Annotated in this window: 108 protein-coding genes, 3 tRNA genes and 1 pseudogene (1 of these 112 cut by a window edge); 37 read left to right on the top strand and 75 right to left on the bottom strand. The window is 52.0% G+C overall.

The annotated features are described in order from the left end of the window. On the bottom strand, positions 1–927 hold the 5' portion of the coding sequence (locus tag GW591_RS00865) for an MFS transporter (protein WP_013574381.1). The gene continues 387 nt to the left of window position 1, outside the view; the window shows 927 of its 1,314 coding nt (coding positions 1–927); it begins with the start codon at positions 925–927; its stop codon lies off the left edge, out of view. A gap of 214 nt (positions 928–1,141) precedes the next feature. On the opposite strand from GW591_RS00865, the gene GW591_RS00860 reads away from it, so the two are divergent. From GW591_RS00860 to GW591_RS00850, 3 genes are all read left to right on the top strand, one after another. Next, positions 1,142–2,224: a LacI family DNA-binding transcriptional regulator gene (locus GW591_RS00860; protein WP_013574380.1), complete on the top strand. Its 1,083-nt coding sequence runs from the start codon at positions 1,142–1,144 to the stop codon at positions 2,222–2,224. 135 nt (positions 2,225–2,359) lie between these two features. Then, entirely contained in the window at positions 2,360–3,394 is a 1,035-nt protein-coding gene (locus GW591_RS00855) for a M4 family metallopeptidase (protein ID WP_013574379.1), read from the top strand. Continuing rightward, entirely contained in the window at positions 3,395–3,739 is a 345-nt protein-coding gene (locus GW591_RS00850; protein WP_013574378.1) for a protealysin inhibitor emfourin, read from the top strand. Here the strand turns inward: GW591_RS00850 and GW591_RS00845 are convergent. The 16 genes from GW591_RS00845 to trmJ all read right to left on the bottom strand — a co-directional run bounded on the left by GW591_RS00845 (position 3,724) and on the right by trmJ (position 20,204). After that, a complete protein-coding gene (locus tag GW591_RS00845) occupies positions 3,724–3,954 on the bottom strand; it encodes a zinc ribbon domain-containing protein (protein WP_013574377.1) in 231 nt (76 codons plus the stop codon). The two genes, GW591_RS00850 and GW591_RS00845, sit on opposite strands and share 16 nt — an antisense overlap. An 11-nt stretch (positions 3,955–3,965) precedes the next feature. Next, positions 3,966–4,922, bottom strand: a complete 957-nt coding sequence (locus tag GW591_RS00840; RefSeq protein WP_013574376.1) for an AEC family transporter — start codon at positions 4,920–4,922, stop codon at positions 3,966–3,968. Between the two features lie 66 nt (positions 4,923–4,988). Further along, positions 4,989–6,473: a ribosome biogenesis GTPase Der gene (gene der / locus GW591_RS00835; RefSeq protein WP_013574375.1), complete on the bottom strand. Its 1,485-nt coding sequence runs from the start codon at positions 6,471–6,473 to the stop codon at positions 4,989–4,991. A gap of 211 nt (positions 6,474–6,684) precedes the next feature. Then, on the bottom strand, positions 6,685–7,866 hold the full coding sequence (gene bamB, locus GW591_RS00830; RefSeq protein ID WP_013574374.1) for an outer membrane protein assembly factor BamB: 1,182 nt from the start codon (positions 7,864–7,866) through the stop codon (positions 6,685–6,687). Between the two features lie 11 nt (positions 7,867–7,877). Continuing rightward, entirely contained in the window at positions 7,878–8,498 is a 621-nt protein-coding gene (locus tag GW591_RS00825) for a YfgM family protein (RefSeq protein ID WP_013574373.1), read from the bottom strand. A 13-nt stretch (positions 8,499–8,511) separates the two neighbouring features. Then, entirely contained in the window at positions 8,512–9,786 is a 1,275-nt protein-coding gene (gene hisS / locus GW591_RS00820; protein WP_119261344.1) for a histidine--tRNA ligase, read from the bottom strand. Positions 9,787–9,922: 136 nt separating this feature from the next. Further along, positions 9,923–11,044, bottom strand: a complete 1,122-nt coding sequence (gene ispG, locus GW591_RS00815; protein ID WP_013574371.1) for a flavodoxin-dependent (E)-4-hydroxy-3-methylbut-2-enyl-diphosphate synthase — start codon at positions 11,042–11,044, stop codon at positions 9,923–9,925. A 42-nt stretch (positions 11,045–11,086) separates the two neighbouring features. Further along, a complete protein-coding gene (gene rodZ / locus GW591_RS00810; protein WP_013574370.1) occupies positions 11,087–12,079 on the bottom strand; it encodes a cytoskeleton protein RodZ in 993 nt (330 codons plus the stop codon). Next, positions 12,069–12,806 carry a type IV pilus biogenesis/stability protein PilW gene (gene pilW, locus GW591_RS00805; protein WP_041673193.1) on the bottom strand — a complete coding sequence of 246 codons (738 nt, stop codon included), beginning with the start codon at positions 12,804–12,806 and terminating at the stop codon, positions 12,069–12,071. The genes rodZ and pilW overlap by 11 nt, the downstream gene beginning before the upstream one ends. A gap of 100 nt (positions 12,807–12,906) precedes the next feature. Then, positions 12,907–14,106 carry a bifunctional tRNA (adenosine(37)-C2)-methyltransferase TrmG/ribosomal RNA large subunit methyltransferase RlmN gene (locus tag GW591_RS00800; protein ID WP_013574368.1) on the bottom strand — a complete coding sequence of 400 codons (1,200 nt, stop codon included), beginning with the start codon at positions 14,104–14,106 and terminating at the stop codon, positions 12,907–12,909. A gap of 225 nt (positions 14,107–14,331) precedes the next feature. Continuing rightward, the gene (gene ndk, locus GW591_RS00795; protein ID WP_013574367.1) at positions 14,332–14,757 is read right to left on the bottom strand and encodes a nucleoside-diphosphate kinase; all 426 of its coding nucleotides are present in this window, start codon (positions 14,755–14,757) and stop codon (positions 14,332–14,334) included. Between the two features lie 221 nt (positions 14,758–14,978). Then, positions 14,979–15,842: an enhanced serine sensitivity protein SseB gene (sseB, locus tag GW591_RS00790; RefSeq protein ID WP_013574366.1), complete on the bottom strand. Its 864-nt coding sequence runs from the start codon at positions 15,840–15,842 to the stop codon at positions 14,979–14,981. A 78-nt stretch (positions 15,843–15,920) separates the two neighbouring features. After that, a complete protein-coding gene (pepB, locus tag GW591_RS00785) occupies positions 15,921–17,231 on the bottom strand; it encodes an aminopeptidase PepB (RefSeq protein WP_166859948.1) in 1,311 nt (436 codons plus the stop codon). 81 nt (positions 17,232–17,312) lie between these two features. Next, positions 17,313–18,482, bottom strand: coding sequence for an IscS subfamily cysteine desulfurase (locus GW591_RS00780; RefSeq protein ID WP_121019584.1), 1,170 nt, complete (start codon positions 18,480–18,482; stop codon positions 17,313–17,315). A 274-nt stretch (positions 18,483–18,756) separates the two neighbouring features. Next, positions 18,757–19,251: a Fe-S cluster assembly transcriptional regulator IscR gene (gene iscR / locus GW591_RS00775; protein ID WP_013574363.1), complete on the bottom strand. Its 495-nt coding sequence runs from the start codon at positions 19,249–19,251 to the stop codon at positions 18,757–18,759. Positions 19,252–19,466: 215 nt separating this feature from the next. After that, the gene (trmJ, locus tag GW591_RS00770; protein ID WP_121019585.1) at positions 19,467–20,204 is read right to left on the bottom strand and encodes a tRNA (cytosine(32)/uridine(32)-2'-O)-methyltransferase TrmJ; all 738 of its coding nucleotides are present in this window, start codon (positions 20,202–20,204) and stop codon (positions 19,467–19,469) included. Between the two features lie 127 nt (positions 20,205–20,331). Here trmJ and suhB point away from each other — a divergent pair, with 127 nt between their 5' ends. Continuing rightward, positions 20,332–21,135 (top strand): inositol-1-monophosphatase, encoded by an 804-nt coding sequence (gene suhB, locus GW591_RS00765; protein WP_013574361.1) that lies wholly within the window; start codon positions 20,332–20,334, stop codon positions 21,133–21,135. An 80-nt stretch (positions 21,136–21,215) separates the two neighbouring features. Here suhB and GW591_RS00760 read toward each other — a convergent pair whose 3' ends face one another. Together GW591_RS00760 and GW591_RS00755 are read right to left on the bottom strand one after the other, a co-directional pair. Then, positions 21,216–22,235 (bottom strand): nickel/cobalt transporter, encoded by a 1,020-nt coding sequence (locus tag GW591_RS00760; protein WP_119261341.1) that lies wholly within the window; start codon positions 22,233–22,235, stop codon positions 21,216–21,218. Then, the gene (locus GW591_RS00755; protein WP_223509731.1) at positions 22,226–22,891 is read right to left on the bottom strand and encodes a DUF1007 family protein; all 666 of its coding nucleotides are present in this window, start codon (positions 22,889–22,891) and stop codon (positions 22,226–22,228) included. The genes GW591_RS00760 and GW591_RS00755 overlap by 10 nt, the downstream gene beginning before the upstream one ends. A gap of 187 nt (positions 22,892–23,078) precedes the next feature. Here GW591_RS00755 and csiE point away from each other — a divergent pair, with 187 nt between their 5' ends. After that, positions 23,079–24,359, top strand: a complete 1,281-nt coding sequence (gene csiE, locus GW591_RS00750) for a stationary phase inducible protein CsiE (protein ID WP_013574358.1) — start codon at positions 23,079–23,081, stop codon at positions 24,357–24,359. Here csiE and GW591_RS00745 read toward each other — a convergent pair. Both GW591_RS00745 and glyA read right to left on the bottom strand, forming a co-directional pair. Continuing rightward, positions 24,356–25,516 (bottom strand): 3-phenylpropionate MFS transporter, encoded by a 1,161-nt coding sequence (locus GW591_RS00745; protein WP_119261340.1) that lies wholly within the window; start codon positions 25,514–25,516, stop codon positions 24,356–24,358. The genes csiE and GW591_RS00745 overlap by 4 nt on opposite strands. A 163-nt stretch (positions 25,517–25,679) precedes the next feature. After that, positions 25,680–26,933 carry a serine hydroxymethyltransferase gene (glyA, locus tag GW591_RS00740; RefSeq protein ID WP_015689472.1) on the bottom strand — a complete coding sequence of 418 codons (1,254 nt, stop codon included), beginning with the start codon at positions 26,931–26,933 and terminating at the stop codon, positions 25,680–25,682. A 332-nt stretch (positions 26,934–27,265) separates the two neighbouring features. On the opposite strand from glyA, the gene hmpA reads away from it, so the two are divergent. Next, entirely contained in the window at positions 27,266–28,456 is a 1,191-nt protein-coding gene (gene hmpA / locus GW591_RS00735) for an NO-inducible flavohemoprotein (RefSeq protein WP_121019586.1), read from the top strand. 64 nt (positions 28,457–28,520) lie between these two features. Here hmpA and GW591_RS00730 read toward each other — a convergent pair whose 3' ends face one another. The 7 genes from GW591_RS00730 to GW591_RS00700 form a co-directional block, all read right to left on the bottom strand. Further along, entirely contained in the window at positions 28,521–29,924 is a 1,404-nt protein-coding gene (locus tag GW591_RS00730) for a cytochrome c (RefSeq protein ID WP_166859946.1), read from the bottom strand. Between the two features lie 10 nt (positions 29,925–29,934). Continuing rightward, the gene (locus GW591_RS00725) at positions 29,935–31,536 is read right to left on the bottom strand and encodes a GMC family oxidoreductase (protein WP_166859945.1); all 1,602 of its coding nucleotides are present in this window, start codon (positions 31,534–31,536) and stop codon (positions 29,935–29,937) included. Between the two features lie 26 nt (positions 31,537–31,562). Then, positions 31,563–32,084 carry a sorbitol dehydrogenase family protein gene (locus tag GW591_RS00720; RefSeq protein ID WP_013574352.1) on the bottom strand — a complete coding sequence of 174 codons (522 nt, stop codon included), beginning with the start codon at positions 32,082–32,084 and terminating at the stop codon, positions 31,563–31,565. A 419-nt stretch (positions 32,085–32,503) separates the two neighbouring features. Beyond that, positions 32,504–32,842, bottom strand: coding sequence for a nitrogen regulatory protein P-II (gene glnB / locus GW591_RS00715; protein ID WP_013574351.1), 339 nt, complete (start codon positions 32,840–32,842; stop codon positions 32,504–32,506). Positions 32,843–32,996: 154 nt separating this feature from the next. Continuing rightward, positions 32,997–34,334 carry a two-component system response regulator GlrR gene (gene glrR / locus GW591_RS00710; RefSeq protein WP_013574350.1) on the bottom strand — a complete coding sequence of 446 codons (1,338 nt, stop codon included), beginning with the start codon at positions 34,332–34,334 and terminating at the stop codon, positions 32,997–32,999. Next, entirely contained in the window at positions 34,331–35,086 is a 756-nt protein-coding gene (gene qseG / locus GW591_RS00705; RefSeq protein WP_013574349.1) for a two-component system QseEF-associated lipoprotein QseG, read from the bottom strand. Before qseG ends, glrR begins: the two co-directional genes overlap by 4 nt. Continuing rightward, complete coding sequence (locus GW591_RS00700; RefSeq protein WP_015689470.1) at positions 35,086–36,525, bottom strand: sensor histidine kinase; 1,440 nt, start codon at positions 36,523–36,525, stop codon at positions 35,086–35,088. The genes qseG and GW591_RS00700 overlap by 1 nt, the downstream gene beginning before the upstream one ends. Positions 36,526–37,288: 763 nt before the next feature. On the opposite strand from GW591_RS00700, the gene GW591_RS00695 reads away from it, so the two are divergent. Then, positions 37,289–38,011 (top strand): hypothetical protein, encoded by a 723-nt coding sequence (locus GW591_RS00695; RefSeq protein ID WP_013574347.1) that lies wholly within the window; start codon positions 37,289–37,291, stop codon positions 38,009–38,011. Between the two features lie 93 nt (positions 38,012–38,104). Then, positions 38,105–38,872: a hypothetical protein gene (locus GW591_RS00690; RefSeq protein WP_013574346.1), complete on the top strand. Its 768-nt coding sequence runs from the start codon at positions 38,105–38,107 to the stop codon at positions 38,870–38,872. A gap of 13 nt (positions 38,873–38,885) precedes the next feature. Here the strand turns inward: GW591_RS00690 and mrdA are convergent, their stop codons facing one another. Both mrdA and GW591_RS00680 read right to left on the bottom strand, forming a co-directional pair. Beyond that, positions 38,886–40,832 (bottom strand): penicillin-binding protein 2, encoded by a 1,947-nt coding sequence (mrdA, locus tag GW591_RS00685; protein ID WP_013574345.1) that lies wholly within the window; start codon positions 40,830–40,832, stop codon positions 38,886–38,888. A gap of 207 nt (positions 40,833–41,039) precedes the next feature. Then, positions 41,040–41,438, bottom strand: a complete 399-nt coding sequence (locus GW591_RS00680; protein ID WP_015689469.1) for a hypothetical protein — start codon at positions 41,436–41,438, stop codon at positions 41,040–41,042. Positions 41,439–41,631: 193 nt separating this feature from the next. Between GW591_RS00680 and GW591_RS00675 the strand changes: the two genes are divergently transcribed. The 3 genes from GW591_RS00675 (at position 41,632) to GW591_RS00665 (ending at position 44,374) form a co-directional block, all read left to right on the top strand. After that, positions 41,632–42,408, top strand: a complete 777-nt coding sequence (locus tag GW591_RS00675) for an alpha/beta fold hydrolase (RefSeq protein ID WP_013574343.1) — start codon at positions 41,632–41,634, stop codon at positions 42,406–42,408. A gap of 376 nt (positions 42,409–42,784) precedes the next feature. Continuing rightward, the gene (locus GW591_RS00670; protein ID WP_013574342.1) at positions 42,785–44,035 is read left to right on the top strand and encodes an L-lactate MFS transporter; all 1,251 of its coding nucleotides are present in this window, start codon (positions 42,785–42,787) and stop codon (positions 44,033–44,035) included. A 135-nt stretch (positions 44,036–44,170) separates the two neighbouring features. Continuing rightward, complete coding sequence (locus GW591_RS00665) at positions 44,171–44,374, top strand: hypothetical protein (protein ID WP_013574341.1); 204 nt, start codon at positions 44,171–44,173, stop codon at positions 44,372–44,374. Positions 44,375–44,411: 37 nt separating this feature from the next. On the opposite strand, the gene GW591_RS00660 is transcribed toward GW591_RS00665, so the two are convergent. Both GW591_RS00660 and GW591_RS00655 read right to left on the bottom strand, forming a co-directional pair. Continuing rightward, positions 44,412–45,758: an enolase C-terminal domain-like protein gene (locus tag GW591_RS00660; RefSeq protein WP_153374826.1), complete on the bottom strand. Its 1,347-nt coding sequence runs from the start codon at positions 45,756–45,758 to the stop codon at positions 44,412–44,414. After that, the gene (locus GW591_RS00655; RefSeq protein ID WP_013574339.1) at positions 45,751–47,088 is read right to left on the bottom strand and encodes an MFS transporter; all 1,338 of its coding nucleotides are present in this window, start codon (positions 47,086–47,088) and stop codon (positions 45,751–45,753) included. Before GW591_RS00655 ends, GW591_RS00660 begins: the two co-directional genes overlap by 8 nt. A gap of 677 nt (positions 47,089–47,765) precedes the next feature. Here GW591_RS00655 and GW591_RS00650 point away from each other — a divergent pair. Next, positions 47,766–47,903, top strand: a complete 138-nt coding sequence (locus GW591_RS00650; protein WP_013574337.1) for a hypothetical protein — start codon at positions 47,766–47,768, stop codon at positions 47,901–47,903. Between the two features lie 758 nt (positions 47,904–48,661). On the opposite strand, the gene cspE is transcribed toward GW591_RS00650, so the two are convergent. Together cspE and GW591_RS00640 are read right to left on the bottom strand one after the other, a co-directional pair. Beyond that, complete coding sequence (cspE, locus tag GW591_RS00645; RefSeq protein ID WP_013574336.1) at positions 48,662–48,874, bottom strand: transcription antiterminator/RNA stability regulator CspE; 213 nt, start codon at positions 48,872–48,874, stop codon at positions 48,662–48,664. A 352-nt stretch (positions 48,875–49,226) separates the two neighbouring features. Further along, on the bottom strand, positions 49,227–50,285 hold the full coding sequence (locus GW591_RS00640; RefSeq protein ID WP_166860687.1) for a DUF1615 domain-containing protein: 1,059 nt from the start codon (positions 50,283–50,285) through the stop codon (positions 49,227–49,229). Between the two features lie 176 nt (positions 50,286–50,461). Here GW591_RS00640 and GW591_RS00635 point away from each other — a divergent pair, with 176 nt between their 5' ends. Next, entirely contained in the window at positions 50,462–51,190 is a 729-nt protein-coding gene (locus tag GW591_RS00635; protein ID WP_013574334.1) for a DUF3053 domain-containing protein, read from the top strand. A gap of 90 nt (positions 51,191–51,280) precedes the next feature. Continuing rightward, the gene (locus GW591_RS00630) at positions 51,281–51,553 is read left to right on the top strand and encodes a hypothetical protein (protein WP_015689466.1); all 273 of its coding nucleotides are present in this window, start codon (positions 51,281–51,283) and stop codon (positions 51,551–51,553) included. Between the two features lie 68 nt (positions 51,554–51,621). Here the strand turns inward: GW591_RS00630 and GW591_RS00625 are convergent, their stop codons facing one another. The 4 genes from GW591_RS00625 to GW591_RS00610 form a co-directional block, all read right to left on the bottom strand. Continuing rightward, on the bottom strand, positions 51,622–53,184 hold the full coding sequence (locus tag GW591_RS00625) for a sensor domain-containing diguanylate cyclase (RefSeq protein ID WP_013574333.1): 1,563 nt from the start codon (positions 53,182–53,184) through the stop codon (positions 51,622–51,624). A 133-nt stretch (positions 53,185–53,317) separates the two neighbouring features. Beyond that, the gene (locus tag GW591_RS00620; protein WP_013574332.1) at positions 53,318–53,797 is read right to left on the bottom strand and encodes a 2TM domain-containing protein; all 480 of its coding nucleotides are present in this window, start codon (positions 53,795–53,797) and stop codon (positions 53,318–53,320) included. A 114-nt stretch (positions 53,798–53,911) separates the two neighbouring features. Further along, positions 53,912–54,403 carry a GNAT family N-acetyltransferase gene (locus tag GW591_RS00615; protein WP_013574331.1) on the bottom strand — a complete coding sequence of 164 codons (492 nt, stop codon included), beginning with the start codon at positions 54,401–54,403 and terminating at the stop codon, positions 53,912–53,914. A 27-nt stretch (positions 54,404–54,430) separates the two neighbouring features. Next, entirely contained in the window at positions 54,431–55,339 is a 909-nt protein-coding gene (locus GW591_RS00610) for a LysR family transcriptional regulator (protein ID WP_013574330.1), read from the bottom strand. A gap of 114 nt (positions 55,340–55,453) precedes the next feature. On the opposite strand from GW591_RS00610, the gene GW591_RS00605 reads away from it, so the two are divergent. From GW591_RS00605 to GW591_RS00585, 5 genes are all read left to right on the top strand, one after another. Further along, positions 55,454–56,605, top strand: a complete 1,152-nt coding sequence (locus GW591_RS00605) for a serine hydrolase domain-containing protein (RefSeq protein ID WP_112197202.1) — start codon at positions 55,454–55,456, stop codon at positions 56,603–56,605. Beyond that, entirely contained in the window at positions 56,602–57,846 is a 1,245-nt protein-coding gene (locus GW591_RS00600) for an MFS transporter (RefSeq protein ID WP_112151303.1), read from the top strand. Before GW591_RS00605 ends, GW591_RS00600 begins: the two co-directional genes overlap by 4 nt. A gap of 96 nt (positions 57,847–57,942) precedes the next feature. Continuing rightward, positions 57,943–58,122, top strand: a complete 180-nt coding sequence (locus GW591_RS00595) for a hypothetical protein (protein WP_223509705.1) — start codon at positions 57,943–57,945, stop codon at positions 58,120–58,122. Further along, a complete protein-coding gene (gene yniD / locus GW591_RS00590) occupies positions 58,116–58,223 on the top strand; it encodes a small membrane protein YniD (RefSeq protein ID WP_013574326.1) in 108 nt (35 codons plus the stop codon). The genes GW591_RS00595 and yniD overlap by 7 nt, the downstream gene beginning before the upstream one ends. A gap of 174 nt (positions 58,224–58,397) precedes the next feature. Then, complete coding sequence (locus tag GW591_RS00585; protein ID WP_013574325.1) at positions 58,398–58,589, top strand: hypothetical protein; 192 nt, start codon at positions 58,398–58,400, stop codon at positions 58,587–58,589. Between the two features lie 20 nt (positions 58,590–58,609). Here GW591_RS00585 and recD read toward each other — a convergent pair whose 3' ends face one another. The 5 genes from recD to GW591_RS00560 all read right to left on the bottom strand — a co-directional run bounded on the left by recD (position 58,610) and on the right by GW591_RS00560 (position 69,738). After that, positions 58,610–60,664 (bottom strand): exodeoxyribonuclease V subunit alpha, encoded by a 2,055-nt coding sequence (recD, locus tag GW591_RS00580; protein ID WP_126124663.1) that lies wholly within the window; start codon positions 60,662–60,664, stop codon positions 58,610–58,612. Then, positions 60,661–64,344, bottom strand: coding sequence for an exodeoxyribonuclease V subunit beta (recB, locus tag GW591_RS00575; protein ID WP_153374814.1), 3,684 nt, complete (start codon positions 64,342–64,344; stop codon positions 60,661–60,663). Before recB ends, recD begins: the two co-directional genes overlap by 4 nt. After that, positions 64,341–67,799 carry an exodeoxyribonuclease V subunit gamma gene (gene recC, locus GW591_RS00570; protein WP_126124662.1) on the bottom strand — a complete coding sequence of 1,153 codons (3,459 nt, stop codon included), beginning with the start codon at positions 67,797–67,799 and terminating at the stop codon, positions 64,341–64,343. Before recC ends, recB begins: the two co-directional genes overlap by 4 nt. Positions 67,800–67,926: 127 nt before the next feature. After that, positions 67,927–68,439, bottom strand: a complete 513-nt coding sequence (locus GW591_RS00565; protein ID WP_126124661.1) for an SRPBCC family protein — start codon at positions 68,437–68,439, stop codon at positions 67,927–67,929. Positions 68,440–68,640: 201 nt separating this feature from the next. Continuing rightward, complete coding sequence (locus tag GW591_RS00560; RefSeq protein WP_126124660.1) at positions 68,641–69,738, bottom strand: NADH:flavin oxidoreductase/NADH oxidase; 1,098 nt, start codon at positions 69,736–69,738, stop codon at positions 68,641–68,643. Positions 69,739–69,860: 122 nt separating this feature from the next. On the opposite strand from GW591_RS00560, the gene GW591_RS00555 reads away from it, so the two are divergent. Both GW591_RS00555 and GW591_RS00550 read left to right on the top strand, forming a co-directional pair. After that, positions 69,861–70,763, top strand: coding sequence for a LysR family transcriptional regulator (locus GW591_RS00555; RefSeq protein WP_166859943.1), 903 nt, complete (start codon positions 69,861–69,863; stop codon positions 70,761–70,763). Between the two features lie 48 nt (positions 70,764–70,811). Beyond that, positions 70,812–71,117 (top strand): SelT/SelW/SelH family protein, encoded by a 306-nt coding sequence (locus GW591_RS00550; protein WP_126124658.1) that lies wholly within the window; start codon positions 70,812–70,814, stop codon positions 71,115–71,117. Positions 71,118–71,191: 74 nt separating this feature from the next. Here GW591_RS00550 and GW591_RS00545 read toward each other — a convergent pair whose 3' ends face one another. From GW591_RS00545 to GW591_RS00520, 6 genes are all read right to left on the bottom strand, one after another. Further along, entirely contained in the window at positions 71,192–72,052 is an 861-nt protein-coding gene (locus tag GW591_RS00545; protein ID WP_013574319.1) for a ribokinase, read from the bottom strand. A 1-nt stretch (position 72,053) separates the two neighbouring features. Beyond that, the gene (locus tag GW591_RS00540; RefSeq protein ID WP_013574318.1) at positions 72,054–72,911 is read right to left on the bottom strand and encodes a MurR/RpiR family transcriptional regulator; all 858 of its coding nucleotides are present in this window, start codon (positions 72,909–72,911) and stop codon (positions 72,054–72,056) included. Further along, positions 72,911–73,882 (bottom strand): ABC transporter permease, encoded by a 972-nt coding sequence (locus GW591_RS00535; protein WP_013574317.1) that lies wholly within the window; start codon positions 73,880–73,882, stop codon positions 72,911–72,913. The genes GW591_RS00540 and GW591_RS00535 overlap by 1 nt, the downstream gene beginning before the upstream one ends. 51 nt (positions 73,883–73,933) lie before the next feature. Beyond that, positions 73,934–75,427, bottom strand: coding sequence for a sugar ABC transporter ATP-binding protein (locus GW591_RS00530; RefSeq protein ID WP_013574316.1), 1,494 nt, complete (start codon positions 75,425–75,427; stop codon positions 73,934–73,936). Between the two features lie 32 nt (positions 75,428–75,459). Further along, a complete protein-coding gene (locus GW591_RS00525) occupies positions 75,460–76,503 on the bottom strand; it encodes a sugar ABC transporter substrate-binding protein (RefSeq protein WP_013574315.1) in 1,044 nt (347 codons plus the stop codon). Positions 76,504–76,564: 61 nt separating this feature from the next. Continuing rightward, complete coding sequence (locus tag GW591_RS00520) at positions 76,565–77,545, bottom strand: TIM barrel protein (RefSeq protein ID WP_013574314.1); 981 nt, start codon at positions 77,543–77,545, stop codon at positions 76,565–76,567. 328 nt (positions 77,546–77,873) lie between these two features. Here GW591_RS00520 and GW591_RS00515 point away from each other — a divergent pair, with 328 nt between their 5' ends. Beyond that, positions 77,874–79,661, top strand: a complete 1,788-nt coding sequence (locus tag GW591_RS00515) for a methyl-accepting chemotaxis protein (RefSeq protein ID WP_013574313.1) — start codon at positions 77,874–77,876, stop codon at positions 79,659–79,661. Positions 79,662–79,842: 181 nt separating this feature from the next. Then, complete coding sequence (locus tag GW591_RS00510) at positions 79,843–80,625, top strand: CatB-related O-acetyltransferase (protein WP_041673024.1); 783 nt, start codon at positions 79,843–79,845, stop codon at positions 80,623–80,625. A 64-nt stretch (positions 80,626–80,689) separates the two neighbouring features. Here the strand turns inward: GW591_RS00510 and GW591_RS00505 are convergent, their stop codons facing one another. Further along, a complete protein-coding gene (locus GW591_RS00505; protein ID WP_166859941.1) occupies positions 80,690–81,847 on the bottom strand; it encodes a M20 aminoacylase family protein in 1,158 nt (385 codons plus the stop codon). A 356-nt stretch (positions 81,848–82,203) separates the two neighbouring features. After that, positions 82,204–82,437 carry a putative hemolysin gene (locus tag GW591_RS00500; RefSeq protein ID WP_013574310.1) on the bottom strand — a complete coding sequence of 78 codons (234 nt, stop codon included), beginning with the start codon at positions 82,435–82,437 and terminating at the stop codon, positions 82,204–82,206. Positions 82,438–82,702: 265 nt separating this feature from the next. On the opposite strand from GW591_RS00500, the gene GW591_RS00495 reads away from it, so the two are divergent. Then, a complete protein-coding gene (locus tag GW591_RS00495) occupies positions 82,703–82,930 on the top strand; it encodes a hypothetical protein (RefSeq protein ID WP_013574309.1) in 228 nt (75 codons plus the stop codon). Between the two features lie 62 nt (positions 82,931–82,992). On the opposite strand, the gene bhsA is transcribed toward GW591_RS00495, so the two are convergent. Beyond that, positions 82,993–83,250 carry a multiple stress resistance protein BhsA gene (gene bhsA / locus GW591_RS00490; protein ID WP_013574308.1) on the bottom strand — a complete coding sequence of 86 codons (258 nt, stop codon included), beginning with the start codon at positions 83,248–83,250 and terminating at the stop codon, positions 82,993–82,995. A gap of 553 nt (positions 83,251–83,803) precedes the next feature. Here bhsA and GW591_RS00485 point away from each other — a divergent pair. The 3 genes from GW591_RS00485 to GW591_RS00475 all read left to right on the top strand — a co-directional run bounded on the left by GW591_RS00485 (position 83,804) and on the right by GW591_RS00475 (position 85,517). Beyond that, positions 83,804–84,073, top strand: a complete 270-nt coding sequence (locus GW591_RS00485) for a hypothetical protein (protein WP_013574307.1) — start codon at positions 83,804–83,806, stop codon at positions 84,071–84,073. A 206-nt stretch (positions 84,074–84,279) separates the two neighbouring features. Next, the gene (locus tag GW591_RS00480) at positions 84,280–85,131 is read left to right on the top strand and encodes an aldo/keto reductase (RefSeq protein ID WP_119261322.1); all 852 of its coding nucleotides are present in this window, start codon (positions 84,280–84,282) and stop codon (positions 85,129–85,131) included. 26 nt (positions 85,132–85,157) lie between these two features. Further along, on the top strand, positions 85,158–85,517 hold the full coding sequence (locus tag GW591_RS00475; RefSeq protein ID WP_255563051.1) for an aldo/keto reductase: 360 nt from the start codon (positions 85,158–85,160) through the stop codon (positions 85,515–85,517). A gap of 34 nt (positions 85,518–85,551) precedes the next feature. Here the strand turns inward: GW591_RS00475 and GW591_RS00470 are convergent, their stop codons facing one another. Beyond that, a complete protein-coding gene (locus tag GW591_RS00470; RefSeq protein WP_112151313.1) occupies positions 85,552–86,445 on the bottom strand; it encodes a LysR family transcriptional regulator in 894 nt (297 codons plus the stop codon). A gap of 320 nt (positions 86,446–86,765) precedes the next feature. Between GW591_RS00470 and GW591_RS00460 the strand changes: the two genes are divergently transcribed. Further along, on the top strand, positions 86,766–87,092 hold the full coding sequence (locus GW591_RS00460; protein ID WP_119261320.1) for an NIPSNAP family protein: 327 nt from the start codon (positions 86,766–86,768) through the stop codon (positions 87,090–87,092). Between the two features lie 36 nt (positions 87,093–87,128). Here the strand turns inward: GW591_RS00460 and GW591_RS00455 are convergent, their stop codons facing one another. From GW591_RS00455 to GW591_RS00440, 4 genes are read right to left on the bottom strand one after another with little or no spacing between them, the layout of a single operon-like run. Continuing rightward, positions 87,129–87,350, bottom strand: a complete 222-nt coding sequence (locus tag GW591_RS00455) for a DUF6392 family protein (protein ID WP_121019596.1) — start codon at positions 87,348–87,350, stop codon at positions 87,129–87,131. Between the two features lie 32 nt (positions 87,351–87,382). Further along, entirely contained in the window at positions 87,383–87,634 is a 252-nt protein-coding gene (locus GW591_RS00450) for a DUF7683 domain-containing protein (protein ID WP_037036475.1), read from the bottom strand. Further along, the gene (locus GW591_RS00445) at positions 87,634–89,163 is read right to left on the bottom strand and encodes a colicin E3/pyocin S6 family cytotoxin (RefSeq protein ID WP_166859938.1); all 1,530 of its coding nucleotides are present in this window, start codon (positions 89,161–89,163) and stop codon (positions 87,634–87,636) included. The genes GW591_RS00450 and GW591_RS00445 overlap by 1 nt, the downstream gene beginning before the upstream one ends. A 3-nt stretch (positions 89,164–89,166) precedes the next feature. After that, on the bottom strand, positions 89,167–89,652 hold the full coding sequence (locus GW591_RS00440) for a PAAR domain-containing protein (protein ID WP_166859936.1): 486 nt from the start codon (positions 89,650–89,652) through the stop codon (positions 89,167–89,169). A gap of 357 nt (positions 89,653–90,009) precedes the next feature. On the opposite strand from GW591_RS00440, the gene GW591_RS24040 reads away from it, so the two are divergent. Beyond that, positions 90,010–90,384: a hypothetical protein gene (locus tag GW591_RS24040; protein WP_225444933.1), complete on the top strand. Its 375-nt coding sequence runs from the start codon at positions 90,010–90,012 to the stop codon at positions 90,382–90,384. Here the strand turns inward: GW591_RS24040 and GW591_RS00430 are convergent. The 3 genes from GW591_RS00430 to GW591_RS00420 all read right to left on the bottom strand — a co-directional run bounded on the left by GW591_RS00430 (position 90,288) and on the right by GW591_RS00420 (position 91,118). Then, positions 90,288–90,542, bottom strand: coding sequence for a bacteriocin immunity protein (locus GW591_RS00430; protein ID WP_134705483.1), 255 nt, complete (start codon positions 90,540–90,542; stop codon positions 90,288–90,290). The two genes, GW591_RS24040 and GW591_RS00430, sit on opposite strands and share 97 nt — an antisense overlap. A 37-nt stretch (positions 90,543–90,579) precedes the next feature. Continuing rightward, the gene (locus GW591_RS00425; RefSeq protein WP_166859934.1) at positions 90,580–90,843 is read right to left on the bottom strand and encodes a colicin immunity domain-containing protein; all 264 of its coding nucleotides are present in this window, start codon (positions 90,841–90,843) and stop codon (positions 90,580–90,582) included. 199 nt (positions 90,844–91,042) lie between these two features. Next, positions 91,043–91,118: transfer RNA gene (locus GW591_RS00420), tRNA-Thr, on the bottom strand. Between the two features lie 239 nt (positions 91,119–91,357). On the opposite strand from GW591_RS00420, the gene GW591_RS00415 reads away from it, so the two are divergent. Then, a complete protein-coding gene (locus GW591_RS00415; protein WP_000093741.1) occupies positions 91,358–92,272 on the top strand; it encodes a hypothetical protein in 915 nt (304 codons plus the stop codon). Between the two features lie 506 nt (positions 92,273–92,778). Here the strand turns inward: GW591_RS00415 and GW591_RS00410 are convergent. After that, a complete protein-coding gene (locus tag GW591_RS00410) occupies positions 92,779–93,243 on the bottom strand; it encodes a helix-turn-helix domain-containing protein (RefSeq protein WP_001580470.1) in 465 nt (154 codons plus the stop codon). 238 nt (positions 93,244–93,481) lie between these two features. On the opposite strand from GW591_RS00410, the pseudogene GW591_RS00405 reads away from it, so the two are divergent. Further along, positions 93,482–93,979 (top strand): annotated as a pseudogene (locus GW591_RS00405) (hypothetical protein). Positions 93,980–94,136: 157 nt separating this feature from the next. Here the strand turns inward: GW591_RS00405 and GW591_RS00400 are convergent. Next, positions 94,137–94,694: a recombinase family protein gene (locus tag GW591_RS00400; protein ID WP_000190113.1), complete on the bottom strand. Its 558-nt coding sequence runs from the start codon at positions 94,692–94,694 to the stop codon at positions 94,137–94,139. A gap of 236 nt (positions 94,695–94,930) precedes the next feature. On the opposite strand from GW591_RS00400, the gene GW591_RS00395 reads away from it, so the two are divergent. From GW591_RS00395 to GW591_RS00385, 3 genes are all read left to right on the top strand, one after another. Beyond that, entirely contained in the window at positions 94,931–97,195 is a 2,265-nt protein-coding gene (locus GW591_RS00395; protein ID WP_001222145.1) for an AAA family ATPase, read from the top strand. Continuing rightward, positions 97,192–99,030, top strand: coding sequence for a UvrD-helicase domain-containing protein (locus GW591_RS00390; RefSeq protein WP_000153208.1), 1,839 nt, complete (start codon positions 97,192–97,194; stop codon positions 99,028–99,030). Before GW591_RS00395 ends, GW591_RS00390 begins: the two co-directional genes overlap by 4 nt. A gap of 162 nt (positions 99,031–99,192) precedes the next feature. Continuing rightward, entirely contained in the window at positions 99,193–99,525 is a 333-nt protein-coding gene (locus GW591_RS00385) for an NIPSNAP family protein (protein WP_001261099.1), read from the top strand. Between the two features lie 123 nt (positions 99,526–99,648). Here GW591_RS00385 and GW591_RS00380 read toward each other — a convergent pair whose 3' ends face one another. The 5 genes from GW591_RS00380 to GW591_RS00360 form a co-directional block, all read right to left on the bottom strand. Further along, positions 99,649–101,589, bottom strand: coding sequence for a site-specific integrase (locus GW591_RS00380; protein ID WP_000068782.1), 1,941 nt, complete (start codon positions 101,587–101,589; stop codon positions 99,649–99,651). 87 nt (positions 101,590–101,676) lie between these two features. Then, positions 101,677–101,752: transfer RNA gene (locus GW591_RS00375), tRNA-Thr, on the bottom strand. A 226-nt stretch (positions 101,753–101,978) separates the two neighbouring features. Next, a tRNA-Thr gene (locus GW591_RS00370) sits at positions 101,979–102,054 on the bottom strand. A gap of 123 nt (positions 102,055–102,177) precedes the next feature. Beyond that, positions 102,178–103,155, bottom strand: coding sequence for an alpha/beta hydrolase (locus GW591_RS00365; protein WP_166859932.1), 978 nt, complete (start codon positions 103,153–103,155; stop codon positions 102,178–102,180). 13 nt (positions 103,156–103,168) lie between these two features. Beyond that, positions 103,169–104,047, bottom strand: a complete 879-nt coding sequence (locus GW591_RS00360; protein WP_013574294.1) for an MBL fold metallo-hydrolase — start codon at positions 104,045–104,047, stop codon at positions 103,169–103,171. 130 nt (positions 104,048–104,177) lie between these two features. On the opposite strand from GW591_RS00360, the gene GW591_RS00355 reads away from it, so the two are divergent. Beyond that, positions 104,178–105,071: a LysR family transcriptional regulator gene (locus tag GW591_RS00355; protein WP_166859930.1), complete on the top strand. Its 894-nt coding sequence runs from the start codon at positions 104,178–104,180 to the stop codon at positions 105,069–105,071. Positions 105,072–105,136: 65 nt separating this feature from the next. Here the strand turns inward: GW591_RS00355 and proA are convergent, their stop codons facing one another. The 5 genes from proA to gpt form a co-directional block, all read right to left on the bottom strand. After that, complete coding sequence (gene proA, locus GW591_RS00350; RefSeq protein ID WP_013574292.1) at positions 105,137–106,390, bottom strand: glutamate-5-semialdehyde dehydrogenase; 1,254 nt, start codon at positions 106,388–106,390, stop codon at positions 105,137–105,139. A 10-nt stretch (positions 106,391–106,400) separates the two neighbouring features. Next, entirely contained in the window at positions 106,401–107,504 is a 1,104-nt protein-coding gene (proB, locus tag GW591_RS00345) for a glutamate 5-kinase (RefSeq protein ID WP_013574291.1), read from the bottom strand. A 122-nt stretch (positions 107,505–107,626) separates the two neighbouring features. Further along, on the bottom strand, positions 107,627–108,028 hold the full coding sequence (gene crl, locus GW591_RS00340) for a sigma factor-binding protein Crl (protein ID WP_013574290.1): 402 nt from the start codon (positions 108,026–108,028) through the stop codon (positions 107,627–107,629). Positions 108,029–108,091: 63 nt separating this feature from the next. Continuing rightward, the gene (gene frsA / locus GW591_RS00335) at positions 108,092–109,342 is read right to left on the bottom strand and encodes an esterase FrsA (RefSeq protein WP_013574289.1); all 1,251 of its coding nucleotides are present in this window, start codon (positions 109,340–109,342) and stop codon (positions 108,092–108,094) included. A gap of 186 nt (positions 109,343–109,528) precedes the next feature. Then, positions 109,529–109,987 (bottom strand): xanthine phosphoribosyltransferase, encoded by a 459-nt coding sequence (gpt, locus tag GW591_RS00330; protein ID WP_013574288.1) that lies wholly within the window; start codon positions 109,985–109,987, stop codon positions 109,529–109,531. Positions 109,988–110,280: 293 nt separating this feature from the next. Here gpt and pepD point away from each other — a divergent pair, with 293 nt between their 5' ends. After that, positions 110,281–111,741 carry a beta-Ala-His dipeptidase gene (pepD, locus tag GW591_RS00325; protein WP_013574287.1) on the top strand — a complete coding sequence of 487 codons (1,461 nt, stop codon included), beginning with the start codon at positions 110,281–110,283 and terminating at the stop codon, positions 111,739–111,741. A 134-nt stretch (positions 111,742–111,875) separates the two neighbouring features. Here pepD and dinB read toward each other — a convergent pair whose 3' ends face one another. Further along, positions 111,876–112,934, bottom strand: a complete 1,059-nt coding sequence (gene dinB, locus GW591_RS00320) for a DNA polymerase IV (protein ID WP_013574286.1) — start codon at positions 112,932–112,934, stop codon at positions 111,876–111,878. A 283-nt stretch (positions 112,935–113,217) separates the two neighbouring features. On the opposite strand from dinB, the gene dpaA reads away from it, so the two are divergent. After that, entirely contained in the window at positions 113,218–113,943 is a 726-nt protein-coding gene (gene dpaA / locus GW591_RS00315; protein ID WP_013574285.1) for a peptidoglycan meso-diaminopimelic acid protein amidase, read from the top strand. On the opposite strand, the gene GW591_RS00310 is transcribed toward dpaA, so the two are convergent. Together GW591_RS00310 and lpcA are read right to left on the bottom strand one after the other, a co-directional pair. Continuing rightward, complete coding sequence (locus GW591_RS00310) at positions 113,914–114,681, bottom strand: class II glutamine amidotransferase (protein ID WP_015696178.1); 768 nt, start codon at positions 114,679–114,681, stop codon at positions 113,914–113,916. The genes dpaA and GW591_RS00310 overlap by 30 nt on opposite strands. A gap of 26 nt (positions 114,682–114,707) precedes the next feature. Beyond that, positions 114,708–115,289, bottom strand: a complete 582-nt coding sequence (lpcA, locus tag GW591_RS00305) for a D-sedoheptulose 7-phosphate isomerase (protein WP_013574283.1) — start codon at positions 115,287–115,289, stop codon at positions 114,708–114,710. Positions 115,290–115,343 lie beyond the last annotated feature (54 nt).

Raw genomic sequence — 115,343 nt, 5'->3', positions numbered from 1 at the left:
GCAGCCAAACACTTTGCGGTACAGCGTAGTGAGATAGCCGCTGGCAATACTGCCGAGGTCGGCGGCCAGGAACGGCAGCCAGGCAAACATCACAATGTGTTTTAAATCCATCCCACGTTCATTGGCGAGATACAACGGCACCCAGAAGCTGAACACCGCCCACGCAGGCTCAGCCAGAAATGCCGGAATGGCGATACCGTAGAATTTCTTGTTTTTACAGACAATTTTCAGCGATTTGATAAACGGCAGACGCGTTTGTTGCGGCTCGTTATCTGAACGGATCAGCGCCAGTTCATCTTTGCTCAGGTTCGGATGCGTTTCCGGTGAATGGTAGAACTTCCACCACAGCAGAACCCACAGCATCGACAGCACGCCGCAGAACAGGAACGCACCACGCCAGCCAAATGACACGTGCGCGACCAGGATAATCGGCGGGGCCAGCATGGCACCAATCGAGAAGCCTACGCCTGCCCAGCCTGCGGCAACCGGACGCTCTTTACGCGGGAACCAGTCGGAAATCGCTTTGGCGTTGGCCGGCGTCGCCGCCGCTTCGGCACTGCCCATAAAGAAGCGCAGAACGGCGAGTTGGATCCAACTGCCCGCCCCTGCATGCAGCATACAAACCACCGCCCAGATTGAGGCGCAGATCAGAAAGCCCAGCTTCAGGCCAATTACATCAATCAGCCAGCCGCACAACGGCTGGAAAATGGTGTACGCCGCCTGAAACGCCGCGACGATGTAAGAATATTGTTCCGTGGTCATGTTCAGGCTGGTTTTCAGTTCAGCCGCCAGTAACCCCAGAGAATTTCGGGTGACGTAGTTGACCGTCACGCCGAGCAGAAACAGCGCCAGCATCCACCAGCGTAAAGCCTTTATCTTTCTGCGTCCTGCAACCGCAGCTGTCCCGGTATTTATTTGAATTGTCATGTCCGTTCTCCCACCCGTCGGCCTGGCCGCAGATGATGTGTCATGTGAGGTACTTCTGCAGAGTAGGCAGCCGGATTTGTGAGGGAAACGTGATTTTTTGCAAAAGCTTTCACGCTATAACTGCACGGGGAAGTCAGGGAGGATAAAAGCTCACGGGAAGCACATCTTCTGATATGAAAATTTTTGCATGGACGATTTTGAAGGAGATCACAGTTTGAAAGGAAAGTTAAATATCCAGCAAATTGCCGACCAGACAGGGTTGTCGATCAGTACCGTTTCACGGGTTTTAGCCGGAAAAAATAACACCAGCAGCAAGGCGCGCGACAGCGTGCTTGAGTGTGCCAAATCTCAGGGCGTTCTCGATGGCCTTTCCACCGGCAGGCTGATGCTCAACAACATTTTGATTTTCGCTCCCGCCCGCGCCTTTGATGTGCGCAGCGATATTTTTTACTACAAGGTGATCCAGGGCATTCTGGCTGCCACCGCCCATCATGAAGTGCGCGTCCGTTATTGTGCGATGGAAGAAGAAAACGCCGATGCTGCGCTGTTCATCGCCAAAATGACCGATCCGCAAACCGAAGCCGTATTACTGGTCGGTATCGACGATCCTCACATTCATCAATTGGCCGCTGACATGGGCAAGCCCTGCGTGCTGGTCAATTGCCATGACCGGCATATGCGCCATGACAGTGTCAGCCCCGATCATCAGACGATGGGCGATTTCGCCTGCGACTATCTCTTTTCTCAGGGCCACACACATATCGTGACCGTGCAGTGCCTGCGACGTCATACGATGGAACTTCGGCTCACGGGGATTAAACAGGCGTTCACGCGCCATCATCAGGTTTTCAGTGACAGCCAGCATTTGCTGAATACCTCAGGATTCGGTGCCCAGGAAAGCGAACAGGCGCTGCTGGAATTTCTGGATGCCTTGCCGCCCGGCCAGCCGCTGCCGACCGCAATCCTGGCCGGTGGCGATTTTATGGCTTCCGGCGTGGTAGCAGCGCTGGCTAAACGCGGCTTTTCCGTGCCCGGGGATATCAGCGTTATCAGCACTGACGGATTCAATCTTGCAGAAATTCACGATGTGCCGCTGACAGCGGTGCATGTGCCGCGCGATGAACTCGGTGCCGAAGCGATTTCCCTGTTGCAACGGCGCATGCTGCGCCCTGATGCGCCTCACACAACGCAGCTGTTGCAGGGAAAACTGGTGGTGCGCGAATCGGTCAGAAAAGCCAGCGGACGCGCTGTGATTTGTCATTCACATACGTTGTATGACCCGCAGCCGGACAGATAAATCTCATCTTTAACAGGCTTAACGCTCAGCAGTCCTATACTGACGGTGATGACTATTCATTAGACGGCTTTCAGTATCAGACGGTCAGAACACCTTGTTTTCACCTTCGGGTGACTCTTGATAAGGAGATTCACGATGAATCACAGTTCAGCAAAGCGTTACAACAGCGTTATCCCGCCCTACATGCTTAACCGTATTATTGAACACGGTTCAGAGCCCCAGCGCAGATGTGCCAGACAGACGCTGGTACATGTGAATACCCTGATGGCACAGCCCTACGCCAAACCGCAGAAGATCGTGACAGCCAAAGCGGGTCAGGTTGAGCGTGATATTTATGACGCCAAAAATACCACCCGACTACCGGGGGAATCCGTGCGTAAGGAAGGTCAGCCAAGTAACGGCGATGTGTCGGTGGATGAAGCCTATGATTATCTTGGCGTGACCTATGATTTCTTCTGGCAGGCCTATCAGCGAAATTCCCTTGATAACAAAGGGCTGGCGCTTCTCGGCACGGTGCATTATGACAAAGGCTATCAGAATGCCTTCTGGAACGGGCAGCAGATGGTGTTTGGTGACGGTGACGGCGAAATCTTTAACCGCTTCACGATTGCTATCGACGTTGTCGGGCACGAGCTTTCCCACGGGGTCACCGAAACGGAAGCAGGTCTGGAATATAACGGCCAGTCCGGCGCACTGAACGAATCGATGTCGGATGTGTTTGGTTCGCTGGTGAAACAATTCCACCTGAAACAAACTGCCAATAAAGCCGACTGGATTATTGGTGAAGGTTTGCTGGCGAAAGGCATTAACGGTTCCGGCCTGCGTTCTATGTCTCATCCCGGTACCGCTTACGATGACCCGCTGTTGGGTAAAGATCCGCAACCGGCGGACATGAAGGGTTATGTGAATACCCGCGATGACAACGGCGGTGTGCACATTAATTCAGGCATACCTAACCGCGCGTTCTATCTGGCAGCGACTAAACTGGGTGGTAACGCGTGGGAACGTGCAGGTTACGTCTGGTATGACACGGTTTGTGATAAATCCCTGCCCAAAAATGCAGACTTTGTCACGTTCGCCCAACTGACGATTCAGCATGCGGAAAAACGCTTTGACGCTTCCGTTGCACAAGCGGTTCGTGAAGCCTGGGAGCAGGTCGGAGTGATGTAAATGAAACCTTTAGATTCGCTGGAAAGTAATGCGGTCATTGAGATTTACCGCGAAGGCGGCATTGCGTTTATCCCGAAACTCAGCGGGCCGCGACGGGTCGAACTTTCAGGTATGAGTGATGATAAGCGGCGGGAAATTTGCCAGCTCATCAACAAAGCCCTGCCCTATGCTCAGGAAAAAGAAAACGCCGGTCATGGCGACCAGCGTTATTTCCGGCTGGAGATTTACTATGCTTCGCAAGCGCATTCGGCCAGCCTGGTGGTGATTATTCCTGAAACCGAAACGCCCGAGGAACTGGTGAATTTATGGAAGCAGGCTCCCCCTGACGATCACTCTGCGGAATAAGGCGAATACGTAAACCGTACCCTTTTTTTAGAAATCATCCCGTGCCCGTTTTGGCAGAAGTAATCGACCGCGCCGCAGGCTTTCAGCTCCTGCAACGGTTGCTGGCAATCCGGGCATAATGCGATTTGCTGATAGTCGCCATGGCTGGCGTCACAATGAAAGTGACCACTTACCCAGCTCATCGGCTGGCTGCAAACCGGACAAAGTGCATCCATCGTCTATCCCTCTAAATAACACCCAGCGTCCGCAGTAAATACAGACCCAGTGCGGTAGTGAAAAATGATCCGAGCGTGGTGACGGCAATAATATTCGCCGCCAGCGTCGCGTTGCCGCCCATTGCACGGGTCATCACGTAGCTGCCCGCTGCGGTCGGTGTGCAGGAAAAGAGAAATATAACGCCGAGCGCCGCGTCGCGAAAGCCAAACAGCCATGCCCCGAAGGTCATCAGCGCAGGCACAAATATCACACGTGACGCGGAAGACCAGGCTGCCACGTGAGAACTGCGGAACATCGCCTTCACGTCAAGACTGGCACCGGCACATAACATTGCCAGCGGCAGCGCCATCCCTGAAATAAACTCACCAGTGCTGGCAATGGTCGCTGGCATCGGTAAATGGCTGTACTTAAACGCCAGCCCGAGCACCAGACCAATAATCAGCGGATTGGTGATAATGCCGCGCAGAATCGGCTTCAGCCCGATGCTATTCCCCTGCCCGCCTTTCAGGCTGCGGGTTAGCGTAATCACGGAAAGCACGTTGAAGAGGATCACTGTGACCGCCAGATACATCGACCCCAGCGCAATACCTTCGCTGCCAAAGGCCAGCGAGGCATAAGCAAGACCCGCGATGCCGGTATTGGCACGGAATCCTCCCTGCACAAAAATACCGCGCTCACGCGGGTCTTTCACCAGTTTTATCGCCACCAGTTCCAGCAACAGAAATGAAGCGACGGTGCCAAGGCCACCATAAATGGCGAGCGGCAGATTTGAGCCTGAGGAATCATGCCCTTGCGCCACGCTGAAAAAAAGCAGGCAAGGTAAGGCGATATTGAATACCAGACGGCTGGCTTTCTCGTTAAAACTGTCGTCCATCAGGCCAGTGCGGCGCAAAAACACGCCCAGCAGCAAGATCAGTAAGTTTGGGACCGTAACGCCAAACGCAAAACTCCAGGTCTGCCAGAACATCCAGCCAGCTCCTTGCGGGGAAATTAAGACGAAAAAAAGGGGTACATTTTCATGCACCCCATTCGTTTAGGATTTGTTTTTCAGGTGCTGCATCAGACGTCGGCGCTTGCGCTGCTGGTGAGGAGAAAGCGAGTTTTTCTTGCCTTCATACGGGTTCTCACCTTCTTTGAACTGAATGCGGATTGGCGTTCCCATCACTTTCAGTGAACGACGGAAATAGTTCATCAGATAGCGTTTATAGGAATCAGCCAAGTCTTTCACCTGATTACCGTGAATCACCACGATTGGCGGGTTATAGCCCCCGGCGTGAGCATATTTCAGTTTCACGCGGCGACCATTGACCAGCGGTGGCTGGTGATCGTCAGCCGCCATTTGCATGATACGGGTCAGTAAGGAGGTGCTCACACGCGTGGTTGCACAGGTGTACGCTTCGTTTACTGACTCAAACAGGTTGCCAACGCCGCTTCCGTGCAGGGCAGAGATGAAGTGAATGCGGGCAAAATCAACGAAACCAAGACGCAGATCCAGCTGATCTTTAACCTGAGCACGTGCTTCTTCGCTCATGCCATCCCACTTGTTGACCACGATAACCAGTGAGCGCCCGCTGTTGAGGATAAAGCCTAACAGCGAGAGATCCTGATCGGAAATGCCTTCGCGGGCATCGATAACCAGCATCACTACGTTGGCATCTTCAATCGCCTGCAGAGTTTTGATTACCGAGAATTTCTCAACGGTTTCAGTCACTTTGCCGCGCTTACGCACACCGGCGGTATCAATCAGAACGTATTCACGCTCGTCACGCACCATCGGGATATAAATACTGTCACGGGTCGTGCCCGGCATGTCGTAAACCACGACGCGCTCTTCGCCCAGAATACGGTTAGTCAGTGTGGACTTACCTACATTCGGACGTCCGACGATAGCCAGTTTGATTGGCAGAGACTGCGGGTCGAAATTATCTTCTTCGTCTTCAGGGATTTCATCACCGGTGGCTTCCTGCTCGGCCCAGTAAGCCGCGTTAGCTTCTTCCTCGGTCAGTTCGACTTCTTCCGGCTTTTCACCCACGAACGGGATCAGTACGTGTTCGATCAGTTGCGTCACGCCACGGCCGTGTGAAGCCGCGATAGCATACACATCGCCCAAACCGAGTGAGTAGAAATCACCGGTTGCGCTGTCCGGATCCAGCCCGTCAGTTTTGTTCGCCACCAGGAAGGTGGCTTTTTCACGGCTGCGAAGATGCTGGGCAATGCCCTGATCGGCAGGCATCAGGCCCGCGCGCGCATCTACCATGAACAGCACGATATCCGCTTCTTCGATAGCCAGCAGAGATTGCCCTGCCATCCGGGTTTCAACGCCATCTTCGGTACCGTCAATACCGCCGGTATCCACGATGATGAATTCATTACCCTCAATTTCGGCACGACCATACTTGCGGTCACGCGTAAGCCCCGGGAAATCCGCCACCAGCGCATCACGCGTCTTGGTTAAACGGTTAAATAAAGTGGATTTACCCACATTCGGGCGCCCAACAAGCGCAACGACAGGTATCATTTTGAAGCCTCAGTGTTTTTATAGGTGGTGCTAAACGCAAATAGCTGGCCTGCTGAATTTCATTGCAAACCACTATAATTCAATTTGTTACAGCGCAATCTCTCATTTGGGATTACGCGGATTTCAGAATACGAAACGGCCCCTGAGCAATTCAGGAGCCGTTTTAAAGCCCGGGGTCAACCGACCTCAGGGCCAGATGCCGGTCGCAGTATTAGCGGGTGAAGGAGTAAACCTCGCCACCTTTCGCCTGCACAACCAGCTTGTCGCTTGCCACAATCGGCGCACTCAGGAAGCCATCGCTGTCGACTTTCTGCTGAGCAACAAAACGACCATCAGTGGTGTTGATCCAGTGCAGATAGCCTTCGGAATCGCCGACCACAATGTAACCATTATACAGCACCGGTGCCGTCAGGTTACGGTGCAGCAACTCACTTTGGCGCCACACGCTGACACCACCCTGAGTATCGAGCGCCATCACGCGGTCATCCTGGTCAACCATATAGATATGGCCTGCGTCGACAATGATGTCATTCACAGAACCAACATCACGTTTCCACATAATCTGACCAGAACGCAGATCCATCGCCACCAGATTGCCATTGTATGCCAGCGTATAAACAACGCCATCAACAATAACCGGCGTGGTATCCACATCGCTCAGACGGTCGATTTCAGTCGTACCGGTAGTCTGAGAAATACGTTGTTGCCAGATCAGCTGACCTTCTTTCATCAGTACAGCACTGACGCGGCCATTATCACCACCGACGATTGCAGCACCAAAGGCTACTGCAGGCGCTGATTCACCACGCAGAGACAGCGTTGGCATATCGAGGTTAGCGGTCCATTGAATGGTACCGTCGGATTCATTCAGCCCCTGCAACATACCATTGCCGGTGTGAACCAGAACCAGACCATCGCTGACAACCGGACGGGACAATGCTTCCCCCGCCACTTTGGTCTGCCAGGCGATTTTACCATCAGTGGTGTTCAATGCATAAACGATAGCTTTTTCACTGCCAACGTAAACGTGATCACCTGAAACTGTCAGGCCGCCAGACAGCTGTGCAGAAATATTTCGGGAGAGGAAGCCGGTCTTTTCAGACAGGTTGACGCTCCATTTTTCTTTACCACTGTCAGCATCGAGTGCTTTAACCAGACCAAAACGGTCAGCTGCAAAAATGGTGCTGTCCTGCCAGGCCGGACGCAGATTGGAGTAGAATTCGCCAATGCCGTCGCCTACGGATTTGCTCCACACTTGCGTCGGTGTGAATTGGTTCTCAACTTTTGGCAGAGGAGACATTTTGACCACGTCTTCTTCGCTGTTAAACAATGAACAGCCACTTAGCAGGGCAACAGAAACCCATCCTACCAAGAGTGTTTTACGCAATTGCATCGGGGTTCCCCTTAGCTGGCTAAGTTGTTCAATTTCATACGCAGCACGGTTTGCAGCGTTTGAGAGGGTTTAGAATCAAGTCCTTTGCTGTAGGCTTCACGAGCACCTTTTGCATCGCCTTTGGCAAGCAAAACATCACCACGGATGCCTTGTTGCATAGCCGTCCAGCCTTCACCCTTCACGCCGTCTAACGTTTTGAGTGCATCATCAAATTTGCCTTGCTGCATCTGGACACGCGCCAGACGTAAATTCACCAGCGAACGTAAATTATCTTCTTTGGCCTGACCTTGCGCCTGCACTAATTGCTTTTCAGCATTGGCGAAATCACTGGTTCCGACAAAATGATCAGCCAGTTGCAGGGCGGCAAATACGCCGTAATTATTGTCATTGCTCTGAGCAAATTTTTCGAGATCAGCCACGCCTTTCGCGTTATTGCTGGTCAGCGACTGATTAGCTTGCTGGAAAGACGCAGAAGCTTCCGTCAGGGCAGAGTCCTGGTGACTCTGCCAGAAACGCCAGCCGCCCAGGGCTGCAATACCCAGAACAACGCCGATGGCCAGCGCTTTACCGTTTTCGGCAAAGAAGCGACGTACAGCATCAACCTGTTCATTCTCAGTGGTATAGACTTCCACAGTGTCCTTCTCCTTAACCCAACATCGAAGCCAGACGCGCGACGATTTCGCTTTGCGCCAGCGTTTCTTGCGTTCCACTCTGCAGGTCTTTTACGACGACCTGCTGGTTAGCGACTTCAGTTTCGCCTAGTACCAGGGCAACACGCGCACCCCATTTATCAGCACGGGCGAACTGTTTCTTGAAATTGCCGCCACCGTAGTTAGTCATAACTTTCAGCTCAGGCAGCGCATCACGCAGTGTTTCAGCCAGTTGCATAGCCACGCTTTGCGTGCCAGCACCGGATGAGATCACGTAGGTGTCGACGGTTGCCGGTGCTTTGAAGTCCGGGTTTACGGCCTGAACCAGTAATACCAAACGTTCCAGCCCCATGGCGAAACCGACACCCGGTGTTGCACGACCGCCCAGTTGTTCGACCAGACCGTCGTAGCGGCCCCCCGCACACACAGTCCCTTGTGAGCCTAAGCTGCTGGTTACCCATTCGAACACGGTGCGGTTGTAATAATCCAGACCGCGCACAAGTCGCTGATTAACCGTATATGGGATACCAGACTGCTCTAAAAGTTCACACAGACCTGCAAAGTGTTCTCTTGATTCTTCATCAAGATAATCACCCAGCTCCGGTGCATCATTTAATAACGTCTGAATATCGGGATTTTTGGAGTCCAGAACACGCAGCGGATTGCTGTACATGCGACGTTTACAGTCTTCATCCAGCTTGTCTTTATGTTGCTCAAGGAAAGCCACCAGCGCATCACGATAGTCCGCGCGGGCTTCCAGTGAACCGATAGAGTTCAGTTCCAGCGCCACGTGCTCAGAAATCCCCAGCGCGCGCCACCAGCGGGCGGTCAGCAGAATTAATTCGGCATCAATGTCCGGCCCTTGCAGACCAAAGACTTCTACACCCAACTGATTGAACTGACGATAGCGACCTTTTTGCGGGCGTTCGTAACGGAACATCGGACCGATGTACCACAGACGTTGTTCCTGATTGTACAGCAGACCATGTTCAATACCGGCGCGCACGCAGCCCGCCGTACCTTCCGGACGCAGCGTCAGGCTTTCGCCGTTGCGGTCTTCAAAGGTATACATTTCTTTTTCCACGACATCAGTCACTTCACCGATAGCGCGTTTAAACAATGGGGTCTGCTCTACAATCGGCATACGGATTTCACTGTAGCCGTAACTGCCAAGCACTTGTTTCAACGATCCTTCAATACGTTGCCACAGGGCTGTGTCTTCTGGCAGGTAGTCGTTCATGCCGCGAATGGCCTGGATATTCTTTGCCACGTCAGTTCTCTATCGTTTTATAAAAAATGAACCCGATTATAGGGGCTTTGTGGCTTGTGGTTCAACGCACAGACGCCATTACCCCAGTCGGGTTCAATATAATAATGCAGATGTACGCTGACACCTGCAACCGATGTTACTTTTCAAGATGATTGATAACGATACGTTTACTCTCATCCATAATCGCCGCTTTGGCGCGAATTTTTGCTTCTAACTGGTCGATCATATCATTGTTATCAAAACGCTCTCTCTGACGGACACCGTCTTCATAGAAACCGCTTTTGTTATGACCGCCGGTGACGCCCATGGTAGAAACCAGCGCTTCGCCCGGACCGTTAACCACACAACCAATGATCGAAACGTCCATTGGCGTGATGATATCTTCCAGACGTTGTTCCAGCGCATTCACGGTACCGATGACATCAAACTCCTGACGCGAACAAGTCGGACAGGCAATAAAGTTGATACCACGGGAACGGATACGCAGTGATTTGAGGATATCGAATCCGACTTTGACTTCTTCAACCGGATCAGCCGCCAGCGAAATACGCAGCGTGTCGCCGATACCTTCTGAGAGCAGCAGGCCCAGACCAATGGCTGATTTAACGGAACCTGCACGCAGGCCACCGGCTTCGGTAATTCCCAGATGCAGAGGCTGAACAATTTGCTTAGCCAGCAGGCGGTAGGACTCAACAGCCAGGAAAACGTCAGAGGCTTTTACGCTGACTTTGAACTGGTCGAAGTTAAGACGGTCAAGAATATCAACGTGGCGCATCGCCGATTCCAGCAGCGCTTGCGGCGTAGGTTCGCCGTACTTTTCCTGAATATCTTTTTCCAGGGAGCCACCGTTCACACCGATACGGATAGGAATATTTTTGTCGCGTGCGCAATCCACCACGGAGCGGATGCGGGATTCGTTACCGATGTTACCTGGATTAATACGCAGGCAATCTACGCCGTATTCTGCAACCTGCAGGGCGATGCGGTAATCGAAATGAATATCAGCGACCAGCGGGACATTAACCTGCTGTTTGATAAGTTTGAATGCTTCTGCCGCATCCATGGTTGGCACAGAAACGCGAACAATGTCGACACCGACGCGTTCCAGTGATTTGATCTGTGCGACTGTCGCCGCGACATCTGTGGTGCGAGTGTTGGTCATCGATTGCACCGCAATCGGTGCTCCGTCACCTACAGGCACCTTGCCGACATAAATCCGGGTTGATTTGCGACGGGTAATGGGTGCTTGGTTATGCATTACTTCACTCTCCATCGTTGCAATCGTCTGACAAACTGCCGATTACTCGGCAGCTAAGGTCAGGCGCGCAACACGGCTTGATTTTACAAAACGACTTAAATCAACCGGCTTGCCCTGGAATTGGATATCCACCGCCCCCGGCGCACCGATTTTCAGTTTATACGGCGCAGTGCCCTTCACGCTGAAGGTCTCTCCGCCTTTCTTCATGCCGCTGAACAGGGTTTTCCCTGATGCGTCATCAATCTGGAACCAGCAGTCAGCTTTAAAGGTAAAGGTCACCGCTTGTGGATCCGCACCTGCTGCCGCAGTTTGTGCATCACCGGTTGGTAGACCGTTTTCAGCAGTTGCAGGCTGACTGGTTGAAACAGCGGCAGGCGCTTGCTCCGCTGGCGTACCTGATGCTGCCGGTGCGTTGCTTGCTGCTGCGCCCGGTGCGGTATTCAGCGGGATAGAATTCTGCGGCTGTGTTGTGTTTGCAGCAGGAGCCGGGTCAGAAGAAGTATCTTCTGTTGTCGGTGCAGAATTCGCATTGTCGCCCAGAGGAATAGTTTGCCCCTGGCCGTTATCCTGATTCAGTTGTGCCGATGACTGATCGGCCATTGTTGCGATTTCCTGCTGTTGCGCCTGATGATTTTGCCACCACCACGCACCGGTCAGGCCAATCACCACAAACACTACCAGCCAGGTAAAGCCCATCAGCCAGCCATCGCGTTTTTTGCGAGACTTACCGAGAGAGAATCCCTGCATTGAAGCCACTTTAGGCACTTTAATCGGCGCTTGTTTACCGATCAGACCTAATAATTCTTCTTCCGGGACATGAACCAGTTTTGCATAGGAACGGAGGTAACCACGCAGGAAAGTCGGCGCAAGATCGGCCGGCGTCGTTTCTTCTTCGATTTGGCGAATAGTTGAGACTTTCAGACACAGGCGTTCTGCAACAGCCTGATGACTAAGACCTAACTGTTCACGAGCCTGACGCAGACGTTCGCCTGTAGTCAGTTTTGCATTATTTTCTTGAGGGGCTTCAGTATTCATTGGCTAAGAACTGCTGGTACTGTTTAGATTGTGGATAACTACGCGCAAGTTGCTTACCGTAGCGTTGAACGCTATCCGGGTTGCCCGCTAACGCAGCGAATCGAATTTGTAACATGAGGCTGTCGGCAGTTGCTGGCAGAACATGTTGATATACATCCAGTAATAGTTTCGCCTGAGCGCGGTTCCCTTCCCCAAATTCTTTGGTTGCCTCAGTCAGCAAGGGTGCGCCTTTATCGGGATCCACTTTCAATGCCCGGCTTAGTAACACTCGCGCTTCCTCATTCTGATTGGCCTTCAGAAAACAGTAGCCTGCATTTTCCAGACTGTCAGCAACCTGACCGTAATCAGGCGCATTAGCTGCGGCGCTAAACTGCTGTTGTGCGGGTACATACTGCCCTAAACTACACAAAAACGCACCGTAATTATTTAAGACCGTCCCATTTTGCGGCGCCAGCTGCAACGCTTGCTGGTAGCGGCTTTCCGCTGCTTTCTGATTGCCGTTTTTTTGCTCGTAAAGCGCCATGCCAAGCTGTGTCCGATAATCCTGCGGCGCACCGTCAACGGCTTTCTGCAGATTCTGCCTGGCCGCCTCCATGTTCCCCTGATTCAGGTACGCCATGCCAAGTTCGAGACGCGTTTGTGCTGCGCCGCTGGCCTGTTGCGTTTCTTTCGGTGAACTGGAACATCCCGCCAGTAAAGCCACAGTCATGCCTGCGGCGATCAGCATTTTCACACTGCCCTTCATTGCCATGCTTAATTCCCTTTACCCTGCCAGCGACAATAAAACAGCGGGCTTCGACGGAACACCGTGGCGAAGCCCATTGGGATCAGACGGCTTTTACGGAAATCTGTTGCTCGCCTGCCATTTTTTTCTTCAACGTACGTTTGGTACGGTCGATAACATCACCGGCCAGCTGACCACACGCGGCATCAATGTCATCACCACGGGTTTTGCGCACGATAACTGTAAAGCCATAATCCATCAGCACTTTAGAGAAACGATCAATACGGCTGTTCGAGCTGCGGCCATACGGCGCGCCCGGGAACGGGTTCCATGGGATCAGGTTGATTTTGCATGGCGTATTCTTCAGACGCTCAGCCAGTTCATGCGCATGCTCGGTGCCATCATTGATGTGATCCAGCATAACGTATTCGATGGTAACGCGGCCCTGATTGGCGTTGGATTTGCTAATATAACGCTCAACCGCGGCCAGGAAGGTATCGATATTGTACTTGCGGTTGATCGGCACAATTTCGTCACGAATGGCGTCGTTAGGTGCATGCAGGGAAATCGCCAGCGCGACATCAATCATATCGCCCAGCTTGTCCAGCGCAGGGACGACACCCGATGTGGAAAGCGTCACGCGACGTTTTGACAAACCGAAACCGAAATCGTCGAGCATGATTTCCATGGCCGGAACCACGTTATTGAGGTTCAGCAAAGGTTCGCCCATGCCCATCATCACCACGTTGGTGATGGGGCGCGTACCGGCCACTTTCGCCGCACCGATAATTTTTGCCGCACGCCATACCTGACCAATAATTTCGGACACACGCAGGTTACGGTTAAAGCCCTGTTGCGCCGTGGAACAGAAAGTACATTCCAGTGCACAGCCGACCTGAGAGGAAACGCAAAGCGTCGCACGGTCGCCGTCCGGGATATACACGGTTTCAACCAGTTGTCCGCCCACCTGAATCGCCCACTTGATGGTGCCGTCAGTTGAACGTTGTTCTGACGCGACTTCCGGTGCACGAATTTCTGCAACGCGGGCCAGCTTTTCACGCAGCGCCTTATTGATATCGGTCATTTGCTCGAAATCATCGCTGCAGTAGTGATACATCCACTTCATGACCTGATCAGCACGGAACGGTTTTTCGCCCATGTTGATGAAGAACTCACGCATTTGCTTGCGGTTAAGGTCAAGAAGGTTAATTTTTGCGGCAGCAGGCACGACAGTATTCACGGCTTCTGCGGAAACAGCGTTATTTTCAGACAAAATTGGCTCGGACGTGTTGGATTCTAACATGATGAAAATGGCCTCGTTGTTACACGTTATGGCGTATTGGAAGTGCAGAGCCTGGCCCGAAAGGTAACGGCTGGCCTGCAAATAAAATTGCGCCCCGAAGAGGCTGGCTCATTCGGGGCGCAACATTGTACAAATTTTAGGGCACGGTTGCCATGTTTGGAAAGTACAGTTACAAAATTCTTGTGAATTTGCGGCTTATCTTCCAGCAACGGTGACTCAAAAATCTTAACGCGGGCAGATTTCGCTTTCGGTAAAGAAGTAAGCGATTTCGCGTTGTGCAGATTCTACAGCGTCAGAACCGTGAACCGCGTTAGCAGTGAAGCTATCCGCGAAGTCTGCACGCAGTGTGCCAGCCAGTGCGTTGTCCGGGTTAGTTGCGCCCATGATGTCACGGTTACGCTGAACCGCGTTTTCACCTTCCAGAACCTGAACCATGATCGGGCCAGAGGTCATGAACTCAACCAGACCGTCGAAGAACGGACGGCCTTTGTGTTCTGCGTAGAAGCCTTCAGCTTGTTCTTTCGTCAATTTCAGCATTTTAGACGCGATGATGGTGAAGCCAGCGCGTTCGAAACGTGCGTAGATAGCACCGATGTCGTTGTTAGCTACGGAGTTTGGCTTGATGATGGAGAAAGTGCGTTCGATAGTCATGAAAAAACCTCTGTCTGACTTTTATAGGTAGGGCCGGTTAATTTAATGTTATACCTGCCGTAAAATGGCGGTGATTATAGGGAGCGAAGTTACGATTGCCTACCCGAATCACAACATTTAATTAAAAAAATGTGTGATTAATTCACTATCGAACCTAAACCACCTATTTCCCGCAAACAAAACAGGGGCAAAACGGTGCTTTCCCCTGGTGTCCTCTCACTTTATGCCTGTCCTGACGAAGGAATAATATTGCGTAACCAGCTTCCCCACTTGCGCTGATAGAACGGCTGGGTGTGGCTGATCAGATAATGGCTGATGCCACGCTCTTTTTCAGAAACGATACAGAAATCCACCGGACGCTCGTCGGGAGAGGTTTCACTCGCCACATTCCCTGCCTCGCGGATCAGCGCGTCAATCTCCTGCTCATCACCGTCCGCTTCGACGCCAATCAGCAGGTTTGGCTGTTCATCCACGGCTTTATCGTGGATCAGCGCCATAAATGCACGGCGCACCGGTTTCTTCTGAGTGAAAAGCGTGGTGAGCGCGTCGATCATGGCGGAAGGATACTCCTCCGGCTGGCCGATCAGCAGCTGGCTTTCTTTATCCAGCACCAGCTCAGACGGCGCATTTAACCCGCCATTGCTCAGCAACAGCGTGACCTCGTTCGGGGTGAATTCCTTGCCGTACTCCGACTTCGGATTCAGAAACAACTCCTCCCCTTGTGTCATTTCAAACAACACGCGGGCAGGCAGCGCGACAAACGCCTGCTCATCCGGGCTTTCGCCGGCACTGGCTTTTTCCAGAACCTCCACAGAGGAAAAGAAAGGAATGATTGAGCTGCCGTCCTGTTTTTCCCAGTGCAAAACATTCAGTTCACTGCCTGCGGTAATCGCCACACTGCCCTGCTTTTCAGCGTCATCCTGCCCTGCATCACCGAGCACAAACACGGTGGACTCCAGCAAAGTTTGATAAAACGCCGGACGCCAGGCAGGCGCGGTGACAGACAGGCGGAGCAGGCGCTCCAGCTCGTTTTCACCGTCGGTCGCCGCCGCGCTGGCAGGGAGATGATCGTGTGGGACACTCATGGTTCTTAACTCCGCTAGTGGTATAAAACGGGGCGCTGTTAAGCGCCCCGTTGTGCTTCATGCATTGCTTTCTAAAACTTACTTCGCCTTAGCTAACAGCAGGTTGGCGACGGTACGCACCCCCAGACCTGTCGCACCGGCAGACCACTGATCCGCCGCGCTTTTGCGGTACGTTGCGGAACAGTCGATGTGCAGCCAGCCTTTCTTATAGTCAGTGACGAAATGAGACAAGAACGCAGCGGCTGTGCTTGCGCCCGCAGTGTGTGCAGGACCGGCAATGTTGTTCAACTCGGCAAAGTTAGACGGCAGATGTGAACGGTGGAATTCTTCCAGTGGCAGACGCCAGAACGGTTCGTGTTCGGCTTTCGCGCTTTCCAGCAGTTCGCCTGCCAGTCCATCGTCAAAGCTGAACAGTGCGTGATAATCGTTACCCAGCGCAGTTTTCGCCGCACCGGTCAGCGTGGCCGCATCAATGATCAGTTCAGGCTTTTGCGCAGAAGCGTCGATCAGGCCATCAGCCAGCACCAGACGGCCTTCGGCGTCGGTGTTCATCACTTCAACGGTTTTACCGTTGCGGTAGCGGATAATGTCGCCCAGTTTCAGTGCATTGCCGCTGACCATGTTATCCGCGCAGCACAGATACAGTTTCACACGTTTATTCAGACCGTTCGCCGCAGCCAGCGCCAGTGCGCCGGTCAGCGTGGCCGCGCCGCCCATATCCGCTTTCATGGAATCCATTGACGCGCTTGGCTTCAGGCTGTAACCGCCGGTATCAAAAGTGATACCTTTGCCGACCAGACAGGCGTAAACCGGTGCATCTGCGTCGCCGCCCGGGTTGTAATCCAGCGCCAGTAATACCGGCGGACGGTCAGAACCGCGGCCCACGGTGTGGATACCCATATAACTTTGCTGACGCAGGTCGTCGCCTTTGGTGATGCGGTAGCTGACTTTTTCATTACCGAATTCACACATCAGATCAACCGCGCGGGTCGCCAGTTGTTCAGGGGACAAATCCTCTGCCGGGGTATTAATGGTATTACGTACCCAGTCGATGATTTTCAGCCGTTGTTTAAGCGTGTTCGCGTCATCTTCGGACAATTCTGCCCATTCAACGTTGCGTGTGCCTTTCGGGCCACGGAAGCCTTGCCAGAATGCCCAGCTATTTTCGAGATCCCAGCCTTCACCCGCCAGTTTAACATTTTTAACACCCTGACCGTCGATACGACGCGCGGCACGGGCAATGACCGTCAGCACATCGCCGCCATTCAAATGAATGGTCATACCGGCGGAATCGGTGCTCAGTGTGGCTTTTTCGCCCCAGCGCGCATCAGCAGGCTGGGAAGAAAGGAATACGGACATTGCTTCATTGGTCGTGACTTCGGAACTCATAACAGCACTCCTGATGTTTTTTATCTTCAATGAATATTCATTTTCAATGACAGGCAAATCACCCTTTCATCGGGTGGCACTTCATTTCGTATAAACAGGTGGCAACTCACGCAGGCGGCGGACAGATTTCACCACCAGCGCAATCGCATAATCAATTTCTTCTTCCGTTGTCCAGCGCCCCAGCGAGAAGCGAAGGGAGCTGTGCGCCAGTTCTTCACTTAATCCCAGAGCACGCAGAACATAGGAAGGCTCAAGGCTGGCAGACGTACAAGCCGAACCTGACGATACCGCCAGATCTTTCAACGCCATGATCAGAGACTCCCCTTCTACACCGGCAAAACTGACGTTGAGAATATTCGGTGCCGCATGTTTCGGCGTGCCGTTCAGAAACACCTGATCCAGCGCCTGAATGCCTTTCCACAGGCGATCGCGCAGTTCAGTCAGACGCGCTACTTCGGCGGTCATTTCTTCTTTGGCGATACGATAAGCCTCGCCCATCCCGACAATCTGATGCACCGGCAATGTACCGGAACGCATGCCGCGTTCATGACCGCCGCCGTGGATTTGCGCGTCAATCCGCACTTTCGGTTTACGACTCACGTACAGCGCGCCGATGCCTTTCGGGCCGTAAATCTTATGCGCGGAAAACGACATCAGATCAACCTGCAACTCGCTGAGATCAATCGCAATCTTGCCCACACTTTGGGTCGCATCCACATGGAAAAGGATGCCCCGACTGCGGCACAGTTCGCCGATGGTCGCAATATCCTGTACCACGCCGATTTCATTATTCACCTGCATGATGGACACCAGAATGGTGTCCGGGCGCAGCGCCGCTTCAATCGCCGCTGGCGGAATAAAACCATCTGCCTGCGGCGACAGATAGGTGACGTCGAAGTCTTCGGTTTCCAGTTGAGCACAGGTGTCTAACACCGCTTTATGCTCAGTCTGGCTGGTAATAATGTGTTTGCCTTTCGCGCTGTGCGCGTGGGCGGCACCTTTAATCGCCAGATTGTCAGATTCGGTGGCGCCCGACGTGAAGACGATTTCACGCGGATCGGCATTAATCAGCTCGGCAATCTGGTTACGCGCCACATCCACCGCCTCTTCAGCCTGCCAGCCGAAACGGTGAGAACGGGAAGCCGGATTACCGAAAGTACCGTCCAGTGTTAAACACTGCATCATTTTCTGTGCAACACGCGGATCAACCGGCGTGGTGGCAGAGTAATCAAGATAAATAGGTAATTTCATGGCAGGTAAGCTCCGGACTGCGCGTTCGGCTTCGAACGAAAGAATTAAAAAACGACATCCAGTTTAAAACGGGTTCACGGCTTCTTAAAAGGGAAATGACGCTTTGCGGGCACTAATCGGTAAGAATTGACGTCAGAAAAGCAAAAGCCCGCGGAAATGTGCATTTCCGCGGGCTTTGAGTAACGTAAAAATTCACATGCTTCCCCTAAATCATTCGTGTCGCATCAAGGCGGCAACGGAGCAAACCCCGAGGCGACGCGAAGGATGACAGGGATTAGGCTCGAAGATTGACGTTGATAGTTTCCATCTGGCGGCCATTCGGCTGACGACGGGTTTCACCGTTCTGACGGTCAGCCACTTCCAGGATTTCCTGATTATTGACCAGCTCTGCCAGCGTAATATTGTTCAGGAAGCCGCTGATGCGTTCGCTCAGATCACGCCATAAGGTGTGAGTCAGGCAACGTTCGCCATTCTGGCAGCCTTCTTTACCCTGGCAACGGGTCGCATCGACAGATTCGTCAACGGCAGTAATCACGGCACCAACGGCGATATCACCAGAATCTTTACCTAACAGATAACCACCGCCCGGACCACGAACACTGGCAACCAGACCATTTTTGCGTAAGCGCGAGAAAAGCTGCTCCAGGTAAGAAAGGGAAATACCCTGACGCTCAGAAATGTCAGCCAGTGGTACTGGTCCTTCCTGGGAATGCAGTGCAACATCGAGCATAGCGGTCACGGCATAACGGCCTTTGGATGTCAGTCTCATAGCATGGTTACCTGTTTAAATGACTTAGAAATTCAATAGTGCGGAACATGCAAACGAGTCTGCCATTCCCGAGTAAAACAGTCAACTATTTAACCTAGTAATTTACTCAAGTATTACAGAGCGGGCAGAACCGCACGATTTCTGTCATTTACTGATAATCGACAACCCTTTGATAAAAAGCCACAAACCGGTGTTTTATAATCAAATTCCGATACTTATTCTTTGTTGCTATGAGTCTTTTCAATCGACGTCAGGATACCGCGCAGGATGTTTAATTCCTGAGATTCAGGTCGTGCACGGGTAAACAGACGGCGTAATTTGCTCATCACCTGCCCCGGATGTGCCTGACGAATAAAGCCGGTTTCCAGCAAGGTTTTTTCCAGATGCTGATAAAAACGTTCGAGATCGTCGACCAGCGGATACGGCGTTTCTTCATATTCAATCTGCGGTTTTGCCGCTTCCAGCAAGGCCAGATGTGCGACGCGTACTTCATAGGCAATAATCTGCACAGCCATCGCCAGATTCAGCGAGCTGTATTCAGGGTTTGCCGGAATGCACACGTGATAGTTACATTTTTGCAGTTCTTCGTTGGTCAGCCCGACGCGTTCACGGCCAAACACCAGCGCCACCGGCGCGGTTTGTGCGGCTTTCGCACTGTGCTCACCGCACTCGCGCGGTTCAAGCATCGGCCAAGGCAGTGTGCGGGAACGTGCGCTGGTGCCGATCACCAGACTACAGCCAGCCAGCGCTTCATCAAGCGTATTAACAATTGTCGCGTTACCGATGACATCACTGGCTCCGGCAGACAAAGAGATAGCCTGAGAGTCAGGTTTTACCAGCGGATTCACCAGATAAAGGCTTGATAAGCCCATGGTTTTCATAGCACGGGCGGTAGAGCCCATATTGCCAGTGTGGGACGTTTCTACTAATACAATGCGGATATTGGGCAGCATAGGAACTCTTAACCAGACGGAAAATCACAACAGCCTAACACAACGGTAGTTAATTTTCAGAACCCCTGCTATACTGCGCGCCGTTTCCCGTATTCCCGTTCTTTAACATCCTAGTTGGAAGATATCCATGCATCCGATGCTCACCATCGCCGTGCGCGCTGCGCGCAAGGCCGGTAACCTGATTGCCAAACATTACGAAACGCCAGACTCTGTAGAATCTACACAAAAAGGTACCAACGATTTTGTTACCAACGTAGACCGCGATGCAGAACACATGATTATCGATGTTATTCGCAAATCCTATCCAAAACACACCATCATCAGTGAAGAGTGTGGCGAGCTGGAAGGCGAAGACAAAGACGTACAATGGATTATCGACCCGCTGGATGGCACCACCAACTTCGTTAAACGCTTCCCACATTTCGCTGTTTCTATCGCCGTGCGCATCAAAGGCCGCACTGAAGTCGCGGTAGTTTACGATCCAATGCGTAACGAACTGTTCACCGCGAGCCGTGGTCAGGGCGCACAGTTGAACGGTTACCGTCTGCGCGGTACTAACGCGAAAGATCTCGACGGCACCATTCTGGCGACCGGTTTCCCGTTCAAAGCAAAACAACACGCAACCAGCTACATGAATGTGGTTGGCAAACTGTTCACCGAATGTGCAGACTTCCGCCGCACCGGTTCTGCTGCGCTGGATCTGGCCTACGTGGCCGCTGGCCGCGTTGACGGTTTCTTCGAAATCGCCCTCAAGCCCTGGGATTTCGCTGGCGGTGAACTGCTGGTTCGTGAATCCGGCGGCGTGGTGACTGACTTTGTTGGCGGCCACAACCACTTCTCGTCAGGCAACATCGTTGCCGGCAACCCACGCGTCGTTAAAGGTATTCTGATGACCATGCGTGATGAACTGAGCGAAGCGCTGAAGCGTTAATTCCGCTGAGTATCAGTTAAAAAAAACGGACGTCCTTTCGGGCGTCCGTTTTTTTATGTCTGTTGTTTATGTACAGGAGGTTATCCCCTGAATGGCCCGCCGGTTATCGGTGAAACATCACCGCCGCCGGTGCTGAAGAGCAAAATGCCCGCCACCAGCAGCACAATTCCGCCGGTCAGCGCCAGCAGTGACCAGGTGATCCGCTGCCACGCCGCAGGCGTGCGGGTTGCGCTTAGTTTCACTGCCAGCGCACGGCTGTAAAACACCAGCACACCAATCAGCGAGACGGTCAGCGAGGTGCCGATAGCCATCGTAATGGCTGAAATCACGCCCCAGTTGTAGACGCCAATCACCTTGGAAAACAGCAATACCATGATCGCGCCGGAACACGGGCGTAATCCCATCGCCAGCACAATCGCCACCTGCGTGCGTAAATCTCCGCCCGCCTGAAGCTGCTGATCGTTTGGCACATGCTGATGGCCGCAACCGCAATGTTCGTCGTGGACATGCGTTTCATTGCCCATCGGCGACAGGCTGTGGATTTTCATGGCGTGAACCGGACGCAAACTGTTGATGGTTTGCCACATCCGTTTAAGCGCCCGCCAGCACAACAGCAACCCCAGCAACATCACCAGAATGAAACTGCCCCGCTCCATCCAGAAACTGCTCTGATGCAGCTGACGCGAAGACAGTTGCAGCACGCCGAGCACCACACTGACCAATAATATTGCCACCAGCCCCTGCACAATCGCCGACGCGAAGGTCAGCTTCAGGCTGTTTTTCAGTCGCGAAGGATGCGTCGCCAGATAGGTGGTGATAACGATTTTGCCGTGCCCCGGCCCGATGGCGTGGATCACGCCATAAATCAGGCTAAAACCGGCCAGCATCATACCCGCCTGCATCGGATTTTCTTTCACCTGCCGCAGCAGACCCGCCAGTTCCTGATGTAACTCCCGCTGCCAGATAATGCTGCTGAGCAAAATACGCGGCCAGTAATGGATTAACAGGGAAGCGCCGCCCGCCAGCAGCAACAGAAATACTGCCAGCGGCCAGAGATCGCGCCAGGACAGGGTTTTCGATGGCGTGGAGATTAATGACATTCCAGCGTGACCTTCTGAGCAAATTGCTGACCAAGATCCATGTCTTCCGGCGGGGCATCAGCCTTATCGAGTGACAGGGCATAATTTTGCAGCGAGGCATCCGGCTTCGGCGTAAACAGCGCCAGCGTACAGCGTTTTTCCAGCGCCGGTGGCAGATGCAACGCGGTTTTGTCTTTATAGGTCATATCGACAAAATACGAAGGATCAAAAGTGGAGAATTCCATCGGTTTGCCTTCCAGCCCTTGCGGTTTGGCCAGCGGCAGGACGAATTCCAGCACTGCCTGATCGCCCTTACGGGAAAGCTGATATTCACTGGGCAGATCCAGATATTTCACCGGTTTTCCGTCGCGATAGAAATCCGTGAAGTAATGCTGGCTCAGCACCCGCGCCATGACTTCGGCCGCCAGTTTCTTCCAGATATCCGACCCCGGTTTGGCGTTCTGTGCGTCGTACAGCAAATCTGCCGAGGTGATTTCATCCATCGTCCAGACCATTTTCAGCCCGGTCAGCGAGGTTTCATTCGCCACCAGCGTGGTCTGCATATCAATAAAACTGTGCGGGTGCGCCAGCACCGTTGCGGGCAGACAGAACAGCGCAACGCCCAGCCATTTGGCGTAACGGGAGAAAGGCCGGTTCCGGGCCTGGTGTAACGTCATTTCCATATCAGGCGCCATTATATTGTTACTAAGTAACAGTATTTTGCTGTGCATTTAACCGGTCGTCAAAAATATCTGTGATCTGAGTTGTAAGCCGGAGTAAAAGCCAATCCCCGCGCCTTATTGCGGGCATTCGCTTTGCTATGCTTGACTAATAATTTCAGGCGATACCTTTTCGGCAGGTGATATGAATCCAGAAAAACAGCCCTCCCCTGCGCTTTCCGCTACGCAACGCCGTTGCCACGTGTTGCTGATGCTGTACGCGCCGCTGACGGCGGTTCAGCTGGAGATCATCAGCGAAATTAACGGCGTCGGGCTAGACATGACGTGGGAAGATCTGGCGGAAGTGACCTGCGAAATTCAGCGGATCCACCAGCTTGATGTGCTGCAGTACAGCGAAAAAGAATGCCGCATTCAGGGCGATACGCTCGCTCAAAGGCTGTGTTTATTTCAGGGCTTGCGCCGTACATTGCGCATTTCACCGGACTTCGTTTCCCGCCATTTTATTCCCTGGCTGCATATCGCCTTCGAAGGCCAGGCCTGCCCGAAGGCTGCTCTGCGCACCGACATTCTTGGCATGATGCTGGAAGACTGCGGCGCGTTATTACCCAAACCCCTGAGCGGACACGACCGCCAGCTGATGCTCATCTGCCTGCAATACTGTCTGTGGCAAAACAATGGCCCGACCGGCTTACGCTTCACCGAACAACAGCGTCGCTGGCTGCGCGAAAAGCCCGAATATCCTGCCGCCCGCGAACTGTTTATTCAGTTACAGGAACTCAGCAACGGCCGGCTGGATGAGTGCGAATGTGAGTTTTTCACCCTGATGTTACGCATGCTGAAAATCCACAGTTATCAGAGTTCCGGTTCGACGGAAGATCAGCGGCTGTTATTAGAAATTGAAAATATGGTGGCGCGTTTTCAGGATATCGCCGGGATGAAATTCAGCAGTTACGAAGGGCTGGTCGGCCAGCTTTTCGCCCATCTGGGCCCGGCGATCGAACGCTGTCATTTTGGCATCGGCATCGACAATCTGATGCAGGAAGAAGTGAACCGCATGTATCCGCGTCTGGTGCGAACCACCCGCGAGGCGTTGCAGGGTTTCGAACACGAATATCTGATTACGCTTTCTGAGGATGAAATCGGGCTGGTGGCGATCACTTTCGGCGCGTGGCTGATGCAGGGTAATGCCTTGCAGGAAAAACAAATTTTGCTGCTGACGCACGACAATCCGCAGCTGGAAGAAGCGGTCGAGCAGCAAATTCGCGAAGCGACGCTGCTGCCGCTGAACATTAAATATCAGACGCTGGCGGATTTCTATAAATTTGGTGCGCCGAGTGGCGTAGCGCTGATTGTCACCCCTTACGCCACCCGCAGCACCGACGCCGACCCGCTGGTGATCCACACGCAACTACCGCTGGCCAAAGAGCAGCGTAAACGTATCCGCTCGCTGCTCGAAGCCCCCTAACGGGCTGACGTCACCGGCGCTGACGGCGTAACCACCGGACGCAGGAAAATCGCCGGCACCGCCAGCAGCGCCATCACCCAGAACAATCCGGCATGCAGATGTTCGAACAGGAAACCGGATACCATGGTCATCACGGCCACGCCGCCCCCCATCGCCAGTGCGGAATACACCGATTGCAGGCGGATCACCTGATCACGTGGTCGTGCAGCGATAAATCGCATGCCCGCCAGATGGCAAACCGTAAACGTGCCACAGTGCAGAATCTGCATCACAATCAGCCACGGCAACGCGGTAAACGCCCCCATCATTCCCCAGCGCACCACGCCACACACGGCCGAAAGCAGCAGCAGATCCCGCGCTGACCAGCGGCTGAACAGCTGTTTGCTAAAGGTAAAGACCAGCACTTCCGCCACGACGCCCAGCGACCACAAATAGCCGATGGTCGTGGAAGAATAGCCCACGTCCTGCCAGTAAATTGCACTGAAACCGTAATACGCCGCATGGGCGCCCTGCAACAGCGTCACACATAACAGGAAACGCCAGACTGGTTTTTCGCCAAGCAACGCTTTCCACGAAATACCCGGCGCACCGCTGGTACGCGGCTCTCCCACCGGCTTCACGCTCGGGCGCAGCAACATGCCGAGCAACATCGCGGCCACGCCTGCGGTCAGTGTGTACAAAATCGCCTTATGACCGTAGACCTCAGCCAGCTTGCCGGTCACCGCTGATCCAATCACGAAGGCAATGGAGCCCCAGACACGCACCTTACCGTAATCCATATTGATCTGGCGTTGCAACGTGCCTGCCAGCGCATCGGTCAGCGGAACCAGCGGACCGAAAAACAGACTGAAACCGGCAATGTTGATCATCAGCCACGCCCAGCCGTTGCCAAACCAGAACCCGACGGCAAACGCCAGCGTAAGCAGCGCCAGAATACGCAAACCGGTGATGAGGTAAGACGGGTCTTTGATGGACGGAGAAATGATTAACGTGCCGAGAAAACGGGCGACCAGACCCGCACCCAGCAACAAGCCGATGCTTTCGGAGGAGATCCCCTCACCTTTAAGCCACAGGCCCCAGAAAGGAAGAAAAATACCGTAACTGAAAAAATAGGTGAAATAACTGAGTGCAAGCCAGCGCGTGGAACGCAATTCCATAAATCCTCCGGTGTGAGGCCAATACTTTGACAAAGCTCACAATCGCTAGCAATCCGCAGACGCTTTCATACTCCCGTAATGTCTGCCAGCTCACAAATTCTGATACATGCCCATAAAAAAACCCGCCGTAGCGGGTTTTAGCAGCTTAACGGCTTCGCAAATATTACGCGTAAACCGGGAAACGTGCACAGATGTCGAGAACTTTCTGTTTAACGCGTTCGATCGTTGCTTCGTCGTTCACGTTGTCCAGCACGTCACAGATCCAGCCAGCCAGTTCGCGCACTTCAGCTTCTTTGAAACCACGACGGGTCACAGCCGGGGTACCGATACGCACACCAGAGGTCACAAACGGGCTCTTCGGATCGTTAGGTACGCTGTTTTTGTTCACAGTGATGTTAGCGCGACCCAGAGCGGCATCGGCTTCTTTACCGGTCAGATTTTTATCGACCAGATCCATCAGGAACAGGTGGTTGTGCGTGCCGCCGGAAACCACTTTGTAGCCGCGTTCCAGAACCACAGCCACCATTGCCTGTGCGTTTTTAGCCACCTGCTGTTGGTAAGCTTTGAACTCAGGTTCCATCGCTTCTTTCAGTGCTACCGCTTTACCGGCAATCACATGCATCAGCGGGCCGCCCTGACCACCCGGGAAGACAGCAGAGTTCAGTTTTTTGTAGAACTCTTCGTCGCCGCCTTTCGCCAGAATCAGACCGCCGCGTGGGCCAGCCAGCGTTTTGTGCGTGGTGGTGGTCACGATGTGTGCGTGTGGAACCGGGTTCGGGTAAACGCCCGCAGCAATCAGACCGGCAACGTGTGCCATGTCAACGAAGAAGTAAGCGCCAACGCTGTCGGCGATTTCACGCATTTTTGCCCAGTCAACGATACCGGAGAATGCAGAGAAGCCGCCGATGATCATTTTTGGTTTGTGCAGTTCGGCCTGACGTTTCACGTCTTCGTAATCGATGTCGCCGCTTTCGTCGATACCATAAGGCACCACGTTATACAGTTTACCGGAAAGGTTAACCGGTGAACCGTGCGTCAGGTGACCGCCATGGCCAAGGTTCATCCCCAGAATGGTGTCGCCCGGTTGCAGCAGTGCGGTATACACCGCGAAGTTTGCCTGTGAGCCGGAGTGCGGCTGAACGTTGGCAAAATCTGCACCGAACAATTCTTTTGCACGGTCGATAGCCAGTTGTTCAACGATGTCGACGTACTCACAGCCACCGTAATAACGTTTGCCCGGGTAGCCTTCTGCATATTTGTTGGTCAGTTGCGAACCCTGAGCCTGCATGACACGCGGGCTGGTATAGTTTTCTGACGCAATCAGCTCGATATGTTCTTCCTGACGAACAACTTCTTTTTCCATTGCTGCCCACAGCTCAGCATCATAATCGGCAATGTTCATTTCACGCTTTAACATCCGCATCTCCTGACTCAACAAACTAAAAATAAACGCCCCTTCCGGGTTCTGCGCCACAGTGTAAATGTTTAAGCGGCCTTCGGATAGGGTCAGTTTGAGGTTTTTAGGCAAACGATTGGCTCCAGATACAGCAAGGCTTTGATCTGCGAACATCTGTCCATAATCAAGGGATAAATATTCACCTGAACATGTACAAATTTCAGCTTTGTGACTCAGCCCCTGTCGGGAAAAGCCCTTACCCCTTTAGGGGGTGTTTACAGAAATAGTGGGTTTATATAAGATGCATTTAAAATACATGTTTAAATAAAATCATCACAGACAAGGTGTTCACCATGCTTGATTCAGCCACTATCGCCACCGTTAAATCCACTATTCCTTTGCTCGCTGCGACCGGTCCGAAACTGACCGCACACTTTTATGACCGTATGTTTGCGCATAATCCCGAACTGAAAGACATCTTCAATATGAGCAACCAGCGCAACGGCGATCAGCGTCAGGCGCTGTTTGATGCCATCTGCGCTTATGCCGCTAATATTGAAAATCTGGCGGCGCTGCTGCCTGCAGTGGAACGCATCGCGCAAAAACACACCAGCTTCACCATCCAGCCTGAACAATACAATATTGTCGGCGCTCACCTGCTGGCAACGCTGGATGAAATGTTCAGTCCGGGTCAGGAAGTGCTGGATGCATGGGGCAAAGCCTATGGCGTGCTGGCGAATGTGTTTATTAACCGTGAAACCGAGATTTATCAGGACAGCGCAGAAAAAACGGGTGGCTGGCGCGGCACGCGTGAATTCCGCATCGCCGAAAAACAACCGCAGAGTGAGCTGATTACCTCTTTCCTGCTGGAACCTGTCGACGGTAAACCGGTGGCCGACTTCCAGCCGGGGCAATATCTGGCGGTATATATCCGCGATGCCTCACTGGAAAATCAGGAAATCCGCCAGTATTCCCTGACCCATGCACCGAACGGCAAAACCTACCGCATCGCGGTAAAACGCGAAGGGCAAGGCGCCGTATCCAACTTCCTGCATAATTTTGCGCAGCCGGGCGACATCATTCATCTTGCTGCCCCGCACGGTGATTTCTTTATGGATATCAGCGATACCACGCCGGTGGCGCTGATTTCTGCAGGTGTTGGTCAGACGCCGATGTTGGGTATGCTCAATACGCTGGCAGAACGCGGACATCATGCGCCGGTACAATGGCTGCACGCGGCTGAAAACGGTGCCGTGCACGCATTTGCCGGTGAAGTGACAAGCGCGCAGAAAAACCTGCCGCAACTGGAAAGCCATGTCTGGTATAACCGGCCACAGGCGAATGATTTACCCGGTGAAGATTTTCAGTATGAAGGGCTGATGGATCTGAGCAAAGTCAGCGCACAGCTGAGCGATCCGGCGATGCATTTCTACCTGTGCGGTCCGGTCGGCTTTATGCAGTTTGCAGCGAAACAACTGCTGGCGATGAACATCAGCGAAGCCAACATTCATTACGAATGTTTCGGTCCGCACAAAGTCCTTTAATCCCTGCACGAAAAGAAAAGGCTGACACAGAATGTCAGCCTTTTTTATTGCTGTTCAGTACAGATTAATGACGACGTCGGCGACGTACAAAGAACAGCGCAATCAGCAGGATAACCACAAGTCCCGCAATGCCCATGCCCCAGTGCGCCAGTTCAAGCAACGGCGAAGGTTTGCCACCTGCACGCAATTCTTTCACGCGGTCAGATGTCACTTTCGCCTGATCGTTACCAAACTGCCGCAACAACTGATTGCTCAGCGTAGCGACCTGCGTATCCGACAGTAAATGCTCAAACGCTGGCATCGCGACATCTTTGCTTTCCGGCCCGCGCTGCACGCCATGCAGAATCGCCATCACCAGGTTGTCGCTGTTCAGGTGCCCGAGCGCTGTATTATTGATCAGCGACGGCAGGCCACCGTCCTTGCTGCCACGGCCGTCGGGCTGATGGCAACTGGCACAATAGCCATCATAAACCTGCCAGCCACTCATTTTATCGGCATCAGCCGGACGCGGAACACCACGCAAAGTATCGGCATAATTTGCCGGTGATCCGAACTGGTCTGCGGCTCTCGCCTGCCCTTGCTGACTGACCGGCGTGGTCTGTTTCAGCCAGACGGCAATTGCCTGCAAATCGCTGTCACTCAGATGGCTGAGGCTATGGTCGATCGCTTCCGCCATCGGCCCTGCCGCCTGCGCTTTACCCGGCGCGTGACCGGTTTTCAGGTAACCGGCGATCTCACCGGTGCTCCAGTTGCCAATCCCGCTGACCGCATCCGACGTAATGTTCGGCGCGAACCAGGTGCCCAGACTGCTGCCGCCCAGCGCTTTATCGCCCTGCTCGGCCATCAGCGCATTACGCGGCGTATGGCAGGTGCTGCAGTGCGCCAGTGCCTCGCCGAGATACGCGCCACGGTTGACCTGATCGCTTTTCGACGGATCGGCTTTAAACGCGCCTTTTTCGAGGAACAGTAAATTCCAGCCTGCCATCGACAAACGCACGTTGAACGGGAACGGCAGCGCCGTCGGCGTTGACGGCACATCCACCGGCTCCACGCCCTGCATAAAGTAGGCGTACAGCGCTTTCATGTCGTCATCGCTGATTTTGGCATACGAGGTGTACGGCATCGCCGGATACAGATTCGCACCATCACCGCGCACGCCATCACGCACCGCGTGTTCAAATTGCTCCAGCGTGTAATTGCCGATACCGTCTTTTTTAGACGGTGTAATGTTGCTCGAGTAAATAGTGCCCAGTGGCGTTGCCAGTCCGAGGCCACCGGCGAACGGTTTGCCGCCTTCGGTGGAGTGACAGGCCACGCAGTCCCCGGCGACCGCGACATATTCGCCTTTCCTGATCAGCGCATCCTGTTCCGGCGATAACGCGGCATAAGCTGTGCCCGCCGTCAGGCTCAGGCCAAAGGCCAGCAACGCGCCCGTCAGACGTTTTTGAGTTAAACGATTCAGAGTCATGTCAGTCAGCCTATAGCGCAGTTTTGGCAAGATGATCAGCAGTGCGTAACGCCAGTGCGACAGCGGTCAGCGTCGAATTGACCGTGGCCGAGGTCGGCATGACACCGGTACTGGTGATGAACAGATTTTCATGGTCATGAGTACGTCCGAACGCATCCACCACGGAATCTTTCGGGTCATGCCCCATGCTCATCGTGCCGGTAATATGCTGGTTGTTGCCATAAACGCCCGGCTTGCTGAAGCGCAAATTGGTGCCGCCCATCAGTCTGGCGATCTCGGTATATTCCTTCACTGCGCGCGCCATACCGCGATGCACATAATCGTCCATGTGGTAAATCGCTGCCGGTTTCGGGATACCCAGTTTGTCTTTTTTGTCGCTGAGAATGATGCGGTTATCGTAATTCGGCAACTGCTCCATCACGTTTTTCAGGCTGGTCTGGTGCGAGGCACGGCGACGAATTTCGTTATCCAGGCTGATGCCGTAAACGCCTTCCGCCAGCAGATCTTGCGTTACCGACTGCACCTGAGATGAGTTGGCGATATCGATACGGAACGAGGCGTAATCTTTACGGAAATCGCCGTCGCGCAGGCTGTTGATAGACGCCGGACTCATTGGCCCGCGCCCCGCCCACAACGGTTCTTCGGTTTCGAAGGTCAGTGAGTTACTCGGGTGATCCATCAGATGACGCCCGACGGTGCCGGAACTGTTTGCCAGCCCGTCAGGATATTTATCGCTGGCGGAGATCAGCAGCAGTTTCGGACTTTCGATGCCGTTCGCCGCCAGCACAAAGTTTTTCGCCGTAACTTTATGTTCGCCTTTATCCGGGTCGTAATAATGCGCGGCAACAATACGGCCTTTCTCATCATGCTCCAGACGGTAAACCACCGCGCTGGTGATCAGTTTTGCACCCGCCACTTCAGCCGCCTGCGCGGCGATGCCGCCGTGATATTGCGCGTCAATCGGGCAAATCGGCATGCAGTTGTTGTTACCACAGCAGGCAGGACGGCCGTCATAGTTACGGCTGTTACGGGCGGTGGTGTTAACGATCACCTCATAACCGCCCGGTGCCAGACGCTCGCGGAAACGCTGTTGCAGCCAGGATTCAGCGACCGGTTCCATCGGGAAGGGCTGGCTGCGCGGTGAACCGTTATTCGGCGCACCGGACACGCCCATTTTCACTTCGGCTTCGTAATAAAACGGTTCCAGCTCTTCGTACGACAACGGCCAGTCACGCCCGACGCCGTACAGTGTTTTAATCTTCATATCATTAGGCAGAACACGCCATGCCTGCGCCGCCCAGTGCCAGGTCGTGCCGCCCATAATGCGGATGTATTCCGCCGGGAAAGGATACGGCCCCTGCTGTTGCAGATAATCATTATCTTCCGGTTTATATACCGGATGCGGTGACCAGTCCGAGTACGGATATGGCGACATAAAGTCTTTTTTGCGCGGCGAATTACGGAAGTTTTCAGTCAGCGTACCGCGATCAATACGCGGGCCGGATTCGAGAATAATGACGGAGATGCCCTGTTTTGCCAGACGCTGTGCGACCAGCGAGCCGCAGATCCCCGAGCCGATGACGACGACGTCAGCGGAAAGTTGTTCACTCATTGTTTAACCCTTTTTGAACGTTATTTTCAGACAGGCTGTTTTGCCCAGGTGCCGTAAGCGCCGTAGGCATAACTCGGCGGATTGAGGTGATCGCGAACCGCAACATTCATCAGCGCATTTTCATACGCCAGACAAACCGCCTGTTTGCCATCGCCGACCACACCGAGATACCACGCCTGAAGAATGCTGCGCGGCAATTTCGCCAGCGCGGGCTGCTGTGCATCGAGCGCTTTTTGCAGTTCAGCGGCATCAATGTGATTCGCCGTAATAAACGCCTGCAACGCCTGAACCTGCGCGGTGAAGTCCGGATACAGCGCTAACATCGTCTGGTAATAACGTTCAGAAAGGGCCAGGTCCAGCCGGTCGTGACCGGTCAGATACAGCGAGAGTTGGGTGAAATCCTGTTTTGCCTGTGACAAACCGGCAACCGGCGCGGCATAGACCGGGCTGAGCAGCAGCTTATTCATCAACGGAACGGAAAGCGCCGCCAGTGCGCCCCCTAAAAATACGCGCCGGGAAATGCGTATGGGTTTTTCTGGTTGTGACATTGCAAAGCCTTCTGAATGGGTGTGAAAACCACGATCAACGGAGATCAATCCACACCAGTTCCGGCCGCCTGATACTTTCACCCTGAATTGTTTTAGTGGGTGATTACAACGTATCTGACAGGTTATCTGAACTGGTATAACAACAAACGTGATTTTACTCTCACTTTTTCAATGAAGTCACAATAAAAACCCCACAAATTTCACACAAAACTAACAAATAGCATTTTTTGTGGTTATTGGCGGAGAGGAACTTTGGGGGCTGATGAACAGAATTAACCGCTAAGAACTGGATAAACAAAGAGTTGAGAAGTGATGTGGTTAAAAAAAGATTGGTATAACAAGACAGGAAGGAGGAAACGGGGAATAACAGAGGAAAAACTCAGGGCCGGTAACATCGTATTACCCGCCCTGATGAAACATTAAATCGCTTCTTCGTCCTGCTCGCCGGTACGGATACGCACCACACGCGCCACATCAAACACGAAGATTTTACCGTCGCCGATTTTACCGGTCTGCGCGGTGGTCATAATAGTTTCCACGCAGGTATCCACGATGTCATCCGCCACGACAATTTCGATTTTCACTTTTGGCAGGAAATCGACCATGTATTCCGCACCACGGTACAGTTCTGTGTGACCTTTCTGACGGCCAAAGCCTTTCACTTCGGTCACGGTCATCCCGGTAATCCCGACTTCAGCCAGTGCTTCACGGACATCGTCGAGTTTGAATGGCTTGATAATCGCATCAATCTTTTTCATGGCGGACCCTTATAATCATTCGTTTGCTCTCCGCCTTCCTGAGCGGCAGCATGGTTCACAATCTGGTTTCGGATGCCGGAGGCATGCGAAGGCGCTAAAGGTATCATAGTTCAGCGGCAGGAATGTACCTCAAGCCTCTGAAAGTAAATTCCCGTTACTCTTTAAAATCGGTCGCTTCTAATTCATGACGGGACAGCAACTTGTAAAACTCGGTGCGGTTACGCCCGGCAATACGTGCTGCCTGCGTCACGTTGCCTTTGGTGATTTGCAGCAACTTGCGCAGATAATTCAGCTCGAACTGATTACGTGCATCGGCAAACGTTGGCAGCGCGGTATTTTCACCTTCCAGCGCCTGTTGCACCAGCGCTTCGCTGATCACCGGTGCAGACGTCAGCGCCACACATTGCTCGATGACGTTCACTAACTGGCGCACATTGCCCGGCCAGCTGGCAGCCATCAGCCGTTTCAGCGCATCCGTCGAAAAACTGCGCACAAAAGGTTTATGTCGCTGCGCCGCAACACGCAGCAGATGATTGGCCAGCAGCGGAATGTCTTCTGATCTTTCACTCAACGTCGGCAGCTTCAGGCTGACGACATTGAGGCGATAAAACAGGTCTTCGCGAAACTCACCCTTCTCCATCGCTTTTGGCAAATCACGGTGCGTCGCAGAAATAATGCGCACATCCACATCGACATCCTGATTGCTGCCCAGCGGGCGCACCTTGCGTTCCTGCAACACGCGCAGCAATTTCACCTGCAGCGACAAGGGCATATCGCCGATTTCATCAAGGAATAACGTGCCGCCGGTCGCTGCCTGGAAAAGACCTTCACGGCTGCTCACCGCGCCAGTAAACGCCCCTTTGGCATGACCGAATAATTCGGATTCCAGCAACTGTTCCGGCAATGCGCCACAGTTAATGGCAATAAAGGCTTTCTTGCCGCGCGGGCTGGCACCGTGAATGGCCTGCGCCAGCACTTCTTTACCGGTGCCGCTTTGGCCGTTAATCAGCACGCTGACATCAGACTGTGCGACCATATTGGCCTGTTCAAGCAGACGCAACATAATCGGGCTGCGGGTGACAATCGATTCGCGCCAGCTTTCATCGACTGACGGGCTGGACTGCGCCAGCGCTTCATCGATAGCTTTATACAGCGCATCGCGGTCAACCGGCTTGGTGAGAAATCCAAATACGCCCTGCTGGGTGGCGGCGACCGCATCGGGAATAGAACCGTGTGCCGTCAGAATGATCACCGGCATGCCGGGCTGGAATTTCTGGATTTCGGCGAAAAGCGCCATGCCGTCCATTTCATCCATGCGCAAATCGCTCAGCACCAGATCAATACGTTCGCGATGCAGCAAACGCAACGCTTCAGCGCCGCTTTCCGCCGTGGTGACGCGAAAACCTTCGCTGGTCAGGCGCATGCCCAACAGTTTTAACAGGCTGGGATCGTCATCAACCAGCAATAAGCTGGCAGCTTTACGTATCGTCATTTGGCGTTCTGATCCTTAGCGGGCGGCGCATAGGTTTCGGCAGGTTTGACCGGCTTACCGGATGTCGCTTTCGCAGGTACGCTGGCGTCGTTATCCGGCAAATCTCCCTGAATTTGTTTACGCGAGGAAAGCTGACGCTCAATGTCGGTCAGGTTTTCCAGTTTACGCCGCGTATCCGCAAGATTGTTTTCCAGCACCTGCTGTCCGGCGATCATCGTCTGAAGTTTTTCTTCATTCATCACCTGCTGACGGGCGTTGCGGGCTTTTTCATCCCCCAGCACCACCTGCAAATTCTGACGTTCACGCCATAACTGCACCAGCGGGCGAATCGAACCCGGCATCTGGCCACGGTACTCGCTCACTTTCGCCAGCAATGCGCGACGCTGTTGCTGATCGGGATCCGCACCGGCAAGCAGGATGCTTTGTTTAAACACCTGTTCCCAACTTGTGGCCGGGATCTGCTGCGCCTGGTAACGCGCCTGCGCATCACTCATCCGGTCAGCGCAGTCCATCGCCCGTAACCAGTACAGCGAATTGGTCAGCGCGTCGCTGTCATCCAGCGCCCAGAGGGTTTCACAGGGCGCAATGCGAAAGTCGATCACTTTGCTGTCAGGCACGACCTGATCGGAAACTTGCTGATAATAGGGGTTACTGGCGGAATGCGGCGCGCAGCCTGCAAGCACCAGCGGTATGCTCAATAAGATTACCCGGCAGCGTAACAACACATGCAGCCAGCCTGAAAATTTCATCATTATTCATTCTTCTCAGCCGTCAGGGGCAATTCGATACGAAAACAGACGTCCGCATCCTCAACGGCAACCAGTTGCAGCTCTCCATGCATGCGGCGAATACAGTCCTGAGCAATACTCAACCCCAGACCGCTGCCTTTTACAGCCCCTTTCCTCTGCTGGCTACCCTGGTAAAAAGGTTCAAAAATCATCGTGCGCTCGGCCTGCGGGATCGGTATTCCGGTGTTCGCCACCTCGATTATCACCCGTCCGTTTTCCTGCCGGCTACGGACCCAAATAGTACCGGATTCAGCCCCGTAGTGCACCGCATTGGAATAGAGATTATCCAGCACCCGCCTCAGTAAGGTCGGTTCCGCCAGACACCGGGGTGCACCGATAATCACTTCACTGCGGATTTTCTTGGCGCGGGCGGGCAGGCTGTTAGCCGTTACGACGTCATCCACCAGCGCTTTAAGATCGACAAACACACTCAGCGTCGGCGCATCAGCCAGCTTGCGGTTGTAATCGAGCAGTTGTTCAATCAGCGTTTGCAGGTGACGGCTGCTGCTATTGAGGATAGCCACCACCTCTTTTTGATCCGGCGTCAGCGGCCCGGCCACTTCATCTGCCAGCAGTTCGGTGCCTTCACGCATACTGGCGAGCGGGGTTTTAAGTTCATGAGAAATATGGCGCAGGAACTCGTGGCGCTGTGATTCCAGCCAGGCAAGACGTTCACTCAGCCAGACGATGCGCTGCACCAGCGAGCGGATCTCCCGCGGCCCTTTAAAACGGGTCACATCGCCCAGATTACGCCCTTCGCCCAGCCGGTTGATCATTCGTTCAACACCTTTCACCGGCCCGATAATCATGCGGGTGAACAGCACCACCAGCGCGCCACTGAGCAGAAAAAGTACCAGCGCCTGCCAGCCAAAGAACTGACCACGTTCAGCAATCGCGCGCTGGAGTTGCTGTCCGCGCGAGAACACCACTTCCCGCGTCGCCTGAACCATTTCGGCATTGGTGCGCGAGAAATTTTCCAGCCGTGCAGAGGAATCTTTATCCGGCGAGTTATTCAGGCAGGCCGGTTGTGTCAGTTGAGTCAGTAAGGTGCGCAACGTCTGGTAATAGCGTAAATCCGGCAGCACAGACGCATGGGCATCCAGCAACTGGGCATATTGCTTGTGCTGATTCTGATAAAGGCGGGAAAGGGTCGGATCGTCAAGGACGCAATACTGGCGGTAGCTGCGCTCCATCTCCAGCGCGATGCCGGACATCGATTCACTGCGACGCGCATCACTCAGCGTGGTGCGGTTGATACGCGCCGCCTGCCGGCTGAGCTGATCCAGGCTGTCATAGGCCTGATAGGCCAGCACCAGCAACGGCAGCATCACCAGCAGGAAAGCCATTAAGACCAGCTGACGTAACGAGCCGGGGAATAAACGTCCTCTTTTCAACGCATTCATCTCATTGACCACAGATAACGTCATGCTAGCGGACAACGGTTTGAACAGCCAGTGTCAGAGAGGATATGTAAAAGGATTGGGAAACAAAAAGGCAGACTTCAGAGGGGTTGGTGTTGCAGAACATCCTGACGGATGTTCTGCAAACCGGAAGAGGTGGTGCCTCACTCAACGTGTCGTTCGATGTTTGATAACGTGCTTGCGCAACGATTATCGGTCGGGTGAACGATAGGCACCGTTTCTTTGGCGTCATTCGGACATTATGAGCATATCAACGCTTTCGCGTGAGCCAATCATAATCAGGTGAATGAGCAACTGCCCGATTCTAGCAGGATGCGTGCCAACTTTAAAGCTTAATTATCAAGCAGATGAATTTAAAGGTTTTTTATTTTAAATGTGTTTTCAGGCATCTGCACGACGTGCAATAACCCGTTTAAAAAACACCCGGAGTGTCGCCAAAACCCAACAGTATTCGATGAAGTAATTCAAACGCTTAATTATCAATATTTTAAATGTCTCCAAATGACGACAGCACATAACGTGATTGTCGCCATTTTATGACACACGCTGTTTCGCAGGGGGATGACGGCTTTCCGTCGCAGAAAATATACGCAATGAAAAAATCTGCCGGTTTCACGGCCGCTTATACCTCCCGTTAAAGAGAAGCTGCAATATCATTATTCTTAAGAAGTGATTAAGTCATTAAAAAAAACTCATATGTTATATTCCCCACCATATTCCCCTAAAATTTACCCGCGAGATTATTATGTTTTCACATAAAAAATCAGGAATTCATTTTATTAAAAAGCAGGATATTAAATATTCATCTGGAGATAAGGAAAAAATACTCAACAGTTGGCGTTCCCTGCCGAAAAACTATTTGCTGGTTCATGCCTTTGAGGGTGAAGAAAGTCCTTTTTGCCAGCACCGCGCAGAGTCTATTTTAAGCAGTTGGGATATTATCAGCACCTCGTTGGTTGACTTAAAAGATATTAAACCCTTAACCAAAATTAAACGCTATACCGGGATGTATTGCACCACAGCCTTAATTCTGGATGTCCCGGTGCAAAATATTCTTGGGACGCATCCGACTGACGTCTGGTTTCCTAATCATATCGGGCGTGAAAATGACTATGCAGCGGGAAGAATTATCGATGCTTCAGCCCTGAGTCGGGCGATATTCCGGGGAGAAGGCAAAGAAGATTACCATTGTGAAGGTGGATATCAACGACTGCTGACACCTCAGTCGCTTCTGTCAGAAGATAAAAAAACACGCTCTATCGAATCACATAATGAGGTACTCATTATTGGTCGCCCGGGAGTTAAGTTATATGCAGGTCTGCCGGCAACACAAAGGATCCGGGTGCGCAAAATAGTCGTTGCCGAACCAACAGAGAGTAACAGCATGTATGACTATTATGCAGGCTCACCAGAAACAGTCGCCGCTAAAGTGGCGGAAATCAACGAATTAGAATACGAAATAGTTTGAAGGAATTTCGATAAGTACAGGATCCCGCCTGATGTAACACCATAACGATGAAAGCAGACTTAATAAAATATTGACTATTTCAGGATTGATATCATGCCATTTTTCAAAAAGAAAACCCCGACATTATCGCCGCATGCAATGTATTTAGCTGAGCGGGAAAAGCGGGGCGATAGAATAAAAGCGCGGAATCTGCAAAAAGCAGCCATACTGCAAAGCTGGGCCGTACTGCCTGAGCGCCATGTTTTGGTCCATACCTTTGAACTGCAAGAAAGCCCGTTCTGCCGTCAGGACGCAGCCTCCCTGTTTAATAGTTGGGATGTCTTCAGCACATCATTGGTTGATTTAAACGATATTAAAAAATTCACGACAGAGTCTTTTCGTTACACAGGGATGTATCACAACATCGCGCTGGTTCTTGACGTCCCCCGACAAAATATCCTCGGGACATTCCCGCGTGACGTGTGGTTTATGAACCATGCCGGACGGGAAGGATGTAACCCCCAAGGGCGGGTGCTCCAGCCCTATGGACTTGTGGAGTGCATTCAGAGCGGAAGAGGGGTAGGTGACTTCAGATGCGAGGGTGGCTATCAGCAACTTTTGACCCCCGCGGCTCTCATGACGCAAGATAAAGTGATCCGTAATCAATTTACCCACAATGAAATACTGATTATCGGCCGCCAGGGTCTGAATCTCTATGACGGGCTCCCCGCAACTCAAAGCATCCGGGTGACGAGAGTGTTAGGCGCCGATAAGAGGCAGTCTCCTGACTACAGTAAAGTCCCTGCTGGTCACATGAAGACCACGGAAGAGATTGGAAAACACGTTGCCCGGCTCAACAACGTGCCCTTTGAAATGCTCTGATCACACGCCCGGATCAATGCTCACTGAAACCGAGTGAATTTGGCGCCGGCACCGGTTGTTCGCAGTCTGCCGGATTATCCGCTTTGGCCGGATCACACATCACCGCCTGCGGCGGCAGGAAAATATGGTCGAGGATCGCCCGCGCGGTCGGCCCGGCCACCACACCATCACCGCCGCCATTTTCCATGATCAGCGCCATCACCACCGTCGGGTGTTTATAAGGCGCAAACGCAGTATAGAAAATATGGTCGCGCAAACGTACCGGCGTCATTTTGGCGTTATACACCTGATTTTCGCGCAGACTGAATACCTGTGATGTTCCGGATTTTGCCGCAATCTGATAAGGCGCGGTGTGGAAAAGTTTATAACCGGTACCATTCGGGAGATTAGCCATCCCGAACATCCCGTTTTTCACGATGCCCCAGATGGGCGATTTCGGGTCAGCGATTTGCTGCGTCGGCGGCATTTTATACGGCGTGATCACTTTGCCGCTTTTGGCGGAATATAACAGGTGAGGCGTTTCCAGTTTACCGTTGTTCACCAGTGCGCTCAGCGCCCGCACCATCTGGATCGGCGTCGCCACCCAGTAGCCCTGACCGATACCGACAGACACCGTATCGCCCTGATACCAGCCCTTTTTATGTACCTTCAGTTTCCATTCACGACTCGGCAGCACACCGTTATATTGCTCATCGAGATCAATACCTGTCGACTGCCCGTAACCAAATTTGCTCAGCCAGGTATGGATACGATCGATGCCCATTTCATAGGCCACCTGGTAGAAGAAAGTATCAGCGGACTCTTCGATAGCTTTGGTGACATTCAGCAGGCCGTGACCGGTTTTCAGCCAGTCGCGGTAATGCCGTTCTGTACCCGGCAGCGTCCAGGTCGGCGCACCAAAGAACGTGGTTTGTGGCGTGATCACCCCTTCAAACAGCGCCGATGTTGCCATAAACGGTTTCACCGTCGAGGCCGGCGGATACAGCCCCTGGGTCACACGGTTGATCAGCGGCAGATCCGGGTTCTTCAGTAACGCGCTGTATTGCTTACTGGAAATGCCGTTCACAAACGGGTTCGGATCATAACTCGGGCTGGAGACCATCGCTTTGATCCCGCCGTCACGCGGATCCATCACCACCACTGCCGCACGCTGCCCTTTCAGCACTTTTTCGATGTACTGCTGCAAATCCAGATCAAGCGTCAGATAGATATTTTGCCCGGCCTGCGGCGGAACCTCTTTCAGTAAACGCACCACATGACCGTGGTTATCTACCTCGACTTCCTGATATCCGGTGCGCCCATGCAAAATGTTTTCATAGTATTTTTCAACGCCCTGCTTACCGATATCGTGGTCAGCCGCGTAATTCTCAGCGATACCCTCCGCCTCGAGGCGTTTAGCATCTCTGTCGTTTATCTTCGAAACATAACCCACAACATGCGCCAGTTCCGCACCGTACGGATAACGGCGCTGCTGATAGGTGCTGATAGAGACGCCGGGGAAATCAAACTGATTGACGGAAAAACGCGCCACTTCAACATCCGTCAGCGCCAGCTTCAGAGGGATCTGCGCAAAGCGACGTCCGTGGATCATCGCATCGTGAAAACTGTCCAGATCGTCCTGTGTCAGATCGACAATGGGTTTCAGCGCATTCAGCGTGGCGTTGAGATCAGGCACTTTTCCCGGGATGACTTCAATCTGGTACAGGGTGATATTTTGCGCCAGCACGACACCGTTGCGATCCATGATCAACCCGCGACTGGGCGCGATCGGCAGCATTTTGATGTCATTCTGATTCGAGCGGGTCTGATAAAAATCATGCATGCCCACCTGCAGGTGATACAGGTTAAACACCAGCGCAGACGACAGGAGGATCACCACCATAAATGCGATCACGGCACGACGAACGAAAAGGACGGACTCGGCAGTATGGTCGCGGATTTCGTCGTTAAGTAAGGCCATAAGCGGGCAAATACCTTTTTTGTCTGCTTCTTGAAGCGGGCGAAAATGAAAAAAAGTGGGGACCGGAAAAGTGCGCAAGGATAGCCCGTCGTGCAACAGGCGACTATAAGAAGTGTGCTAATGAACTGGCAGGAGTGTTTCTATTTATTGCAGGGCGTTGCGGACAGACGTAACGCCCGGATTCAGAAAATGCTGTGGCCAGGATTTTTACTTCGCGGTATTCACTTTGCAATCTCCGTAAACATAACCTTCGGTTTGCGTGGCGACAACAAAACTGTCTTTTACGTGAATATACATCAGGTTATCTTGTGCACCGGCTTTCATGGGCTGATTGTCTTTGCCGATGATGTCCGTCAGTTCCGGGCTGGTGACCATTTTGCTGCCATCCGGAGAAAAGCTGAACGTATTACCCGCATCATAGACCTGTGCGTTTTTATTGACGACTTCAGAAACATCGTTGCCATCATCAGACTGCGTGTGGTGCGTTAATACACATTGATACTGAGTGACAGCAGATGCTGAAAACGACGCCAGCACCAGGGTAACCGCCACAAAACTGCCTAACCTGACCATCAGATAAATCCATAAAGTGAGCAAGGGTTCCATGCTATCACTTGTCTGGCTGATAGAAAGAGTCCGGAAAAAAAATATTCACATGCTGAATGACTTAACGGAAATCCACCATCATTGATGATGCCGCCAGTCCCGGATGCGTGTTCACCCCTTTTTTATACTGCCGCTAAGAAAAATCCTGCCTATAATCCGCAGATTGCACTTAAGTGATTAACAAAGGATTGAGATGAAATCGTTCAAAGTACCCGGTATGGAAATGCAGTTACGTTTCCACGAGTTACCAGGGCTGGGTGTGCCGCTGGTCTTTTTACACGGCTTGGGTTGTGCAGCTTCCTGCGATTTTCCACGGGTGGCGACAGATGCTTCCCTGCGCCCGCGTCGCTCGCTGCTGCTGGATTTCGCCGGTTCAGGTTACAGCGATAAACCCGATGATTTCAGCTACAGCCTCCGGGCGCATACTGATTGTGTGATTGCCTGGCTGGAAAGCCTGGGTGTGCCACAGGTCAATTTAATCGGTCACAGCATGGGCGGCAGCATTGCCATTATGGTGGCAGCGCAGCGCCCTGACCTGATCCAGCGCCTGATTGTCGCCGAGCCAAATCTGGATGCCGGCGGCGGCACCTTCAGCCGCGCGGTGACTCAGTATTCAGAAGAAGCATATCTGCGCGAGGGCCATACACATCTGATTGATGTCGCCGTACGCGGGAATAATCACATCTGGGCAGGATGTATGAGCATCGCCTCGCCGCTGGCCATCCACCGTCAGGCGGTCGGGCTGGTAAAGGGGGAAACGGTATCATGGCGCGAACAGCTTTATCAGCTTGAAATGCCTGCGACGGTGTTGTTTGGTGAGTTTTCACTGCCTGAACCGGATGTCGCCGTTTTGCCGCAACATGGTGTTCAGACCGCCATTGTGCCGCAAGCCGGTCACTCGATGATGTGGGAAAACCCGACCGGCGTCGCGGCCGCGATTAATGCCGCGCTGAATACCGGGGCCTTGTAGACCGGAACGCAGAAACAAAAACGAGCTCAAACGGCTCGTTTTTTTCACCTTATTAATAATTAATCGTTTAAAACTCCCCCGGTCAGAATCTTTCTGATGCAGCCAGTGACACAACGAAACCTTTGTAACCCTGCCTGAAAAAACTAAATAACAGATTAGTGATCCAGATCAACTAAAACCCGCGCCCCGCAAGGCCTGCAGCGGTGTTTTAAGTCCAATTTTGAGCTGATTTTAGCCAGAAAATGGCGACTCATGCCGTCATGGATGCATTTCATTCCGCAACTCATGCATCTCACTCCACAAATCATCCGCATCCATTCCGCGGACTTATCATAGCCACAGTTAATTGAATCTACTTCGCTCGGGAGAACCCACTATGAGTGACAAATCTGGCATGCAGAACGACAACCGTACCCGCTGGCTGACACTGGCCGGTACCATTCTTACTCAGCTTGCACTGGGTTCCGTTTATACCTGGAGTCTCTTTAACGGTCAGTTGTCCGAAAAACTCGGCGAACCGATCAGCCGCGTTGCGCTGACGTTCGGTATCCTGAGTCTGTGTCTGGCTCTCGCCTCTTCCGTTGCGGGTAAACTTCAGGAACGGTTTGGTGTGCGTGCCGTCACCATCGCCGCCGGTTTACTGATGGCCGCCGGTTTCGCGCTGACCGCCCATTCCGATAACGTGATCATGCTGTACATCAGCGCCGGCGTGCTGGTCGGTCTGGCGGACGGTGCCGGTTACCTGCTGACCCTCACCAACTGCGTGAAATGGTTCCCTGAGCGTAAAGGCATGATTTCAGCCTGTTCAATCGGTGCTTACGGGCTGGGCAGTCTGTTATTCAAATTCGTCTGCGGTCATCTGCTGGCGACGGAAGGTTTGCAAAACACTTTCATGATCTGGGGTGGTGTGGCGATGGTGATGGTGATTGCCGGCGCACTGATGATGAAAGATGCGCCGAAACAGGAAACATCAGCCGTCACCCGTGAGGAAAACACCCTGAACGATAACAGCAACGACAGCCGTGATTTCACCCTGGCCGAAGCCATTCGTGCACCGCAATACTGGATGCTGGCGCTGATGTTCCTGACCGCCTGCATGAGTGGTTTGTATGTGATTGGTGTGGCGAAAGATATCGGTCAAAGCCTGGTTAAACTGGATGCGCTGACCGCCGCCAACGCCGTAACCGTGATTGCGATTGCTAACCTGAGCGGCCGCCTGGTGTTGGGTGTGTTGTCTGACAAAATGCAGCGTATCCGCGTTATCTCTATCGCGCAGATTGTGTCGCTGGCCGGTATGAGCATGATGCTGTTCACCCAGATGAACGAAATGATGTTCTTCCTCTCCGTGGCCTGCGTCGCTTTCAGCTTCGGTGGAACCATCACCGTTTACCCTTCACTGGTCAGCGACTTCTTCGGCCTGAACAACATGACCAAAAACTACGGCCTGCTGTATCTGGGCTTCGGTATCGGCAGCATCTTTGCCTCACTGGTGGCTTCCCTGTTCGGTGGCTTCGCAGTGACCTTCAGCATCATCACTGTATTATTGATTGTGTCATTGGTTCTTTCTGCCACAATTCGCTTACCGAATAAGTCAGAAGAAGCGCATAATACGCTCCAGCACGTGTAACACAGCAGCTGAGCACAGCATAAATGATGAACGGGAGCACAATTAGCTCCCGTTTCTTATGAAGAAAGCATATAAAATCGGCCGCTGAATCACGTACCCTTATGACAAAATGTGAACAGACCGGACACCTGCAAAATGAAACGCATTACCCTCGCTCTTTTTGGCCTGATGATCTCAATGACCACGTTCAACAGTTTCGCTCAGGCTTACCCTTCCAGCGCTCAGGAAGTGGCTTCTGAACTGAACCGTAAAGCCAGCGAAAGCAGCACCAGACCTTCCACAACTATCGATGCCAGCGCGCATAACAAACTGAACGCCCGCACCGATTATTTGAAATAAAACTCGCTTAAGTCACCACACGCCAGTCAGCCCGACGTCAGCGAACCAAAGTGGCGCGCTTGCCGTCAAACGCCCAGCCGCGGATCAGATACTGCATGGCGATCGCATCATCGCGATCTTTGTGCCGCAGGTTGTTGTAACGCTGATGGGCGATGCCGACGGCATCCATATCCAGTTCAACGCCCAGCCCCGGCAGTTCATTCAGCGCCAGTTTACCGTCTTTAATCTGCAACGGGTTTTTGGTCAGATGCTGTCCCTCCTGCCAGATCCAGTGTGTATCAAATGGCGTGATCTCGCCGGGCGCGGCCGCCCCGAGATGCGCCAGCATCGCCAGCGACACATCAAAGTGATTGTTCGAATGACAGCCAAGCGTCAGCCCCCACGCATTACATAATGTGCCGATGGTATTCGCCCCGCGCATCGACCAGTAATGGGGATCAGCCAGCGGGATATCGATCGCATTCAGTTGCAGCGCATGGCTCATCTGCCGCCAGTCGTTGGCAATCATATTGGTCGCGACCGGTAATCCGGTGGCGCGCTTAAATTCCGCCAGCGTTTCACGTCCGGAAAACCCCTGCTCCGCGCCACACGGATCTTCAACGTAAGACAAAATCCCGTGCATGTTTTTGCACAGCGAAATCGCCTGATCCAGCGACCAGGACGCATTCGGGTCCACAGTAATACGCGCCTGCGGGAAGCGTTTTTTCAGTGCCCTGACCGTTTCTATTTCGACTTCACCCGCCTGCACGCCGCCTTTAAGTTTGAAATCTTTAAAACCGTATTTATCCTGTGCCGCTTCCGCCAGTTGCACCACTTTTTCGTGGCTCATGGCCTCCTGATGACGCAGGTGATACCACAGATGCTGCCCCGCCAGCGCCTTTCCTGGCTGATAATCCAGATCGGTTTTCTGCCGGTCGGCAATATAAAACAGATAACCGAGCACCGGCACTTCATCGCGCTGTTTACCGGGGCCGAGCAGTTGCGCCACCGGCTGATTGAGAAACTGCCCCATCAGATCCAGCAGTGCGGTTTCCAGAACCGCGACGGCATTGTGATGACGTTCGAGATCCCACGGCCGGAAGCCCGGCAGCACCGGTTTCGGCTGACGGTTTTCCTCCAGATCCCGTTTGTGCAAATCGCTCACCAGTTGATTCATGATGCCAATTTTCTGCCCGACGATATGCGGGATGGCATCATTGAGGATCTTCAGCACCACGCCGGTGGCGGGCGCTTCGCCCACGCCGGTATGTCCGGCACTGTCTTTGAGCACCAGCAAAATACGGGTGAAATAACAGTTATGTGCACCGGCAATGTTCAGCAGCATGCTGTCGTAACCGGCGACCGGAATGACCTGCATTTCGACAATTTTAGGCGTATCAGACATGACGTTTTGGCTCCATTCCCTGCGGGGCGTGATATTCAGGTTGCGTTGGCGTGCGGTGAGTTTTGGTGAAGAACAGCGTGATAGCGGCGAAAACCGAAATTCCGCTGAGGATATACAAACCCGCAGTGGTGCTGCCGGTGGTTTGTTGCAGATAACCAAACACCGCCGGTGCGAAGAAACCGCCGAGATTGCCCAGTGAATTGATCAGCGCAATCCCCGGCGCCACGATGGATGACGGTAGCTGACTTTGCGGGATCGGCCAGAACAATACCGCGCTGGATTTCGTCCCGATACACACCACGCATAGCGCAAATAAACCAAACCACGGACTGCCGACCGTACACAGGCAGGTGCCGATCGCAGCCACAATCAACGCCAGCGCCAGAATGGTTTCGCGACTGCCGCGGAAACGGTCGCTGACGCGGCCAAGAATATTGATGGCGATAATGGCGCAAATCCACGGAACGGAATTCAGCATGCCGATCTGGAAGGGGGAAAGCCCCTGAATGCGGCCGATGATCTCCGGCTGCCAGAACACCAGCGTGTAACCGGTCATGCACATCACAAAGAACAGGAAACACAGGTACGCCATTTTGCCGTCAGTGATCAGCTTCCAGCGCGACTGCCCCTGCGTATGTAAATCACGCGAACTGGATTCCGTGCTCAGCGCATTACTCAGCGCAAGTTTCTCTTCAGCAGTCAGCCATTTTGCCTCTTCAGGTTTCGACACCAGGAAGAATGCCGCCACGATCCCTACCAGCACCGACAGCGCACCTTCGATAAACAGCACCCACTGCCAGCCCGGCAATCCCATAAAGTCATGCAATTCCAGCAGGCCACCGGTAACCGGGCCGGAGAGCAAGTACGCGGCTGCTGAACCGGTGAGGATCAAAGCCGTGGCACGGCCGCGGTAAACATTCGGCACCCATTTGCGGAAATAGAACAGGATCCCAGGGAAGAAACCGGCTTCAGCGACACCGAGCAGAAACCGCAGCACGTAGAATTGCATCGGTGTGGTGACGAAGCCCATGGCAAAGACCACCGCACCCCAGGTGATCATGATGCGCGTCAGCCAGACACGCGCGCCATACTTGTCCATCAGCATGTTGCTGGGAATTTCAAACAGCGCGTAACCGACGAAGAACAGCCCGGCACCGAAACCGAACGCTGCCGTGCTGATGCCTACGTCGGTTTCCAGGCTATGCTTGATGAATCCGACATTGGTGCGGTCGATTTGGTTAATGATCAACATCAGGATGAGCATCGGAATGGTGCGGGCAAAGAATTTGCGGTTTGCACTGCGTACCGCTTTGTTTTCATGACCGTTCATGGTGTTCCCTTAGCGTTGAAATTATGAACAACTGCAACACTAAGTAAGATGTGTACACCGGGATTTACCATTGTGCAGTCGCCCAAGCTTTGATCACCCGCAAGGACTCACTGGCCTTATTACTGCATATTATCAATGCATTAAACGATGTGCATAAGCACAATCATCTCCCCTGCTTCGTCATTGCTTTTGGGCAGATTAGCGAGATGCTTCACAGTTCAGAAAGGGATTTCTCAGACACATTGCTTAAAATAAAAGCACATATTTATCCATATGGATTATATGTTTGTTATAATTGCATCATGAAACAAATGATTGGGACAATTCGTCCCGCACAAGGAGTGTGAAATGAAGGCCACTGCTTTTTGGTTAATGATGGCAGGAGGCTCTGTCGGGATCGGTTATGTGATGGCCCTGATGATGGAACTTCTGTGAGTAAACAGCGTTAACGACGACGGATAAATAAGGACATTTCATGGCATTTTACAGCCCTAAACGCATCATTCTTTATACTGCCTCTGCGATTGCGCTGCTGGTGATCGTTGGTTTGGTCACGTATTTCACTGTCGGCCATTTAGGTGCATAACGCCTTTCCCTCTGCTTTCTCTTCCTGTGGCGATACTTGCCGTATCGTCGCATAATGCTGCCATTCATTAAGCTATGCGGAAGGATTCATCATGACATACAAAGGATTAATGATTGTTGCCGTGGTTATCGTGCTGGCAAGCATCGGTTCTGAGTCTCTGATACAGAAGGGCATTGCGCTGGCGGACAGCAAAATTGATCAGGTGATTACGCATTATGCGGACAAATAAGGCTTACATCTGCTGGATTAACCTTACCGGGCGATGACAAAACCATACACAAGGTTTGATATCTTAAATCCATCAAATGTTGTGTGATGTCCCTGTGTAATACCCCTGTAGAACCCTGTTATTTTGCCCGCCGCGTGCGGGCTTTTTTTTACCTGTTTTTCGGCAAAGGCAGCAATTGAGGTTGGATTGGGATCGGGATTGAACACAAAGCTTATTCACGAATAATTCGAGTTGCAGGAAGGCGGCAAGTGAAGGAATCCCGATGAGCTTACTTATGTAAGTGATTCGGGTGAGCGAAGGAAGCCAACGCAGAGTCAGCCCAAAGGATAAAGGGAATTCCCGCAAGCATTTGGGTTGGATCAAGGCGGCAACAGAACGCGTCCCCGGGAGCATACATCAGTATGTGACTGGGGTGAGTGATGGCGGCCAACGCAGAGCCAGCCCAAAGGATAAAGGGAATTTGCCGGTGCTTTCCCGGCCGTCATATTATGGCGCAAGCGTCCATCGAACACTCCGACATTGCGCGGCCTGAGCACGGCCATTTCATAACAGAAAAAACAACGGGTGAAATAATCCAACTGGCTTTTCTGTTATGGCTCCCGGAAATAAATTCAGAAGCTTATATATAATAAACCCCGGCGTTGGCCAGGGTTTATTTTTGTCATTGATAATGTCGATATTGAAACAATTATTCTGGCTGCTCCGGGTTTAACCCATCTTCGCTATTGCAGAGTGTTTGCCTTCAATATCAGGCGACATTACAGAACGACAACGTTACCCGCTGATGGGCCTTTCTGACCATTTTCGATGGTGAACTCAACGTTCTGACCTTCGTCCAGGGTTTTGAAATCATTGCTCTGGATTGCAGAGAAGTGAACGAACACGTCTTTGCTGCCGTCTGCAGGGGAGATGAAACCGAAACCTTTACCAGCGTCAAACCATTTTACTAAACCAGTCATTTTATTAGACATAGAAAATACCTTCTTCGTTTTTATTTTATGATGCCATAGGGCAATATAGGTCTGTTTTTATTTGAAATACTTATGGATGCATCAGAGAAGGAAATTCGTCGGAGAAAGGATTTGCTACATCACTTGAACCAGGAACTGCTTTACTAAAATGTCTTACATAAATAGGTCTTAACCACAAACCGTTGACGCTATTTACACACAGGCGGATTTATTAAGCAAGCTTTTATTTCAACGGGATTATATTACCGGCGGATTTATTCCAACCGGAAATATCGCTCAGGCCGCCCGTGACAACGGCTGTAGCCCGATTAAATAATAAGAAAGCCTGCCCGGTTCCGGCAGGCTTTAAGAATCATCCTCCCGCTCTTTTCATGCAATCCGCACGACGACCGTCTACCCGCTTAGCAAACCACGCGGTAGTCAGCTTGCGGGTAATCTTCGGACTTTCCAGCGTGATGCCCGGTAGCATTTCCCGTGGCTGTCTTTTACCGGTGGTTTTATCCGCCAGCGCGAAGACCTGCTTGTAGAGCCGGGTCTCTTCAAACTCCAGTTGTTCGCCCTTCTCCAGCGCCTTACGGATGGCCGAATTGCTGATGTCCAGACGTTTGCTCAGTGTGCGTACTGCCAGCTCTGTGCCGCCCGGTTTATCAGTGCCGTAGTTAATCAGGTCACCGTCCAGTGCCAGCGGAATGCCTGACACTTTACTTACCGCACTCTGGAATGCGGCGTTGCGGCTGGCATACCAGCCAGCATTAAAGTCGGCAAAGCGGTATAACGGCTGAGTGTAATTCGCCGGATACCCCAGCAGATGTTTGACGCCAAAATACACGCCGCCGCGGCGGCTAAACACTTCATTGCGGATTGAATCCTCAACTTTATACGGATAGCCTTTGGCGTTTTGCTCGGCAAACGCAATGCTGACCTGCATCGGCCCGCCGGTATGCACCGGATTCAGATTGCCGAACAGCTTCTGCCCCATCGGCACCATATCAATGAAATCATCAAAAATCGCACTCAGCTGTTTCTCGGTTTTTACGTTATCCAGCCGCTCGCTGTAGGATTTGCCGTTCGGGGATTTCAGCAACAACGCGGTGTGCACCAGGAAATTGGGCACATGAACCGCATCGGCGCGCCGGTCAATCTCTTTCCACGCAATTTTGCTTAATCCCGGCACCGGTGCGTCGGCGTTGAAATTGGATTCCTGCTGCGCCACCGCCAGCACAGAACAGATATTTTCGGTGGTTGCCGGAATGTTCTGCGTGGTGAAAGCGGCGGTAATATCGGTCGCCCAACCTTTTCTGTCGGGGGCTGATGTCGGCATCAGCCGCACGATATCCGCTTTCACGTCATGCGGATTTTGCACCGGCGTTGCGTTTTTTTTCGTCGAGGTACACCCCGCGAGGATCATCATGGCCAGCACCGGCGCAAACTGTTTTATCGAAAATGACTTATGCTTCAAAGTGATACATTCCCTGAATAAATGACTCTGAGAGTGACGTTAGCGAAGATAGCTATGCTGATCTAGCAAAAAATTATCTTTATGCGTTAAGGTTAAGGCTCTGATGATGGAGATAAAGGAACAAGGAAATGATGCACTCAGCGCCCCGCTTACAGACCTCACACCGCGTATTTTTGCTCCCTTTTATGATGTTGCTGATGATTGTTGTCCTCAGCGGCTGCGGTGATAAAGAACCCGCACAACGCAAAGCCTTTATAGATTTTCTTCAGTCGCGGATCCTCGATAAACCCGTGCTGGCCGTCCCGCAACTGACCGAAGCGCAGAAAAAAGAGTTTGGCGATTACACTAAAGATTACGCGATTATCACCGGTTTTCATCATCAGATGAATATCGAACTCGATTCTTCGCTGGTGCCGGTTTTTGCCGGTATGAACGGCGTAAACAGCGTCAGTAACCTGCTTGAGCAGCGCGATGATCTGAAGAAAATGGCTGACAGCAGTGAACGATGGAAAGAGAAAATCGTGCTGCTGAAAACCCAGGCCGATACGCAGCATGCAGCGCTGAAACAGCCGGAAGACCTGAAGAAGGTTTACGATCAGGTGTATGAGAAAACCATCGTTAAACCGTCAGCCGTCACTGAGCAGGTGTTTGATTTATTGCCGCAGGTGCTGAACCTGATTGTAGCGAAGGCCGACTTCATCAAAAGTCAGGGCAAAAACGTCACCATCACCGGCAACCGTCTGCAATTCGCCAACCAGAAACAACTGGATAAATACAACGCCATCCAGCAACAACTGGTTCCGCTGAATGCGCAACTGATGCAACTCAGCCGTCAGATGCAGCAAATGGTGCGTTAATCCACCAGACAAAGACCCGCCCGCCGTAAGACGGTTTTTTCATTGCGGTGCTTTTGTTATGGTGTGCGGCAATTAAATAAGGAGACACCTATGAATGACGAGACCCTGAACAAACGTGTTGACCAGCTTGAGCGCGTAAACCGTGAGCTGCTGGTGCAGATTTCCGCCATGCGTCTGCTGTTTGGCAGCGTGGGGAATGTGCTGAATGCCAGCCAGGAAAATGCGTTCACCCTCGCGGTCAATCAGGCGCTGGAAGCCAACCGTGCAGATGTCGCCAATCAGGCCGATCTGGATGATGCCTCACGCAAATTCCGCGAAGACGTCTTCAAATGCACTGAATCCCTGCTGCCGGGTTCACGCTAAGTCAAAGCTCAGGCGCGATGCCTGAGCCTTTTCTCATCCTTCTGGCTGACCGTTTAGCCTCATCCAATCTACAAATTCACCACGCAGTTACGCCCTTTATTTTTGGCCTGATACAGCGCTTTATCCGCGGTTTTCAATGCCCCGTCAATATTGGCTTTTCCGGGATAGAACAGGGTAACGCCGAGTGAAATCGTGACCTGACCGGCCCCCTCAAACTGCTGCATTTCAACCTGCTTGCGCAAACGCTCGGCCAGCCCGGTGGCCTGCGTCAGTGACGCGCCGGGCAGCAGCAGTAAAAATTCCTCGCCACCCATGCGACACAGCAGATCGCCTTCCCGCGAATTACTCAGAATGTGGCGCGCCAGTTGGGTGATCACCCTATCGCCCACGTCATGTCCGAAAGTGTCGTTTACTTTTTTGAAGTGATCGATATCGAGGGTGATGACTGCAACGCGCGACGATTCCTTTAGCTGTTTATCCACCGCCTCATAAAAACCGCGCCGGTTCAGCAGCCCGGTCATCGGGTCGGTATGGGCTTCGGTACTCAGTTGTTCGATACGCTGATGCAACAACCGTATCCCCTGCAACATCACCGTTTTCAGCTTCGATGCTTCGTAATACCAGGCATTGATCTGCTGAATTTCCTCGGAGACATCATGTGAGTCCATGGTGTCAGCCTTTGAGGCAAGCTGTCGCAGCGGCCGCGAAATATAGCGCGTCAGCAGCCAGATGCAGATGAACACCAGAATGACGATCGGCAACGTGTAGATCAAAACCTGCATCATTACGTGATACAGCAGCATCACATCGGCTTTCGCCGGATGCAGCACCAGCACCGTCCAGCCCGCCACCTCCACCGTAGAGAAACCCGCCAGAGATTCTTCGCCTTGCAGGTTTTCCATACGCAAAAAACCCTGCTCCCGTCCGCCCAAAAGTGCCTTGTTCACATGCCCCTGTGGCGCGCTTTCACTCCAGCCTGACGCGTCGCGATACAACACGTCGCCTTCACGGTCGATGACATAGATATAGGCGTCTTTACGGTAATTGCGGGCATTAATCAGCGTATCCACAATGCTGCCTTTGCTCAGGTCAATTTCGGTGGCCAGATACCCGAGATAGCCGCCACGCGCATTACGGATGGGTGAGGAAAGCACAATGATGTGATTATTCTGTGGAGTGAGAAAGGGGGAACTGAGCACCGGATTTTGCGTTTTCAACGCAGCGGTATTGGCATCAGACACCAGTTTTAAACCGACCATCGCCGCAGAGTTTCGTGAAGCCGCACGCACGACGCCGGTGGTATCCACCACCAGCACCGAGCTGAAGCGCTTACTTTGCAACTGCAAACGATCGGCTTCTTCAGTCAGTGCATCAACATTGTTAAACCGCTCGCCGAGTAAATCGGCGCTATAGGCCACCTGCTTGTTTGCGGCATTGAAAAACAAATCAGCCGTCAGCGACAGTCGCGTGGCGAACGACTGACTCGCCCTGAGGGAGGATTCGGTAAGGAGCTTCTTCTCTACCTGAAAAATTGCCAGATAACTGCTGAGCAAGGTGACAAGCGTACTCACCAGTGCAAGAAGCAATATCAGTCTCTTAAGATTAAATGCAAACCGCCGCTGCTGATCCATTCTCTGTCCGTTGAGCTAATGACCCTGAATATTACAGAGGATAGCAGTATGTCCGGCAAGGGTTTTGATATGTCTCAGTCAGGGCAGTTTTGCTTACGATTAACACGGGCGCTTTAGCAGCATTTTTTCCGGATCAGAGCTTGCGTATTAACTTCTGTAAACGCGCCTTCTGCCAGCGCTCCACCGATCCGCGAAAAACAAAAATGCGTAACCCCCGCAACAACACAATGCCGCCCCAGATACACAGGGGCCAGACGAACCAGACTGAATCCGGCGAGGTGTAATGGTTTATCGCGAACAGACCGGCGTTGACCACCGCCCACAACAGAACGGAACGATAAAAACTGCTTTCTTCCGCTACCTGATATCTGGCTTTTTCTATCTGGTCGTCAAGCGCCTGCCCTGAAGCACTGCCCGTTTTCGCATCGTTTTCTGTCAGTTCAGAAACCTTGATATCAAAGGCTGCTGCGATAGCGCCGAGGGTTTCTAGGCTGGCCTGCTCACCATTTTCGATACGCTGCACCGTGCGCACGCTCAGTGAGGAAAGTTCTGCCAGTTGTTCCTGAGACCATGCACGGGAAATGCGAAGTTGCCTGATTTTGCTCTGATTCATAATTTTTACCTGTAGAGTGAATGTTGAACACCCAATCAGCATGCAACGCAGGATCGGAAATCAACACGACAGCAACCTGACACGGACACGACAGCAAACTGACAGTATTAAAAATCAGAAGGTTAGCCGGTAAAATTTACTGTCTACCGCCATCAGCGGGAAGGCTGGCGGCAGATCCGGCACCGTGACTTCCTTAAAACCGTTCTTTTCATAAAAGCGATGCGCCGCCAGAAACTTGTCTGTCGTGCCGAGAAAAATATCTTTCACATTTTTCTCCCGGGCATGATGCAGCAACGTGTTGAGTAACAATGTGGCCACGCCGTACTCCCTGCCACGAAAAGGCGCGCTGACAAACATTTTGCGCAGTGCTGTCTGCGCATTGCCGATATCTTTCAGTCCCAGCGTGCCCACGACTTTCCCTTCATAGCGGGCAACCCAGAAATCCCCGGCGCCGCGCTGATAAAATTGCGGAATGTCATGCAGATCAGGCTGCTGTTCTTCGGTGATGACAATGCCAAATTCCTGATTCTGGATCGGTAAAATCACATCCACCACACCGCGCTGATCGGCGGCAGAAAAGCGTTCAATTAAGACAGAATGACTCATCACACACTCCCTTAGTTAACAACAGATTTAATGAGGACATAGCAGCGCCAGCTCGGGATTTTCAGGGAAAACCCGTTCACTGAGAAAATCAATAAACACCCGCAACTTCGGCGTCATATAACCGCCGGAGGGCCATAAAATGTAAAAATCACCGCTGCGCTTCACGTAATCATCCAGCACGGTCACCAGTTGCCCGCCCGCCAGCTCCTTGCGGATACTGAAATCAGGCAGACAGGCGATGCCCAGCCCCTGCAGGGCAAAACATTGGCGCGTTTCAATATTATTGCAAACCATCGATACCGGCAGCGATAAATCCTGATATTCCGGCAGCGGCCATGGTTCGAGCTTTCCGCTATTAGGAAAGCGAAAATGCAGACAACGGTGTTCAACCAGTTCCTGCGGCTTCGCAGGTGTACCATACTGTTCAAAATAATCCGGCGCGCCGACCAGTAAATGATGAAAAGTACCCAGCTTGCGCATCGACAATCGCGAATCAGCCAGTTGGCCGGTGCGCACCACGGCATCAAACCCCTCTTCCACCACATCAACGATGCGGTCGGTGAAATCCAGATCCAGCCCGATATCGGGATAACGACGCATAAACTCGCCCAGCACCGGCAAGAGTAGCGTGCTGACCTGAGGCAAACTCAGCCGCAACCTGCCGCGCGGACTTTCCGCCAGTTGCGACAGCTCGCTTTCTGCCGCCTCGAGTTCCGCCACGATGCGCCGGCAGCGTTCGAGGAACAGCGTCCCTTCGACGGTCAGCGTCACGCTGCGGGTGCTGCGGTGAAACAGCCGCACATTCAGCCTGGTCTCCATGCGCGCAATGCTTTTACCCACCGCCGACGCCGATACGCCTAAAATTCGCCCGGCTGCCACAAAACTGCGGGTTTCTGCCACCTGTACAAAGGTATTCAGGCTACTGAGATTTTCCATTACTGCCCCCGATTACGGACATCATCGTCCGTATATTATGGAAACCTACCCTACTTTTTCCTCACTGAGGAGATCTCTATCGTGATTTAACACTTTCTGAAGCTGAGATATCCCATGAATTCCACTGCGTTGAAATCCCGACTTGATTGCGTTATCGCTCAGGCTATTCAGTCACAAAGACTGATCGGTGCCGTTGTCATGGTCGCCCTTCACGGCGAGGTGGTTTACCACCAGGCTGCCGGTTTTGCCGACCGGGAAAGCCACCAACCGATGACTGAAAATACGCTTTTCCGTCTGGCATCGGTCAGCAAGCCGATTGTGTCCACCGTGGCAATGGCACTGATCACCCAGGGGAAGCTGGCGCTGGATGACGATATTCAGACAGGGTTGCCGCAGTTTCGCCCTACCCTGCCAGACGGACAACCGGCACGCATCACGGTACGGCAGTTATTAAGTCATACCGCCGGGCTGAGTTACCGCTTTTTTGAGCCGGACGAAAACGGCCCTTATGCCCGCGCAGGGGTTTCTGACGGAATGGACAGCAGCAGCATTTCGCTGGCGGAAAATCTGCGACGTTTATCGGACGTGCCTTTGCTGTATACACCGGGCACGTCGTGGGGGTATTCGCTGGCCGTGGACGTGCTGGGCGCAGTGCTGGAACAGGTCTGCAAACAACCGCTCGCTGAAGTGGTAAAAACGCAACTGACCGACCCGCTGAGCATGCATGACACAGGTTTCTTCGCACATGACCCGGCGCGGCTGGCTACGCCGTATGTCAGTGATGTGCCACAGCCCCATCGTCTGCGTGAAGGCGAAAAAGTCGCCGCTTTCGACAATACCGTGGGAATTGAATACTCACCTTCGCGCGCACTCGATGCCCAGGCTTATCCTTCCGGCGGCGCGGGTATGGTCAGCAGCGCGGCTGACGTACTGAAGATGCTGGAAATGTTGCGTCTTGGCGGCGCTCCGTTGATCTCGTCCGCGCTGGTCGATGAAATGGGACGAGATCAAACTCGCGGAGCTGAACTGCCGGAATCCCCGGGTCTGGGCTTTGGTTTAGGTTTTTCGGTATTACGTGACCCGCAGGCTGCCGCTTCACCGGAATCAACCGGCACGTGGCGCTGGGGCGGGGCTTACGGTCATTCCTGGTTCGTTGACCGTACCGCCGGACTGAGCGTCGTTGCCTTGACCAATACCCTGTATGAAGGCATGTCTGGCACGTTCGTCACTGAACTGCGCGATGCGGTGTATGGAGCGCAGTCATGAATTCCATTGCCTTGAAATCTCCCCTGCCACTTTCAGCTTTACTGGCGATGGCACTGACCGGCTTTATCGCCATCATGACCGAAACCTTGCCCGCCGGATTGCTACCTCAAATTGCAGCGGATCTTAATGTGTCACCGGCGATGGCCGGGCAACTGGTGACGCTGTATGCCGCCGGTTCGCTGATGGCCGTCATCCCGCTGGCGGCACTGACACGGGGCTGGAACCGCCGCACTGCATTGCTGACGGCAATCTTTGGCTTTCTGATTTTTAATACCCTCACCACCTTCTCGACGAATTATGTCCTGACGCTCTTCGCCCGCTGGGTGGCCGGCGCGGCGGCAGGGCTGGCGTGGGGGTTACTGGCCGGTTATGCACGGCGGATGGTCCCGGTGCATCAGCAAGGGCGTGCGTTGTCGGTGGCGATGGTCGGCACACCTCTGGCGCTATCTGTCGGCGTTCCGCTGGGCACCTGGATGGGTTCCGCGCTCGGATGGCGCATGGCATTCGGCGTGATGTCCGCCATCACGTTGCTGCTGATTGTCTGGGTGGTGAAAAAAGTACCGGACTATCCGGGGCAGGCCGCAGGGGAACGCCAGCCTTTAAGACAGGTAATGATGATGCCCGGCGTGCGCAGTATTCTGATGGTGATCCTGCTGTGGATGCTGGCGCACAACCTGCTTTATACCTACATCGTGCCGTTCCTGCGCCTGTCCGGGCTTGATGCACGGGCCGATCAGATATTGCTGGTTTTCGGCCTCGGCGCGCTGGCAGGCATTGGTATCACCGGCATGCTGGTGGATAAACATTTGCGGCGCACCCTGCTGGTCAGCCTGATAGCCTTTGCCCTGCTATCACTCGTGCTGGCGCTGAGCCGCTTTTCGCCGCTGACCGTGACATTGTGTGTCGCGCTGTGGGGGTTGACGTTTGGTGGTGCAGCAACCTTGCTGCAAACGGCGATTGCTGACGCTACCGGTGAACATGCCGATATGGCGCAATCGATGGTGGTCGTGGCGTGGAATCTGGCGATTGCCAGTGGCGGGGTAACCGGTGGGATCCTGCTGGAAACCGCGGGCATTGCAGTCTTTCCGTGGGCCATGCAGTTGCTTATCGTCGCCGGGCTGATTATTGCCGTTTGCGCCCGCAAGAACGGTTTCCGCCCGGGAGCCCGTCATGAAGAAATAGCACTAATGCCGGAGGAGCAGAAACGGGATCAAAGTTTCGAATCAGGCGAAAAGGTATAATCTCTAAACCTTTCCGGAACCAGAATGCTGAAGCCGCTCCCGATGCGGCTTATTCTCGCAAAGTAAAAATCAGGTAATTCAGAATCAATGGGAATCATGGAAGTACGCAATAAAGCCGTTATACTTTTGTCAGTTATTGCCATCGCAGCCTTACTGTTGATGGCGTTTGAATGGCTCACCGATCAGACCGTTCCTGAACTGAAAGAACATGTTGTCCACTATGTTGATCAGCACATGGCGCACTCAATGTCCGGATTGCAGGAGGAGAAATGGTAACCAAACGGATGATGACCAAGCACTGGAAAATGGTCGTAGTACTGCTGTGTATCTGTGGCGCACTGATGCTGTTACGCTGGGCGGCGATGATCTGGGGGTAAAGTATTGCAAATTATCCCGCTTAAAACTGCTTAAATAAGCATCATTCCGGTCAGAGGGTTGAAACCTTCCGCTACGCGAGCCAGAATATCCTGAGTGATTTTTAAGAGCCCGTTCTCCCGTTTATGAAAATACTAAAACCTCGTCGTCCGCATGGGCGATGGACTTATTACATCATGCATGAAGACATTCTGTGGCCCTGCCCGGTTCGCTGGGAGTGGGAGAATGGCTACGGTGGCTGGCTGCCTTTTTATTACTCACCGACGCTGGAATTTGTGGCTGGCGATCCGGACAAAGCCACCAAAGTGGCGGGCAACAAGGCCCGCACGCTACATAAACTCGTCAGAATTCATGAGCACGAATGCTGATTTTCGTCTTCAGGTATGCGTTACGCGCTTTCGATTAATCCGCTGGCACGTAACACCCGACGCTTCACCGCATCCGGTAAAACGGCATTCATTCCCCCGACACATCCCAGACTGAACCAGTGACGCGCACGGGTAATGCCGGTGTAAATCAGCTCGCGCGTGAGGATCGGACTGAGATTCTCCGGCAGCAGCAGCGCGGTATGGGTAAATTCGGATCCCTGTGATTTGTGCACCGTCATGGCAAATACGGTTTCCACCGCCTGCAAACGCCCCGGCATCACCCAGCGGATATCCTGCGTACCGTCTCCGGCCAGAAACGCCACTCGCAGGGTCGGCACCACAGTACCATCGGCAAGACGATGCGGGATCTCCAGCGTGATGCCGATATCGCCGTTCATCAGACGCTGGCTGTAATCATTGCGGGTCACCAGCACCGGACGCCCCGGATACCAGCCGATCGACGCCTTAAGCAACCCTTCCTTTCGCAAGATGTCGGCGATGCGCTGATTCAGTTCTTCCACACCCCAGCGCCCGCCACGTAAGGCGCACAGCAGCTGGAACTGGCTGTAGGCCAGAAGCACTCTGGCCGCCCAGCGGTTGAAGGCTTCCGGCGGTTCATTGTCTGCCGGTCGCGCCTGGATCATCACGTTGAGATAATGTTGATAGCCGACCGGAGGTTCTACGCCTTCGCGTCTGGCCGCCGCCGGGAACTGCTTCGTGCCGCCCTTCACCACCCAGTCGCGCAGTTCAGCATCATCGTCAGTGCTCAATGTCAGTTGCGCCAGGTCAGCGTATCCATGTTTCCAGACCTGTTTCAGCGCTTTCACATCCCCGTCATTTACTGCTTCCGCTAACTGACCAATGCCGCTTTGTGCATCAAAACGGTAACTGTGGCGCAGCATCACTACAGCCTGATCCATCGCCGTACCCTGGGGATCAACCAGCGAATCCGGGACCTGTTCGCCGGTCACGCTTTGCAACCAGTCGCGGGTATGCGGCAGATAATGGCCGCCGTTGGCGCGCTGACATAACTCGCTCAGTAATGCCCCCGCCTCCACCGACGCCAGTTGATCTTTATCGCCGAGCAGGATCAGACGCGCCTGTTCCGGGAGTGCCGCCAGCAACGCGGCCATCATTTCCAGATCGACCATTGACGCTTCATCAACCACCAGCACATCCAGCATCAGCGGGTTGCCCGGATGATGGCGAAAATGCCGCGTATCGGGGCGGCTGCCGAGCAGACGGTGCAGTGTCACCACATCGGTGTTGATACTTTCTCGCACCGCATTACCGTTGCCGAGCGCACTGAGATCCAGCTTCGATACCGCACCGGCAATTGATTCATTGAGTCTTGCTGCCGCCTTGCCGGTCGGCGCGGCCAGTCTGATGCGCAGTGGCTGACCATTTTCCTCCAGCGCCAGCGTCTGTAACAACGCCAGCAGACGCACCACCGTGGTGGTTTTACCGGTGCCCGGCCCGCCGGTAATAATGCTGAACGCACTGCCCGCCGCCAGCGCGCAGGCCACTTTCTGCCAGTTGGCGATATCAGATTTCGCATCCGCCGGGAATAACGCCGTCAGCGGCGCACGCAAAGATTCCACCGGCAAAGTGTGCAGCGCACTGCGCGCCAGACGTTGTTCAATTGCCGCCCGCACATTCTGTTCGTACTGCCAGTAACGGCGCAGATACAGCCGCTGGCCGGTCAGCACCAGCGGCGAATTACCTTCGTGGTGTCCGACCAGCGTCGGGTGCACCAGCGCCGCCAGCCATTCCTGCAAACTCAGGTCGTCGAGCACGGCCGCCGGACGGATCACCGCGCCGTCAGCGTGATCGCCTTCCGGTGGCAGCGAGAGTGAGAATGCGCTGTCATCAAGCGTGGCCTGCAAATCCAGACACACATGACCGCGCCCTAACTGATAGCTGGTCAGTGCGGTCGCCAGCAACAATAACGGATGCGCGTCCGGCGCTTCTTTTGCCAGAAACGTCACCAGTGCGCGATCGAGTTCGCGCAGCCAGCCACATTCCACCCAGCTCGCCAGCAGTTGTGCGATATCTTCACGGCTGTTGATTTTCATGCGTGTTCCTCCGTGCCGCTGAACAGAGCGTCGAGTTGTTCCATTAATGCTTTGTCCGGCCGCTGAACGCAGACGCCGTTACCCGGCGCGTGGCTGCCGCGCAGGAATAAATACACCGCGCCGCCGATATGCCGGTCGTAGTCATAATCCGGTATGCGGGATTTCAGCAGACGATGCAGCGCAAACAGATACAGCGAGAACTGCAAATCGTAGCGGTGCTCGCGCATTGACTGCGTCATATTTTCCTGGTCATAACCGCTGGCATCGTCTCCGAGCCAGTTGGATTTATAATCCAGCACGTAATAACGCCCGTCATGTTCAAACACCAGATCGATAAAGCCTTTCAGCATGCCGTTGAGATCTTCCGCCAGCAGCGGCGCACGCTCCGCGCCCTCAAGCGTGTATTGCTGAACCAGCTTGTCGAGGCGAACAGTTGAGACCTTTGTCAGCGAGAACCAGAACTCCATTTCAACCTGATAAGGCGGCAGTTCCGCCAGCGTGAAGGTTTCACCGTCCGGCAGGGCTAACGGCTGCGTCAGTAACGCGGTCAGCCAGCCGGAAAGCGGTACGATCCACTTTTCCCAGCCGCGCGTATTACAACGCCGCGCGACCTGATCGGCGATTTTCGCCGGATCCTTCGCCAGTGCCGCAAACCCTTCGTCGCCCGCCCATTCCAGCAAACCGTGCAGGAAATTACCCGGCGCAGGGCCGCGCGGAAACGCATACAAATTCTCACCGGTCATCGGTTGCAAAAGCCCGGGCACCGGCTCTTTGTCTTCCACAAATACTTTCTGATCTTCTAAATAGCTGTCCTGAGCTGCGCTTTCGATCTCACCACGAGGCTCCCGGTTCAGGGTCTCCGGCACCATGTAGCTGCCTGCCGGTGCGATTTGCAGGCCGGAGAAACTCGACACCCACCAGCGCGGCCCTTTATGCGTTCGCAGCGGAGGACGCGGCCCGAGTTCCGGTAACAACTGCTCACTGCGATAGATTGCGCCATCCGTAACAGGCAGCGGCCAGGCGCGAATAGTGTCTGTTTCCAGTGCCTGCAAACTGGCGGGCAGCGCATCTGCATCGATCGCGTCGCCGCCGTGGAACAGATAGCCGGAGGCGCTCTTTTCGAATTCTTTCAGCGGAGCCATGCCCAGCCACAGCGCGTAACGCGAGCGGGTCATCGCGACGTAGAACTTACGCAGGTCTTCCCCCAGACGCTCGCGATCGGCCTGCGCCAGTTGTTCATCCGTCGCGCTCAGCGCCACTTCCAGTTCACCTTCCGCCGTGTGCCATTTCAGCGGTGAGTCCTGTTTTTTCACCGCGCGGAAAGCACAGGCGAAAGGCAGGAATACCAGCGGATATTCCAGCCCTTTGGACTTATGCACCGTGACCACTTTCACCAGTTCTGCATCGCTTTCGAGACGCAGTTTGCGCGCATCGCCCCCCTGATGTTCATCCTGACACTGTTCCGCCAGATAGCGGATCAGCGCGTGCTCGCCGTCGAGCTGAACGCTGGCCTGTTGTAGCAGTTCAGAAAGATGCAGCAGGTCGGTCAGCGCACGTTCGTCACCACGGCCGAGCAGACGGCGCGGCACGTCGAATTCCCACATCAGACGGCGCAGCATCGGCAGAATGCCCTGTTTGCGCCAGCAGGTACGCAGCGCCTGAAACTGCTGAACGTAGCGCTCCCACTCGTTTTCATCCTGATTGAGCCGGTCCAGCGCTTCCCAGCTCAGGTTCAGCGAAGGTGTCGCGAGGGCCGCGCGCAGTAACCGGTCGTTTTCCGGCGCAGCACAAGCCGCCAGCCAGTATTGCAATTCGCCCGCCTGCGCACTTTCAAAAATCGATTCTTTATCGGAAAGATACACACTGCGCACGCCGCGTTTCGACAGCGCAACGCGCACTGCGGTCGCTTCCCGCCCGGTGTTCACCAGCACCGCGATATCGCCGGGCATTACTGGCTTCAGCGTTTCGCCGGGCAGGCCAAAACCGGCAGAACCTTGCTGGCCGAGGCGCAGCAGGCGAACAATTTCCGTGGCGCAGCCGTCGGCCATCATCTGGACATACTGGTTTTTCGGCAATACTTCCGCCTGATTCTCCGGATACCACAGCGTCAGCGCAGCGGCTTCGGCATCATCAATTACCAGCGTATCGGCGCGTCCTTTGGCTTCTACCGGCAGGAACGGCACCTGATTTTCAGCGCCGCGCCGGAACAGGAACGCGCCCTCGCCGGACTTGCGATTTTCGGCCAGTTCAAACACCTGATTCACTGACGCCACCATCGCACGGGTAGAACGGAAGTTGGTCGCCAGCGTGTAGTGGCGGCCACCGGTATCACGACGGGCGCGCAGATAAGTATAAATATCGGCACCACGAAAGGCGTAAATCGCCTGTTTCGGGTCGCCGATCAGGATCAGCCCCTGCTCCGGCGCATTTTCCGCCACACGGTAAACGGCGTCGAAAATGCGGTATTGCAGCGGATCGGTATCCTGAAATTCGTCGATCATCGCCACCGGGAATTGCGTACGGATGATCTCCGCCAGTCGTGCGCCGTTGTCGCTGCTGAGCGCAGCGTCCAGACGGGTCAGCAAATCGTTGAAACCCATTTGCGCGCGCTTTTGCTGCTCGAGGTCAAAACGATTTTTTATCCAGCGGCAGGCATGTTGCAGTAAACCGCTGCGGGCATCCGGCAAACTTTCCAGCCGGGTTTTCAGGGTTTCCATTGCCGAAATGGCCGGATGGACGGGCGCAACGCCCTGCTTCCAGCCTTCGTCTAAGCCTGCCGGTGTCAGGCGGGTCCAGCCGGTTTTGAGATCCGGGATTATTTCGTCGCTGGTTGCCCAGGCGTGAAGTTTATCCAGCCACGGATTGAAATATCGCGCCTGAATTTTCCCATTCACCGCTTTCGCTGCTACCGCGCCTTCGAGCATTGTGCGCAGTTCCTGCGTCCATTGCGGCCAGTCTTGTTTCAGCGCAGCCAGTTCCGCCGCTTTCAGGTTATTCACCGTTTCACATACTTCGGCAGGCGTCTGATCTGAGCCTAACTCTCCGGCATATTCCAGCAGCGGCATCACGCTGCGGTGTAAGTCTTCCGGTGAGCGCCACCAGCCGCGCAACATACGGATTTCCTGCTCACCGAGCGGGAAATAGAAACTGCGCCAGTAATCGCGCACCACGTTCATCAGCAGTTCGGTCTGGTCGGTTTCCAGCGTCTGGGTAAACAGGCTGTCGCTGTCGAATGCGTGCTCGCCAAGCATGCGGTTACACCAGCCGTGAATAGTGGAAACGGCAGATTCATCCATCCATTCCGCCGCCAGTTGCAGCTTGCGGGCACAGCCCGGCCATTGCTCAGGCGTATATTCCGCACGCAAATTTTGCAAAAATTCGTCGCTGTCATTTTCCGCGTCAGGATTTCCTAAAAAATACCCCGCCGCTTGCGATAAACGCGCACGGATGCGATCGCGCAGTTCTTTGGTTGCGGCATCGGTAAAGGTCACCACCAGAATTTCCGGCGGCGTCAGCGGGCGGCTGAAGGCGTTATCGCCGCCGTGTCCGAGCACCAGCCGCACATACAGCGCGGCGATGGTGAAAGTTTTGCCGGTACCCGCGCTGGCTTCAATCAGGCGGCTTCCCGTCAGCGGAAAGTTCAGCACATTCAATGCTGATGGCAGACGTTGTTCCGTCATTCCTTGTCTCCTTTCTTACTGCGGGAAAGATAATTGATCAACGGTGCCAGTAGCACATCGGCCAGCCGGGCAAATTCACCGTCAGACCAGAGTGCGGCAAAGTCCGGCCACGCGCGGGCCAGGTACGCATTGCTGTCACGCTCACCAAATTTCATGTTGGCCGGATCGTGATTTTCGTAGCTGTCGCGGGCGGCAAGCCAGGCATCGCTGTCCGTTGCGCTGTGCGCCGTGCCCTCTTTTTTCAGCCAGACAAAGGCTGTTTTTACCGCCAGCGGCAACGGCCGCAACTGCCCGATTTTCCACGTTTCAATCAGCGTGTCCCACAGTTCGCGCGCATAAGCGATCTCCAGCGGCGGTAATTCGGCGGTGCCGTTTTTGCTGACGATAAAGGTGTGCATTGGCTGTCCGTCAAGATGCCCCGCAAGATGCGCAACCCAGTAAGGCAGCAGCCGGTCAAAGCGGTAAGCGCGATCTTTTATGATGCCGGTACTTTCCAGCACCACGCGGGCACGGCCGCCCGCAGCATTTGCCCGCAGTTCGCTCAGCCAGTCGGAGAACATCACACCACCGGTTTTATCTTCCAGCGCCTCATTCGCCAGCGGCTGAGGCCATGCATCGAGAACCTGCTGATAGCTGGCAAACAAGGTATCCATCGGTTCGGCCAGATCGTCACTCAGCACCGCAGCAAATTCGCCCGGTGCCAGCTCGCCGCGTCGTTCAATACGTTCGAGTTGCTGACGTAAAACGTCCTGACGCGAAACGCCCGCTTCCAGCGCCCATTTTTGCGCGCGGATCAGCTCATCCTGCAACCGCCAGTTTTCCAGCGCATTGATGTCGAACGGCTCCTGATCTTCGCTGCCCGGATCTTCCAGCTCAAAGTAGATATTCAGCCGCTGGCGGAAGAAACTGCGCACCGGATCCGACAGGAAATCCGACAACTGACGCAGCGTCAGTGCGCCTTCCTGTTCCACCGGTTGCAGCGGTTGCGCTGCCACGGCAGCGGCTTCCGCTTCCAGCCCGGCGCGCCATTCGTGGGCATAACTAAACAGCGGGCTGCCCTGACTGAAATAGTCGCGGTTGAACGGTTGCAGACGATGTTCGGTGGTCAGGGCGTGCAGTAAATCTTCGCCACTTTGTGCTTTCCAGCCTGCCGCCAGATGGTCGCGCAACTGCGCCACCAGCACCGAAGGCGGGCGCTCGGTGTTGTCATGAATGCTGCGCCCCACCCAGCTAATGTGTAAGCGTTCACGCGCAGAAAGCAGGGCTTCGAGGAACAGATAACGGTCATCTTCACGGCGTGAACGGTCGCCCGGGCGGTAATCGCGCCCCATGAGGTCGAAATCCATCGGTACACGGTTACGCGGATAATCACCGTCGTTCATCCCCAGCAGATGCACGTGGCGGAAAGGAATGGCACGCATCGGCATCAACGTGGCGAACGTCACCGCGCCGCCGAAAAACGGCTGGGTCAGACCCGACTGGTCGAACTGCGCCAGCCAGTGATCGCGAACCACCGACAGCGGCAGTTCGGCCTGTAAATCTACGCTTTCACAGGCTTCGAGCCAGATTTCCAGCTCACCGTGCAGACGCACTAAAATAAAGCCATCTTCACCGTCATCCTCGCTAAAGTATTGAGAAAGGATATGACGCAGACGCCTGCCCCACTCCTGCGGAGGCGCAGGTTCACGTAGCTGACGCCAGGTGTCATCCAGGCAGTTCAGCAGATGTGACAGCGGGCCAATCAGTGCCGCATCCAGCCCGCCGATTTCATCCAGCGGCTCGATGTTTTTCCAGGCTTCGCCGCTGCCCACCGCATAGCCCAGCAACATGCGTTGCAGACCAAAGAACCAGCTGTTTTGTTCCGGTGATAACGGCAGTTCGAGGCTCTGGCGCTGCTCGGCATGCAGCCCCCAGCGCACGTTGGCGGCTCTGATCCAGCGGTGCAGCAGCGGCAGTTGTTCTTCTTCAATCCCGAAACGCTGACGCACCGACGGCACATCGAGTAAATCCAGCAAATCACTGACCGCAAAACGCGACTGTGGCAGTTCCAGCAAACTTTCCAGCGCACCGAGTAACGGATTATTCTGGCGCGGTCCCTGATCGGCAACGGTGAACGGGATATAACGCGGATCACTGCGCTCCATCAGGCCAAACACCGCCTGAATGTGCGGCGCATAACCGTTGATATCCGGCACCATCACGATAATGTCACGCGCTTTCAGCGTCGGATCTGCGGCCAGCGCCGCCAGCAGGCGGTCATGCAGCACTTCCACTTCGCGCTGGGCGCTGTGGGTAATAAAGAAACGCAGGGAATCGTCATGCTGAACGTCAGCGGCAGGCCATTCATCGATGGTTTCAGCCAGCGGGCGCAGCTGCAAAATGTCTTCCTGCAACTGATGCAACAGGGTATCGGTGCCGTTTGAGGTAAAGAGGTCGATGCGCGGGATCACCGGCGCCAGTTGCGCCGCATAGGATTCGTGGTTGTCGTATTCATTCAGCAAACCGATATAGTCACGCCCCTGCTTGCCCCATGCCGCCAGCAACGGATGCGCATGCTGATGGAGCTCATCTTCGGCAATGACCTGCGGCATGCCCGGCTTACGCAACTGACGTATCCGCTCTGCGCGCAGCAAATCTTTATCAGCAATGATATCGCTCCAGTCGTGCTCGCACGGGTTATGCACACACATAAAGATGTGTGTCCAGCGTCCCAGCACGGCCAGCACTTCAAGGGATTGTTGCGGTAACGAGGAGATGCCAAAAACCACCAGCCGCGCCGGTAAACCGGCCGGGCGCTGGTCTTCAGGAATAGTTTGCGCATAGTGCAGGAAACGCTGATGCAGCGCCGCACGGCTGGTGTTGCGCTCGTTTTCAGGTACATCCGCCAGCAGCGCGCGCCACAGTTGCGGCTGCCACAGCAGGTTTTCCGGCAAGGGCTCGCTGCCTTTACGGCTGGTGCGCAGAACGTCCAGACCGTTGCCCCAGTCTTCCAGCCAGTCAGCACGGTAAACCTGATACTGATCGAATAAATCCGCCAGACGCTGCGCCAGCTGATGCAATTTACGCATATCGCCGTCATCTTTTAAGAAACGGGCCAGCGGCGCAAAAACGGGTTCGGCAAGCAGTTCGGGTAACAGGCGGATCAGGCGCCAGGTCAGCAGCGGACGGTCAAAAGGCGACGATTCCGGCACCTGTTCTTTGCCGAGCACCGCGCGGTACACCTGCCAGAAAAAACGTGCCGGAAGTTTGATATCCAGCGCCGCCGCAATTCCGCAGCCACCGTCGGCCACATCACGCGCCAGCGCCAGTTTCAGCCACTGGTTGATGCCGTTGCTCTGCACCAGAATCACTTCATTTTCCAGCGGCGACAGCGGATGCGCTGCCATCCACGAGACCAGCACGTCCCTCAGCGTTTCTGAGTGATTTCCGTGTAATACCATCAAACCTGAATTCACGCCCGCATCCCTTTTTTCGCCTGTCAGGGTTGAGATTTTGCGTTGATTTGGAAAGGATTGAAAGGACAGAAAAGAAAAGAGGCAGGGCTTGCGGCCTGCCTCGTAGCAAAATGTAACGCGCTGAAAATTACCCGCGCGTTTTACGAGCCGCCCCGATCATCCCGTCCAGCCATTCCTGATGGCCGTTGATCATCGGGTCAGGTCGCGCGACAGCCAGTTCACGCGCCGGCTTACCATTTTGCGTTTCCTGCGTCAGGATGCGCACGCGCCCGCCAGAGAGTTCTTCGATAAGCCACGCGTGATGCACGTCGAGACGGGTTTCGGCATCACCTTCTGCCCAGCCGTGCCACGCCATGCGCGCAGGCTGGCCTTTGACTGGCGGGATGTATTCGGTCACCAGCGCTTCCACCGGGAAACCGAAGGTGCTGAAACGAAAACGTGCGCCGTCGCTCAGGCCCGGTCCGCTGCCGTCGTGGAAGGAAATATCAGACGCATTGCTGTAGTAAACCGGCCAGGCGGCGGTGTTATCGAGTTGTGCCCAGAGTTCCTCAACGGTCAGGCCGGTGATGATCATTTCGTTAGAGGCAAAGTTGTCGGTTTCGCCGGGAATATAGCCTTGCGGCCAGTTGATCGCATTCATGTGTGATTCCTTCGTTATTGCTGTGTGCCAAGGGAACAGCCATCAGGCTGGTATTCACACAGAATACTCAGGGCTAAGATATTACGGAAATCACACATCATGATAACAACCATCTATTATTTTTATATCTGAGTAAGAGATAAAAAAACAGGCAGAAGAAGGCTCCTGCCTGCCGGTTAATACACTGATTTAAATTGATTATCAGTTGATGCTGTAGCGCTCAAGCCAGTGCGCGTAAGGCGCAGGCAGAACCCATGAAGGATTGTCCTCGCCCAGTTCTTTCGCAAGCGCATACGGATAATGCGGGTTGGCGAGCATGGCGCGGCCAATCATCACCAGATCCATATCTTGTTCGCTGATACAACGTTCGGCCACGTCTGCCGACGCAACGCCCCATGAACTCGCCACCGGCAAGCCGGCTTCAGCACGCACGCGGCGCGACACTGGTGCCAGGAAACCGGCTCCCCATGGGATCTGTGCTTCCCAGGTCGAGAAACCGACGCTGACGTTGAGCATATCCAGCCCTTTCTCACGCAGAATACGGGTCAGTTCGATAGATTCCGCCAGCGTTTCTTCATCGCGGCCATCGTATTCGATCACGCCAAAACGCGCGGTAATCGGCAGGTTTTTTGGCCAGACGGCGTTAACGGCGTCGAAAGTTTCAATCAGGAAACGGCTGCGACCGGCAAAATCACCGCCGTATTCGTCGGTGCGGGTGTTGGAATGCACGGAGAAGAAGCTTTGCGCCAGATAGCCGTGGGCAAAGTGCAGCTCCAGCCATTCAAAACCGGCATCGCGCGCGCGTTTCGCGGCAGCGACAAAATCGGCCATCACGCGCTGGATATCGGCTTTGGTCATTTCTTTCGGCACTTTCGGCAGGTGTTTGCCGAATGCGACTGCGGATGGCGCAATGGTTGCCCAGCCACGCGGATCGCCTTCAGCAATATGATCGTCCCCTTCCCAAGGCAGATTGGCGCTGGCTTTACGGCCTGCGTGACCGATCTGGATCCCCGGTACTGCGCCTGCGGCTTTGATGGCTTTGGCAATCTTCGCCAGTTCAGCAGCCTGTTCATCGTTCCAGATCCCGAGACATCCCGGGGTGATACGCCCTTCCGGCGAAACCGCCGTCGCTTCGACAATCACCAGGCTCGCGCCGCCGCGTGCCAGCGTGGCGTAATGCACCTGATGCCAGTCATTCGGCACGCCATCAGTGGCGGAATACTGGCACATAGGCGGAACGGCAATGCGGTTTTTTAAGGTGACGTCTTTCAACGTAAACGGCGTAAATAGTGCAGACATAAAATTTCCTCGGTGGATTGGCACATTAAGCACACAGAGTGCTGCCAAAGAGCTATAAGCAGAAGTGTAGAAATATTATAGTGCGTATCAACTTTCGTTATAACTCAATCGGTGCCCCGCCCATGCGCAACCTGAAAAGTCTCGACCTCAATCTGTTAAAGACTTTCGATGCGCTGCTCGACGAGCGCAGTGTGACCCGCGCCGCTGAGCGTCTTTCCCTGACGCAACCCGCCGTGAGCAGCATGCTCACACGTCTGCGGGAAAGTTTTGATGATCCGCTGTTTGTCCGTGCCCGCTACGGCATCGTGCCGACCGAACGTGCGCTGGCGCTGGCAAAACCGGTGAAGCGGGTAATGGCGGAAATCGATGCGCTATTGCAGCCGGAAGTATTTGTGCCCGCTGACTGCGAGATGACGTTTACCCTCGCCGCTACCGATTACGCGCTGAGTGTGATTATCGTGCCATTCTTTTCTCTCTTACAGAAGCTGGCGCCTGGCATTCATCTGTCGGTTCAGCGAGCTGAAGATTCGACCATTCAGGGGCGGCTGGAGCGCGGTGAAATCGACCTCGCGCTGCTGACGCCGGAGACCACACCACCCGATCTGCACATCCGCCATTTATACGAAGAACGTTATGTCTGTACGTTGCGCAAGGGCCATCCGGCGCTGAATAAAGGCACAATATCGCTTGAGACATTTTGTCAGTACGATCATGCGCTGGTGTCGCTGAGCGGAGAAAGCTTTGCCGGGGTGACGGATACCGCCCTTCACGCGCTGGGCAAAAAACGCAACGTGGTGCTGTCGGTTAACAGTTTCCTGGTGCTGCCGCCGGTCTTACAGACTACGGATCTGATCGCCGTCGTGCCGGAACGGCTGGTGCATGGTGTCGCGGGGCTGGAAGTGATGCCTCCGCCACTGGAAATCCCCGGCTTTACCAAAGTCGCCGCGTGGCACGAACGCTCGCATCTTTCCGCCGCCCATCAGTGGCTGAGACAACAACTGGCGCAGGTCTGTAGCGGGCAGTAATATCCGATTTCTGAAACGTCGATAAAATCCTCTTAAAAGGGTCGTACCATGGAAAAATTACCTGCCATCACCATCACCTATTGTTCTCAATGCAACTGGATGCTGCGCGCCACCTGGATGGCGCAGGAATTGCTGAATTCGTTCAGTACCGATCTGGCGTCCGTGACGCTTGTCCCCGGCACCGGTGGCATTTACGAAATTAAAGTCGATGACGAGGTTATCTGGGAACGCAAACGCGATGGCGGTTTCCCGGACGCCGCACTGCTTAAACAGCGTGTGCGCGATATTTGTTTCCCGGAACGTTCACTGGGGCATGTGGATAAGAAGAAGATTGATGAGAACGGTGAGGCCTGAGGGTGCGCTAAACGCAAAAAAGGCAGGACATTCATCCTGCCTTTTGGCGTTTTAGCAAAGACTGGCATTAAAAGTCAGGCTTTGCGGGAGACGTGTTCGGCGGCTGCACGGTTGGCTTTTGCGACGGAATCTGCCAGCGTTTTCCCTTGCAAGAGTGATGTGCACAACGTGCCCATAAAGCAGTCACCGGCACCGTGGGTACTGACCAGCTCTATTTTTTCGGCGGGCATCGACTGGCTGCGTCCGCCGGCTGCACACCAGGCCACACCGTGTTCACCCGCCGTCACGATAACAGCCGGAGAATGCTGGCTCAGTAATTCGGCTGCCACGCAGGCATCGGACAAATCATTGACCGGAATACCGCTCAGATCACGGGCTTCGACGCCATTCACCACCAGCAAATCGACAGCAGACTGCATCTCAGCACAAAGTGTCCGCGCCGGTGCGGCATTCAGACAAACGCGGATCCCGCGCTGTTTCGCCTGTTTCGCTGCCGCCAGATTCACCGCCTCCGGCACCTCATTTTGTAACAACAGCATGTCAACCTGCTGCCACAAGGCATCATCATCAAACTGCGCGGCATCAATGTGGTTGTTTGCATTGGAAACGACCACTGCGCCGTAATCCCCTTCTGCATCCATCAGCGCCACGCTCATGCCGGAAGGTACGCTTTCATTAACGGCGATAAAGCTGCTGTCGACCGCGTTTTCATTTAGCACACCACGCAGGAATTCCCCCTGCGTATCGGCGCCCACGGCACCGGCAAAACGAACACCGGCGCCCGCTCTGGCAGCGGCAACGGCCTGATTCCCGCCCTTGCCGCCGAATTTATATGAACATCCGCTGCCGATCACCGTTTCGCCTTTTTCCGGACGATGATGCGCGTGGATCACGATGTCATAATGAAGGCTGCCCGTGACTAAAATTTTACCCATTTTAGTATTCCCGAAGGTCCTGAACCGCCTGCTGGGTTTTCATCAGGTTCTTTTCTGCTGTCTTCAGATCCTTCTGGGCAATCGCCACAAATAAGGCGTCCAGAATATTCAGCTGAGCGATCCGCGACGCAGCATTTTCCCCGAGCAAGTGCGATCCCTGAGAGGTTGAATTGAGAACCACATGCGCATTGCGCGCAATGGGCGACTCGGCGTAATTGGTGATGGCGATCACTTTGGCGCCATTGCGCGCCGCCAGTTTGATCGGATCATTCACCGCGCGGGTGGCACCGGAATGGCTGATCGCCACCACCGCATCATCGTCCGATAAGACCGCTGCCGACATCAGCATGATATGCGCATCATCGTAGACCGTCGTTTTAATGCCAATTTTCAGCAATTTATGCGACAAATCTCTGGCGACGGCAGCAGAGCCGCCGACAGCATATAAATCGATGTGCCTGGCTTTAAATAAAATGTCAGCAGCCCGGTTAAATTCCGAAACATCGACAATAGATAATGTTTCTTCTATTGCCTGAATAGAGGTACGGAATACTTTTTCAAGTAATTGTTCCGACGAGTCTCCCGGCTCAATTTCCGCATGTAAATTTGCCACTTCAGAATAGTTGTAATAAATCAAACTGCTTCTGAAATCTCTGAATCCTGAAAAGTTTAATTTTTTGGTCAGTTTAACAATCATCGCCTCAGAAACATTATTTTCCAGCGCAATTTCTTTTAATGAAGTTTGCTCAGAAAAATCATTTTTAGACGTAATCGCTTCGACGACTTTTCTTTCCAGCGGCGTCAGATGTGGCAATTTCATACGAATTTGAGCACCAATGGCTCGCGGATCCTGATTCATTACTTGCCTCGTGTCGCTCTGTCAATCAACATCGCTATGATAATAATAAGGCCAGTAGCAAGCAATTGATAAAACGCCTGAATATTGAGAAGTGTCAGACCATTACGCAATGAACCTAAAATAACCGCGCCAATCAGTGTGCCGATCACACTGCCTTTCCCGCCCATCAGCGAAGCCCCGCCAATTGCCGCCGCAGCAATAGCATCCAGCTCCCATAAATTCCCCATGGTCGGTTCAGCGGCACCCAGGCGACCAATCAAAATCAGTGAGGCTAAAGAGGCCAGCACACCGGAGATCACAAAGACCGTGACCTTGGTTCTTTTGACCGGAACCCCCGCGACTCGTGCGGCTTCTTCGTTACCGCCCACGGCCAGAATATATTCCCCCAGCGGCGTTTTGTTCATCACCGTCCAGAGTATCGCCGCGATAGCAATAACAATCACGATTGGTGCCGGAACCCCGAAAATCGTGCTGTTAATGACGGTGCGAAACTCCATCGGGATACCAAAAATCGGGTTGCCGTTGGTAAAAATCAGCGCCAGCGCGCGGAACAGCGAGAGTCCGCCGAGGGTGACGATAAACGGCTGTAAACCGGCATACGCCACCAGCATGCCGCTGAACACGCCGCACAGTGCGCCGACACCCAGCGTCGCCATTATTGCCAGTGGAACCGGGACGCCGGACACCATCAGCGTGGCACCCAGCACCGCCGAAAGTGCCGCCGTCGGCCCGACGGAGAGATCGATACCGCCGGAAATAATGACCAGCGTCATACCCAGCGCAATAATTCCGTTGATGGAGGACTGCTGTAATATATTGAGTAAATTAGGGACGGTAAAAAATACCGGCGACAAAAAAGAGAAGGTGATCACAATAATCACTAAGCCAATCAGCGTACCGGCATCGCGTACGTTGAATTTAAATAATGCCGAAGGCATAACCTTGGGCTGAACATTACCTTGAGTCGTCATAATAATGGCCTTTAATCTTTGTAGGTGTCGGAGAAATAGTTTTCAGACCGCTTAATTCACATCGTTAATCGCATAACGGGCAATGTTTTCTTCAGTAATCTCATCACCGTTAAGTTCTTTTGTGATTTTCCCTTCACGCATCACCAGGACTCTGTCTGAGATACGAATTATTTCCGGCATCTCGGAAGAAACCACCACAATGGCTTTTCCCTGCTGCGCCAGTTTTTCTATCAGATTATAAATCTCAGACTTTGCTCCGATATCAATTCCCCGGGTTGGCTCGTCAAAAAGAAAGACTTTATTGTCCGCTGCGACCCAGCGACCAATAATGACTTTTTGCTGGTTTCCGCCGCTGAGTGTTCCAATGGGTTTTTCTATGTTAAGCGGACGCAACCGCAGATCGGTCATCACGTCCAGCGCCGTTTTATCCAGCTGATTTCTTTTCAGTAAACCGTATCGGGTAAATCGCCCCATTGACGGCAACGCCATATTCATTTTGACTGCGCGCTCTTTAATGATGCCCTCTTTTTTACGATCTTCCGGCACCAGTCCGATCCCGGCGCGGATAGCAGAACTGACATTGTGATTTTTCACCGCGACGCCTTCCACCTCAATGCTGCCGCCGGTTTTGGCATCAATGCCGGCGATGAGTTTCAGCAACTCTGTACGCCCGGAACCGACCAGTCCGGCAATTCCCAGCACTTCACCTGCTCCGACGGAAAAAGTCGCCGACCGCACGGCATTATCACGACTCAATCCTTCGACGCGCAGCACTTCCCTGCCGGTCGCATAAGAGTGATGGTGCATTTTTTCGATTTTGCGTCCGACCATTTTGGTGACAATAGTTTCTTCGGTTTCATCGCAGATATTGACCACGCCGACCTGTTTACCATCACGTAAGATCGTCGCCCGATCGCAAACTTTGAAAATCTCGTTCATTTTGTGTGAGACATAAATCAGCGACACATTCATCGATTTGAGATCTGAAATCAGCTCTGCCAGGCGCTCAAACTCCGTCGGCGTCAGGCTGGAAGTCGGTTCATCCATTGCAATGATCTTCGCTTCATCCAGCAAAGCGCGGGCGATTTCAACGATCTGTTGCTGAGATACTTTCAGGTTCTTGATCGGCTCATCGGGATCAATACTGGGATCAAGACGACGCAGGATCGCCACTGCCCTTTTGTACTGAGCCTTTCTGTCGACAAACAACCCTTTGAGTTTCGTTAACGGGCGGCCAAGAAACATATTCTGTGCCACGGAGAGTTCAGGAACGTGCTGCAATTCCTGGTGGATCATCGCGATACCGGCATGACGGGCAGACAGCGGATTCTTCATCTGAATAACCTGCCCTTCCACCAGAATTTCACCGGAATCTGCCGCCCGCACACCGGACAAAATATTCAGCAGTGTCGATTTTCCCGCGCCATTTTCTCCAATCAGCGCATGGACTTCGCCCGGCCTCACAGAGAAATCAACGCCCTGAACTGCTGCCACGCCGCTGTAGCTTTTGCTGATGCCGCGCATCGTCAAACTGTACTGTTCCATACACTCTCCTGACCCGTTTTCACACGTCTGACTTATTGTTGCTGAGCCAGCAGCTGGCGAAGTTTCGCGTTATCTTTGGTGGAGAACGCATCAGCATTGTCCTGGGTAATCAGCGCCTGCGGAGTGGAGACCACGCGGGAGATTTTCTGTCCGTTAATCAGGCGTACGACCACTTCCATCGCCACTTCCCCTGTGAGCACCGGGAAGCTGTCCACCGTGCCGGTCAGCTCGCCACGCTTGATAGAGGCATAAGCATCGGAGATACCGTCAGTGCCAAATACCGCCACCTGTTTGGATTTTCCGGCAGCCGCCACGGCTTCAACCACACCGAGTGCCATGCCATCGTTGTTGGCGTAGAACCCAATCAGATCAGGATGTTGCTGTAAAATTGTCGCCGCTGCGTTATAGGCATTTTCACGGCTCCAGTTGGCCGGAACGCTGGCGACTACGGTGAATTTCCCGCTGGTCTGAATCGTTTCTTTGAAGCCTCTGGTACGCTGCGCCGCGGCATACACCCCCGGCTGGCCTTCGATGACGGCCACTTTGCCGCCTTCAGGATGTTTTTTGATAAACCAGTTGGCGACGCGTACGCCGTTGTCTTTCTGTACGTTACCGACGTAATGCGCCGCATTCGGCATCACCGCATCATTCACGTTAACGACAGCAATGCCTTTGCTTTTAGCCGATTCGTACGCCGGTTGCAGGTTGGCGTCAGTTTGCGGCGACACCAGCAAACCGTTGAAGCCCTGTGAAATGAGGGTTTCGGCGATAGAAAGCTGACCGAGCTGGTCGTCTTCGTTAGCCGCAGCCTGATATTCGACGGTGATGCCGTGCTTATCACCGAATTCCTTATATCCCTGGCCGAGTGAGCGCCAGTATTCATTGGTCAGCGTTTTAGACACACCGCCGATTTTGAGGGATTTGTCGATTGCCGGCAGCGGGCCATATTTGGCCGTGAGTTGCGTCCAGTCAGTGCGATCCGGTTCGGTATCGGATTGCAACGGTGGCAGATCGGCGGCATAAACGCTGGTGCAAAGCAGTGTAGAGGTGAGTACAGACAGTAAGAGTTTTTTCATCATCTGGCCTTCGATTGTTATTTTTATGGTGTCACAGCGACACGCGCTGTGGCGGGTCGCTTTACTGCGCCAACATCACGTCGTTGACGATTTGCTGTGTGGCTACGGCGTCCTGCCTGCTGATGGCTTCATTCAGCGCCGGGTTATTCTCGAGTTTTTCGCAAAGTTTGAGTAAACGGATCACGGTCGCGATATTGGTTTCTGCTTCACGCACCGGATCCAAACCGCTGGCGTCCGGGAAGGTATCGAAGTAATACGCGCCTTTATAGCCGTCGCGTTTCATCTGCAACAGGAATTCCAGCGTGGCACGCGGGTTGACGGAGCCGACCATCAGGCCGTCGTCGCGTTTGCCCCAGCCGTCATTGAGATCGAGCCCCAGCAAACGCGAACGGCGGGCTACCATCGCCGCCGCAAACGCCGGTACTTCGTTGGCAAACAACACATGCGCGAAATCCAGTGTGATACCTAAGTTCTTGCAACCGGCTTCTTCAACCGCCAGCAGACAGGTAGTGGCATTTGGGAAAATGCTGTAAGCGCGTGGTTCGTTGGGTTTGTATTCAATGCTGACGTCGATATCCGGGGCGTATTCCGCCACTTCACGCACAGCGCTGACTGCGTCTTCCCAGATTTTTTTGTAGTCAGCCTGGAAACAGTAATCAAAGCCATCCTGTCCCATCCACAACGTCATAATGCTGGCACCAAACTCACGACCGGCGTCGATCCCGCGTTTGGTCAATTCAATCGCCTGACGACGAATTTTTGGATCCGGGTGAGTAAATGCGCCGATTTTAAATTCCGGAGCATCCCAGCGCATTTGCATCCCGTTCACCGCCAGCCCGACTTCTTCGATTTTCTGGCGCATCAAAGTGATATCGCCGGTCATGTGCTGCGGATAATTCAGGTCCAGATGCGTCAATCCTTTAACCGTAGCTGCACGTTCGATCATTTGCAGCACTGAAGGTTTGCCTTTCTGTTCAGGCCAGTAAAGATGTGCCCCCGACGCAAACGAGTTCAGACGTGTGGCAAATTTAAGTTCTGACATGGGATGTCCTTTGTAAACTGATTCGTGATGTACTTTCCTTCTTCACTTTATTTTGTGAAGTAGTGCATTACTATCACCCACGGATAAAAGCCGCAAGATCCCCTGGTGGAATTGTGATCAGATTTGGGAGGCGTTTCACGAAATTTAGAGAAAGCGCGGCGGACGTTACAATGAGCAGCGGGTTGGTTTAGGAAGGCCTTTAATTTCGCGCTGAAATAAACAGGGACGTCCTTTCGCCCCGACAAGCCTCTGTTTTTTGTGACGGGTCTCAAGTTTTTCCCTTCCCTGCCGATAACTAAAACTTAAGATTCCTTCCAGGGAAACGCTCATGCTTAAAACCATCCGTTCGCGCATTATCACGGCCTGTATCGTCATCGTGGCCTGTTCGCTGATTATCAATACCTTCCTGAGTTATACCGTTGCCAACAAGTACAACAGTCAGGCGACAGACAGCACACTTAACGCGCTGACGGCCAGCCACACGCGAGGGATCAGCGATTGGGTAAGCTCGAAAACAGGGATGATCGTTTCACTGCAACAGATCGCGATGTCAGAAGATCCGATCCCGGTTCTCAAGCAGATCGCCAGTGCAGGTGGATTTACCAACGTGTATGTCGGTTATGCAAACCGCACCGCGAAGTTCTCCGATCCGACCGGTGTGCCTGCGGATTACGATCCGACCGGCCGCCCGTGGTACAAGCAGGCTGAAGCCGCCGGACATCCGGTGGCCACACCGCCTTATATTGATGCCGGTAGCGGGAAACTGGTGGTCACTTTCGCCGTACCGGTGATGGAAGCAGGCACGCTGAAAGCGGTTGTGGCGGGCGATGTCTCGATGGACAGCGTCGTGAGCAACGTTAATACCATTCATCCGACGCCAGGCAGTTTCGGCATGCTGGTGGATAAATCCGGTGTGATCATCGCGCATCCGGATACCAGCCTGGCACTGAAGCCGTTTACCGCACTGGCGGAAGGGGTGAATTTGCAGGATGTGTTTGCCGCCAATGCACCGGTGGATATCCGTCTGAACGGTGCGGTCAAGCGCGTCCGTGCGATGCCGGTAGCAGGTACGGAATGGTTCACGCTGGTGGCGCAGGATAAGAAAGAGTCCACTGCGGGTATGCGATCCCTGCTGACCTCGTCGGTGATTACGCTGATTGTGATCGTGCTGATTTCAGCCGTCGTCATCGGGCTGATTATCAGCAAATCGTTCCACCGCCTGTCGGTGGTGCGCGATACGCTCAATGCGATCAGTTCCGGTGAGGATGATCTGACGCAGCGCCTGCCGGCTGACGGACATGATGAAGTGACGCAAATCGCGCACGCCTTCAACACCTTCGTTGATAAGCTAAGCAAAGTGATGTCTGAAATCCGCACCACCAGTGAATCCGTTAAAATCGCGGCCGATGAAATCGCCGCAGGGAATAACGATTTGTCCGGTCGTACAGACTCTGCCGCAGCCAGCCTGCAACAAACCGCCGCATCCCTTGAGCAGATCACGGCGACGGTTTCCCAGTCGGCCAGTTCGGCGAAACAAGCATCCGAAACCGCTAAATCCGCTTCTGCGGCGGCCATACGCGGTGACGAAGTGGTGACTAAAGTCATTAAAACGATGGAAAGCATCGAAACCGCGTCATCGAAAATCGGAGACATTACCAGTGTGATCGACGGTATTGCCTTCCAGACCAATATCCTGGCGCTGAACGCCGCAGTCGAAGCCGCGCGCGCAGGTGAACAGGGGCGCGGTTTTGCGGTCGTCGCCAGCGAAGTGCGCAGCCTCGCACAACGCAGTGCGCAGGCGGCGAAAGAGATCAAAGTGCTTATCGAATCAACGGTGAGCAGCGTGGCGTCCGGCTCAGCGCAGGTGCGCCTCGCCAGCGACAGCATGAGCGAAATCGTCAGCAACGTGTCGAACGTCAGCAGTGTCATGCTGGAAATCACCCATGCATCTGAAGAGCAGATGCTGAGTATTAACGAAATCAACCGTGCCATTACCCAGCTCGACGGCATGGTGCAGCAGAACGCAGCGATGGTTCAGGAATCCACGGGGGCGGCGTCGGCGTTGCAGGAACAAGCCACCGGTCTGGCGGTTGCCGTCGGGCATTTCCGGGTCTGATCGCGCCGCCTGAGTAAGATGTTCATCACAGCGCCCGGACTTTATCCTCCGGGCGTTTTTTGCTTTACTTCATCGCCTCCTCACGTATTTTCCGCCGACCTCAGATTTTGTAATGTCTGTTTTATGCTAGGATTTAGACAAGAATATATAAAAACAGCATGTCACCTTTGAGGAGCAATGAATGAAGTATCCCGTTAACTTTCGATGGGCTCAAAAACATGAGGATTATTGTTTACGCCATAAGATCCATCTTAAATTCCCGGAAATAGTGAAAGGAATATATAAAAAGAGAAATATATTCCTTTTTAAAAAAGGGGAGAGAATAAAATTTACCGAGGATGTTTGGGTTGAAGAGTACGCCTCAATGCCACGAAAAAGTTTCTGTTCAATGGGCGCGTATTCTTACGCGTGCAGTAAATTACCCAATAACCTCAAAACTGGCAGATTTTGCAGCCTGGCAGCAGGAGTGCGGGTTATGGGGCCGCAACATCCCATACACCGGTTTACGACCAGCCCGCTGACGTATCATGATTTCTTCCCCAAAGTGGCGCAGGAACAATTCGGAGAAACGCTGAATATTGCCGGGTTCGACTATATGCCGGAGGCGACGGTATTAGGTCATGATGTTTGGGTGGGCGAACACGCCGTATTAAAAGGCGGCATCACTATCGGCAATGGCGCAATTATTGCCGCCAATGCCGTCGTCACGTCTGATGTTCCTCCGTACGCGATTGTCGCGGGTATTCCGGCCAGAGTGATTAAATACCGGTTTGAGAAAAGTATTATTAATCGTTTACAATCTATTCAATGGTGGAATTATAAAATTACTGATTTACCCGACTTCGCAGCGGCTGATGATATTGTAAAATTCGCCGATGAGATGGAAGATAAAATACGCCGGAAGGTCATCAGCGAACATCACTATAAAGTGGTGAATATTGCGCAAGAGCTGGCAGAAATATAAAAAACCAGACCGGACAATGCGTAACGCCTCTGTTGTCCGGTCCGGAATGCCATGAAAAATGCGATCAGGCTTTCAGCTCGCGCTCCACCAGCGTGGTCAGCACACCGATGCCGAGCGGAATAATGTCGTCATTAAAGTCGTAGCGCGGGCTATGCAGTGAGTCAGAAGGTGTGGCGCCATCGGCACCCAGCCAGAAATAGGCTCCCGGACACGCTTGCAGCAGATAAGCAAAATCTTCTGCAGCCATCGACGGCGCATTATTGAAATGCACTTTCTGAATACCCGGCGTGTTTTTCGCCGCGTCGCGCACAATCTCTGCCTGCGCTGCATGGTTCTGCGTGACCGGATAACCCAATTCCCAGCGCACTTCCCCTTTCACACCGTACGGTAACGGCACCGCATGGACGTATTCTTCAATCAGCCGCCAGCAGGTCTGACGGGTTTTGTTGCTCAGGCAACGCAGCGTGCCCCACATATGCAGCGTTTCAGGAATGACGTTAATGGCTTCGCCCGCATGAAGTTGCGTCAGGCTGATCACCGTTTGTTCCAGCGGCGACAGGCGGCGCGAAATCAGGCTTTGCAATGACAAAATCAGCTGCGCGCCAGCCACCACGGGATCCGCACCCCGTTCCGGCATCGCCGCGTGACAACCTTTGCCGGTCAGGGTGATATAGAAATTATCCTGCGACGCCATCATCGGCCCCTCGCTGACCGCTACTTCGCCAACCGGCAGTCCCGGCCAGTTATGCAGCGCGTAAACCGCCTGCATCGGAAAACGGTCAAACAGCCCTTCTTTCACCATCATTTCGCCACCGCCTAAGTTTTCTTCAGCAGGCTGAAAGATGAAATGGACAGTGCCGCGAAAATGACGGTTCTCACTCAGATGTTTTGCCGCGCCCAGCAAAATGGATGTATGGCCATCGTGCCCGCAGGCATGCATCAGGCCCGGGTTTTGTGACTGGTGCTCGAATTCATTCAGTTCTTGAATGGGTAATGCGTCGATATCTGCACGCAGTCCGATTGAAGGGCCTTCGCCGTTTCGCAGTGTGGCAATAACGCCGGTTTCGGCAATGCCCGTATACACTTCAAGACCAAAAGACAGTAGCAGTTCACTGATTATTTTTGCGGTGCCATGCTCATTCAGACCCAGTTCAGGTCGCCTGTGAAAGTCGCGACGCCACTGCTTCGCCTGCTCGATAATCTGTCCGGAAATGACCGCCATAAACCCTCTGTGCTGTTCTGAATTCAACACGGTGAAATGCTCTCACCGGCACGTTACTGCTCCAAAGTATCACATCCCGCAGTGAACCGATAAACGGGAAATCGGCTTCCTTTGCCCTTTATCGTGAGTGAGATTTCGGCAGTGAGCACACTTTCGGAATTTACCCAATATTGGCTGAACCCTTCACTATTGCCTGAATGAAAAACCCGCGCCGGATCGGTGTTTTTCCCGCCATTACATCCTTTGGAAAAGACTAAGTCCGCAAACAGGTAAAAGAGAAAAGCGCAGGTCGTCGTAAATTTTATAAAGGACTGGTGATACGCACGGGGTTATTTTCAGCCTGCGTGAAACGGATTTTAGTTATGATCCCGACGGTATAACTCCCATTCGTCGATACCGCGTCCATCAGGGAATACGCAGTCTGCACGAACGCCGTGTGGTGTTTGCACACTCACCGATCTTCCGCCTCTTTCATGGCAATATACCGCAGCCGGATTTGCCATCCCGCTCTGGTGTCTTTCTGGTTTATGGTGATAACCCGCGCAACCTGCCAGCGCTGAGACCATGATAATGAGGAAGAACTTTTTCATTCTGCACCTTCGTGATGAGAGTAAAAACGACGGGGAATTCTATTCCCCGTCGCTTTCCGTGACCTACTCCCATATTCTTAAAAAGCTTCTTCTTTTTACTTCGTTTATCAGGCGTTAAACTTTCAGGAAAGGGCCACGGCATCAGCTCCGCCGGGACGTTTTGCCAGAACAGCTTAAAAAAAGCTTTTCTACTCACACAACCGGCAAAAATTTATGGCTACTATTATTCAGGTCGTGAATGGCTTCATCAATCAGGAAGGGGAATATGGAAAAGTACCAAAACCGGGGGGGCAATTCGGGTATCGTCGCTTTCACGACTACGGAAGATTCAATTACCGTGAAGTTCAAAGATGGCTGGCATTACATCTATAATTCCATCCGGCCAGGGGTGACAGACGTTGACCATATGATCGCCATGGCGAAAGCTGGCAGCGGATTGCATGGTTATATCAACCGAAAGATCCGCAATAATCACTTCCATAAATACCGCTAATCGCAGACACGAAAAAGGCGGCAACCGCCGCCTCTTCTGCTTACTGCTTGTTACTGCTCAGCTTATTTGTACATTTCTGCTGTACCGTAAAGCTGGTTATTACCGGATGCACCGATAATACGGTATGAACTTGCACCCGCCTGGGTGGCTTTTGCATTCAATTCTGATTGCAGGCCTGACAGTGAACCGGTGGTTGATGCACCGACTACACCAATGGATTGCTGACCTGCCGGCGCTGACTGCACTTCAGTCGCTGCCAGGGTTGAGAAAGAAGCTGTTGCCAGTGTCAGAGCGGCGATAGTCATTGCGATATTTTTCATGAGGTTAATTCCTGTTCTTCGAATTTTGATTGGGAAACCTTTTGCAGGTGCCCCGGTTTAAGGTCAACGTCACTTATTAATTAACGTTCGATAAGTAAATACTAAGCGTCGCCGGGAGGTTGTGCAAGCAATTTATTTAACGATCATTAACTAATTATGCGATCGCTTCGGGCGACGTCTGCCGCTGTTCATCGGTATGGGGTTATTTGCCATAGGCGAGGATCGTTATTTCCGCCAGATGACCCCGAATACAGGGCCGTTCGATCCCTAAAGAGACAGGTAAAAGGATTAATTATTGGGAAATTAATCCGTTAAATTAACCGCCTCCGTTAATTAGTCCACCCATGTGTCAGCAATATCCGCTCCCGGCAAAAAAGCTGCCGAGGCTACGAGCAGGGGCGGCTATCAGTGAATAACGCTCACGAGGCCAAAGGATCGCCAGTAAAAAAAGGAAGTTCTTACCGGATTAAAAAATAAACTTGAAATTATTTTCAGGATCCTCTCAGACTGGATATATTCTTTTAAATATCACCTTTTCTATGTGGAGCACGAAATGCTGAATTACTTTTTTTTTCAAAAGGGTAAGCAAATTGTTGTACTGGAAAGCTCGGACGTGGGCAAAGCTTCTCAGCTGATTGAACATGGCTACGAAAAACAGTTTGAAGAGATCAGTGCCACAAATGAAAAAAATGCGCTTGCACGCTTTGCTGACATTCGCCGAAATAACCAGATAGATCACGATGACTTCATGGCAGGCGCCGGGTCTATGCCCCTTATAGATGGATTAACGGCCATTGCTACCTATCTTGTTAGCAAAAAGTAGCTCAGCTACGGACGGCTGAGAGTGAACCGTCGAAAAAACACACCCGCAATATGGCGGGTGATTATGTCCGCTGCTGGCACAAAGCCGAGCATCAGATCCCCTCAAATTAATGAATAAATCTAATAAACCCTAGCTAATTACCCCCTCTAATTGAATAAATCACTTTGCGTTATCCTTTTTCTACACAACAGCTGAAGGATTACGTCATGCAAACTGTAAATCTGAACAACGGTATTGAAATGCCCCTGCTGGGCTTTGGTGTGTTTCAGATGACTGATGCCGCTGAATGCGAAAGAGCCGTTATTGATGCCATTGATACGGGATACCGCCTGATCGATACCGCTGCTTCTTACCAGAATGAAACCCAGGTCGGGAACGCTCTGAAACAGACCGGTATCGCACGTCGCGAACTCTTTGTAACGACCAAACTGTGGCTGCAGGATACCCATTACGAAGGAGCTAAAGCACAGTTCGAACGCTCCCTGAATCGGCTGCAACTTGATTACGTTGACCTGTACCTGATTCACCAGCCTTACGGTGATGTTCATGGTGCCTGGCGTGCCATGGAAGAATTGCATGAGGCAGGCAAAATTCGCGCCATTGGCGTCAGCAACTTCCATCCAGACAGACTGGCCGACCTTATCGCCTTCAACAAGGTTGCCCCTGCGGTAAACCAGATTGAAGTTAACCCCTTCAACCAGCAGTTGCATGCCGTTCCATGGAATCAAAGCCGTGGCATTCAGCCAGAAGCCTGGGCACCGTTTGCTGAGGGTAAAAATGGCCTGTTCCAGCATCCCGTATTAACGGCAATTGGGCAGAAGTACGGCAAAAGTGTGGGTCAGGTTGTCCTGCGGTGGATCTTCCAGCGAGGCATCGTTTCTCTGGCCAAATCGGTGCGAAAAGAACGTATGGCAGAGAACATCAACATCCTCGATTTTGAACTTAGTCCTGAGGATATGTTGCAGATTGCCGCCCTTGATACCGCAACCAGCGCCTTCTTCTCTCACCGCGACCCGGCGAGGGTGGAATGGCTGACTGGTCGCAAACTTGACGTTTAAACCGCGATAAAAGAGGTATTCATTCAATGCAAAAACGTTATCTGGGTAAATCCGGACTCGAAGTCTCCGCTCTTGGACTCGGTTGCATGGGGCTCAGTCACGGCTACGGCCCGGCGACAGATACCCGTCAGGCTATCGAACTCATTCGTGCTGCGGTTGAACGTGGCGTCACGTTCTTCGATACCGCCGAAGTGTATGGCCCATTTCTGAATGAAGAGGTTGTCGGCGAAGCCTTAAAACCTTTTCGCGATCGCGTCGTTATCGCCACCAAATTTGGTTTTACCTTCGGCGATGACAACAAGCAGCAGATAACCCAGGCGCTTGAAACGATTAAAATCGTCGGCGAACGTTACTCTCCTGAGCATCAGGCTCGCACAGGCCGTTAATACCCGGGCGGGTCCGCAGCGAATTGCGGACCCGTTATTCCGAGTAGCGAAGTGCATCGATCATCAGCGCAAAAGCGGGCGGATGCTGCTTACGGCTGGGGTAGTAAAGATAATATCCGGGGAAAGACGGACACCAGTCCTGCAGAATCTGGATCAGCTCTCCTGACTTTATATAATCCAGCACCCTATCCTCAGGTATACAGGCGATGCCAAAGCCAGATAAAGCCGCATCAATCCTTTCCGCCTGCAGATTAAACGTTACCTGCCCCTCAACCCTGACCCGTAACGGTTTCCCTTCCCTCTCAAACTCCCAGTGGTAAAGTCCACCGGCAGTGGGCAGACGCATATTGATGCACCGATGATTTTGTAGCTCGTGAGGCGTTTCAGGCGCGGGGTTAGCAGCAAAATATGACGGTGCGCCAACGACTGCCATTCGCATGTCCGGCCCAATTCTCACCGCGATCATGTCCTTATCCACGCTTTCGCCCAGACGGATCCCGGCGTCAAAACGCCCCTCAACAATATTGACAAAGCCGTTATCTACCACCAGCTCGAGATTAATTTCCGGGTATTCCCTGAGGAAGGGTTTTAGCTTCGGCCACACCAGATTTCGCGCGGCATGCTCCCCGGCAGATAAACGGATATTACCGGAGGCGGTGCCGTTCAGTTGAACAAGCGATTCCAGCTCCTGCTCGAGATCAGCAATACGGGGCTCAAGGCAGGCAATAATTCTCTCACCCGCTTCTGTGGGGGCAACACTTCGGGTAGTTCGCGTCAGAAGACGGATGTTCAGCCTTTCTTCCAGCGCTTTCATCGCGTGGCTGAGTGCTGACTGAGAAACACCGAGTTTGCCCGCGGCTTTGGTAAAACTTCGCTCTCTTGCTACCATCAGAAAGATTTGGAGTTCGTTGAAGTTTTCTTTAAGCATTAGCGGTTTCCTTATTGAAGCATTCCCCCCATAGTTCACTCATGAAGGGTATTCATAAACACAATCATTTTAGCCCCGTTACTGACAATAATGATAATTGATGTTGTATCGGCATCGGAAATAAGTCTGAATTATCAGCAGGTTTATCAGGAAAGGACTCGTTAACGGCCAGGTGGCATCCCACAATAACTACAAAACTGACGATGGAAATGAAATGGCGAGATGTGAGCCACTTCACTGAGTTTATCCAGTAATAATGTGTCGCGATCTCAAAAACGCCATGAATTCTATGCCGCTGACAAATAAACGGAGACTACACGTTGAGAACCGTCGAAATACTGCAATACACATTACACAAAGGCACCGGGGCCACGTTTCACGCCATCATGCAGGAAATCAGCGTTCCCCTGCACCAATGCCACGGGATCGACGTTGTTTCGTTCGGAAACTCGCTGCATGACCCGGATTGCTACTATCTGATCCGTGCCTTTGATACCCCTGAAAGCATGGCTACGGCTCTTGATGCCTTTTATGCAAGTGCTGACTGGCGCAACGGTCCACGCGAAAACATCATTCGTAGTATCGAAACCAGCATTAAAACAGTGATGAACCTGCCGCCGGAAAGCGTGGAAGGGCTACGAGGGTAAGTGCAGGTTATCGGAATATAACGTAGTAGTGATAAATCACAGGCGACAGAGATATGATCTGCCGCCTGTGATTTCTACCGGGATACTTCCCTCACGTTTAAACGCTAAAAAGATGCCTTCCTTTGCCATTCCAAGAATTATCACTGGTGAACCAGATGCGCCTTTGAAATCAGCTTTATAAGTAATTAATCCAGCATCAACAATTTCCGAATACCCATTACCCAGATAATGAAGCAGTGCTTCAATATTCACTGTCATTTGTATAATCTACACCGTATGGGTGTTTATGATTAAATCTCACCACCTGAAATTTGAATAATTTTTTGCTCTGCATAAAATTTAATCCCCAGCATGGATTCCAATTCTAATGCTTGTGCCTTTGTAACGTTAAACCCCCCAATCCCACGGATAAAGGACATTTTATCTGTAGCATTCCATTTCATGATTTCAGCGACAGAATCTACGTTAGCTTCAGGGATCTCTATCTCCCGCACTAACTGCTCGCTGAACTCATCAAAGATTTCAATGCTATAAACAATCATTATTTTTCAACTCTCCGACTTGAATCTGCTGGTTTCGTTTGAAACCCCGTTTCAGGATTAAACTCACCTAAATGGTTACGCCCGCTTTTGTCATAGACTTCGACGGTTCCATGTTGAGAATCCCATTCATAAATCTTACCTTTAGAATCTTTCCATCTAACTCTTAATCCCCCACCACCTTGTATAGCTGTTTTTCGAGGCGCCCTTTTGGCATCAGGAAATGCTGGCAAGGGAGGATTTCCTTTTGGTGCCACATGGTATTTGTGGTCATTACTCAGATAAATATAAATCGGCGGCATGCCGTGCGGCAGATTGACCAGGATGTAATCATCAAATGATTGTTCATCCGGGATCGGTAGCGAGGTTGAGGTGCTGCCCATTTCTTCCGCGCCGGGTAACGGTAATACGGTGATGGTCGAAGGTAAATACGGCTCATCACGATTACCGGTATTGCCTGGCGCTTTAAACTCAAGCTCGTCGGGCGTCCAGATGATGGCGGGCTTTTCCGCGCCATCCGCCCAGAACTCATAGTTACCCGTGAATATGTTCCGCCGCATGGCGCGTACACGAACCTGATCCAGACCGCTGTCAGCGCCGGTGTGATAAGCCACGGGAATTAACCGGCCATATTTATCCTTCACCCACTGAAAACGGATCCGCGTCGGGGCGGACTTTCCGGCCAGCGCCGCAAGCTGGCTGTCGCTTAAAATATCCTCTTCACCGGCGTTCAGCTTGTTCGAGTAAAACGTCCCGATAACACCGACGGTGACCGGATTCACGAACAGGCTGCCGAGGCGGATCGACGTCACCCCGCGCAGTGCACTCATGCCCGACGCAATGAGTTCAGCGCCACCGCCCGTTGCTACGGGTATTGCCAGCGGTATACCAGACTGAGCGGGTGCATCAGTCTTCTTGCCAAATAACTTTTTGTACCAGGGCTTTTTATCACCGGCGGGCTTCTTGCGCTTCGTCGCCTGCGCGTGCTGCTCAACTTCGGGCTTTATGCCTGCGCCCGGCGTCGGCACCCCGTAAGACAATCGCCCGAAGTTATGATGCTGCTCCTCGCAGGTTCGTGCTTCGGTATTCCCTGCGCCACATTCCGCGGATTTCGCAAACACCGGCATCGAACGTCTGGCCTGTTCTGCCGCTTCTTTCTCAGCCTGAACCAGCAATACCGCGGCACGCTCTGCTTCCCACTTTTCACGCGCCAGTTCGGCGGGTGATTTACCTCTCCCCATCCATTGTCCGGCTGGCGCGATAACCCGGTTCGTCCACGGCGGGCAACCACATAAAACATCCGAACCGTCCACGGCAGAAGCGAGACCGTCATAGGTGGAATGCGGTTCTCCGCTGGTGATTTTTCCGCGACGACCGCATTTCGGGCAGTCGGTCGTAGCATCACCGATGCGGATCACGCCAAGCCCGTGTTCCGTCGCATTGGGCAGAGAGGTCAGGCACACCGCGCCTGTCGTGGTTTTGTCGCCGTGCAGCGCCTGCCCGCGACCATAACAATTTGAGCGATACCCCATCCGTTACGCGCCGGTAACGGCAAGAAAATCTACTGCCATCGGGACATCTTTTCGGGCAACCAGGTAGCAACTGCCCTGCGGCGTACTGATAATTTTATCGCCGTTATCCAGCATGCTGCCGACTAAGGCAAACCCACGATTACCGTTACAAAACTGCTGGCCTGCGCTGGTGGCAATCTTTGCCGTGCTGCCATCGGCATAAGTGACTTCATCCTGCTCAAGGGCAAACGCCGCTTCCGTGCCATTCTCAAGGGTGACTTTTCCTGTACTGCTGGCTTTGGTGACTTTGCCACCGCAGGCAGTCAGGCTGCCTGGAACTGCCAGCCGGTAAATCGCAATAACAGGATGCTGACGGGCAAACGCTGCCTGTTCCTCAACAACTGCCCTCGCGCTTTCATCCATTTCAGCCAGTTGTTCAGCCGTGAAAGGCGGGGTATTGATGACATCCAGTAATTCCTGATTCAGTTCATTAGTGAATTGCATTTCCATATTTATTTTCCGTCCATTGAGGTGAGTTTCACCGGTATGATAATCAGCTAAAATAAACACCCACAACGAACAATAAATATAAAACCATAAACCTTGAGCTAAATCATAAGATATAAGTCATTTAAGTTATTCGAGTTATTTATACAAACAGATAATACGAATACTCATATTCATTATTATTTAAAGAGGATTAATATAAAATATTTATAGCACAAACAGTCTCATAAATTATTTCAAACAAGATAAATTCAAAGTCAAAATTCAGCCATCGCAGAAAATAACACGTAATAATTAATGGATATAGAATGAAAATTGTCGTCATTATTTTATCATTTGCCCTCTTTTCTGGTACTCCTGATGCAAAAAAACTGTACCGAACGTGATGCAGAAGCAGCAGATATTGCAGTGGACAATCTCGATTCATGGGATGCCCTACATAAAAACTACATCGCTTACGCGCAATGTGACGATGGCAGTATCGCTGAAGGGAATTCAGAAACGATGGCGCGGAGACTCACCGATAAATGGCCGGAAATCACTAAGCTGCAATATCTGAGAAATCGCGATTCAGGATTTGAAAAATATATTATGAGGCATATTGATGCGACGCTGGATGCGGATGACGCAGATACCCGTCAGCTTCTAAACAACGTTTTCCCGACAGAAGTCCGCCACTGTTTAATTTCGGTAACTACACTCTCTGGCGTGACTGGGTTATCTCCTTCAGGATAAAAAATTAAATCAGTCCCTGAAGGATGCCCGGTAACCCGACTGAAATTTTCCAGTAAACTGTCCTGATATGACCCGCTGCCATGCACGTCGAAAATATCTTTCACCAGCGCAACAAATTCGGCTTCCGAGTACTCTTCAAACTTATCCTTGAGCTGCATGTTTTTCCTTTATCTGTATTCAGGTGGCACCTGAGAGTCATTCGTTATCCAAAACAGCCCGAACCCGCGCTTTAAGTTCATCAGCATCAAACTCATACTTATCACGATCATTGTCAGGATTGAATTGATTTGCGAGACAGAAAATGGTCGAGCATTTTTCACTGTCCTGATAGTTATCTTTCAGCGAATCACCATTTTCACCCTCAGCTTTCCATAACATCTGATAAGGGTCAGCAAAATCTTCGGCTGAGATCTCGCCATTAATAAATGATCTGGCGAAGGTTAAAAGTTTCTGGCTCATTTTTAGCTCCCTAAGATTGAAAACACTAAACTGACTGCTTTCTACTTTCATGGAATGCAATAGTCAGCGCATCTTCTTCGGCATAAAAATATGCCACCGGCACATCCAACCCAGCAAGAATGCCTGACACGTATTGAGAAAGCTCTGCACACAAGCATGCTTCCCTGAGTCTTTTAAATGGATAAGTTGAAACGCTAAATGGTGCCGATAATAGGAGTCGAACCTACGACCTTCGCATTACGAATGCGCTGCTCTACCAACTGAGCTATATCGGCTTTCAGGACGCGTAACCATAAAGCATTAATCAATGATGAAATCGCATTGTAGGACAGTTTTGTAGGAGAGCCAATGTCCTCTACAGAGCACTAAAAAGCATATGACGTAAAATAGCCTAAAATGGAAATCATTATAAAACAATATGTTATATTACTGTTTAAAAATAGCCAACCAGAAGCATTGAAAAGCCTAAGTTCACAAAATAATGTCCCGCTTATTCAACTAAGGAGTGGGAATTATGTCATCAGAAACTAGTTTACGTAGCCAGCTTGAGCTTCCAAATGATCAGCAAATTGATGTCCTTGCTGCGATTCTCGACAATGAGAACGAACAGGCGACATCAGCCCGTAGTATGTCTACCGAACCTCAAGAAGTTCTTGAGAAACACCCCGGTATTACTCCTTTTAAAGATCTCGTTTCAAAAGCATCAGAGATCGTTTTGACAAGAAATGGTAATGAGATAGCGCAATGTCTACGCTCTATCCTTGAAAACAAAAATGATTACCTAAACCATCGAGATGAAGCAGTGTCATTGTCAATTGCGTTGAATATTTCACAATACATAGCTCCGAGATTTCGTGCGCTTCCTCCATCACCTAAAAGAACGTCTGATGATGAACCAAACCAATTAAGCATTGACCGCCAAGTCATTGATATGCACTGGACATGGATACAAGGACAGAAAAAAGCGGTAGGTGCAGAAGAGTTTGAGCACCTATTTCAGCGCGAAGAATTTGACTGGATCTTGGCAGAAAAATTTGCGCGTCTAAATTGGACAACTGACGTAAAAATCAGGGCATTACAGATCAACGTAAACCTTCAATGGGAGTTAGCACAGTATCAATCTAAAAAACACCGTGATTCATGGCGGAAACTTCAACAAGGAGATGTCCGAGGTGGCAAGTTGCATTCATTAGGGATTGCACAAGTTACGGAGAGACTTGAAGTTTCAGTAACAAAACGGAGAAATCTAGCAAAACATATTCCTCATTGGGTTAATGTTTGGCTTGCTTCACGCATATACGATAAATCATGCATGAGTTTAGCACAGATAATGAGATTTATGACAGGGGAAAGCCACGATGAGAAGAGGCTTAAATCATCATTAAAAGCTGTTTTACAACGTTTAGATTCATATGAGAAAAAGATGTGAACTCAAAATTTGAATGAAACGATAGCCTTGAAAAACAATTTACCGGGTTTATGCGCGATTAGTTTACCCAGTATGGGAGCTATCTCTTTTGCCATAAAACCCCCGTAAATCATAGTTCTTTGTATGACTAGGGTATTGCTTAGCTTTTTAACTTTTGTAACTAATTACCAAATAACAGGGTCGCGACTTTGTCGCGACGGGCTGCTTACGCAGCCTGAGTTATCATAGAAGAACAACTCTCGGGAAGGGTGAAGATTCGGAGCAAAATAAAACTTACAAAAACTCACGGAGTGAGTTTATTTTTTGAATCCACCACCAAAATCATAACAACTTGAATTTAATAATAAAAAACATTAAAAGCGATACGTAACGCCTCTGTAACGCACCCGTGTTTCATGATTATCTATATACAGCCGAAAGAATCAAAAGTCCTAGGGTGGACAGCATCCATTATGGGGATGCAATGTATAAATCCTGTTTGCCAAATTTATATCCTTATACTGGCACTACTTCCTAAGCTTATCCCATTTAACGGCAGACACAATTCCCCAATTGCCCGCAGAATTCGGCCTACGCCACTTTGCCGTCTCCATGCTACGGAGATACTCAAGAGCTTCGATAAACGAGCCAAAACGCTTCTGAGCGGCTTTATCTCCTACTGCAAATGAACCATCGCGACTACTCGCTAGTTCGGGATTAAAGCACGTCCCATCCGCCGCATAGGGAACCAGTAGTTCTGGGTCGTTTTCTTCGGATGAGTCGAATACTAACAACTGCCACGGTTCAACACTGAGAGCGCTAGCCAGCACCTCAATGGCATCGAGAGATGCATTAGAACCGCCACGTTCAATGCGGCTCATATAGCTACGTGCAAACCCACACCGATCCGCAAACGCTTCCTGGCTCATTCCGGTGGCAACGCGCAACTCTTTTACCCGCTCGCCAAACTGTATTCTCAGGGATTTTTTCATGCACTGAATGTGCAATTTTGACCACTGTAAGGCCACGCTCCATATGAGACATTTCGAATCTAACGTTCCCTATTGTGAGCACAATCACCCTCACGAGAAGTCTGTATAGCTACAATCAAAGATTCAAAATGAATACCATTAGTGACAAATCAAGCCAATATCGTATGATGGCTGTCACAGGTTGGGTGTCTTCGGCGCTCACTATGAGATGTGATGTTGTTTGGCAAATGAGGAAATCATGGCGGGATCAGATTTTATATTACCTATGATAGTGGGAGCCGTGCTCAGTTGGGCCAGTTACAGCATGGTCGCGCACGTTACATCAAAACGGCAGATCAGCACTCTACGAGCAATCTCATGGGGTGTTCTGGGAACGCTCTCACTAGTGCTGGGAGTAAGTGCATTCGCAGCTGTTGGCGCTGAACTCCCGTGAGAAAAACAAAATGCCTTGTGCTTGATTAATGAGCCAGAATGCTATGCAAAAGCACATCATAACCCCGTCAAAAAGTGCAAACAGGTAATGGATGAGAAAGCGACGTTTCGCCATGTGTGGCTAGATAGCGAAGAGCAACCAGTTTTCAGCACCTACCTCTGGCACGACAAGAACAAACAAACTATTCAAATATTCGGGCAACAAGCTAAGGCGATTAATAGCCTTGGGATGCAAACACCACTCCAATATTTTTGTGTATTCAACGCCAACACAGGGGAAGTCATCGCGGCTTCATTTGAGTAACCACTATAAGCCCCCCGAACTTATAAGTGGGGGCATTCAACCTCGTCGATCTTCTTTGCTGCTCTAACCGGAAACGGTGTCACAATCTTTCTTTCGTTTTGAATCTCTCACGCTAACTAACCCAAAACTCGGGGTTGCAATGAAAGTTTAGAAGCATTTAAAGCAGCGCGGCTATAGTCGCTCTGGAAACACCGTATTCACGCGCTAACGCACTGATACTGGTCCCGCTATTCTTTTTCTCTATAATCGCCCTACGGGCTTCTGGTGCGATTTTCGACGGTCTGCCCAGCTTCTTTCCTTCAGCTTTTGCTCGTGACAGCCCCGCCTGAGTGCGTTCAATAAGTAGGTCACGCTCCATTTCCGCAACGGCTGCCAGCATAGACAACAGAAGCTTACCGGCAGCAGAAGTGAGGTCAGTAGTTCCAAGCTGGTGGACGATCACCTTGATATTACGCTCTGCCAGTGCCCTGACCGTCTGGAGAACATCAATCGCATCACGTCCCAGACGGTCTAGTTTTGCAACTACCAACGTTTCACCATCGCGAATTTTGCTAAGCATTTCAGAAAACGCTTTACGTTGCATAGCCGGAACCTTCCCACTGACAATATCGGCAAACCAATAGTCAATTTGCCACCCAGCTTGCTCAAGCTCTAGTCGCTGGTTCTCAGTATCCTGCTGCGTTGTTGAAACACGCCCGTAGCCAAAAGTAGCCATTGTTATCTCCCCATCTGACCCCTGCCAGAAAACGAGGCCAACATTAGGATGACCTGTCAGAAAAGCCAAGGCTATTTTTCCAACAGTGTGAAAGCGTGCGATTGGGAGGTGCCAGAAAACGGTCGATTTCTTACATCATGGTTTCTATTGACTACACAATCAAAGTGGCTATGTTCTAATCGAAACGCAAAAATTTCTTTAGCACAGCAAAATAATTTCATAAGGATATTATTAATATGAGAATAAATTTCATTGAAATTAAGAATTTCAGAAAGTTGAAGTCTGTCCGCATAGATATTGCAGAAAAAACCACTCTCTTTGTTGGTGCTAACAATAGCGGTAAAACGGCTGCAATGGAGGCCTTAGGACATTTCCTCGTTGATGCCTCGCGGTTTAGCGTAAATGATTTGACACTTTGCAATTGGGCAAAAATAAAAGATATCACTGAACAATGGTTAACTGAGGAAAATATAGATCTTGATAAATCACAGGAAGCTTTATCAGATCTCTTTCCTTTCATGGATATTTGGATCGAAGCGAAAGAAAATGAGCTCCAATATGTTAACCATATACTACCAACGTTAGAGTGGAATGGAGGTTTAATTGGAGTAAGACTGAGATATGAACCCAAGAAATTTGATGTTTTCTTTGAGGATTTCATATCTTCCCGCCAAAATTCATTAGATATACACGACCGAATTTCTGAGCGGATTGATAAAGAAAATTACACAATAGCATTGTGGCCTAAAGATATTTATGAATATCTTTCAAGAAAGTTGAATTCACTGTTTACAATCAAGTGTTATAGCTTAGATCCTTCAAAACTAGAATTATCTGATAATGGGATAGCCAAACCCCAAAGAATAGACAGTAAGCAAACATTACTTGATGGCATACCTCTCAAAGATCTAATAAGAATTGATGAGATCAATGCACAACGTGGCTTTGGAAGCCCCTCCGCTGCCGACAAAGAGAATAGCAAATTAAACACACAGTTAAGAGATTATTATTCTAAACATCTCAACCCAATAGAAAGCCCTGAATTATCAGATATTGAAGCTCTACAAGCCATTCGTGATGCTCAGGATACATTTGATGAAAGATTAAAAAACTGTTTCTCCCAAGCCATAAAAGAAGTTGAAGGCCTCAACTATCCAGGAGTAACTGATCCTAAATTAAAAATCTCCACAAAAATAGAACCAATTGATGGCTTAAATCACGATTCAGCAGTTCAATATGAGTTAACTAATGCTTTAAGCAATGTATCTTTAGACTATCTAAGATTGCCAGAGAGTTATAATGGGCTAGGTTATCAAAACTTAATCTCAATTGCATTTAGACTAATGGGGTTCAGAGATAGTTGGATGAAAGTTGGCAAAGCTACAAATAAAAAATTAGCAGACGACAATCAAGAGGATTTTCCAGCTCCCCTGCATTTGGTTTTGATTGAGGAACCTGAAGCTCACTTGCATGCACAAGTGCAACAAATCTTCATTAGGAAAGCATATGATATATTGAGGAATCATAACAATTTAGGCGATAAAGAAGAGCTTCATACACAACTCATTATAAGCACACATTCGAGCCATATTGCCCACGAGTGTAAATTTTCTTCTTTACGATACTTTAGAAGAATTCCTGCTTGTAAAGAACATGAGATCCCTGTATCAACAGTAATCAATCTTTCCAATGTTTTTGGTGTAAATGATGATACAGAAAAATTTGTAATAAGATACCTAAAGGCAACACATTGTGATTTATTCTTTGCAGATGCTGTAATTCTTGTTGAAGGTCCTGCCGAGAGGATTTTAGTTCCTCACTTAATTAGAAGACACTACCCTTTCTTAAATCAAAGCTACATTACCTTATTAGAGATTGGTGGTAGCCATGCACATCGGCTAAAGAATCTGATTGTTAGTTTGAATCTTTTAACTCTAATTATTACGGATTTAGACCCTAAGGATTCACAAGATGGCAAGGTTAAACCCTCTAAGAAAGGCAGCGGTTTCGTTACAAGTAATACAACACTTGCAAGTTGGGTTCCAGAAGTTACCGGTGTCGATGAATTGTATAAACTCACGGAAGATAAGAAAGAAAAGAAATATAATGAATTCTTTTATGTTTACTCAGCTTTTCAGATTCCTGTTTTGGCTGAATTCAAAGGTGTTAACCAAGAGTTTTTACCAAACACTTTCGAAGACTCTTTAGTCTACAATAATCTAGATTTTTTCAGTAATCTTACTGGTAATGGTTTAGTGAAGAAATTTAAAGCATCAATTACTAATTGCAAAAATGCAGAGGAATTTGGAGAGGAATCATTTTCACATTTATCTAAAGGTAATAAAGCTGAATTTGCATTAGATATACTTTACCATGACGAAAGCGATAAATTAAACACACCTAATTATATAAGTAATGGTCTAAAGTGGCTCGAAGAAAAGATAAAAATAAAACAATTAGAGCTTGTTTCTGATTTAGCCAGTGATGGAGAAACCAAATGACTATCAAGCAAACTGAGGAAATATTAGATTCTAATATATATAATTATTTAACGGGCACTCAAAAGCATAGTTTCCTCCTTTATGCTGGAGCTGGCTCTGGTAAAACCAGAACTTTAGTTAATGTTCTGGAAATGATTTTGAAGAGTCACTCAGAAGAGTTCAGGCTAAGAGGAAAAAGAATAGCCGTGATAACATACACCAATGCGGCTTGTGATGAAATAAAAAGAAGAGTTAAATTCAACAAATTAATAGATGTGTCTACAATTCATAGTTTCCTATGGGAGCTAATTAGATATCACTCCAGTGATATAAAATCTTGGTTAATGGAAAACATTTCTGCGGAGATAGCTGATTTAAGGGACAAACAAAGCAGAACAACTAGAGTTTCTCAAGCTTCTTTAGAAAGAGAAAGAAAAATAGTTTCCAAAGAAAAACGTCTGCAAAACTTATCAGACGTATATAAATTCACATATAACCCTACCGGAGATAATAGAACTAAAGACTCTCTAAATCATTCAGAAGTCATTAAACTCGGATCTTATTTTCTAGATAAAAAATATACTATGCAGAAAATATTGGTTAATCGCCATCCAATTCTTTTAATTGATGAAAGCCAAGATACTAACAAACTGCTAATGAATGCATTACTCGAAGTTGAGAAAAATAACAGAGATACATTCTCGGTGGGTCTGTTAGGGGACATGATGCAAAGGATATACTCTGATGGTAAAAGTGATTTAGAGGCATGCCTTGACGAACACTGGAAAAAACCTGAAAAAAGCATTAACTATCGTTCTCCAAAAAGAGTGGTCGCTTTAATTAATTTAATTAGAAGCCAAGTGGATAATCATAAGCAAAAGGCCAAAGAAGATGCCGAGGAAGGATATGTAAGAATTTTTATAAAAGAATGTCATTCTGATAATAAAGATAGAGATGAATCTTTTGTAAAGCAAAGAATGAGAGAAATTACTTTAGATGATGATTGGGAAAACCATGATTCATTAGTAAACACCCTAATATTAGAACATCATATGGCCGCAACACGTATGGGCTTTATAGACATGTTCACTCCTCTCTATCAAATTGAGCGATTAAAAACTGGGCTTTTAGAGGGCTCTCTGGGTAATATAAATTTCATTTGTGGAATTGTTTCCCCCTTAATATCCGCCTGCATTAAAAATGATACTTTTACTATCACTAACATTTTACGAACAAATGCCCCCTTATTAAAAAGAGAACATCTTTTAAAAAATACAAATAATACCTCACCACTTACACAGATCAGAAGCTCTCTTGATATGTTAAAGAGTTTTATTTCTAAAAACCCTGAACTCATCACAATTAATTTACTGCATAAGATAAATGAAATAAAATTACTTGACGTCCCAGATTCTATACAAGAAATACTAGAAAGTAATGATAACTCACAAGATGATATCATTGAAGCTTGGCAGAAATCTTTTAGCTCTCCTTTATGTCAATTTGATAAATATTATAATTATGTCAAAGGGAAGACAAACATCGATACTCATCAAGGAGTTAAAGGTCTAGAATTTCCTCGTGTTCTAGTTTTAATTGATGATTCTGAGGCTAAAGGTTTTATGTTTAGTTATGACAAACTTTTCGGTATTAAAGAAAAAACCAAAACTGATTTAGATAATGAGAAAGAAGGTAAAGATACTAGTGAAGACAGAACTAGAAGACTATTTTACGTCACATGTAGCCGAGCACAAAAAAGCCTCGCCATTCTTGCTTATACAGATAATACAGAAATGCTAAGAAAAAACCTATTACATAAAGGATGGTTTGATTCGAGTGAAATAGAAATAATTTAATTAAAAGCAGTAATAGGATATTTTAAAGTGAACTGACATCATAAAAATGTTGGTTCACTTAATACGAACCATCGGTAAGAAAAAAAGTTGGTGTTGAATAATATGTCCACTTATACATCTTGTTATTTTATGCACATAGCCGAGCATTAATGGAGAATAAAATTGAGAACCGTCGAAATACTGCAATACACCTTACGCAAAGGCAGCGGTGCCGCTTTTCATGCCATCATGCAGGAAATCAGCGTTCCCCTACACCGACGCCACGGGATCGACGTTGTTTCGTTTGGTAACTCGCTGCATGACCCGGACTGCTATTACCTGATTCGCGCCTTTGTCAGCCCTAAAAACATGACTACGGTTCTCGACGCTTTTTACGCAAGCGATGACTGGCGCAGCGGCCCGCGCGAAGACATCATTGGCAGCATAGAGACCAGCACGAAAACAGTGATGAATCTACCACCTAAAAGCGTGGAAGGGCTGCGGGTGCAATCGTAGGTTATATGGCTTCACCAGACGCATTTTAAGCGTCTCCAAATTCAGCACTATGAAATCCACCACCCTTAATAAAAAACGCGCCAGAATCGTTCTGAGCGCGTTAGAGAAAGAGAGAAAGTCAGACTATTGCGGTTCTTTTCGCGATTTATTGCTCTGCTTAATCCGTAGCGCATCAGCTACCGCATCTACACCATCTTCGCAAACAAATGGAGCAACTTCCGGTAGCCCTAACGTAACGCTCTCAAGCACAGCATAGAGGGCTGCTGGTGGATAATCTTTGCTATACCGGTTCTCTGTCTCGCCAGAACCGCGGATATGTCCAACAAACTGCGCACGCGTCTCGCTGTCGATTCCAGCTTGTTTAAGTCTAGTAGAAAACGTGTGACGGAATGAATGGAAAGATTTTTTGCTCTCTTTTTCAAAGCCTAACCGTTCTTTGAGCAACGAGCGATTAAACCAGTCCGAAGCTTTATCGCCATATCCTTTTACAGGGTGGTAAGGAAGCTCGGGAAATAAACGTTCATGGCCTGCTTTCTTCAATGCTTCGCAATAGCGGACTAATCCAAGTTTGATCAATGTCGGATGCAACGGTATTTTCCGTCGCGAATGAATAGTTTTTAGCGACTGATCGGCACGCTCATTGCTGATTTCGAAGAAATAAAACCCGACCGCATCCTGCTTAATATCGTCAAGATAAAGCTGACATAATTCATTTATCCTCGCACCGGTAAAAAAGCCAATTAGCGGTAACCAGTAATGAAATGCACGATAATGATGGAATTGCCCCTGACTGTTTTTATCGACAGTCCCACGTTTATACCAAGGCATACCAAAAATAGCGTTTAAATCCTCATCAGTGAAATCAGATTTGAAATCCTGATCCATCTTTTCATTTTCAACAGGTGCAAAGAATTTATTCGCAGGAGACTTATTAAAAATGCCTTCTCCATCAGCCCACTGGAAAGCCTCGAAGAGAATTCGCATATATTTACGAACGGCATTATCGCTCATTAGAGGGTCGCCATTCTCTTTTGCCTTACCAATCAATTCATGAACATCATTGATTTTATATCTTATTTTCGCCAGATCGCGCCTTGCAGGTATCGACCTTAGTAAGCTCTCATACTTACGGAGGAAGTCACGGTCAACTTTTTCAAGCGTTGAATCACCCATGACTTCAAGGAGTAAGCCAAAACCTTCTCGAACTCGATTCTCTGCCTTTTCCGTGAATTTCCCCCCGCGCTTGTAGCGAATATATTTTTCACATAACTCGCTCATTTTCACTGAGTAGTATTTACGATTTACATATTCATTATCCGGTATTGATGAGGGCAATAATACAGGGGTAATTGCTTTTGGTTTCTCTGGCATGACTGGAGAAACTACGGTGCTATGTGACAGCCAAAATAATCGTAAGCGCTCGGCTTGAACACGATGAATCATCAATGAATTAGGCGAGATTTCGACACCGGGAAAGTCAACGAACCAAGCGGCTTTGGATGAAGCCTCTGAGGATTTAAATGCGGTTTCTGCATCCAGCGGCTCGCCAGCGATCATCTCACGTAATATACGTGATGAAACCAAGGGCTGAACATAACCGCTCAGAGAACCTCTGATACCGATGTTAATGGCACTATCGATGATAAATCCAAAAACCTCAGGATCGTCTTTATCAACGAGTGAAAGGTCTTCCACATAGTAAGCAGGACGCCCATCAGCAAGCCAAAACAGCGGGATATTCGTATCAAGCAGGCGCTGAGCAACTTGTTGCAGGGAAGCACTCGTTGAGCCGCAAAATTCAGCAAGGCTGATCATTCCTTCTCCAGCCAAAGCAGGCGCACTGCTTACCAACTTTTCTCTATCCAATTTTTGATACTCACCCAGACATCGCTGCCAGACAACCAATAGACCTGCGGCAATCGCTCGCGCTTTTCTGATGTCGTTTGTTTCTGTTGAAGCGTGAATCTCACGCTGTCCCGTGTAGAGACGGTATCGGGCGGGAACTGCAATACGGACAACATAAATACCGCTGCTACGGCGATACAGATTATCACGTTGAGCCATCGGCTGTATGACCTCTATGTAGTAGAGGCTACGCGATTTCACTCTGAATGAATTTAATGTTAATTAAATCAATGAAATAGAAGTGAGTGGTGCCGATAATAGGAGTCGAACCTACGACCTTCGCATTACGAATGCGCTGCTCTACCAACTGAGCTATATCGGCTTTTTTGAAAGGTGCCGGGGCTAGGGGTAACAAATTATGCAAACCGCTGACGTCCGTCAAGCGCCGATCGGGATGTTTGGTGAGTTCTTAATCACCCTGCGCACAATATGGATATAACGCCGGTTCTGATGCAGCAAAAACGTTTGGGCGAACGGGGAGCAGGCGCAGAAACGGAACTAAAGGGAGAAGTTAAAAGATTGAAAATCAGGGAGTGCGAGAAGATAAATGGTGCCGACTACCGGAATCGAACTGGTGACCTACTGATTACAAGTCAGTTGCTCTACCTACTGAGCTAAGTCGGCATTTTGAAGTGTTACCGGGGAACTACGGGGCATAAACTATTCAAATCTCCGACGTCCGTCAAGCCCCCGGCGGTGCGTATGCTGCTTTTCTCATCAGCACACGCACTTTGATGAACTGACTGCTTAAGCTTTCGCCAGCGGTTCGCGGAAGAAACTGATCAGGGCGTTGTAAATCTGATAGCGGTTTTTCTCCAGCACCATCATGTGCGTGGCTTCACCGATTTCCAGCCAGCGTTTATCCGGTGAGCCGGTGGCGCACAGGAACCATGCCTGTGCCAGTTCGACGGGCACATCAATATCCCATTCGCCGTGGATTAACATCAGCGGCACGCCGATATCGGCCGGATCGTAAAACGGTTTTCCCGCCGCCCAGTAATCGCGGATATCCTGAATCGGACCGTTGCTGGCGCGGATTGATTGCTGTGCCCGAAGTGCGTCATCCGGCTCGTCGCTGACGGTTTTTTCCAGCCATGCCTCAAATCCCCCTTCCGGGATCAGCCCTCCCCGCTTGCACTGTGGCGCTCCGCTAATCCAGCGTTCACGCGCCGCACCGGCATTGACGATGCGCCACGCGTTCAGTTCGCCACCGGGGTCGAGCGGCAGCGGTTTATCGCTTACCCATTGCGGGGCAATCAGCCCTAAACGCCTGACTTTATGGCCGTTCTGCGTGGTGTACGTACCGGTGACGCTGCCGCCCCACGACATCCCGATCACGTTAACCTGTGAAAGCCCGTTCGTTCTGAGCACAAAATTGACGGCGCTGCTGAAATCGCGCACGGCGACATCTGTTCTCACCGCAGGTGCGTTGAGGGTGGCGGCCTGAAGCATTTCCACCGGACGGGTCGAGCCGCCATAACCGCGTACATCGACGGCGTACACATCAAAACCGGCGCGGGCGAGTGCATCGGCAAAAGAGGCGCCTTCCAGCGGCGTGTCAAACAGGCTGCCGGAGGAATAAGTCGCGCCGTGCATCATGACGATGGTGCTGGCTTCGCTGAATTTTTGCTCCCCTTTGCGGTGCTTGTGCAAAAGATGCAACCGGATGCCGTCGGTATCAGACGGGATCAAAAAGCTTTCGCTGAAAATATCGGAATTGCTCATCGGGTTTTCCTTCTCAGAGTGGCTGCCAGCTCAGGCCACGGGCATCCTGACGGATTTTGCCCGCAGAGGAACCGGCGAAATGGGTGGTGAAAACGGTGGCCTGATGGCTCAGGGCAAACTCAATTGCCTTATGGCGTGAGGCTGTCGCCTGTGCCGGTTCTTCGCAGAACACCGAATCCCAGTCAGGGCGCGCGAGCTGAAGCGGATGGTGCATCACATCGCCCCAGAAAAAGGCCGTTTCACCTTCAGAGGTAAAGGCGAAAGAGAAATGATCATGGCTGTGGCCTGGCGTGCGGATGATGGCGAACCCCGGAATGGCCGTGGCGTCATCAGCATGTATCCGCTGATCGAGACCGGCCGCCACGACCGGCTCAACGCTGTCGGCAAAGATGCCGTCGCTAGGATCCCGGACGTTGTTCGGATCGGCGTAAAACTGGTATTCGGCTTCAGAAAACAGATAACGCGCGTTCGGGAAAGTCGGCACCCAGCGGCCATTCTCCAGCCGCGTATTCCAGCCGACATGATCAACGTGCAGATGTGACAGCAGTACCACATCAACATCTTCCGGTTCGACGCCCGTCGCCCGCAGGTTATCCAGCCAGCCCGTCTTCAGCTGATTGAACAACAGGTTCAGTGGACGCAATTTATCGTTGCCGGATGCGGTATCAATCAGCACCGTCTGCGTGCCGGTCTGCACCAGCCAGCTGTGGGTGCTGAGCATCAGTTCTGAGGCATCTGCGCCAAAAAAATCTGCCGGTAATGTTTTCGCGGCATCCTGAATAGCATCAGCATTCCATTGCGGAAAAAGCGACGATCCGGGATCTTGCAATGTCATCTCGGGGATCTTAGTGATTCTGGCGCTGCCGATCGGGTAAGTTTCTGGCACACTCATTTTATGACCTTATCTGGTGACAACCTTGTGGTGTGGGGTCATCCTCCCTGTTTCAGCACGGGCGAACAAGATGGCAATGCCGAAAGCAGGATTGCTGATATTGCAACGATAAAAAAATGAAAGGGCCGGAATGGATAAGCTGGAAAATATGCGCACGTTCGTGCAGGTGGTGGATTCAGGGTCATTCAGCCGTGCGGCGGAACTGATGGATTTACCGAAATCCACGGTAACGCGGCAGGTGCAGGCGCTGGAAAGCGAACTGGGCGTGAAGCTGCTGCACAGGACGTCGCGCCGTTTAAGCATGACGGAACAGGGCGAAGCCTATTATCACGGAGCAATACGGCTGCTTGATCAGATGGAGATTCTCGACAGCAATGTGCAGGCGGCAACGCAGGCTCCGCGCGGCAAAATCCGCGTCGAGATGCCGAATGCGATTGCTTATCGGCGGGTGATCCCCGCCCTGCCCGGCTTCCTGATGCATTATCCCGACGTTCAGGTTGAGGTGAGCGTCGGTAACCGCACCGCCGATCTGATTGCGCAAAACATCGATTGTGTGATCCGTATCGGTGAGCTGCATAACGATGCGCTGATCGCCCGGTCGCTTGGGGTTTTACCGATGATCACCTGTGCCGCACCGGCGTATCTGCAAAAACACGGCGTGCCTGAACATCCGCAGGATCTTATCCTCGACCATACGCTGGTGCAGATCGCCTCGCCACAAACCGGACGGGTATTTGAACATCAGGTGTTTAAGGATCAGCAGTGTGTCACCGTTCGCGGGCGCTGGCAGTTCTCAGTTAATGATTCCACCGCAGCGCTGACCGGTGCCATTGCGGGGCTTGGCGTGCTGACGACGTATCGCTTTCTGGCACAGGAAGCGCTGGATAACGGCGCGCTGGTGCCGCTGTTTCCTGAATGGGCGGATGAACAGGTGCCGGTGCATATTGCCTGGCCGGAGAACAGGCATTTGCCGTCAAAGGTGCGGTATTTTATCGAATGGGTCAGGGCGTTGTTTCAGGAATGATGGTGTTCAGCAGGGATAAGCGATCGCACCGGTTTCATCATGCTGAATCCACCGGTGCCAGTCAGTTACGGACGGACTAAATCGTCGCCGTAACCAATCCATTTGTAGGTCGTCAGGGCTTCTAATCCCATCGGGCCGCGGGCGTGCAGTTTTTGCGTGCTGACCGCCACTTCTGCGCCTAAACCGAATTGTCCGCCGTCGGTGAAACGGGTGCTGGCGTTGACGTAAACCGCAGAGGAATCCACTTCACGCACGAACCTGTCCGCGCTGCTGATGGAACGGGTAAGGATCGCATCGGAATGCTCGGTGCCGTAGGTGCGGATATGCGCCACGGCGGCGTCCAGATCGGCCACTACCGTCACGTTCAGATCCAGCGACAGCCATTCATCCGAATAATCTTCTTCGGTCACCGCCAGCACTTTCGCCGGGCCGTTTTGCAGATACGGCATCGCAGATTCGCTGGCGTGTAACGTAACGCCTGCGCGGTGCATTTTGTCGCTCAGTTCCGGCAGGAAGCGGGCGGCAATCGCCTGATGCACCAGCACGGTTTCCAGGCTGTTACAGGCGCTCGGGCGCTGTACTTTCGCGCTTTCCAGCACGGTCAGCGCTTTGTCGAAATCGACGCTTTCATCCACAAACGTATGGCAAACGCCGATACCGCCGGTGATCACCGGAATGGTGGATTGTTCGCGGCAAAGTTTATGCAGCGCCGCGCCACCGCGTGGGATCAGCATATCGACGTATTTATCCAGACGCAGCAGTTCCGCCACCAGTGCACGATCGGGGCTGTCGATGGCCTGAACGGCGGCTTTAGGCAGTCCGCATTCCTCCAGCGCCATCTGAATGACGTTAACCGTCGCCTGATTGGTGTGGTGCGTTTCTTTACCGCCGCGCAGGATAACGGCATTGCCGGTTTTCAGGCACAGGCTGGCGACATCGATAGTGACGTTCGGGCGCGCTTCATAAATCACGCCGATCACGCCGAGCGGTACACGGCGGCGTTCGAGACGCAAACCGCTGTCCTGCTGTGAACCATCAATCACCTGCCCGACCGGATCGCTCAGACGGCAGACATCACGCACGTCGCTGGCAATCGCCGAAAGACGCGCGGGGGTCAGCAGCAGGCGGTCCAGTAATGCCTCGCTCATGCCGCTTTCGCGGGCAGCAGCCATGTCGAGTTCGTTAGCAAGAATAATGCTCTGGCTGTTGGCCTCAAGCATGTCGGCCATCAGCATCAGCGCACGATTTTTCTGCGCGGTGCTGAGGGTGGAAAGCTGCCAGGACGCGGCTTTCGCGGCCTTGCCCATCTCGTTAAGCATCTGTGGCTCCTTAACTGACAATCATGTCGTCACGGTGAACGGCAACCGGGCCGTATTCGTAACCGAGAATTTCACTGATCTGCTGAGAGTGATGACCGGCAATCATGCGCATCGCATCGCTGTTATAGCGGCTGACACCGTGCGCGAGGTCGCGTCCGTTCAGGTTGCGGATGCGGATCACTTCGCCACGCGAGAAATCGCCTTTCACTTCGCGGATCCCTTTTGGCAGCAGCGAACTGCCGCGCTCCATCATGGCAGAAACCGCGCCGTCGTCGATGGTGATTTCACCGGCTGGCGGTGCACCAAAGATCCAGCGCTTACGGTTTTCCAGCGGCGTCTCCATCGCGTGAAAACGTGTGCCGACGGAAACGCCGTTAATCACATCGCCAATCACGCCCGGCAGGTTGCCCGCAGCAATAATGGTATCGACGCCCGCCCGGCACGCGACATCTGCCGCCTGCAGTTTGGTGGCCATGCCGCCGGTACCGAGACCGGAGACGCTGTCGCCCGCCACACCGCGCAGTTCATCATCAATGGTCATGACTTCGCGGATCAATTCAGCTTCAGGATTGGTCCGCGGATCTGCGGTAAACAGACCACGCTGATCGGTCAGCAACAGCAATTTATCGGCACCCGCCAGAATAGCGGCCAGTGCGGAAAGATTGTCGTTATCGCCGACTTTAATTTCAGCGGTAGCGACCGCATCGTTTTCATTAATGACCGGGACGATATGGTTATCGAGCAGCGCGTGCATGGTGTCGCGGGCATTCAGGAACCGCTCGCGGTCTTCCATGTCGGCACGCGTCAGCAGCATCTGACCAATGTGGATGCCATAAATCGAGAACAATTGCTCCCACAGCTGGATCAAGCGACTTTGCCCGACGGCAGCCAGCAGTTGTTTGGAAGCAATGGTGGCGGGGAGTTCGGGGTAGCCAAGATGTTCACGCCCGGCAGCAATCGCGCCCGACGTGACAATCACAATCCGGTGCCCTGCCGCATGTTGCTGCGCGCACTGGCGGACAAGCTCAACAATGTGAGCACGGTTGAGGCGGCGCGAGCCGCCAGTGAGCACGCTGGTGCCCAGTTTTACAACCAGTGTCTGACTACCACTCATAATCGTTCCATTAGTGTGAAAAAGAAGGGCTTCTTTGTCTTTGTAACAGCAGAGAAGCGTTATGCCAAACGGCATAACGCTATAATAGCAGCATTCATGATGGGAATGGGTAGTACAGAAAGTCAGGCGGAGAGCTTCACAGGTTCTTCGCTGAAATCATCAGCAGGTTCCAGTTTGAGGGACATCTCTTCGATCATGGCATTCAGGTTTTTGTGGAACCCTTTCAATGTCGTCTCAAGCTTCTCTCGCACTTCAGCATCTTTAATGTTTTGCACTTTCCAGATGCCGTCTTTATCAAACAATCCGAAATGATAAACATAGGTAAAACGTTCGGCTTCAGCCTGCAATTCAATCCACCAGCCCCAGAATTCACGCTTTTCCGGCGCAGGCTTCACGTTCACACAGACAGCTAAACAGTCAAAGAAAAAGCGGTCGTTCTCGCATTTCCCTTCTCTGATGTACGGTCCCAGTGTACCGAAACGTTTCATTAGCCTGCTTTTAGGATGACCGCTTGGTAACGTCATAGTACAACCTCCATTGAAAGACGATCCTTTTTAGCAAAACGTTAGGAATTAGCAACTATTAAGTTAACGCATATGCTTTTGCAACCACCCACAAATCTCATGTAAAGCGCTGTCAAAATGCGCGTAAAGCGGCTCGCTGCGGATGGTCAAAAGCTTGCCGTCAGCGGAAGAATCCGCAATCAGCTTAGCTTCGCTCTTCGGACTGAATATATCGTTCTCCCAGTATGCGGCCAGGATGGGCGTCGGCGTTCTGCGTCCAAGCAACCCCTGCGTTTTCAGAGAATAACGATTAAGTTCGGTTTTCAGCGCCGAGTCGGACGCGCTCGACATGCCGATGCGGCTCGCCAGCACATCTATATACATGTCCGGTACCTGCTCCTGACATTTCGGGTCGCTCAGCAGCGTATGCACCAGCGCCCCCAGCGTGGCCACTGCCCGCACGCGGCGCGGTTCGAGATACGCCAGACGCACCGCGACGTTCGCACCAAAACGGTAACCGAGCAAACTGACGCGGCTGGCATCGACCCAGGGCACATCCGAAAGCTGCATCAGCACCTGCTGATGCAGGAAGCTGGTGTCCTGCGTCAGTTTCCACTTCGATGAAAAACCGATCGACGGCATGTCGATGGTCAGCATCGCGATGCCCATCGGCGCGAGATATGAACGGAACAGGCGCTGATGGTCACTCTGTAAGGTGTCGAGACCGCCACACACCAGCACCGTCGGGAACGGTGCTTTCCCTTCGGCCGGCAGGTGCAGGAATCCGGTGATCGGCGCACCGCCGGGGATCTTAAATTCCAGCTCTTTCAGTTCGTAAGGCGAATGTTCCGAGGATTTTTCAAAGGCTTTATTGGCCAGCGCTTGCGCCTGTTCCGCCAGCGTATCGCCTTTCAGATGCGGATAACCGGCGATGCTGTAAAGGTTGGCGGCTTTCAGCCAGTATTCGCTCGCCACATCCGCATCTTTTTCTTCGGCGGCTTTTTGCTGCCAGTACATCGCCTGATTTGACCATTCGTAGATCCAGTTGCCATTGCGGTAACCAATCACGGTATCGAGCAGCAACGGATCGCTGTGCTCCGCCTGGGAGACAGCAATGCGCGACAGCACTTCTTCCACTTCCAGCGGATCAACCCCGCGCCACATCCACATCAGACGGTTAATCGTGCGGTACCAGCAATGAACCGTGTCGCCTTCCAGCGCAGAATGCATCGGCGGGTGCGTATTATGGTGATGAACGCGATGAACCAGCGTTGATGTTTCCGGGTATTTGAAGGAAGGTTTAAACAGTTTTTCCGTAAGATTGGCTGGAGCCATGATGCAAGATCCTCCGTTAGCAAGCAGCAGGTCGCCCGCAGGCGATCATTTCTGGACGGGATTATAACCCGCCCACGTTGCGACAAGTGAGGGGTGAGGTCAAGCGGAAAGGATTTCAAGGCAATAAAAGCAAAACGCCCGGCAATGAGCCAGGCGTTAAATTAGAGGAATATTAACAGTGGAGGATTATTTTCCTACCAGAGGTGGCACGAATACCACGCCCATATCCCACGGCTGTTCGATCCAGGTGTTCTGCGGGATGTCGATCACATAGTCATCAACCAGCGGTGCGCCAGCCGGTTTCGCGAAGATCGTGATGAAATGCGCTTTCGGGTACATTTCGCGGATGGCTTTCGCGGTGCCGCCGGTATCCACCAGATCGTCGATCACGATGAAGCCTTCACCGTCGCCTTCTGCGCGTTTCAGCACCTGCATTTCGCGCTGATTATCATGGTCGTAGCTGGAGATACATACGGTATCCACATGACGGATGCACAGCTCGCGAGCCAGCAACGCTGCCGGAACCAGGCCACCACGGCTGACTGCAATAATGCCTTTCCATTGTTCTGCCGGCAGCAGGCGTTTAGCCATAGTGCGCGCGTGGATTTGCAGCATGTCCCAGGTTACAACGTATTTTTCGCTCATAAAGGTGTCCCAGCCAGTGAATTAACGGCTTCTAAAAAAATAATGGGGGGAAAAAAGGTTGCGCGAGATTATAGTGAGTCCGGTTCACAAAAACCAGCGATTATCTGGCTTCAGCCGCCCAAAAATCCCGGAATTTCTCCCCGTCCCCGCGCACAGGTTAAGATTAAGTGATATTCTGTCAGGCCACTCGCCACACAGTCTGGCGGGGATTACTTAACCTTAAACCTACAGCATCTCAGTCAGTTCCCCTGCAAACGGAGCCTGAATGAGCTGACTGTCACAGGAGACTTATAGTGTCTGAACTGTCTCAGCTTTCGCCACAACCGTTGTGGGATATTTTTGCCAAAATTTGTTCAATTCCGCACCCTTCCTATCATGAAGAAGCGCTGGCAAAACACATCGTTGAATGGGCACAGGAAAAAGGTATCCACGCTGAGCGTGATGAAGTTGGCAACATTTTGCTGCGCAAACCCGCCACCAAAGGCATGGAAAACCGCAAAGCCGTTGCACTGCAGGCTCACCTCGATATGGTGCCGCAGAAAAACAACGATACTGTTCATGATTTCACTAAAGATCCGATCCAGCCCTTCATCGAAGACGGTTGGGTAAAAGCCCGCGGCACCACGCTGGGTTCTGATAACGGTATCGGTATGGCGTCCGCGCTGGCGGTTCTGGCTGATGACAGCGTAGAACACGGCCCGCTGGAAGTGTTGCTGACCATGACCGAAGAAACCGGCATGGCAGGCGCATTCGGCCTGCAACCGAACTGGTTACAGTCTGAAATTCTGATCAACACCGATTCTGAAACCGAAGGCGAAATCTACATGGGTTGCGCTGGCGGGATTGATTTTACCGCCACACTGCCGCTGAGCCGTGAAGCGGTTCCGGCCGGTTTCAGCACGCTGAAACTGACCCTGAAAGGCCTGAAAGGTGGCCACTCCGGCGCGGAAATCCACTTAGGTCTGGGCAACGCCAGCAAACTGCTGGCACGTTTCCTGGCAGACAACGCTGATACTCTTGGTCTGCGCCTGCTCGACTTCACCGGCGGCACACTGCGTAACGCTATCCCGCGTGAAGCGATTGTGACCCTTGCTGTTGCTGCTGATAAAGCAGACGCGCTGAAAGCGGCAGCACAAGAATTCCTGGCAACGATTCAGTTCGAACTGTCAGCGGTAGAGAAGAAAATTGCCTTCGTGGTGGAAGCGGCTGAAAGCAACGCTAAAGCGCTGACCGCAGAAACTCAGGGTAAATTCCTTGCCCTGCTGAACGCGACGCCAAACGGCGTGATCCGCATGAGTGATGACGTGAAAGGCGTGGTAGAAACCTCGCTGAACGTCGGTGTTGTCACCATGAAAGATGACGAAGTGGCGATCAACAGCCTGATCCGCTCGCTTATCGACAGCGGTAAAGAATATGTGGTCAGCATGCTCAATTCACTGAGTGAACTGGCTGGCGCGAAAAGCCTGGCAAAAGGCAGCTATCCTGGCTGGAAACCTGAGCCGAATTCACCAGTGATGACGCTGGTGCGTGAAACTTACCAGACGCTGTTCAATAAAACTCCGAACATCATGGTGATCCACGCCGGTCTGGAATGCGGTCTGTTCAAAAAACCGTACCCGGACATGGACATGGTTTCCATCGGGCCAACCATCACCGGGCCACACTCGCCGGATGAGCAGGTGGAAATCGCCAGCGTCGAGCTGTACTGGAAACTGCTGACGGCCCTGCTGAAAGCGATTCCTGAACGCGGTTAATACTCGATCGGTCCCCTAAATCATTCGGGCTGTATCAAGGCGGCAACTGAGTAAATCCCCGGGAGCATACACAAGTATGTGACCGGGGTTTGCGAAGGCAGCCAACGCAGAGACAGTTTGAAGGATGACGGGGATCATTCCCAGGGAAGCAGAAGCTGCCGCTCTATTTGCGGATCCTGCAACGTCACATGCAATCCCACCAGCCTGACTCCCCTTCCGCCACGCCGCTGTTCCCAGGCTTCACGTGCGACCTTCAGCAGATCTTCTTTATTCAGCACCGGCCAGACGTGTTCCTGCGTGGTCTGCTGGAAATCATGGAATTTGAGTTTTACGCCCTGCCTCGCGATGCGCAGATCCGGGCTGACACGGCTTAAACGTGTTTGCAGTTCAGGATACAAACGTTCGATCAGCGACACGCATTCTTCCCAGCTGTGGATATCTTCTGCCAGTGTGCGTTCAACGCCGACCGATTTACGTAACCGCTCGGGGGAAATTTCACGTTCATCGATACCCTGACAGCGTTCCCACAGCACACGGCCAAATTTGCCAAAGCGTTTAAGCAGTTTTGCCAGATCATAACGCTGCACATCGCCGCAGGTGATCAGCCCCTGCTCCTGCAAACGCTGAGCGGTGACTTTACCGACGCCGGGGATTTTACTCAGCGGAAGATCCTGTAAAAACGCCCCGACTTTTTCCGGCGTGATCACAAACTGACCGTTGGGCTTGTTCAGATCCGAGGCGATTTTTGCCAGAAATTTGATCGGCGCGATACCCGCAGATGCCGTCAGATTGATCTCATCGAAAATGGCCTGACGGATTTCAGCAGCGATAAGCGTTGCAGAGCCGTTGCATTGCGTCGCGTGGGAAACATCCAGATAAGCTTCATCGAGTGACAGCGGTTCGATCAATGGCGTATAACGCGCAAAGATTTCGCGGATATGGTTTGACGCTTCTTTATAGGCCTCCATTCGGCCGGGGATCACTTTCAGGTGCGGGCAAAGTTTCAGTGCCATGCCGGTGGGCATCGCGCTGTGCACGCCGAATTTGCGGGCAGGATAATTAGCGGTGCTGATAACACCACGGCGGTCACGACTGCCGCCAATGGCAATAGGAATGTCGCGCAGGGAAGGATCATCGCGCATTTCGACCGCAGCGAAAAAGCAGTCCATATCCACATGAATGATTTTACGCATAACCCTCCCCCTCAATAACTGTATAAGTATACAGTTGAATGCAGGGATGTCCAACATAGAAAATGAGGGTTAGTTTGACTTAATTAATCACCATTAATGGCAACGTAATAATTTTCCTATTCCTAAAGTCATTATTCATTATTTGGTGATTGCTAAAAATTTAATCAGTATTAATATGACAGCGTTTCCGACAGACAGTACATAAGAAGAAAATCAGTGGCGGTCTTACAGGCAGTTGAGCTGTAGACAAAATAATCAAAATTATTACCGAGCAGGACTTAGAATGATCAGAATCGCGCTGTTTCTTGCGATGCTCCTCAGTTTGCCTTTATTTACAGCAAATTACGCCGTGGCCAGCGATGCTGTCCCGGTCAACGCGGCACTAAAAAAACAATTACTGGGTGCACCTGTTTATATCCAGATCTTCAAACAGGAACGTAAACTCGAATTGTATGCTCAGCTCGACGGCGAATTTCGTCTGATCGGCAGTTATGGCATCTGCGATTTTTCCGGCGGTTTGGGAAATAAACGTCGCGAAGGCGATTTCAAAAGCCCGGAAGGTTTCTACAACGTGGATATTCACCACCTGAAACCCGACAGCCGCTTTTATCGCGCCATCAACATCGGTTTCCCCAATGCTTATGATATCTCGCAGGGTTATTCAGGTAAGTATCTGATGATCCACGGTAACTGTAAGTCTATTGGTTGCTACGCCATGACCGACGGCTATATGGACGAAATATTCACCTACGTACAGGCGGCATTCCAGTTCGGGCAACGCAATTTAAAAATTAGCATTTACCCGTTCAGGATGACCGATGCCAACATGAAGGCGCATAAAAACTCCAGCTATTACAGTTTCTGGAACCAGTTACAGCCGGGATATGCGTACTTTGAGAAACACCATCAGCCACCAAATGTCGTGGTCACTGACGGTAGATATGAAGTGCTACAACCGTTGTCCAACACCCCGCTGCCTTCACAGCTGGCGTTCGCCCCGATGAAATAATGCGAATTCACCTGGAGCAATTTTGTTCCAGGTTTCGTTCGCCGTCAGCGGTTGCGTGGCAATCACGGTGACGACATCATCCGGTGTCGTCTGCTGCTGAAAATCAATTTCCACATCCTGATCCAACAACGTTGCCTTGCCGAAAGGCGCACGCCGCGTGATCCAGTGCAAATTCGTCGAGCAATACGCCATCACGAAATTGCCATCCGACAGCAACATGTTAAACACCCCTTTCTGCCGTAATTCATCAGCCAGCGACGCAATATAGCGAAACACTGGCGGCCAGCTTGCAGGGCGGCGCGGATAGCGTTGGGTGAGTTTGTGCAGTAACCAGCAGAAGGCGTATTCGCTGTCGGTCTGGCCCACCGGACGCAGCGTACCGGTATCGAGCTGACGATAACCACGAAGCTGACCGTTGTGCGCATAAGTCCAGTTGCGTCCCCACAGTTCGCGGGTAAACGGATGAGTATTTTCCAGCGCGACTTCACCACGGTTTGCCTGACGGATATGAGAAATCACCGCGCAGGATTTGATCGGATATTCCTGAACAAGGCGGGCAATGGGCGAATTAAAGCTTGGCGTCGGATCTTTAAAAGTACGACAGCCATTCCCTTCATAAAAGGTGATGCCCCAGCCGTCTTTATGCGGGCCGGTCCCGCCACCACGCTGCACTAATCCACTGAAACTGAAACAAATATCAGTAGGAACGTTAGCGCTCATCCCGAGCAATTCGCACATCACCAGCCTCCTTTACGGCAAAAGGCTTATGCCTTTGCCATCTCTTTTTCGATCAGAAGAATCAAAATATGAATGACTTTGATGTGGATTTCCTGCACGCGGTCAGCGAAACCAAAGTGCGGAACGCGGATTTCCACATCGGCTGAACCGTCCATTTTCCCGCCATCTTTACCGGTCAGGGTGATAACTTTCATGCCTTTAGCGCGTGCGGCTTCGATGGCTTTGATCACGTTACCGGAATTACCGGAAGTGGAAATGCCCAGCAGCACGTCGCCCTTCTGGCCTACGGCTTCCAGATAACGGGAAAAGATGTATTCGTAACCGAAATCGTTGCCGACGCAAGAGATGTGGCTGACGTCAGAAATCGCAATTGCCGGATAGCCCGGACGGTTTTCACGATAGCGGCCTGTCAGTTCTTCGGCGAAATGCATGGCATCGCAGTGTGAACCCCCGTTACCACAGGAAATCACTTTCCCACCCGCTTTGAATGAATCGGCCAGCAGCACCGCTGCACGTTGAATAGACTCAATATTTGCCGGATCGCTGATGAATTTATTCAGCGTGTCAGCAGCTTCGTTCAGTTCAGTACGGATAATATCCTGGTACATAGCAGCCTCTTTTATGTCCATTTGCAGCCGGTTTCAGCACGGCCGATAGCAATA

It is taken from the genome of Rahnella aceris (genome assembly GCF_011684115.1).
GTDB lineage: Bacteria > Pseudomonadota > Gammaproteobacteria > Enterobacterales > Enterobacteriaceae > Rahnella > Rahnella aceris.
This window is presented reverse-complemented; position numbering and strand designations above follow the sequence as displayed.

What these genes read in the sequence shown, in the direction of transcription:
- GW591_RS00840 (WP_013574376.1), bottom strand. Translation starts at nt 4,922, where the DNA reads ATGTTCTGGCAGACCTGGAGTTTTGCGTTTGGCGTTACGGTCCCAAAC.
- GW591_RS00500 (WP_013574310.1), bottom strand. Translation starts at nt 82,437, where the DNA reads ATGAAAAAGTTCTTCCTCATTATCATGGTCTCAGCGCTGGCAGGTTGC.
- GW591_RS00470 (WP_112151313.1), bottom strand. Translation starts at nt 86,445, where the DNA reads ATGCTTAAAGAAAACTTCAACGAACTCCAAATCTTTCTGATGGTAGCA.
- GW591_RS00625 (WP_013574333.1), bottom strand. Translation starts at nt 53,184, where the DNA reads ATGGATCAGCAGCGGCGGTTTGCATTTAATCTTAAGAGACTGATATTG.
- GW591_RS00535 (WP_013574317.1), bottom strand. Translation starts at nt 73,882, where the DNA reads ATGACGACTCAAGGTAATGTTCAGCCCAAGGTTATGCCTTCGGCATTA.
- GW591_RS00360 (WP_013574294.1), bottom strand. Translation starts at nt 104,047, where the DNA reads ATGAGTGTGCCAGAAACTTACCCGATCGGCAGCGCCAGAATCACTAAG.
- GW591_RS00670 (WP_013574342.1), top strand. Translation starts at nt 42,785, where the DNA reads ATGAGTGACAAATCTGGCATGCAGAACGACAACCGTACCCGCTGGCTG.
- GW591_RS00530 (WP_013574316.1), bottom strand. Translation starts at nt 75,427, where the DNA reads ATGGAACAGTACAGTTTGACGATGCGCGGCATCAGCAAAAGCTACAGC.
- GW591_RS00555 (WP_166859943.1), top strand. Translation starts at nt 69,861, where the DNA reads ATGCGCAACCTGAAAAGTCTCGACCTCAATCTGTTAAAGACTTTCGAT.
- recB (WP_153374814.1), bottom strand. Translation starts at nt 64,344, where the DNA reads ATGACGGAACAACGTCTGCCATCAGCATTGAATGTGCTGAACTTTCCG.
- GW591_RS00745 (WP_119261340.1), bottom strand. Translation starts at nt 25,516, where the DNA reads ATGGAATTGCGTTCCACGCGCTGGCTTGCACTCAGTTATTTCACCTAT.
- GW591_RS00635 (WP_013574334.1), top strand. Translation starts at nt 50,462, where the DNA reads ATGATGCACTCAGCGCCCCGCTTACAGACCTCACACCGCGTATTTTTG.
- GW591_RS00480 (WP_119261322.1), top strand. Translation starts at nt 84,280, where the DNA reads ATGCAAACTGTAAATCTGAACAACGGTATTGAAATGCCCCTGCTGGGC.
- yniD (WP_013574326.1), top strand. Translation starts at nt 58,116, where the DNA reads ATGGTAACCAAACGGATGATGACCAAGCACTGGAAAATGGTCGTAGTA.
- GW591_RS00650 (WP_013574337.1), top strand. Translation starts at nt 47,766, where the DNA reads ATGACATACAAAGGATTAATGATTGTTGCCGTGGTTATCGTGCTGGCA.
- GW591_RS00450 (WP_037036475.1), bottom strand. Translation starts at nt 87,634, where the DNA reads ATGATTGTTTATAGCATTGAAATCTTTGATGAGTTCAGCGAGCAGTTA.
- GW591_RS00515 (WP_013574313.1), top strand. Translation starts at nt 77,874, where the DNA reads ATGCTTAAAACCATCCGTTCGCGCATTATCACGGCCTGTATCGTCATC.
- GW591_RS00440 (WP_166859936.1), bottom strand. Translation starts at nt 89,652, where the DNA reads ATGGAAATGCAATTCACTAATGAACTGAATCAGGAATTACTGGATGTC.
- bhsA (WP_013574308.1), bottom strand. Translation starts at nt 83,250, where the DNA reads ATGAAAAATATCGCAATGACTATCGCCGCTCTGACACTGGCAACAGCT.
- GW591_RS00390 (WP_000153208.1), top strand. Translation starts at nt 97,192, where the DNA reads ATGACTATCAAGCAAACTGAGGAAATATTAGATTCTAATATATATAAT.
- lpcA (WP_013574283.1), bottom strand. Translation starts at nt 115,289, where the DNA reads ATGTACCAGGATATTATCCGTACTGAACTGAACGAAGCTGCTGACACG.
- GW591_RS00600 (WP_112151303.1), top strand. Translation starts at nt 56,602, where the DNA reads ATGAATTCCATTGCCTTGAAATCTCCCCTGCCACTTTCAGCTTTACTG.
- GW591_RS00455 (WP_121019596.1), bottom strand. Translation starts at nt 87,350, where the DNA reads ATGACAGTGAATATTGAAGCACTGCTTCATTATCTGGGTAATGGGTAT.
- suhB (WP_013574361.1), top strand. Translation starts at nt 20,332, where the DNA reads ATGCATCCGATGCTCACCATCGCCGTGCGCGCTGCGCGCAAGGCCGGT.
- GW591_RS00755 (WP_223509731.1), bottom strand. Translation starts at nt 22,891, where the DNA reads ATGACGTTACACCAGGCCCGGAACCGGCCTTTCTCCCGTTACGCCAAA.
- GW591_RS00850 (WP_013574378.1), top strand. Translation starts at nt 3,395, where the DNA reads ATGAAACCTTTAGATTCGCTGGAAAGTAATGCGGTCATTGAGATTTAC.
- ndk (WP_013574367.1), bottom strand. Translation starts at nt 14,757, where the DNA reads ATGACTATCGAACGCACTTTCTCCATCATCAAGCCAAACTCCGTAGCT.
- GW591_RS00845 (WP_013574377.1), bottom strand. Translation starts at nt 3,954, where the DNA reads ATGGATGCACTTTGTCCGGTTTGCAGCCAGCCGATGAGCTGGGTAAGT.
- mrdA (WP_013574345.1), bottom strand. Translation starts at nt 40,832, where the DNA reads ATGGCCTTACTTAACGACGAAATCCGCGACCATACTGCCGAGTCCGTC.
- GW591_RS00495 (WP_013574309.1), top strand. Translation starts at nt 82,703, where the DNA reads ATGGAAAAGTACCAAAACCGGGGGGGCAATTCGGGTATCGTCGCTTTC.
- GW591_RS00680 (WP_015689469.1), bottom strand. Translation starts at nt 41,438, where the DNA reads ATGGAACCCTTGCTCACTTTATGGATTTATCTGATGGTCAGGTTAGGC.
- proA (WP_013574292.1), bottom strand. Translation starts at nt 106,390, where the DNA reads ATGCTTAACGAGATGGGCAAGGCCGCGAAAGCCGCGTCCTGGCAGCTT.
- GW591_RS00540 (WP_013574318.1), bottom strand. Translation starts at nt 72,911, where the DNA reads ATGAATCAGGATCCGCGAGCCATTGGTGCTCAAATTCGTATGAAATTG.
- GW591_RS00525 (WP_013574315.1), bottom strand. Translation starts at nt 76,503, where the DNA reads ATGAAAAAACTCTTACTGTCTGTACTCACCTCTACACTGCTTTGCACC.
- hmpA (WP_121019586.1), top strand. Translation starts at nt 27,266, where the DNA reads ATGCTTGATTCAGCCACTATCGCCACCGTTAAATCCACTATTCCTTTG.
- GW591_RS24040 (WP_225444933.1), top strand. Translation starts at nt 90,010, where the DNA reads ATGCAAAAAAACTGTACCGAACGTGATGCAGAAGCAGCAGATATTGCA.
- GW591_RS00640 (WP_166860687.1), bottom strand. Translation starts at nt 50,285, where the DNA reads ATGATGATCCTCGCGGGGTGTACCTCGACGAAAAAAAACGCAACGCCG.
- frsA (WP_013574289.1), bottom strand. Translation starts at nt 109,342, where the DNA reads ATGGCTCCAGCCAATCTTACGGAAAAACTGTTTAAACCTTCCTTCAAA.
- GW591_RS00595 (WP_223509705.1), top strand. Translation starts at nt 57,943, where the DNA reads ATGGAAGTACGCAATAAAGCCGTTATACTTTTGTCAGTTATTGCCATC.
- GW591_RS00355 (WP_166859930.1), top strand. Translation starts at nt 104,178, where the DNA reads ATGGATAAGCTGGAAAATATGCGCACGTTCGTGCAGGTGGTGGATTCA.
- pepB (WP_166859948.1), bottom strand. Translation starts at nt 17,231, where the DNA reads ATGAGTTCCGAAGTCACGACCAATGAAGCAATGTCCGTATTCCTTTCT.
- glyA (WP_015689472.1), bottom strand. Translation starts at nt 26,933, where the DNA reads ATGTTAAAGCGTGAAATGAACATTGCCGATTATGATGCTGAGCTGTGG.
- GW591_RS00630 (WP_015689466.1), top strand. Translation starts at nt 51,281, where the DNA reads ATGAATGACGAGACCCTGAACAAACGTGTTGACCAGCTTGAGCGCGTA.
- dinB (WP_013574286.1), bottom strand. Translation starts at nt 112,934, where the DNA reads ATGCGTAAAATCATTCATGTGGATATGGACTGCTTTTTCGCTGCGGTC.
- GW591_RS00475 (WP_255563051.1), top strand. Translation starts at nt 85,158, where the DNA reads ATGCAAAAACGTTATCTGGGTAAATCCGGACTCGAAGTCTCCGCTCTT.
- qseG (WP_013574349.1), bottom strand. Translation starts at nt 35,086, where the DNA reads ATGATGAAATTTTCAGGCTGGCTGCATGTGTTGTTACGCTGCCGGGTA.
- GW591_RS00615 (WP_013574331.1), bottom strand. Translation starts at nt 54,403, where the DNA reads ATGAGTCATTCTGTCTTAATTGAACGCTTTTCTGCCGCCGATCAGCGC.
- recD (WP_126124663.1), bottom strand. Translation starts at nt 60,664, where the DNA reads ATGAAAATCAACAGCCGTGAAGATATCGCACAACTGCTGGCGAGCTGG.
- GW591_RS00485 (WP_013574307.1), top strand. Translation starts at nt 83,804, where the DNA reads ATGCTGAATTACTTTTTTTTTCAAAAGGGTAAGCAAATTGTTGTACTG.
- GW591_RS00665 (WP_013574341.1), top strand. Translation starts at nt 44,171, where the DNA reads ATGAAACGCATTACCCTCGCTCTTTTTGGCCTGATGATCTCAATGACC.
- bamB (WP_013574374.1), bottom strand. Translation starts at nt 7,866, where the DNA reads ATGCAATTGCGTAAAACACTCTTGGTAGGATGGGTTTCTGTTGCCCTG.
- proB (WP_013574291.1), bottom strand. Translation starts at nt 107,504, where the DNA reads ATGAGTGGTAGTCAGACACTGGTTGTAAAACTGGGCACCAGCGTGCTC.
- der (WP_013574375.1), bottom strand. Translation starts at nt 6,473, where the DNA reads ATGATACCTGTCGTTGCGCTTGTTGGGCGCCCGAATGTGGGTAAATCC.
- iscR (WP_013574363.1), bottom strand. Translation starts at nt 19,251, where the DNA reads ATGAGACTGACATCCAAAGGCCGTTATGCCGTGACCGCTATGCTCGAT.
- dpaA (WP_013574285.1), top strand. Translation starts at nt 113,218, where the DNA reads ATGATCAGAATCGCGCTGTTTCTTGCGATGCTCCTCAGTTTGCCTTTA.
- GW591_RS00545 (WP_013574319.1), bottom strand. Translation starts at nt 72,052, where the DNA reads ATGGGTAAAATTTTAGTCACGGGCAGCCTTCATTATGACATCGTGATC.
- GW591_RS00780 (WP_121019584.1), bottom strand. Translation starts at nt 18,482, where the DNA reads ATGAAATTACCTATTTATCTTGATTACTCTGCCACCACGCCGGTTGAT.
- GW591_RS00855 (WP_013574379.1), top strand. Translation starts at nt 2,360, where the DNA reads ATGAATCACAGTTCAGCAAAGCGTTACAACAGCGTTATCCCGCCCTAC.
- GW591_RS00365 (WP_166859932.1), bottom strand. Translation starts at nt 103,155, where the DNA reads ATGAGCAATTCCGATATTTTCAGCGAAAGCTTTTTGATCCCGTCTGAT.
- GW591_RS00610 (WP_013574330.1), bottom strand. Translation starts at nt 55,339, where the DNA reads ATGGAAAATCTCAGTAGCCTGAATACCTTTGTACAGGTGGCAGAAACC.
- GW591_RS00425 (WP_166859934.1), bottom strand. Translation starts at nt 90,843, where the DNA reads ATGAGCCAGAAACTTTTAACCTTCGCCAGATCATTTATTAATGGCGAG.
- GW591_RS00310 (WP_015696178.1), bottom strand. Translation starts at nt 114,681, where the DNA reads ATGTGCGAATTGCTCGGGATGAGCGCTAACGTTCCTACTGATATTTGT.
- GW591_RS00700 (WP_015689470.1), bottom strand. Translation starts at nt 36,525, where the DNA reads ATGAATGCGTTGAAAAGAGGACGTTTATTCCCCGGCTCGTTACGTCAG.
- crl (WP_013574290.1), bottom strand. Translation starts at nt 108,028, where the DNA reads ATGACGTTACCAAGCGGTCATCCTAAAAGCAGGCTAATGAAACGTTTC.
- ispG (WP_013574371.1), bottom strand. Translation starts at nt 11,044, where the DNA reads ATGCATAACCAAGCACCCATTACCCGTCGCAAATCAACCCGGATTTAT.
- GW591_RS00695 (WP_013574347.1), top strand. Translation starts at nt 37,289, where the DNA reads ATGTTTTCACATAAAAAATCAGGAATTCATTTTATTAAAAAGCAGGAT.
- GW591_RS00400 (WP_000190113.1), bottom strand. Translation starts at nt 94,694, where the DNA reads ATGGCTACTTTTGGCTACGGGCGTGTTTCAACAACGCAGCAGGATACT.
- GW591_RS00415 (WP_000093741.1), top strand. Translation starts at nt 91,358, where the DNA reads ATGTCATCAGAAACTAGTTTACGTAGCCAGCTTGAGCTTCCAAATGAT.
- GW591_RS00660 (WP_153374826.1), bottom strand. Translation starts at nt 45,758, where the DNA reads ATGTCTGATACGCCTAAAATTGTCGAAATGCAGGTCATTCCGGTCGCC.
- gpt (WP_013574288.1), bottom strand. Translation starts at nt 109,987, where the DNA reads ATGAGCGAAAAATACGTTGTAACCTGGGACATGCTGCAAATCCACGCG.
- rodZ (WP_013574370.1), bottom strand. Translation starts at nt 12,079, where the DNA reads ATGAATACTGAAGCCCCTCAAGAAAATAATGCAAAACTGACTACAGGC.
- cspE (WP_013574336.1), bottom strand. Translation starts at nt 48,874, where the DNA reads ATGTCTAATAAAATGACTGGTTTAGTAAAATGGTTTGACGCTGGTAAA.
- GW591_RS00560 (WP_126124660.1), bottom strand. Translation starts at nt 69,738, where the DNA reads ATGTCTGCACTATTTACGCCGTTTACGTTGAAAGACGTCACCTTAAAA.
- GW591_RS00520 (WP_013574314.1), bottom strand. Translation starts at nt 77,545, where the DNA reads ATGTCAGAACTTAAATTTGCCACACGTCTGAACTCGTTTGCGTCGGGG.
- glnB (WP_013574351.1), bottom strand. Translation starts at nt 32,842, where the DNA reads ATGAAAAAGATTGATGCGATTATCAAGCCATTCAAACTCGACGATGTC.
- trmJ (WP_121019585.1), bottom strand. Translation starts at nt 20,204, where the DNA reads ATGCTGCCCAATATCCGCATTGTATTAGTAGAAACGTCCCACACTGGC.
- csiE (WP_013574358.1), top strand. Translation starts at nt 23,079, where the DNA reads ATGAATCCAGAAAAACAGCCCTCCCCTGCGCTTTCCGCTACGCAACGC.
- GW591_RS00720 (WP_013574352.1), bottom strand. Translation starts at nt 32,084, where the DNA reads ATGTCACAACCAGAAAAACCCATACGCATTTCCCGGCGCGTATTTTTA.
- GW591_RS00675 (WP_013574343.1), top strand. Translation starts at nt 41,632, where the DNA reads ATGAAATCGTTCAAAGTACCCGGTATGGAAATGCAGTTACGTTTCCAC.
- GW591_RS00655 (WP_013574339.1), bottom strand. Translation starts at nt 47,088, where the DNA reads ATGAACGGTCATGAAAACAAAGCGGTACGCAGTGCAAACCGCAAATTC.
- GW591_RS00510 (WP_041673024.1), top strand. Translation starts at nt 79,843, where the DNA reads ATGAAGTATCCCGTTAACTTTCGATGGGCTCAAAAACATGAGGATTAT.
- GW591_RS00380 (WP_000068782.1), bottom strand. Translation starts at nt 101,589, where the DNA reads ATGGCTCAACGTGATAATCTGTATCGCCGTAGCAGCGGTATTTATGTT.
- GW591_RS00550 (WP_126124658.1), top strand. Translation starts at nt 70,812, where the DNA reads ATGGAAAAATTACCTGCCATCACCATCACCTATTGTTCTCAATGCAAC.
- GW591_RS00620 (WP_013574332.1), bottom strand. Translation starts at nt 53,797, where the DNA reads ATGAATCAGAGCAAAATCAGGCAACTTCGCATTTCCCGTGCATGGTCT.
- GW591_RS00395 (WP_001222145.1), top strand. Translation starts at nt 94,931, where the DNA reads ATGAGAATAAATTTCATTGAAATTAAGAATTTCAGAAAGTTGAAGTCT.
- GW591_RS00725 (WP_166859945.1), bottom strand. Translation starts at nt 31,536, where the DNA reads ATGAGTGAACAACTTTCCGCTGACGTCGTCGTCATCGGCTCGGGGATC.
- GW591_RS00410 (WP_001580470.1), bottom strand. Translation starts at nt 93,243, where the DNA reads ATGAAAAAATCCCTGAGAATACAGTTTGGCGAGCGGGTAAAAGAGTTG.
- pilW (WP_041673193.1), bottom strand. Translation starts at nt 12,806, where the DNA reads ATGCTGATCGCCGCAGGCATGACTGTGGCTTTACTGGCGGGATGTTCC.
- GW591_RS00730 (WP_166859946.1), bottom strand. Translation starts at nt 29,924, where the DNA reads ATGACTCTGAATCGTTTAACTCAAAAACGTCTGACGGGCGCGTTGCTG.
- GW591_RS00605 (WP_112197202.1), top strand. Translation starts at nt 55,454, where the DNA reads ATGAATTCCACTGCGTTGAAATCCCGACTTGATTGCGTTATCGCTCAG.
- GW591_RS00565 (WP_126124661.1), bottom strand. Translation starts at nt 68,439, where the DNA reads ATGAATGCGATCAACTGGCCGCAAGGCTATATTCCCGGCGAAACCGAC.
- glrR (WP_013574350.1), bottom strand. Translation starts at nt 34,334, where the DNA reads ATGACGATACGTAAAGCTGCCAGCTTATTGCTGGTTGATGACGATCCC.
- GW591_RS00445 (WP_166859938.1), bottom strand. Translation starts at nt 89,163, where the DNA reads ATGGGGTATCGCTCAAATTGTTATGGTCGCGGGCAGGCGCTGCACGGC.
- GW591_RS00800 (WP_013574368.1), bottom strand. Translation starts at nt 14,106, where the DNA reads ATGTTAGAATCCAACACGTCCGAGCCAATTTTGTCTGAAAATAACGCT.
- GW591_RS00585 (WP_013574325.1), top strand. Translation starts at nt 58,398, where the DNA reads ATGCATGAAGACATTCTGTGGCCCTGCCCGGTTCGCTGGGAGTGGGAG.
- GW591_RS00430 (WP_134705483.1), bottom strand. Translation starts at nt 90,542, where the DNA reads ATGCAGCTCAAGGATAAGTTTGAAGAGTACTCGGAAGCCGAATTTGTT.
- GW591_RS00505 (WP_166859941.1), bottom strand. Translation starts at nt 81,847, where the DNA reads ATGGCGGTCATTTCCGGACAGATTATCGAGCAGGCGAAGCAGTGGCGT.
- GW591_RS00690 (WP_013574346.1), top strand. Translation starts at nt 38,105, where the DNA reads ATGCCATTTTTCAAAAAGAAAACCCCGACATTATCGCCGCATGCAATG.
- GW591_RS00760 (WP_119261341.1), bottom strand. Translation starts at nt 22,235, where the DNA reads ATGTCATTAATCTCCACGCCATCGAAAACCCTGTCCTGGCGCGATCTC.
- sseB (WP_013574366.1), bottom strand. Translation starts at nt 15,842, where the DNA reads ATGAGTGTCCCACACGATCATCTCCCTGCCAGCGCGGCGGCGACCGAC.